General features: G+C 60.4%; 115 protein-coding genes, 1 tRNA gene and 1 other RNA gene (2 of these 117 running past the window's edge). 52 read left to right on the forward strand and 65 right to left on the reverse strand.

The genetic code is table 11. The features are described 5' to 3' along the window. Positions 1–194, reverse strand: partial view of an NAD(P)/FAD-dependent oxidoreductase gene (locus SJY21_RS08055; RefSeq protein ID WP_377508687.1) — the 5' end (the start) only. It extends 889 nt beyond the left edge of the window; the window shows 194 of its 1,083 coding nt (coding positions 1–194); it begins with the start codon at positions 192–194; its stop codon lies off the left edge, out of view. Then, the gene (locus SJY21_RS08060; RefSeq protein WP_377508690.1) at positions 191–994 is read right to left on the reverse strand and encodes a phytanoyl-CoA dioxygenase family protein; all 804 of its coding nucleotides are present in this window, start codon (positions 992–994) and stop codon (positions 191–193) included. Before SJY21_RS08060 ends, SJY21_RS08055 begins: the two co-directional genes overlap by 4 nt. Positions 995–1,052: 58 nt before the next feature. Here SJY21_RS08060 and argE point away from each other — a divergent pair, with 58 nt between their 5' ends. Continuing rightward, positions 1,053–2,207: an acetylornithine deacetylase gene (gene argE, locus SJY21_RS08065; protein WP_377508693.1), complete on the forward strand. Its 1,155-nt coding sequence runs from the start codon at positions 1,053–1,055 to the stop codon at positions 2,205–2,207. Here the strand turns inward: argE and cueR are convergent. From cueR to SJY21_RS08100, 7 genes are all read right to left on the reverse strand, one after another. Beyond that, a complete protein-coding gene (gene cueR / locus SJY21_RS08070) occupies positions 2,204–2,587 on the reverse strand; it encodes a Cu(I)-responsive transcriptional regulator (protein ID WP_377508697.1) in 384 nt (127 codons plus the stop codon). The two genes, argE and cueR, sit on opposite strands and share 4 nt — an antisense overlap. Continuing rightward, positions 2,584–5,025 carry a heavy metal translocating P-type ATPase gene (locus tag SJY21_RS08075; protein WP_377508700.1) on the reverse strand — a complete coding sequence of 814 codons (2,442 nt, stop codon included), beginning with the start codon at positions 5,023–5,025 and terminating at the stop codon, positions 2,584–2,586. The genes cueR and SJY21_RS08075 overlap by 4 nt, the downstream gene beginning before the upstream one ends. Before the next feature lie 61 nt (positions 5,026–5,086). After that, complete coding sequence (hisD, locus tag SJY21_RS08080) at positions 5,087–6,385, reverse strand: histidinol dehydrogenase (protein WP_377508703.1); 1,299 nt, start codon at positions 6,383–6,385, stop codon at positions 5,087–5,089. Positions 6,386–6,495: 110 nt separating this feature from the next. Beyond that, the gene (locus tag SJY21_RS08085) at positions 6,496–7,815 is read right to left on the reverse strand and encodes an ABC transporter permease subunit (RefSeq protein WP_377508706.1); all 1,320 of its coding nucleotides are present in this window, start codon (positions 7,813–7,815) and stop codon (positions 6,496–6,498) included. Beyond that, entirely contained in the window at positions 7,812–8,618 is an 807-nt protein-coding gene (locus SJY21_RS08090; RefSeq protein WP_377508709.1) for an ABC transporter ATP-binding protein, read from the reverse strand. The genes SJY21_RS08085 and SJY21_RS08090 overlap by 4 nt, the downstream gene beginning before the upstream one ends. 105 nt (positions 8,619–8,723) lie before the next feature. Then, positions 8,724–9,737, reverse strand: coding sequence for an ABC transporter substrate-binding protein (locus tag SJY21_RS08095; protein WP_377508712.1), 1,014 nt, complete (start codon positions 9,735–9,737; stop codon positions 8,724–8,726). A gap of 186 nt (positions 9,738–9,923) precedes the next feature. Further along, on the reverse strand, positions 9,924–11,243 hold the full coding sequence (locus SJY21_RS08100; protein WP_377508715.1) for an aminotransferase class III-fold pyridoxal phosphate-dependent enzyme: 1,320 nt from the start codon (positions 11,241–11,243) through the stop codon (positions 9,924–9,926). 102 nt (positions 11,244–11,345) lie between these two features. On the opposite strand from SJY21_RS08100, the gene SJY21_RS08105 reads away from it, so the two are divergent. The 4 genes from SJY21_RS08105 to SJY21_RS08120 all read left to right on the forward strand — a co-directional run bounded on the left by SJY21_RS08105 (position 11,346) and on the right by SJY21_RS08120 (position 16,781). Further along, positions 11,346–12,818, forward strand: a complete 1,473-nt coding sequence (locus SJY21_RS08105) for a PLP-dependent aminotransferase family protein (protein WP_377508718.1) — start codon at positions 11,346–11,348, stop codon at positions 12,816–12,818. 75 nt (positions 12,819–12,893) lie between these two features. After that, a complete protein-coding gene (gene xsc / locus SJY21_RS08110; protein WP_377508721.1) occupies positions 12,894–14,666 on the forward strand; it encodes a sulfoacetaldehyde acetyltransferase in 1,773 nt (590 codons plus the stop codon). A gap of 124 nt (positions 14,667–14,790) precedes the next feature. After that, a complete protein-coding gene (locus SJY21_RS08115) occupies positions 14,791–15,729 on the forward strand; it encodes a phosphate acyltransferase (protein ID WP_377508724.1) in 939 nt (312 codons plus the stop codon). Beyond that, positions 15,726–16,781 carry an acetate/propionate family kinase gene (locus SJY21_RS08120; RefSeq protein WP_377508727.1) on the forward strand — a complete coding sequence of 352 codons (1,056 nt, stop codon included), beginning with the start codon at positions 15,726–15,728 and terminating at the stop codon, positions 16,779–16,781. The genes SJY21_RS08115 and SJY21_RS08120 overlap by 4 nt, the downstream gene beginning before the upstream one ends. Position 16,782: 1 nt before the next feature. On the opposite strand, the gene SJY21_RS08125 is transcribed toward SJY21_RS08120, so the two are convergent. Beyond that, positions 16,783–17,655, reverse strand: coding sequence for a phosphate acyltransferase (locus tag SJY21_RS08125; protein WP_377508730.1), 873 nt, complete (start codon positions 17,653–17,655; stop codon positions 16,783–16,785). A gap of 12 nt (positions 17,656–17,667) precedes the next feature. On the opposite strand from SJY21_RS08125, the gene SJY21_RS08130 reads away from it, so the two are divergent. The 5 genes from SJY21_RS08130 (at position 17,668) to SJY21_RS08150 (ending at position 24,035) form a co-directional block, all read left to right on the forward strand. Continuing rightward, positions 17,668–18,801: a citrate/2-methylcitrate synthase gene (locus SJY21_RS08130; protein WP_377508733.1), complete on the forward strand. Its 1,134-nt coding sequence runs from the start codon at positions 17,668–17,670 to the stop codon at positions 18,799–18,801. 45 nt (positions 18,802–18,846) lie between these two features. Next, positions 18,847–21,675: a molybdopterin oxidoreductase family protein gene (locus tag SJY21_RS08135; protein WP_377508736.1), complete on the forward strand. Its 2,829-nt coding sequence runs from the start codon at positions 18,847–18,849 to the stop codon at positions 21,673–21,675. After that, entirely contained in the window at positions 21,672–22,187 is a 516-nt protein-coding gene (locus SJY21_RS08140) for a hypothetical protein (RefSeq protein ID WP_377508738.1), read from the forward strand. The genes SJY21_RS08135 and SJY21_RS08140 overlap by 4 nt, the downstream gene beginning before the upstream one ends. A gap of 223 nt (positions 22,188–22,410) precedes the next feature. Beyond that, complete coding sequence (locus SJY21_RS08145; protein ID WP_377508740.1) at positions 22,411–23,166, forward strand: 4Fe-4S dicluster domain-containing protein; 756 nt, start codon at positions 22,411–22,413, stop codon at positions 23,164–23,166. Continuing rightward, complete coding sequence (locus tag SJY21_RS08150) at positions 23,166–24,035, forward strand: dimethyl sulfoxide reductase anchor subunit family protein (RefSeq protein ID WP_377508743.1); 870 nt, start codon at positions 23,166–23,168, stop codon at positions 24,033–24,035. The genes SJY21_RS08145 and SJY21_RS08150 overlap by 1 nt, the downstream gene beginning before the upstream one ends. Before the next feature lie 23 nt (positions 24,036–24,058). On the opposite strand, the gene SJY21_RS08155 is transcribed toward SJY21_RS08150, so the two are convergent. Continuing rightward, positions 24,059–25,117 carry an ABC transporter ATP-binding protein gene (locus SJY21_RS08155; RefSeq protein ID WP_377508746.1) on the reverse strand — a complete coding sequence of 353 codons (1,059 nt, stop codon included), beginning with the start codon at positions 25,115–25,117 and terminating at the stop codon, positions 24,059–24,061. Between the two features lie 14 nt (positions 25,118–25,131). Further along, entirely contained in the window at positions 25,132–25,923 is a 792-nt protein-coding gene (locus SJY21_RS08160) for an IclR family transcriptional regulator (RefSeq protein WP_377508749.1), read from the reverse strand. Positions 25,924–26,071: 148 nt separating this feature from the next. Between SJY21_RS08160 and SJY21_RS08165 the strand changes: the two genes are divergently transcribed. From SJY21_RS08165 to SJY21_RS08205, 9 genes are all read left to right on the forward strand, one after another. After that, positions 26,072–27,331 carry an extracellular solute-binding protein gene (locus tag SJY21_RS08165; RefSeq protein ID WP_377508753.1) on the forward strand — a complete coding sequence of 420 codons (1,260 nt, stop codon included), beginning with the start codon at positions 26,072–26,074 and terminating at the stop codon, positions 27,329–27,331. A gap of 108 nt (positions 27,332–27,439) precedes the next feature. Continuing rightward, the gene (locus SJY21_RS08170) at positions 27,440–28,378 is read left to right on the forward strand and encodes a carbohydrate ABC transporter permease (protein WP_377508756.1); all 939 of its coding nucleotides are present in this window, start codon (positions 27,440–27,442) and stop codon (positions 28,376–28,378) included. Position 28,379: 1 nt separating this feature from the next. Continuing rightward, complete coding sequence (locus SJY21_RS08175; RefSeq protein ID WP_377508759.1) at positions 28,380–29,228, forward strand: carbohydrate ABC transporter permease; 849 nt, start codon at positions 28,380–28,382, stop codon at positions 29,226–29,228. Beyond that, on the forward strand, positions 29,228–31,306 hold the full coding sequence (locus SJY21_RS08180) for an alpha-galactosidase (RefSeq protein ID WP_377508762.1): 2,079 nt from the start codon (positions 29,228–29,230) through the stop codon (positions 31,304–31,306). The genes SJY21_RS08175 and SJY21_RS08180 overlap by 1 nt, the downstream gene beginning before the upstream one ends. Beyond that, on the forward strand, positions 31,303–32,190 hold the full coding sequence (locus SJY21_RS08185; RefSeq protein ID WP_377508765.1) for a 2-dehydro-3-deoxygalactonokinase: 888 nt from the start codon (positions 31,303–31,305) through the stop codon (positions 32,188–32,190). Before SJY21_RS08180 ends, SJY21_RS08185 begins: the two co-directional genes overlap by 4 nt. Then, positions 32,187–32,792, forward strand: a complete 606-nt coding sequence (locus tag SJY21_RS08190; protein ID WP_377508768.1) for a 2-dehydro-3-deoxy-6-phosphogalactonate aldolase — start codon at positions 32,187–32,189, stop codon at positions 32,790–32,792. The genes SJY21_RS08185 and SJY21_RS08190 overlap by 4 nt, the downstream gene beginning before the upstream one ends. After that, positions 32,789–33,616: an SMP-30/gluconolactonase/LRE family protein gene (locus tag SJY21_RS08195; protein WP_377508771.1), complete on the forward strand. Its 828-nt coding sequence runs from the start codon at positions 32,789–32,791 to the stop codon at positions 33,614–33,616. Before SJY21_RS08190 ends, SJY21_RS08195 begins: the two co-directional genes overlap by 4 nt. Before the next feature lie 9 nt (positions 33,617–33,625). After that, positions 33,626–35,530 (forward strand): beta-galactosidase, encoded by a 1,905-nt coding sequence (locus tag SJY21_RS08200; RefSeq protein ID WP_377508774.1) that lies wholly within the window; start codon positions 33,626–33,628, stop codon positions 35,528–35,530. Then, positions 35,527–36,492 carry an aldose epimerase family protein gene (locus tag SJY21_RS08205; protein WP_377508777.1) on the forward strand — a complete coding sequence of 322 codons (966 nt, stop codon included), beginning with the start codon at positions 35,527–35,529 and terminating at the stop codon, positions 36,490–36,492. The genes SJY21_RS08200 and SJY21_RS08205 overlap by 4 nt, the downstream gene beginning before the upstream one ends. On the opposite strand, the gene SJY21_RS08210 is transcribed toward SJY21_RS08205, so the two are convergent. Beyond that, positions 36,489–38,126, reverse strand: a complete 1,638-nt coding sequence (locus SJY21_RS08210) for a sulfatase-like hydrolase/transferase (RefSeq protein ID WP_377508780.1) — start codon at positions 38,124–38,126, stop codon at positions 36,489–36,491. The genes SJY21_RS08205 and SJY21_RS08210 overlap by 4 nt on opposite strands. A gap of 134 nt (positions 38,127–38,260) precedes the next feature. On the opposite strand from SJY21_RS08210, the gene SJY21_RS08215 reads away from it, so the two are divergent. Then, positions 38,261–38,338: transfer RNA gene (locus SJY21_RS08215), tRNA-Met, on the forward strand. 166 nt (positions 38,339–38,504) lie between these two features. Then, positions 38,505–39,917, forward strand: a complete 1,413-nt coding sequence (locus tag SJY21_RS08220) for an FAD-binding oxidoreductase (RefSeq protein WP_377508783.1) — start codon at positions 38,505–38,507, stop codon at positions 39,915–39,917. On the opposite strand, the gene hemC is transcribed toward SJY21_RS08220, so the two are convergent. After that, a complete protein-coding gene (hemC, locus tag SJY21_RS08225; protein WP_377508786.1) occupies positions 39,907–40,860 on the reverse strand; it encodes a hydroxymethylbilane synthase in 954 nt (317 codons plus the stop codon). The genes SJY21_RS08220 and hemC overlap by 11 nt on opposite strands. A gap of 92 nt (positions 40,861–40,952) precedes the next feature. On the opposite strand from hemC, the gene hemE reads away from it, so the two are divergent. Beyond that, positions 40,953–41,987: a uroporphyrinogen decarboxylase gene (gene hemE / locus SJY21_RS08230; protein ID WP_377508789.1), complete on the forward strand. Its 1,035-nt coding sequence runs from the start codon at positions 40,953–40,955 to the stop codon at positions 41,985–41,987. Between the two features lie 164 nt (positions 41,988–42,151). Here the strand turns inward: hemE and SJY21_RS08235 are convergent, their stop codons facing one another. Next, positions 42,152–43,183, reverse strand: a complete 1,032-nt coding sequence (locus SJY21_RS08235) for an AraC family transcriptional regulator ligand-binding domain-containing protein (protein WP_377508792.1) — start codon at positions 43,181–43,183, stop codon at positions 42,152–42,154. 174 nt (positions 43,184–43,357) lie between these two features. Between SJY21_RS08235 and SJY21_RS08240 the strand changes: the two genes are divergently transcribed. The 4 genes from SJY21_RS08240 (at position 43,358) to SJY21_RS08255 (ending at position 45,669) form a co-directional block, all read left to right on the forward strand. After that, on the forward strand, positions 43,358–43,804 hold the full coding sequence (locus SJY21_RS08240; RefSeq protein WP_377508795.1) for a cupin domain-containing protein: 447 nt from the start codon (positions 43,358–43,360) through the stop codon (positions 43,802–43,804). Positions 43,805–43,890: 86 nt separating this feature from the next. After that, a complete protein-coding gene (locus tag SJY21_RS08245; RefSeq protein WP_377508798.1) occupies positions 43,891–44,418 on the forward strand; it encodes a hypothetical protein in 528 nt (175 codons plus the stop codon). Between the two features lies 1 nt (position 44,419). Then, a complete protein-coding gene (locus SJY21_RS08250; RefSeq protein ID WP_377508801.1) occupies positions 44,420–45,277 on the forward strand; it encodes an alpha/beta fold hydrolase in 858 nt (285 codons plus the stop codon). Beyond that, complete coding sequence (locus SJY21_RS08255) at positions 45,274–45,669, forward strand: MAPEG family protein (protein WP_377508802.1); 396 nt, start codon at positions 45,274–45,276, stop codon at positions 45,667–45,669. The genes SJY21_RS08250 and SJY21_RS08255 overlap by 4 nt, the downstream gene beginning before the upstream one ends. Before the next feature lie 318 nt (positions 45,670–45,987). Here the strand turns inward: SJY21_RS08255 and hemF are convergent, their stop codons facing one another. Continuing rightward, on the reverse strand, positions 45,988–46,884 hold the full coding sequence (hemF, locus tag SJY21_RS08260; RefSeq protein WP_377508805.1) for an oxygen-dependent coproporphyrinogen oxidase: 897 nt from the start codon (positions 46,882–46,884) through the stop codon (positions 45,988–45,990). Between the two features lie 82 nt (positions 46,885–46,966). Between hemF and SJY21_RS08265 the strand changes: the two genes are divergently transcribed. Then, on the forward strand, positions 46,967–47,353 hold the full coding sequence (locus tag SJY21_RS08265) for a hypothetical protein (RefSeq protein ID WP_377508808.1): 387 nt from the start codon (positions 46,967–46,969) through the stop codon (positions 47,351–47,353). On the opposite strand, the gene SJY21_RS08270 is transcribed toward SJY21_RS08265, so the two are convergent. Genes SJY21_RS08270 through clpS form a run of 3 tightly spaced genes read right to left on the reverse strand, consistent with a single transcriptional unit; the run spans position 47,354 to position 49,534 of the window. After that, positions 47,354–48,154 (reverse strand): SDR family NAD(P)-dependent oxidoreductase, encoded by an 801-nt coding sequence (locus tag SJY21_RS08270; RefSeq protein WP_377508810.1) that lies wholly within the window; start codon positions 48,152–48,154, stop codon positions 47,354–47,356. Positions 48,155–48,193: 39 nt separating this feature from the next. Continuing rightward, positions 48,194–49,174 carry a class I SAM-dependent methyltransferase gene (locus tag SJY21_RS08275; RefSeq protein ID WP_377508812.1) on the reverse strand — a complete coding sequence of 327 codons (981 nt, stop codon included), beginning with the start codon at positions 49,172–49,174 and terminating at the stop codon, positions 48,194–48,196. Positions 49,175–49,192: 18 nt separating this feature from the next. Continuing rightward, positions 49,193–49,534, reverse strand: coding sequence for an ATP-dependent Clp protease adapter ClpS (gene clpS / locus SJY21_RS08280; RefSeq protein WP_377508815.1), 342 nt, complete (start codon positions 49,532–49,534; stop codon positions 49,193–49,195). Between the two features lie 403 nt (positions 49,535–49,937). On the opposite strand from clpS, the gene SJY21_RS08285 reads away from it, so the two are divergent. Both SJY21_RS08285 and SJY21_RS08290 read left to right on the forward strand, forming a co-directional pair. After that, positions 49,938–51,332, forward strand: coding sequence for a D-alanyl-D-alanine carboxypeptidase family protein (locus tag SJY21_RS08285; RefSeq protein WP_377508818.1), 1,395 nt, complete (start codon positions 49,938–49,940; stop codon positions 51,330–51,332). Positions 51,333–51,389: 57 nt separating this feature from the next. Next, positions 51,390–52,079 (forward strand): fumarylacetoacetate hydrolase family protein, encoded by a 690-nt coding sequence (locus SJY21_RS08290; RefSeq protein ID WP_377508821.1) that lies wholly within the window; start codon positions 51,390–51,392, stop codon positions 52,077–52,079. Here SJY21_RS08290 and SJY21_RS08295 read toward each other — a convergent pair. The 5 genes from SJY21_RS08295 to SJY21_RS08315 form a co-directional block, all read right to left on the reverse strand. Next, the gene (locus SJY21_RS08295; protein ID WP_377508823.1) at positions 52,076–53,671 is read right to left on the reverse strand and encodes an ABC transporter ATP-binding protein; all 1,596 of its coding nucleotides are present in this window, start codon (positions 53,669–53,671) and stop codon (positions 52,076–52,078) included. The two genes, SJY21_RS08290 and SJY21_RS08295, sit on opposite strands and share 4 nt — an antisense overlap. Further along, on the reverse strand, positions 53,668–54,774 hold the full coding sequence (locus SJY21_RS08300) for an ABC transporter permease (RefSeq protein ID WP_377508826.1): 1,107 nt from the start codon (positions 54,772–54,774) through the stop codon (positions 53,668–53,670). The genes SJY21_RS08295 and SJY21_RS08300 overlap by 4 nt, the downstream gene beginning before the upstream one ends. Further along, positions 54,774–55,928 carry a microcin C ABC transporter permease YejB gene (locus SJY21_RS08305; RefSeq protein WP_377508829.1) on the reverse strand — a complete coding sequence of 385 codons (1,155 nt, stop codon included), beginning with the start codon at positions 55,926–55,928 and terminating at the stop codon, positions 54,774–54,776. The genes SJY21_RS08300 and SJY21_RS08305 overlap by 1 nt, the downstream gene beginning before the upstream one ends. Before the next feature lie 24 nt (positions 55,929–55,952). Further along, on the reverse strand, positions 55,953–57,869 hold the full coding sequence (locus SJY21_RS08310) for an extracellular solute-binding protein (RefSeq protein ID WP_377508832.1): 1,917 nt from the start codon (positions 57,867–57,869) through the stop codon (positions 55,953–55,955). 158 nt (positions 57,870–58,027) lie between these two features. Then, the gene (locus tag SJY21_RS08315; protein ID WP_377508835.1) at positions 58,028–58,555 is read right to left on the reverse strand and encodes a c-type cytochrome; all 528 of its coding nucleotides are present in this window, start codon (positions 58,553–58,555) and stop codon (positions 58,028–58,030) included. 119 nt (positions 58,556–58,674) lie between these two features. On the opposite strand from SJY21_RS08315, the gene SJY21_RS08320 reads away from it, so the two are divergent. Further along, entirely contained in the window at positions 58,675–59,526 is an 852-nt protein-coding gene (locus SJY21_RS08320) for a prephenate dehydratase (protein WP_377508837.1), read from the forward strand. Positions 59,527–59,529: 3 nt separating this feature from the next. Here the strand turns inward: SJY21_RS08320 and SJY21_RS08325 are convergent, their stop codons facing one another. Both SJY21_RS08325 and nudC read right to left on the reverse strand, forming a co-directional pair. After that, positions 59,530–59,997 carry an SRPBCC family protein gene (locus SJY21_RS08325; protein WP_377508840.1) on the reverse strand — a complete coding sequence of 156 codons (468 nt, stop codon included), beginning with the start codon at positions 59,995–59,997 and terminating at the stop codon, positions 59,530–59,532. A 52-nt stretch (positions 59,998–60,049) separates the two neighbouring features. Beyond that, positions 60,050–61,012, reverse strand: coding sequence for an NAD(+) diphosphatase (gene nudC / locus SJY21_RS08330; protein WP_377508843.1), 963 nt, complete (start codon positions 61,010–61,012; stop codon positions 60,050–60,052). Between the two features lie 278 nt (positions 61,013–61,290). On the opposite strand from nudC, the gene SJY21_RS08335 reads away from it, so the two are divergent. Next, entirely contained in the window at positions 61,291–62,007 is a 717-nt protein-coding gene (locus SJY21_RS08335; protein WP_377508846.1) for a hypothetical protein, read from the forward strand. 74 nt (positions 62,008–62,081) lie between these two features. Here SJY21_RS08335 and SJY21_RS08340 read toward each other — a convergent pair whose 3' ends face one another. Next, a complete protein-coding gene (locus SJY21_RS08340) occupies positions 62,082–62,945 on the reverse strand; it encodes an IS1595 family transposase (RefSeq protein WP_377508848.1) in 864 nt (287 codons plus the stop codon). 122 nt (positions 62,946–63,067) lie between these two features. On the opposite strand from SJY21_RS08340, the gene SJY21_RS08345 reads away from it, so the two are divergent. The 4 genes from SJY21_RS08345 (at position 63,068) to rsgA (ending at position 66,648) form a co-directional block, all read left to right on the forward strand. Beyond that, entirely contained in the window at positions 63,068–64,954 is a 1,887-nt protein-coding gene (locus tag SJY21_RS08345) for a bifunctional 2',3'-cyclic-nucleotide 2'-phosphodiesterase/3'-nucleotidase (RefSeq protein WP_377508852.1), read from the forward strand. Positions 64,955–64,995: 41 nt separating this feature from the next. Beyond that, the gene (locus SJY21_RS08350) at positions 64,996–65,340 is read left to right on the forward strand and encodes a hypothetical protein (RefSeq protein ID WP_377508855.1); all 345 of its coding nucleotides are present in this window, start codon (positions 64,996–64,998) and stop codon (positions 65,338–65,340) included. A 40-nt stretch (positions 65,341–65,380) separates the two neighbouring features. Continuing rightward, positions 65,381–65,479, forward strand: an RNA gene (gene ffs, locus SJY21_RS08355) — signal recognition particle sRNA small type. Between the two features lie 137 nt (positions 65,480–65,616). Then, complete coding sequence (rsgA, locus tag SJY21_RS08360; protein WP_377508858.1) at positions 65,617–66,648, forward strand: ribosome small subunit-dependent GTPase A; 1,032 nt, start codon at positions 65,617–65,619, stop codon at positions 66,646–66,648. On the opposite strand, the gene SJY21_RS08365 is transcribed toward rsgA, so the two are convergent. After that, complete coding sequence (locus tag SJY21_RS08365) at positions 66,643–66,777, reverse strand: hypothetical protein (protein ID WP_377508861.1); 135 nt, start codon at positions 66,775–66,777, stop codon at positions 66,643–66,645. The genes rsgA and SJY21_RS08365 overlap by 6 nt on opposite strands. Continuing rightward, the gene (locus SJY21_RS08370) at positions 66,777–67,505 is read right to left on the reverse strand and encodes a DUF6502 family protein (protein WP_377508865.1); all 729 of its coding nucleotides are present in this window, start codon (positions 67,503–67,505) and stop codon (positions 66,777–66,779) included. The genes SJY21_RS08365 and SJY21_RS08370 overlap by 1 nt, the downstream gene beginning before the upstream one ends. Positions 67,506–67,588: 83 nt before the next feature. Between SJY21_RS08370 and SJY21_RS08375 the strand changes: the two genes are divergently transcribed. Next, the gene (locus SJY21_RS08375; RefSeq protein ID WP_377508868.1) at positions 67,589–68,209 is read left to right on the forward strand and encodes a hypothetical protein; all 621 of its coding nucleotides are present in this window, start codon (positions 67,589–67,591) and stop codon (positions 68,207–68,209) included. Here SJY21_RS08375 and SJY21_RS08380 read toward each other — a convergent pair. Then, the gene (locus SJY21_RS08380) at positions 68,206–68,673 is read right to left on the reverse strand and encodes a protein-tyrosine phosphatase family protein (RefSeq protein WP_377508871.1); all 468 of its coding nucleotides are present in this window, start codon (positions 68,671–68,673) and stop codon (positions 68,206–68,208) included. The two genes, SJY21_RS08375 and SJY21_RS08380, sit on opposite strands and share 4 nt — an antisense overlap. A gap of 79 nt (positions 68,674–68,752) precedes the next feature. Here SJY21_RS08380 and SJY21_RS08385 point away from each other — a divergent pair, with 79 nt between their 5' ends. From SJY21_RS08385 to recR, 3 genes are all read left to right on the forward strand, one after another. Beyond that, entirely contained in the window at positions 68,753–70,507 is a 1,755-nt protein-coding gene (locus SJY21_RS08385) for a DNA polymerase III subunit gamma/tau (protein WP_377508874.1), read from the forward strand. A gap of 67 nt (positions 70,508–70,574) precedes the next feature. Beyond that, a complete protein-coding gene (locus SJY21_RS08390; protein ID WP_377508877.1) occupies positions 70,575–70,919 on the forward strand; it encodes a YbaB/EbfC family nucleoid-associated protein in 345 nt (114 codons plus the stop codon). Positions 70,920–70,925: 6 nt separating this feature from the next. Continuing rightward, the gene (recR, locus tag SJY21_RS08395; protein WP_377508880.1) at positions 70,926–71,519 is read left to right on the forward strand and encodes a recombination mediator RecR; all 594 of its coding nucleotides are present in this window, start codon (positions 70,926–70,928) and stop codon (positions 71,517–71,519) included. Here the strand turns inward: recR and SJY21_RS08400 are convergent. From SJY21_RS08400 to SJY21_RS08410, 3 genes are all read right to left on the reverse strand, one after another. Beyond that, positions 71,516–72,067, reverse strand: coding sequence for a DUF4453 domain-containing protein (locus tag SJY21_RS08400; RefSeq protein WP_377508883.1), 552 nt, complete (start codon positions 72,065–72,067; stop codon positions 71,516–71,518). The genes recR and SJY21_RS08400 overlap by 4 nt on opposite strands. A 179-nt stretch (positions 72,068–72,246) precedes the next feature. After that, a complete protein-coding gene (locus tag SJY21_RS08405) occupies positions 72,247–73,071 on the reverse strand; it encodes a methyltransferase domain-containing protein (protein WP_377508886.1) in 825 nt (274 codons plus the stop codon). A gap of 180 nt (positions 73,072–73,251) precedes the next feature. Beyond that, positions 73,252–73,995, reverse strand: a complete 744-nt coding sequence (locus SJY21_RS08410; RefSeq protein ID WP_377508889.1) for a DUF1013 domain-containing protein — start codon at positions 73,993–73,995, stop codon at positions 73,252–73,254. 125 nt (positions 73,996–74,120) lie between these two features. Here SJY21_RS08410 and SJY21_RS08415 point away from each other — a divergent pair, with 125 nt between their 5' ends. Beyond that, complete coding sequence (locus SJY21_RS08415) at positions 74,121–74,750, forward strand: ribonuclease T (RefSeq protein WP_377508891.1); 630 nt, start codon at positions 74,121–74,123, stop codon at positions 74,748–74,750. Here the strand turns inward: SJY21_RS08415 and SJY21_RS08420 are convergent. The 3 genes from SJY21_RS08420 to SJY21_RS08430 form a co-directional block, all read right to left on the reverse strand. Next, positions 74,747–75,184 (reverse strand): VOC family protein, encoded by a 438-nt coding sequence (locus tag SJY21_RS08420; protein WP_377508894.1) that lies wholly within the window; start codon positions 75,182–75,184, stop codon positions 74,747–74,749. The genes SJY21_RS08415 and SJY21_RS08420 overlap by 4 nt on opposite strands. A gap of 188 nt (positions 75,185–75,372) precedes the next feature. Beyond that, on the reverse strand, positions 75,373–76,347 hold the full coding sequence (locus SJY21_RS08425; protein ID WP_377513196.1) for an NAD(P)H-quinone oxidoreductase: 975 nt from the start codon (positions 76,345–76,347) through the stop codon (positions 75,373–75,375). A gap of 1 nt (position 76,348) precedes the next feature. Beyond that, on the reverse strand, positions 76,349–77,047 hold the full coding sequence (locus tag SJY21_RS08430; protein WP_377508897.1) for a COQ9 family protein: 699 nt from the start codon (positions 77,045–77,047) through the stop codon (positions 76,349–76,351). 108 nt (positions 77,048–77,155) lie between these two features. Between SJY21_RS08430 and rpsU the strand changes: the two genes are divergently transcribed. After that, on the forward strand, positions 77,156–77,362 hold the full coding sequence (gene rpsU, locus SJY21_RS08435) for a 30S ribosomal protein S21 (RefSeq protein WP_009159816.1): 207 nt from the start codon (positions 77,156–77,158) through the stop codon (positions 77,360–77,362). Positions 77,363–77,429: 67 nt separating this feature from the next. Here rpsU and SJY21_RS08440 read toward each other — a convergent pair whose 3' ends face one another. Then, positions 77,430–77,888, reverse strand: a complete 459-nt coding sequence (locus SJY21_RS08440) for an Lrp/AsnC family transcriptional regulator (protein ID WP_377508901.1) — start codon at positions 77,886–77,888, stop codon at positions 77,430–77,432. A 135-nt stretch (positions 77,889–78,023) separates the two neighbouring features. Between SJY21_RS08440 and ald the strand changes: the two genes are divergently transcribed. Together ald and SJY21_RS08450 are read left to right on the forward strand one after the other, a co-directional pair. Beyond that, the gene (ald, locus tag SJY21_RS08445) at positions 78,024–79,142 is read left to right on the forward strand and encodes an alanine dehydrogenase (RefSeq protein WP_377508903.1); all 1,119 of its coding nucleotides are present in this window, start codon (positions 78,024–78,026) and stop codon (positions 79,140–79,142) included. Between the two features lie 41 nt (positions 79,143–79,183). Then, the gene (locus tag SJY21_RS08450) at positions 79,184–79,795 is read left to right on the forward strand and encodes a sulfite oxidase heme-binding subunit YedZ (protein WP_377508906.1); all 612 of its coding nucleotides are present in this window, start codon (positions 79,184–79,186) and stop codon (positions 79,793–79,795) included. A gap of 7 nt (positions 79,796–79,802) precedes the next feature. Here SJY21_RS08450 and SJY21_RS08455 read toward each other — a convergent pair whose 3' ends face one another. Together SJY21_RS08455 and mscL are read right to left on the reverse strand one after the other, a co-directional pair. Beyond that, positions 79,803–80,402 carry a short chain dehydrogenase gene (locus SJY21_RS08455; RefSeq protein WP_377508908.1) on the reverse strand — a complete coding sequence of 200 codons (600 nt, stop codon included), beginning with the start codon at positions 80,400–80,402 and terminating at the stop codon, positions 79,803–79,805. 109 nt (positions 80,403–80,511) lie between these two features. Next, positions 80,512–80,922, reverse strand: a complete 411-nt coding sequence (gene mscL, locus SJY21_RS08460) for a large conductance mechanosensitive channel protein MscL (RefSeq protein WP_377508911.1) — start codon at positions 80,920–80,922, stop codon at positions 80,512–80,514. Positions 80,923–81,073: 151 nt separating this feature from the next. On the opposite strand from mscL, the gene SJY21_RS08465 reads away from it, so the two are divergent. Further along, positions 81,074–81,769: a glutathione S-transferase family protein gene (locus tag SJY21_RS08465; protein ID WP_377508914.1), complete on the forward strand. Its 696-nt coding sequence runs from the start codon at positions 81,074–81,076 to the stop codon at positions 81,767–81,769. Between the two features lie 10 nt (positions 81,770–81,779). Here the strand turns inward: SJY21_RS08465 and SJY21_RS08470 are convergent, their stop codons facing one another. Further along, the gene (locus SJY21_RS08470; protein ID WP_377508917.1) at positions 81,780–82,226 is read right to left on the reverse strand and encodes a YtoQ family protein; all 447 of its coding nucleotides are present in this window, start codon (positions 82,224–82,226) and stop codon (positions 81,780–81,782) included. A gap of 51 nt (positions 82,227–82,277) precedes the next feature. Continuing rightward, the gene (locus tag SJY21_RS08475; RefSeq protein WP_377508920.1) at positions 82,278–82,907 is read right to left on the reverse strand and encodes a class I SAM-dependent methyltransferase; all 630 of its coding nucleotides are present in this window, start codon (positions 82,905–82,907) and stop codon (positions 82,278–82,280) included. A gap of 87 nt (positions 82,908–82,994) precedes the next feature. Here SJY21_RS08475 and SJY21_RS08480 point away from each other — a divergent pair, with 87 nt between their 5' ends. Beyond that, a complete protein-coding gene (locus SJY21_RS08480; protein ID WP_377508923.1) occupies positions 82,995–83,885 on the forward strand; it encodes a LysR family transcriptional regulator in 891 nt (296 codons plus the stop codon). Here the strand turns inward: SJY21_RS08480 and pheT are convergent. After that, positions 83,882–86,281, reverse strand: a complete 2,400-nt coding sequence (gene pheT, locus SJY21_RS08485) for a phenylalanine--tRNA ligase subunit beta (protein WP_377508926.1) — start codon at positions 86,279–86,281, stop codon at positions 83,882–83,884. The two genes, SJY21_RS08480 and pheT, sit on opposite strands and share 4 nt — an antisense overlap. A 169-nt stretch (positions 86,282–86,450) precedes the next feature. Here pheT and SJY21_RS08490 point away from each other — a divergent pair, with 169 nt between their 5' ends. After that, complete coding sequence (locus tag SJY21_RS08490) at positions 86,451–86,759, forward strand: hypothetical protein (RefSeq protein WP_377508929.1); 309 nt, start codon at positions 86,451–86,453, stop codon at positions 86,757–86,759. Here the strand turns inward: SJY21_RS08490 and SJY21_RS08495 are convergent. The 6 genes from SJY21_RS08495 to pyk all read right to left on the reverse strand — a co-directional run bounded on the left by SJY21_RS08495 (position 86,756) and on the right by pyk (position 91,311). After that, on the reverse strand, positions 86,756–87,187 hold the full coding sequence (locus SJY21_RS08495; RefSeq protein ID WP_377508932.1) for an ASCH domain-containing protein: 432 nt from the start codon (positions 87,185–87,187) through the stop codon (positions 86,756–86,758). The genes SJY21_RS08490 and SJY21_RS08495 overlap by 4 nt on opposite strands. Before the next feature lie 530 nt (positions 87,188–87,717). Continuing rightward, positions 87,718–88,782 carry a phenylalanine--tRNA ligase subunit alpha gene (gene pheS, locus SJY21_RS08500; protein ID WP_377508935.1) on the reverse strand — a complete coding sequence of 355 codons (1,065 nt, stop codon included), beginning with the start codon at positions 88,780–88,782 and terminating at the stop codon, positions 87,718–87,720. Between the two features lie 137 nt (positions 88,783–88,919). Further along, on the reverse strand, positions 88,920–89,279 hold the full coding sequence (gene rplT, locus SJY21_RS08505) for a 50S ribosomal protein L20 (RefSeq protein WP_377508938.1): 360 nt from the start codon (positions 89,277–89,279) through the stop codon (positions 88,920–88,922). A 12-nt stretch (positions 89,280–89,291) separates the two neighbouring features. Further along, complete coding sequence (gene rpmI, locus SJY21_RS08510) at positions 89,292–89,492, reverse strand: 50S ribosomal protein L35 (RefSeq protein WP_148056568.1); 201 nt, start codon at positions 89,490–89,492, stop codon at positions 89,292–89,294. 111 nt (positions 89,493–89,603) lie between these two features. After that, a complete protein-coding gene (locus SJY21_RS08515) occupies positions 89,604–89,813 on the reverse strand; it encodes a hypothetical protein (protein ID WP_377513198.1) in 210 nt (69 codons plus the stop codon). A 52-nt stretch (positions 89,814–89,865) separates the two neighbouring features. Further along, positions 89,866–91,311 (reverse strand): pyruvate kinase, encoded by a 1,446-nt coding sequence (pyk, locus tag SJY21_RS08520; protein ID WP_377508942.1) that lies wholly within the window; start codon positions 91,309–91,311, stop codon positions 89,866–89,868. Between the two features lie 134 nt (positions 91,312–91,445). On the opposite strand from pyk, the gene SJY21_RS08525 reads away from it, so the two are divergent. Together SJY21_RS08525 and SJY21_RS08530 are read left to right on the forward strand one after the other, a co-directional pair. Next, positions 91,446–92,186, forward strand: a complete 741-nt coding sequence (locus SJY21_RS08525) for an N-formylglutamate amidohydrolase (protein ID WP_377508945.1) — start codon at positions 91,446–91,448, stop codon at positions 92,184–92,186. Between the two features lie 16 nt (positions 92,187–92,202). Then, positions 92,203–92,520 (forward strand): DUF1244 domain-containing protein, encoded by a 318-nt coding sequence (locus SJY21_RS08530; protein WP_377508948.1) that lies wholly within the window; start codon positions 92,203–92,205, stop codon positions 92,518–92,520. Here the strand turns inward: SJY21_RS08530 and SJY21_RS08535 are convergent. From SJY21_RS08535 to dgcN, 3 genes are all read right to left on the reverse strand, one after another. After that, positions 92,517–93,377 (reverse strand): D-amino-acid transaminase, encoded by an 861-nt coding sequence (locus tag SJY21_RS08535; RefSeq protein WP_377508951.1) that lies wholly within the window; start codon positions 93,375–93,377, stop codon positions 92,517–92,519. The genes SJY21_RS08530 and SJY21_RS08535 overlap by 4 nt on opposite strands. Before the next feature lie 10 nt (positions 93,378–93,387). Further along, positions 93,388–94,353, reverse strand: a complete 966-nt coding sequence (gene dgcA / locus SJY21_RS08540) for an N-acetyl-D-Glu racemase DgcA (RefSeq protein WP_377508954.1) — start codon at positions 94,351–94,353, stop codon at positions 93,388–93,390. A gap of 65 nt (positions 94,354–94,418) precedes the next feature. Continuing rightward, complete coding sequence (dgcN, locus tag SJY21_RS08545; RefSeq protein ID WP_377508957.1) at positions 94,419–95,420, reverse strand: N-acetyltransferase DgcN; 1,002 nt, start codon at positions 95,418–95,420, stop codon at positions 94,419–94,421. Between the two features lie 260 nt (positions 95,421–95,680). Here dgcN and SJY21_RS08550 point away from each other — a divergent pair, with 260 nt between their 5' ends. Next, on the forward strand, positions 95,681–96,637 hold the full coding sequence (locus tag SJY21_RS08550) for an L-malyl-CoA/beta-methylmalyl-CoA lyase (RefSeq protein ID WP_377508960.1): 957 nt from the start codon (positions 95,681–95,683) through the stop codon (positions 96,635–96,637). Here the strand turns inward: SJY21_RS08550 and SJY21_RS08555 are convergent. Both SJY21_RS08555 and SJY21_RS08560 read right to left on the reverse strand, forming a co-directional pair. After that, positions 96,634–97,491, reverse strand: a complete 858-nt coding sequence (locus SJY21_RS08555) for a GyrI-like domain-containing protein (RefSeq protein ID WP_377508963.1) — start codon at positions 97,489–97,491, stop codon at positions 96,634–96,636. The genes SJY21_RS08550 and SJY21_RS08555 overlap by 4 nt on opposite strands. 54 nt (positions 97,492–97,545) lie before the next feature. Continuing rightward, on the reverse strand, positions 97,546–97,983 hold the full coding sequence (locus SJY21_RS08560; RefSeq protein ID WP_377508966.1) for a hypothetical protein: 438 nt from the start codon (positions 97,981–97,983) through the stop codon (positions 97,546–97,548). A gap of 141 nt (positions 97,984–98,124) precedes the next feature. Between SJY21_RS08560 and SJY21_RS08565 the strand changes: the two genes are divergently transcribed. Next, positions 98,125–99,087: an acetyl-CoA carboxylase carboxyltransferase subunit alpha gene (locus SJY21_RS08565; protein ID WP_377508969.1), complete on the forward strand. Its 963-nt coding sequence runs from the start codon at positions 98,125–98,127 to the stop codon at positions 99,085–99,087. Position 99,088: 1 nt separating this feature from the next. Here the strand turns inward: SJY21_RS08565 and SJY21_RS08570 are convergent, their stop codons facing one another. The 4 genes from SJY21_RS08570 to SJY21_RS08585 are packed head-to-tail and all read right to left on the reverse strand — an operon-like array spanning position 99,089 to position 102,003. Continuing rightward, positions 99,089–99,688 carry a pyridoxamine 5'-phosphate oxidase family protein gene (locus tag SJY21_RS08570; RefSeq protein WP_377508972.1) on the reverse strand — a complete coding sequence of 200 codons (600 nt, stop codon included), beginning with the start codon at positions 99,686–99,688 and terminating at the stop codon, positions 99,089–99,091. Beyond that, positions 99,675–100,430: a lysophospholipid acyltransferase family protein gene (locus SJY21_RS08575; RefSeq protein WP_377508975.1), complete on the reverse strand. Its 756-nt coding sequence runs from the start codon at positions 100,428–100,430 to the stop codon at positions 99,675–99,677. Before SJY21_RS08575 ends, SJY21_RS08570 begins: the two co-directional genes overlap by 14 nt. Beyond that, entirely contained in the window at positions 100,427–101,308 is an 882-nt protein-coding gene (locus SJY21_RS08580; RefSeq protein ID WP_377513200.1) for a cell division protein FtsX, read from the reverse strand. The genes SJY21_RS08575 and SJY21_RS08580 overlap by 4 nt, the downstream gene beginning before the upstream one ends. A 20-nt stretch (positions 101,309–101,328) precedes the next feature. Continuing rightward, positions 101,329–102,003 carry a cell division ATP-binding protein FtsE gene (locus SJY21_RS08585; RefSeq protein ID WP_377508978.1) on the reverse strand — a complete coding sequence of 225 codons (675 nt, stop codon included), beginning with the start codon at positions 102,001–102,003 and terminating at the stop codon, positions 101,329–101,331. Positions 102,004–102,170: 167 nt separating this feature from the next. On the opposite strand from SJY21_RS08585, the gene SJY21_RS08590 reads away from it, so the two are divergent. Continuing rightward, positions 102,171–103,037 (forward strand): zinc-ribbon domain-containing protein, encoded by an 867-nt coding sequence (locus tag SJY21_RS08590; RefSeq protein ID WP_377508981.1) that lies wholly within the window; start codon positions 102,171–102,173, stop codon positions 103,035–103,037. 3 nt (positions 103,038–103,040) lie between these two features. On the opposite strand, the gene SJY21_RS08595 is transcribed toward SJY21_RS08590, so the two are convergent. The 5 genes from SJY21_RS08595 to argH all read right to left on the reverse strand — a co-directional run bounded on the left by SJY21_RS08595 (position 103,041) and on the right by argH (position 108,946). Continuing rightward, entirely contained in the window at positions 103,041–105,671 is a 2,631-nt protein-coding gene (locus SJY21_RS08595) for a DUF4175 domain-containing protein (RefSeq protein WP_377508984.1), read from the reverse strand. 63 nt (positions 105,672–105,734) lie between these two features. Beyond that, positions 105,735–107,009: a diaminopimelate decarboxylase gene (gene lysA, locus SJY21_RS08600; protein WP_377508988.1), complete on the reverse strand. Its 1,275-nt coding sequence runs from the start codon at positions 107,007–107,009 to the stop codon at positions 105,735–105,737. 57 nt (positions 107,010–107,066) lie between these two features. Continuing rightward, a complete protein-coding gene (locus tag SJY21_RS08605) occupies positions 107,067–107,384 on the reverse strand; it encodes a DUF2834 domain-containing protein (RefSeq protein ID WP_377508991.1) in 318 nt (105 codons plus the stop codon). Beyond that, positions 107,385–107,561 carry a hypothetical protein gene (locus SJY21_RS08610; protein ID WP_377508994.1) on the reverse strand — a complete coding sequence of 59 codons (177 nt, stop codon included), beginning with the start codon at positions 107,559–107,561 and terminating at the stop codon, positions 107,385–107,387. Beyond that, the gene (gene argH / locus SJY21_RS08615) at positions 107,558–108,946 is read right to left on the reverse strand and encodes an argininosuccinate lyase (RefSeq protein WP_377508998.1); all 1,389 of its coding nucleotides are present in this window, start codon (positions 108,944–108,946) and stop codon (positions 107,558–107,560) included. The genes SJY21_RS08610 and argH overlap by 4 nt, the downstream gene beginning before the upstream one ends. Before the next feature lie 12 nt (positions 108,947–108,958). On the opposite strand from argH, the gene SJY21_RS08620 reads away from it, so the two are divergent. Then, the gene (locus tag SJY21_RS08620) at positions 108,959–109,540 is read left to right on the forward strand and encodes a TlpA disulfide reductase family protein (RefSeq protein WP_377509001.1); all 582 of its coding nucleotides are present in this window, start codon (positions 108,959–108,961) and stop codon (positions 109,538–109,540) included. A gap of 68 nt (positions 109,541–109,608) precedes the next feature. Here the strand turns inward: SJY21_RS08620 and SJY21_RS08625 are convergent, their stop codons facing one another. The 3 genes in view from SJY21_RS08625 to ubiA are tightly spaced (at most 59 nt apart) and all read right to left on the reverse strand, a layout consistent with a single transcriptional unit that may run on beyond the window. Further along, the gene (locus SJY21_RS08625) at positions 109,609–109,932 is read right to left on the reverse strand and encodes a hypothetical protein (protein ID WP_377509004.1); all 324 of its coding nucleotides are present in this window, start codon (positions 109,930–109,932) and stop codon (positions 109,609–109,611) included. Next, positions 109,919–111,823, reverse strand: a complete 1,905-nt coding sequence (locus SJY21_RS08630; protein WP_377509007.1) for an OmpA family protein — start codon at positions 111,821–111,823, stop codon at positions 109,919–109,921. The genes SJY21_RS08625 and SJY21_RS08630 overlap by 14 nt, the downstream gene beginning before the upstream one ends. A gap of 59 nt (positions 111,824–111,882) precedes the next feature. Further along, positions 111,883–112,843: the 3' portion of a 4-hydroxybenzoate octaprenyltransferase gene (gene ubiA / locus SJY21_RS08635; RefSeq protein WP_377509010.1), read on the reverse strand. 5 nt of this gene lie beyond the right edge of the window; the window shows 961 of its 966 coding nt (coding positions 6–966); the start codon falls outside the window, past its right edge; it ends in the stop codon at positions 111,883–111,885.

Below are 112,843 nucleotides of genomic sequence, written 5' to 3' on the forward strand. Positions count from 1 at the left end.
GCCGCACGACGCAGACGGAAATACGCGGGCGTTTCCGCGAAATTCGCATTGATCCAGCCGAATGATTTCCCACTCGCCCCGCTTGCTGGTGCCGCCGCATCCAGCACGGTGACATCCGCCCCGCCCTCGGACAGATGCAGGGCAATCGACGCGCCGATAATCCCCGCGCCGACGATGACAATTTTCTGGGTCATGACGCGCGCTGGAACACGGTTGGAAACCAATCTTCGCGCAGCTTTTGCCCCACAACCATGTCATGCCCCGGAAACGGCGGGGATGTGGGGCCGGGCCGCTGCACGTAACGCGTATCGTCACCCAGCAGACGCAGCGAAAACGCCCGGCGGCGCACAGCGGCGTCATTCCCGCGCGCGCCGTGCAAGATGCCATAGTTGAACGCCACCGCATCGCCGGGTTCCATCGCCCACTCACGAATATCCATCCCCTCGCGGTCGGGGTCCGGCACGGGCATATAGGCGTCATCGTCGGGGTAGAAATTCGTCTCGGACAACCAGCGGGTTGGCACCACCGGCTTGGGCCATAAATGCGACCCTGCGACACAGCGCAAGGATGCATCCGTCACCGGATCGACAGGCGACCAGAAGCTGACGTTCTGAACCCCGTCGACAAAATAATACGGCCCGTCCTGATGCCACGGCGTGGGTTTGCTGGTGCCCGGCTCCTTGACCAGCACATGATCGTGAAACACCTGCACCGCCTGCGATCCCATCAAGTCAGCTGCGACTTCGGCGGCGGGCGAATCGCGGATCACATCCGCGAATTCAGGGATACGCGTCCAGTTGCAATAGTCGTCAAAAAACCGCCCTGCCTCGCCCTCTTTCAGGTTCTCGGCAGCGTAGGGGCCGGGGTCAGCCATGTTGCGGTCGATCCCTTTGCGGATCGTATCAACGTGATCGGCAAACAGTCCCTTGACCAATACGACACCATCGCGCTGATAGGTGGCAATCATTTCTTCGGTGACAAGTGCGTGTGGCATCGTAAACTCCCATTGGCCCAAGTATGATCACACCCGCCACCAATGCCAAGGACACCTGATGAGCGATCTGCAAAAAACCACCGATATCCTGCGCGACCTGATCGGTTTCCCCACCGTGTCGGTCGATAGCAATCTGGCGATGATCGACCACCTTGCGACCCTTTTGGCCGATGCAGGCGCGCGTATCGACATCCAGCACGATCCGACAGGAAAAAAGGCCAATTTGTTCGCCACCCTAGGCCCCGAAGGGGACGGCGGCATCATCCTGTCGGGCCACACTGATGTGGTCCCCGTGGCCGATCAGGACTGGACCAGCAACCCCTTTGTGATGGAGGAACGCGATGGCGCGCTGTTCGGGCGCGGCACCTGTGACATGAAGGGGTTTATCGCCGCCTGCGTCGCCATGGCCCCCACGTTTGCAAACGCCATCACCACCCGCCCGCTGCATTTCGCCTTTACCTATGACGAGGAAACCGGCTGCATCGGCGGCGGTGCCCTTGTGGAAAACCTGCGCGAAAAAGGGCTGCGTCCGGCCTTGGCGATCATCGGTGAACCCACCGAAATGCGCGTGATCGAAGGGCACAAGGGTTGCTTTGAATACACCACCCATTTCACCGGCCTTGAAGGGCACGGATCATCCCCCGATCTGGGTGTGAACGCCGCTGAATACGCGGCGCGTTATGTGGCCCGCCTGCTTGACCTCAAGGATCGCTTGCGCGCCCGCGCCCCTGCCGACAGCCGCTTTGACCCGCCATGGACCACGATCAACACCGGCGGGATACATGGCGGCGTGGCCCATAACGTGATCCCCGGCAAGGCGCATGTGGATTGGGAAATGCGCCCCGTTCAGCCTGGCGACGCCGAGCTGGTGAAACGCGACCTGCACGACTATTGCGCCAATCACCTGTTGCCCGCGATGCAGGCCGTCCACCCCGATGCGTCGATCCGCACGGAAACCTGGGGCGAAGTCGTGGGCCTTGAACCGATGATTGAAAACGCCGCCCGCGATCTGGTGATGGAACTCACGGGCGCGAACGGGGCCGACACCGTGCCCTTCGGGACCGAGGCAGGGCTGTTCCAGACCCTTGGGATGGATGTCGTGGTTTGCGGGCCGGGGTCCATCGCGCAGGCGCACAAGCCGGACGAATTCATCGCACGCAACCAGTTGGACCAATGCCTCAAGATGCTGCACCGGTTAACGGAACGGCTTTAGCCCTCGAGCCCTTTCAGGATGGGGCAATCGGGGCGGTCATCGCCCGCGCAGGCCTGCACCAGTTCGGACAGGGTTGCGCGCATCGCCTGCAATCCCGCGATCTTGGTTTCGATCTCGGCCAAGTGATCCTTGGCGATCTGGCGCACGTCACCGCTGGCACGGCTGCGGTCCTCCCATAACGTCAACAGCGCACGGCAATCTTGAATCGAAAAGCCAAGGCCACGGGCATTGCCCAGAAACGCCAGCTTGTGCGCATCACTTTCGCGGAATTCACGATACCCGTTGGCGGCACGCTGCGGCGTGACCAGCCCGATATCCTCGTAGTAGCGGATCGTCTTGGCCGGCAGGCCGGTGCGCGCGCTCACATCACCGATGTTCATGCCGCACCCCCTTTCACCCAGCGCAGGCGCAAGGCATTGCCCAGCACCAGAACGCTTGACAGGGCCATGGCCCCGGCAGCCAGTTGCGGTGACAGCAAGATGCCCCAGATCGGGAACAGAATGCCCGCCGCGACAGGGATCAGCAGCACGTTATACCCGAACGCCCAGCCAAGGTTCTGCTTGATATTGCGCAGGGTCGCGCGGCTGACGGCAATCGCATTGACCACGCCAGACGGGTCGCCCGACATCAGCACCACATCCGCGCTTTCCACTGCCACATCGGTGCCCGTGCCGATCGCCACCCCGACATCCGCAGTGGCCAGTGCGGGCGCATCATTGATGCCATCGCCGACAAAGGCGACCTTGGCGCCGCCTTTCTGAAGTGATTTCACTGCATCCACCTTGCCCTCGGGCAGCACGTCCGCAACGACCTGATCAATGCCCAGTTCATCTGCGATATGCTGCGCTGTGGCCGCCGTATCGCCCGTGATCATGGCAACGCGCAGCCCCCGCGCATGTAGCGCCGCGATGGTTGCGCGGGCCGATGGTTTCGCCTTGTCCGCCACGGCCAGAACACCAACCGCCTGCCCGTCCACGGCAACCAGCATCGGTGTCTTGCCTTGCCTGGCCAAGGCATCCGCCTGATCGGCCAACGAGCCTGCATCAACGCCTTCGCGGTCCAGCAAACGGGCGGCCCCCACCAGCACTGCCTTGCCGTCCACCTGCGCGCGCAGGCCAAAACCGGTGATCGCCGCGAAATCGCTAACCGCCGGCAGGGACAGCCCCTGATCCTTGGCCGCTTGCACGACCGCGCGACCCAAGGGGTGTTCAGACAGGGACTCGACAGCGGCGACCAGTGCCAACAGTGCCTCCGTGTCGCCATCTAGCGCGGTGATATCCGTCAAGACAGGGCGTCCTTCGGTCAGGGTGCCGGTCTTGTCAAACGCGACCACGTCGACGCCCTGCAAGGCCTGCAACGCATCCCCCTGCCGAAACAGAACACCCAGTTCCGCCGCGCGCCCTGTGCCCACCATGATCGACGTGGGCGTGGCCAACCCCATCGCGCAGGGGCAGGCGATGATCAGCACCGATACCCCTGCGACCAAGGCAAAGGGCAAGGCAGGCGCAGGGCCGAACAGGAACCAGACACCGACAGTCAAAGCGGCAATCGCCATGACCGCAGGCACGAACCACGATGTGATCCAGTTGACCAGATCCTGCACCGGCAGGCGCGCGCCCTGTGCTTCTTCGACCATGGCAATAATCCGTGCCAGCATCGTGTCGGCCCCTACCGCCGTGGCGCGCATTCGCAGTGACCCGTTGCCGTTGACCGTGCCGCCGACCAGCGTGTCACCCTTGGTCTTTTCCACCGGCAGGGGTTCACCGGTGATCATGCTTTCATCAACCCAGCTTTCGCCTTCGCGCAGCACACCATCCACAGCGATCCTTTCGCCCGGACGCACTTGAATGATGTCGCCGCGCTTCACATCATCAATCGCAACTTCAACCACTTCGCCATCACGTTCGACGCGCGCAGTTGCCGGTCGCAGACCCACAAGTTTGCGAATGGCGGCACCCGTGCGTCCCTTGGCGCGCGCCTCAAGCCAGCGGCCCAGCAGGATCAGCGTGATGATCACTGCCGCCGCCTCGAAATAAACGGCCACCGTGCCATCGGGCAGCCATTGCGGGCGAAACACCGCAACGGTGGAAAACAGCCACGCCGCGCTGGTGCCCATGACCACAAGCGCATTCATATCAGGTGCACCGCGCCACAGGGCAGGCACGCCCTTTGCGAAAAATCCGCGCCCCGGCCCGGCCATCACCAGCGTGGCCAGCACAAACTGGATCATCCAGCTGTCCTGCATGCCAACCGTGCGGTTGATCCAGTGATGGATCGCCGGGAACAGATGCCCGCCCATTTCCACGAAGAAAATCGGCAGGGTCAGCGCCGCAGCGATGATGACGTTCCAGCCAAGGCGGCGGGCCTCGTCGGCGTTGCGATCAACCGGCTGCGCACCGTCACGGACCAGTGTGGCATCATATCCAACGCGCTTTACAGCCGCGATCAGGGCGGCGGGATCGTGCGACAGGGTGGTGACATTCGCCATGCCGCTGGCAAGGTTCACATTGGCCGCCGTCACGCCGGCCACGCTGTTCAAGGCCGCCTCGACCTTGGCCAGACAGGATGCACAGGTCATGCCCGTGATCTGCAAACGCAGCTTGTCGGGCACCGCTGGATAGCCCGCGGCGCGCAAGGCCCCGCTGACAGCGCGGGCGGTGCCATCACCGTCAACGGTCACACGGGCGCTGGCGTTTGCCAGGTTCACCTCGGCGCGCGACACGCCTTTGACAGCGGCAATCGCCTTTTCGGCGCGGGCCACGCAAGCGCCGCAACTCATCCCGTCGATCTCGAAATTCAATGTCGTTTGCACGCCCATGGTCAGACTCCTTGCCCGTCGCCCATCACATAAGGGTTCCAGTCACGGGAAGGTCAAGGGGCTAGCTACCCAAATCGAACGCCTGATCGGGAAAATACTTGGCCAGCCGGATGTCTGCGGTGCGCGCATGGCCTTCCATCCCCTCAAGGCGGGAAATCCGCGCTGTTGCCTCGGCCACAGGGCGGGCGGCATCGCGGGTCGATCGCTGCCATGTGACTGTCTTGTAGAACTTGCCCACCGACAAGCCGCCGGTATAACGCGCAGCGCCGCTTGTGGGCAAAACGTGGTTCGGGCCGGAGGCCTTGTCGCCGAATGCCACGGTCGTTTCCTCGCCCAGAAACAGCGACCCATAGGCGGTAAGCCGTGCCAACCACCAATCCAGATCAGCACATTGCACGTGCAGGTGTTCAGGCGCGTATCGGTCCGACACCTGTGCCATCTCTTCGCGGTTTTCACACAAAACCACCTCGGCATAATCGGCCCATGCGGCGCGGGCATTGTCGGCATTCACCTGCGGCAAAGCGTCAATTAACGCAGGCACACGGGCCATAACATCAGCGGCCAGATCGGCACTGTCCGTGACCAGCCAGACCGGCGAATTGTAGCCGTGTTCGGCCTGCCCGACCAAATCACAGGCGACCAGTGCCGGATCGGCCTGCCCATCGGCCAGCACCAGCAAATCGGTCGGCCCAGCGACCATATCAATGCCCACCGCGCCGAACAGAATGCGCTTTGCCTCGGCAACGAACTGGTTGCCCGGCCCGACCAGAATATCAGACTTGGGCAGCCCGAACAGACCATACGCCATGGCGGCCACCGCCTGCACACCGCCCATGTTCAGGATTGCATCCGCACCGCAGGCATCCATCGCATAAAGGATTTCCGCCGGTATCCCCGTATCAGGACGCGGCGGCGAACAGGCGGTGACATGACCGACACCGGCAACTTTGGCGGTGGTCACGGTCATCATGGCGCTGGCGATATGCGCGTAACGCCCGCCGGGCACATAACAACCCGCGGCGCTTACCGGAATCTGGCGCTGGCCCGCCAGCAGGCCGGGTATAATCTCGACCTCCATGTCGTGGATCGTGTCACGCTGCGCCTCGGCGAACCGCTGGATGTTGTCGCGGGCAAAGCGGATATCATCGCGCGTTTGCTGTGGCACAAGTGCAATCGCGGCGTCCAGATCATCGCGTGACAGAACCGGCGCGCCCTCCCAGCCATCAAACCGCTGTGCCATGGCGCGGGCGGCGTCTTCGCCACCTGCCTCGATCTCGGCCAGCAATCCGCGCACGGCCTGCCGCACATCTTGCTGGTCCGTCTGCGCCGTGCGCTCCGCCTTTTTCAGATAGGTCGCCATAGTGCCCCCTTGGTTTTGTGCCAAATCTAGGGGGTGTCAGGCAAAAGGGGCAGCGGTTTTCACACCCTGCCCCACCTTGTTCGTTTTCCTGAAAACGCGTTTTGGGGAACCTAGCCCTTGCCCTTCCAAGGCACCAACAACCGTTCGGCCCAGCGCATCAGCATGTCGATGCTGAAGCCGATAATGCCGATCAGGATGATACCGGCGATCACGATTGACGTGATCTGGAATTTCGACGCGGTCATAATCATCATCCCCGCCCCTTTTTCGGCGGCGACCAGTTCGGCCGCCACAACCGTGCCCCAGCAAACCCCCATCGCGACCCGCGCACCGGTAAAGATTTCCGGCAAGGAGTTGGGAATGATCACATGGCGCATGATCTGCCATTTCGACGCACCCAGACTATAGGCCGCGTGCACCTTTGTGATGCGCACACCCGACACGCCGGACCGGGCCGCGATGGCCATGATCCAAAGCGCAGCCAAAAACAGCAGGATGATCTTGCCAACCTCGCCGATACCAGCCCAGAGGATCACCAGCGGGATCAGGGCCAGCGGCGGCACGGGGCGCATGAATTCCACGATCGGGTCAAACCAGCCACGGAACCAGTTTGAAAGACCCATCGCATAGCCCAGCGGAATACCGACAATCGCGCCAATCACAAAGCCGATGATCACACGAAACAGCGAAAACCCAAGGTGCTCGGCCAGTGTCGAATTGCGGAACCCGTCGGTCGCGATTTCCTTGATCCGGGCCCAGACATCTTCGGGCGGGGGCAGCCAGATCGGCTCCATCTGCCAACCCTTGTCGGGCTCCACGTTCAGGGTGCCACGCCCTGTCAGGCCGACACTGGCAAAGCCCACATCAACAGGGCGGCCCTGCGCAACGGGTTCACCATTGATCGCGGTGATCTCTGCACCATCGTCACGGGTCAGCGCGTCATTGGCATCCCAGCGCACCAGTTCACTGCGGTAGGCCTGTATGGCGACACTATCGTTTTCGCCCGTGGTTTCCGGCGCATCCACATCTTCGCCCAGCGCAAAGACCACAACATCAACCGTGGCCTGCGCCGTGTTTCCGCTCCCGTCCTCGGCGGTGTAGGTAAAACTGCCCGCGCCCGTATAGGCACCGGGCACATGCAGGAAGCCGGGCAGCCAGTTGGACCCGGTAAACGACCCCCACATCACAAAGATGAACAGGATCGATACAACCGATGCGACCGTGTTCGAGGTCACGGCACTTTCATCCCCGAACGTCACCGTTTTCAGCGAGGAATAATCATGTTTCGGCGTCAGGAACCGCTTGATCGCGGTCCAGATCACCGCCGTCAGCAGGACAATCCCGACATAGGCGGCAATATAGGGCACCGCATAGGCAAGGGTCTGCAAGACAAGGACCAGCTCGGTCCACAGATCATACAAGAGTGTCATTGTCCTGCCTCCGTCCGGCCCATGATTTCTTCTTCCATGTCCCAGATCATCGACAGGATTTCTTCACGGGTCTTGTTGTATTCAGGGTGTTTCTTGACCTCGCGCAGGTCGGCGTCCACGCCCATATCGGCAAACGGCAGGCGGTATTCCTTGTGAATGCGGCCCGGGCGCGGTGCCATGACCAACAGGCGTTCACCCAGCAGCAAGGCTTCCTCGACCGAGTGGGTGATCAGGATGATCGTCTTGCCGGTCTCTTTCCACAGCTTCAGAACCAACCCCTGCATCTTTTCACGGGTCAAGGCATCAAGCGCACCCAGCGGTTCATCCATCAAGATCACATCGGGGTCATTGGCCAGACAACGGGCCAGCGCCACACGTTGCTGCATCCCGCCCGACAGTTCGTAGATCGCCTTTTCCTTGAAGTCCTGCAACCCGACCACATCCAACAGGTGATCGACGTTTTCGGCGTATTCGCGGGCCTTCTTGCCGGCCATGCGCGGGCCAAAGCTGACGTTCTCGCGCACCGACATCCATTCAAACAACGCGCCCTGCTGGAACACCATGCCACGTTCCGCATCCGGCCCTTGCACCACATGGCCGTTCAACTCGATCTGCCCTTCGGTCGGCGCCAGAAAGCCCGCAACGATATTCAACAGCGTTGTCTTGCCACAGCCCGACGGGCCAAGCACGCTCATCAGCTCGCCCTGCTTGATATCAAGGGTCACGTCCTTGAGTGCCTGCACCGAGCTGCCATTGGGCAGGTCAAATCGCATCGAGATGTTCTTGATGTGTAGTCCGCTCATACCCTGCCCCAAAGTGTTTTCGGAAAGGCCACCGCGCGGATGGTTTTGCCGAAAACGCCGGAAAGGGAGCGGCGGCGCGGGCTGTCCCGCGCCGCCGCCCTGGTCTTACATGTCTGCGGCGGATGCCAGCGGGCCTGCGTTCACAGCGCCCTCATAGCTGTCCAGCGCACCATCGATCGAGCCGGACGCCACAAAGACGTCGGCAACGCCCTTCATGAAGGTCGCAGCGTTTCCGCCCAACCAGGCCGCGCTCAGCTGTTCGTCAACGCTTGGGAACACGAACGTCGCCATGGTTTCCGCGGTTGCCCCTTCATCCATACCGGCGTCCTGCGCAATCACGGGGATCATTGCTTCGGCATCGGCACCGCCTGCATTCCACATGGCATTCGCTTCGGCTGTGACGGCCAGGAACTTGGCAACCAGTTCTGGTTCTTCAGCCGCAAAGTCAGCCGGCGCAGTTGTCGCGTCAAACACAAGAATACCAAGCGCTGTCTTTTCATCACCTGTCAGCAACACGTTGCCATGTTCCAACATACGACGCAGCGCGCCGCCCCAACCGCAGGCCATGTCAACCTGACCCTGCGCCAATGCGGCAGCGCCATCGGCGGGTGCCATATCAACGATTTCCATCGACCCAACGTCGACACCAAAGTGGTTCATCTGGCTCAGGAAACCATAGTGCGCGGCGGTGCCAAGCGGCACGGCAACCTTGGATCCGGCCAGATCGGCAGCGGTCGATGCGTCGATCTCGCGGTTTTCGGCAACAACGCAGTTGTCGTTGTCAGCATAAGACACAGCCACATCCAGCACCTGAATGTCCTGACCGGCCGAGGTCGCAACCACGAAAGGCGGGATACCCTGGCTGACAGAAAGCTGGACATCACCCGATGCCATCGCCGCCGACATCGCCGTGCCTGTGTCAAAGCTGACCCAGTTGATGCTGACGCCCATGGCTTCTTCATACATGCCGTTGACCTTGGCGTATTGGAACGGCATCGGCCACTCGAGGAAATACGCAACCGTGATTTCGCTCAGGTGTCCTTCGGCCGTCGCCGTCTGTGCGCCCGTCAAAAGCGCAAGACCAGCAGCCGCACCCATCAGTTTTGAAGTGAGTTTCATTTATCGTCTCCCATGTTGGTGGCCCTTTTGGACCGGATTACGCCGGGCAGGTTGCCCCTGCCTCAATCGTTCGTGTTGCCCCGACGGTGGGGCAGTCCGGCGTCAAACTGAACACGTTTCGTGCCACAGTCCAACCCCGCAATAAGAAAAGGCGCATCCGCTTTGAAACGGATACGCCCAAAAAACCTAGGCTGGAATGGCCTTGATCGTCTTGCGAAGCTTGTCGACAATTTCGTCGATATGCTTTTCCTCGCTGGTATACATCGGCGCAAGAATCGCATTGTCGCCGGTGAATTTGATGTGGCAGCCGTTCCAGAACAGCGCCGTCTGTGCCGCAACCCCGCGCAAGCCCGGCTTTTCGCCCGGATGAAGTTCAACACCCGCCATCATCCCGATCGTGCGGATATCCTTGACCAGATCAAGCTCACCCAGTTCCATGACCGCTTTTTCAAAATACGGGGCCATGTCCTTGGCGCGTTGAAACAGGCCTTCCTCGCGATAGATGGCCATGCTGGCCAGACCCGCGGCACAGGCGCCCGGATGGCCCGAATAGGTATAGCCGTGAAACAGTTCGATCCCGCCCATGGCGGCCTTGTCGGTAATGACATCATAGATATCATCACGCACCGCGACGGCACCCATCGGCATCGCCCCGTTGGTCAGCGCCTTGGCCATGGTCATCAGGTCCGGCGTCACATCAAAGGCATCGGCGGCAAAGGTTCCGCCAACCCGTCCGAAACCGGTAATCACCTCGTCAAACACCAACAAGATACCGTGCTTGTCGCACAGCTCGCGCAGACGCTTGAGGTATCCCTTGGGCGGGGGCAGCGTGCCGCATGACCCGGCAACCGGCTCGACGAACACCGCCGCAATCGTTTCCGCACCAAAGTTGTCGACGGCGCGCTGCAAATCCTCGGCCCGATCCGCGCCCGACGTCCGGCAGCCCGGTGTCTTCATTTCCTCGTCCGTCCAGGTGTGGCGCATGTGCACGACACCCGGCATCGTCACCGAAAACGCACGGCGGTTGTTCACCAGCCCGCTTAGGGCCACGCCACCGATATTGACCCCGTGATAGGCCTTTTCCCGGCTGATGAAATGGCGCGCGTTCTTGCCGCTGGCGGTGTTGTAGGCCATCACGATCTTGAGCGCAGTATCCACTGCCTCGGACCCGGAATTGACGAAAAAGACCTTGTTCAGCCCCTCGGGCGTCATCCGTGCAATTTCTTCGGCAAAGGCAAACGACAGCTTATGGCCGGTCCCGAAGGGCGACACAAAGGTCATCTGCTGCATCGCCTGATGCACCGATTCGATAATCTTGGGGTGGCAATGACCCGCAGGCGAACAGAACAGGCCCGATGACCCGTCAATGACCGTGCCACCCTTGTGGTCGGTCATGTAAACGCCTTTTGCTTCAGTGATTAAGCGTGGATCCTTCTTGAATCCGCGGTTGTCCGTAAAAGGCATCCAGAACTCTTCAAGCGAGTTGTTTTTTACGTCGAGCGCCATGGCAGCGATCTCCTGAAAGGGAATAAGTCCGGAGAACGCTAGCGTTAGGCAGTGGATTCCTTTACATCCAGATTGAAGCGCAATTTATATCCAGATTGGCACATGGCGATTTCCGAAGAGACTTTTTTTCTGGACCCGCAGGCACAAGGCACCCTGCAAAGCCAGATTCAAACAATGGTCGCCGAAGGGATTCTGTCGGGTCGGTTCCGCCGTGGGGAAAAGCTGCCCAGCTCGCGCAAGCTTGCGCAACACCTTGGGATCAGCCGGATCACGGTCACGCTCGCCTATACCGACCTTCTGGCAGACGACTATATCACTGCGCGCGGGCGATCGGGCTACTTCGTCTCCGACAATGCGCCCGAACCGCCAAATTTTCCAGCTCAGGCCGCCGGGGTCGGTAGCGTCGACTGGACCCGCGCGATCGGTCAACGCTTCACCGGCGGCGAACCCCATTCCAAACCGCGCAACTGGGCCAGTTTCCGCTATCCGTTCATCTATGGACAGGCCGACCCAACCCTGTTCGATTCAGCCAACTGGCGGCTATGCGCCCTCGAAGCCCTGGGCAAAAAGGACTTTGATGCGCTGACCACCGATTACAACGATCAGGACGATCCCAAACTGATTGAGTTCATCGCCCGCCAAACCCTGCCACGGCGCGGTATCCTGGCCAAACCTGATGAAATCCTGCTGACCCTTGGTGCGCAAAACGCGCTGTGGCTGACGGCGCAGGTGCTGCTGACCAGCCGCCGCCGTGCCGTTGTCGAAGACCCCTGCTATCCGGCCCTGCGCGCGATCCTGAACCATTCCCGCTGCCATTTGACGGCCCTGCCCGTTGACAGCGATGGATTGCCACCCGACGCCTTGCCGCCCGACACAGACGTTGTTTTCACGACACCCAGCCACCAGTGCCCAACCACATCAACCATGTCGATGCAGCGCCGTCAGGACCTTCTGGCGCGCGCCGAACGGGACAATTACCTGATCGTCGAGGATGACTATGAATTCGAGATGTCCTTTCTCAAACCCCCGTCACCGGCCCTGAAATCGCTCGATCGGAACGGGCGGGTGATCTATGTCGGGTCTTTTTCCAAATCACTTTTTCCCGGCTTGCGGCTTGGCTATCTTGTGGGGCCAGCGCCGTTCATCCGCGAGGCCCGTGCCCTGCGCGCCAGCGTCCTGCGCCACCCGCCCGGCCATATCCAGCGCACCGCGACCTATTTCCTGTCACGCGGCCACTACGATGCGTTGATCCGGCGGATGGGCAAGGCCTATTATGACCGGCGGCGCATCATGGACAACGCCATCGCCGAACACGGACTTGCTGTTGCAGGTGCGGGCAGTTTCGGGGGCTCGTCGTTCTGGATGCGCGCACCTGATCACATTGACACCACCGCGCTTGCCGCGACCCTTGCCAACAGCGGCGTGTTGATCGAGCCGGGATGTCACTTCTTTGCAGCCGATAACCCGCCACGGAATTTCTACCGGCTTGCCTATTCCTCGATCCCCTCCAGCCGCATTCCCGATGGGATCGCCCGGATCACGGCTGCGATCTCGGTCGCGTCTGGCCATACCTGACCCATCCAACTGGCCCTACTGAATCAGCGGCCCAATTCATACCCTCGCGCGAAATCCCAACCAAGGATACTCCAGATGAAAATGACCACCGAAGAAGCCTTCGTCAAAGCGCTCCAGAAACACGGCATCGAACATGCCTTTGGAATCATCGGCTCGGCGATGATGCCGATCTCCGATCTGTTCCCGCAGGCCGGTATCCAGTTTTGGGACTGCGCCCACGAGGGCAGCGCCGGCATGATGTCGGATGGCTACACCCGCGCCACCGGCAAGATGTCGATGATGATCGCCCAGAATGGTCCCGGCATCACCAACTTTGTGACGGCCGTGAAAACGGCCTACTGGAACCACACGCCGCTGCTGCTGGTCACACCGCAAGCGGCCAACAAGACAATCGGTCAGGGTGGCTTTCAGGAAGTTGAACAGATGAAACTGTTCGAAGACATGGTCGCCTATCAGGAAGAAGTGCGCGATCCGACCCGCATCGCCGAAGTCCTGACCCGTGTGATCGCCAAGGCCAAGCGCCTGTCCGGCCCCGCCCAAATCAACATCCCCCGCGATTTTTGGACGCAAGTGGTTGATATCGACATCCCTGATCCGGTTGAGTTCGAGGTGTCCCCAGGTGGTGAAAACTCGATCAAAGCCGCGGCTGATCTGATCTCGGGCGCCAAGAACCCCGTGATCCTGAACGGCGCGGGCGTGGTCCTGTCGCAAGGCGGCATCGCGGCCTCCATGGCGCTTGCCGAACGGCTCGATGCGCCCGTCTGCGTTGGCTACCAACACAACGATGCCTTCCCCGGTTCGCACCCGCTGTTCGCAGGTCCCCTGGGCTATAACGGCTCCAAGGCGGGGATGGAGTTGATCAAGGATGCCGACGTCGTCGTCTGCCTCGGCACGCGCCTCAACCCGTTTTCCACCCTGCCCGGCTATGGCATGGACTACTGGCCTGTGGACGCGAAAATCATTCAGGTCGATATCAACCCCGACCGGATCGGCCTGACCAAGAAAGTCACTGTCGGCATCGTCGGTGACGCGGCCAAAGTGGCGCGCGGCATCTTGAACCAACTGGCCGATGACGCGGGCGACAAAGGGCGCGACGCGCGCAAGGCCGCCGTGGCCAAAGCCAAATCCGCCTGGGCGCAGCAACTCTCGAGCATGGATCACGAAGATGATGATCCGGGCACCACATGGAACGAACGCGCACGCGCCGACAAACCCGACTGGATGAGCCCCCGCATGGCATGGCGCGCAATCCAATCCGCCCTCCCGCGCGAGGCGATCATCAGCTCCGACATCGGCAACAACTGCGCCATCGGCAACGCCTATCCCGACTTTGACGAGGGGCGCAAATACCTTGCCCCCGGTCTCTTTGGCCCTTGCGGTTACGGCCTGCCTGCCATTGTCGGCGCAAAGATCGGCCAACCCAACGTGCCCGTCGTGGGTTTCGCTGGTGACGGTGCCTTCGGCATTGCGGTCAATGAACTGACAGCAATCGGGCGCGGCGAATGGCCCCCGATCACGCAGATCGTGTTCCGCAACTACCAATGGGGCGCGGAAAAGCGCAATTCGACCCTGTGGTTCGATGACAACTTCGTCGGCACCGAACTGGACACATCCGTGTCCTACGCAGGCATCGCGCAGGCCTGCGGGCTGCAAGGCGTCGTTGCACGCACAATGGATGAATTGACCGCCGCCCTGAACAAGGCGATCGAGGACCAGATGAAACACGGCAAGACCACCCTGATCGAAGCGATGATCAATCAGGAACTCGGCGAACCCTTCCGCCGTGACGCCATGAAGAAACCGGTCTCGGTCGCAGGCATCTCCAAAGACGACATGCGTGCCCAATAAAAAACCACTCCGGCGGGCTTCTTTTGTTCAAAAATACCTCCCGCCGGAGGCTCCTCCCCGCGCCACTGGTCGCGGCCGCCTGCCTGTGATGGAATAGGGTGAAATCAACGAACAAGGACGCCCGATGACCACCCCCCACCCGTTTCTGTCCACGATCCTGCCCCACTGCCCGCAACGCCTTCTGGATCAGGCACGCAGCCTGCCCGTGCCGCGTGTGGCGCTGGTGAATGCGGGGGCCGAAAACCCCCTGCGCGGCATCCGCGAAGCCGCCGAAGCGGGGCTTGCCGAACCTGTCCTGATCGGTGACGAGGCCAAGATTCGCGACGCCGCCGAGGCGCTGGACTACGACATCAGCCAGTTGCGCCTGATCCACGCCCCGCACGCCGAGGCTGCAGTCAAAGCGGCCGAGCTTGCCCGCAAGGGCGAGGCGGATGCGATCATGAAGGGCCAGGTTCACACCTCGACCTTCCTCAAGGGGCTGCTGCCATCCAGCGCGGGGCTGCGCGAAAAAGGCACCCGTTGCGGCCACGTATTCCATATCACCACGCCGCACTCTGACCGCCCGCTTTTGCTGACCGATGGCGCGCTGAACGTCGACCCCTCCGTGGAAACCCGTCAGGCCTGCCTGCAACTGGCCGTGGAACTGGCACAGACGCTGGGCATTCAGCGGCCCAAGGCCGCCCTTCTGGCCCCCACCGAAGACCCGATTCCATCGGTGCAGAACACCATGGAAAGTGCTGCCATCGCCACATGGGCGCGCGATCACCTGCCGCAAGCGCAGGTCGCAGGCCCCATCGCGATGGACCTGATCCTGTCGCATGACGCGGCGGCCATCAAAGGCTACGACAACCCCGTTGGGGGGGACGCCGACATCATGGTCACACCCAACATCACCACCGGCAACGCGCTGTTCAAACTGATGGTTCTTGGCATGGGCTGTTGCGCCGCAGGGATCGTTCTGGGGGCCAAAGTCCCGATCCTGCTGACCTCGCGCAGCCAACAGGCCCCTGCCCGCATCGCCTCGGCCGCGCTGGGGGTCATTGCCGCGGGTGCGCGCGCATGATGCTGGTGCTCAATACCGGATCGTCCTCGATCAAGATCGCGGTGTTCGATCCCGCGTTGAACCTTGTGGTCGAAGGCAATATCGCGGGTGTCGGGCACGCGGGGCGGATGACGTTGGGCGATGACAAAACGGACGTGACCAGCACCGATCACGCCGACGCGCTCGATCATCTGCTTGACGGGCTGGTCGCGCGGGGCATCCCGCTGGACACGATCACCGCCGCCGCCCACCGTGTTGTGCACGGAGGACGGCGCCTGACCGCGCCCTGCCGCATCACCGACGAAACGCTGACGCAGATCACCGCAATGATCCCGCTTGCGCCACTGCACAATCCACCTGCGCTGGCGGGGATTGCCGCCGTCACCGCGCAACTGCCAAACGTGCCGCAATTTGCGAGTTTCGATACCGCCTTTCACGCCTGCCAGCCGGACGTGGCGACCACCTATGCCCTGCCCGCCACCCAGCGCGAGGCTGGCATCCGGCGCTATGGCTTTCACGGACTGTCCTATGCGGGAATGGTGCGCCAGTTCGGCGCCAATCTGCCCCGCCGCCTGCTGGCGCTGCACCTTGGCGCGGGCGTCAGCCTCTGCGCTATCAGGGAGGGGAAATCGCTGGCCACTTCGATGGGCTATTCGCCGCTGTCGGGTCCGACCATGGCCACCCGCACGGGCGATATTGACGGCATGGCAGTGCTGCGTATCGCGCAGGAATTGGGTTTTGACGCGGCAACCCACCTTCTGAACAAGGAAAGCGGGTTGCTGGGCCTCTCGGGCACAAGCGGCGATATGCGCACCTTGCTGGCCGATCCATCAGACGCCGCGCAATTCGCCGTCGATCATTTCATCTGGTCTGTGGTGCATCAGGCGGGCAGCCTGATTGCAGCCATGGAGGGGATCGACGCCATCGCCTTTACTGGCGGGATCGGCGAAAATTCGGCCCCCATTCGTGACCGGATCATGGGGCATCTGGCATGGCTGGGTGATCTGCCCGCGCACATCATCCCCGCCGACGAAGAACGCCAGATCGCCATCGACGCGACCGGCCTGCTATGAGCTATGCCAGCGCCACCGTCAGGGCCGTGGCCGCGACGATATCGTCGACCGTCGCCCCGCGCGACAGATCGCAAACGGGGCGCGCGAAACCCTGCAGGATCGGCCCCAAAGCCTGCGCACCGGCCAGTTCCTGTGCCAGCTTGTATGCGATGTTGCCCGCGTCCAGCGATGGGAACACCAGCACGTTGGCATCACCGCCCGCCACGCCCTTGGTCGCGGCAATCGCCGCGTTCAGGGCGGCATCGGCCTGTAATGGTCCGGCGAACCCCGTGGCCCCGGCCGCCGCGCGCACAACCTCAACGCTGTCACCCGCACCGCTTGACCCGCTGGAATACGACAACAGCGCCACCCGCGCATCGCCCAGCAACGCGCGGCCTGTGGCCGCCGACGCATGGGCAATCGCCGCCAGCCCTTCAGCGTCCGGCGCGACATTGACCGCGCAATCGGCCCAGACCATCGCCCGCCCGTCCGGGAACACCATCAGGAAAAACGACGAGGGCAGCGTGACACCTTCGGCCAGCCCGATCGCCAGCCCTGCCGCCTCGATCACGCGGCGCGTGGGCACATCGGCCCCGGCGACCATCACATCGGCCTCGCCCGCCGCGACCATGGCGGCGGCGCGGATCAGCGGTTTGCCCAGCATCCGCCGCGCCAGTGCGTCCTTGACACCGCGCCCCTCGACCAAGGCGGCGATCTGCGCATCCGTCACATTGTCCAGCGGCAGCGGCACACACAGCCCCTCATCCGCCAGGCGCGTCATTGCGGCGGCGACACGCGCATCATCGCTCTCGGGGAACACAACACGCGCCTGTTTGGCCCGTGCTGTGTCTTTCAGTTCATCCAGAATGCCCATCGCGCCCTCCACTTTTCCCATAGGAGCCTTGATATGACAGATACCGTCAAGATCAACCGTGGCCTCAAGGGGGTGTACTTTGAACGATCCGCTGTCAGCCACATCGACGGCGCCAAGGGCGAGCTCAGCTATCGGGGCTATGCGATCCACGATCTTGCGCAGCATTCAACATTCGAGGAAACTGCCTATCTGCTGATCCACGGGGAACTGCCGGATGCGGACGCCCTGTCCGCGTTCGACAGCACACTGCGCGCCAATCGCGCCATTCCACCTGCGCTCCACACCCTGATCGAAACGATCAAAGACGGCCACCCGATGGACGTGTTGCGCACCTGCGTCTCGGCCCTCGCCGCACTTGACCCCGACAGCAGCGACACGACCGAGGGGGGCTTTCTGCGCAACGGCCTGCGCCTGACCGCCCAAGTCCCGACAATCATCGCCGCCCACAACGCGATCAGGAACGGTCGCGCGCCTGTCGCGCCCGACCCGGATCTGGCCCACGCCGCCAACTGGCTCTGGATGCTCAAGGGCGAAAAACCTTCCGACGATGCTGCCCGTCTGGCTGATGTCGATTTCATCCTGCACGCCGAACACGGCAGCAACGCCTCCAGCTTTGCCGCCCGCGTGACTGTGGGAACCGAGGCCAATATCCACGGCGCGATCACCACGGCGCTGGCCACGCTGGCCGGTCCCGCCCATGGCGGTGCCGCCGAGGATGTGATGAAAATGGTGCGCGAGATTGGCACGCCGGAAAACGCCGCCCGCTACGTCAAGGCCAAGCGCGCCAACCGCGAGGCCGTCACCGGTTTCGGCCACCGCGTTTACCGCGCCGAGGACCCGCGCGCGCGCCACATGCGCGATGGCGTGCGCAAGCTGGGGCAGGAGATGGGCGCGCCCGAATGGTATGAAATCCTGCAAGCCGTGGTCAAAGCGATGCAGCCTTATGCGCGCCACGGCCTGAACGTGAACGTCGATTTCTATTCCGGCGTGATCTACCAGTTGCATGAAATTCCGATGGACCTTTACGTGCCGATCTTTGCCATCGGACGGATGCCCGGCTGGGTGATCCAATGTCTGGATCAACAGCGCAGCAATATCCTGATCCGCCCACTGACGCTGTATAACGGCCCCGACATACGGCCATATACACCGATGAATGAACGCTAGAATCCCGCGCGGATTGATATACGATTGATGCAAGGGAGGGCAGCAATGCCAAAGGATCAGCCAGAACTCGATACCTCACCACCGGTGAGCGACGAGGTGCGCAAGACCACCTGCTACATGTGCGCCTGTCGCTGTGGGATCAACGTGCACATGAAGGATGGCAAGGTCGCCTATATCGAAGGCAACCGCGACCATCCCGTCAATCAAGGGGTTCTTTGCGCCAAGGGCAGCGCAGGGATCATGCAGCACAATGCCCCCTCGCGGCTGCGCAAGCCGCTCAAACGGGTCGGTGAACGCGGCGAGGGAAAATTCGAGGAAATCGAATGGGACGAGGCCTATGACATCGCGACCGGATGGTTAGCCCCCCTGCGCGAAACAGCGCCTGAAAAGCTGGCTTTCTTTACCGGGCGCGATCAATCGCAATCCTTCACATCCTTCTGGGCCCAAGGGTTCGGCACGCCCAACTATGCCGCCCACGGCGGGTTCTGCAGCGTCAACATGGCCGCCGCAGGCATCTACACCATGGGTGGCGCGTTCTGGGAATTCGGCCAGCCCGACTGGGAGCGCACCAAGCTGTTCATGCTGTTCGGTGTGGCCGAAGACCACGACAGCAACCCCATCAAGATGGGCATCGGCAAGATCAAGGCGCGCGGCGCACGCATGATCGGCGTCAACCCGATCCGGTCCGGCTATAACGCCGTGGCCGATGATTGGGTCGGGATCACACCCGGCACGGACGGGCTGTTCATCATGGCGCTGATCTTTGAACTGTTCCGCGCCGGCAAGATTGATCTGGACTACCTCGCGCGGTTCACCAACGCATCCGTATTGCTGAACGGTGATCCCAAGTCGCCCGAACATGGCCTGTTCCTGCGCGACGACGATGGCAACCCGCAGGTGATCGACCGGCGCACCGGCCACCTTGCCCCCTGGGACGGAGAGGGCGTAGAGCCTGACCTGAACGGCAGCTATCGCCACGCTGGCGTCACCCACGCGCCCGCATTCCACAAGATGGCCGAACGGTTCATGGATCCGACCTATGCGCCCGACAAGGTCGCTGGCCGCACGGGTATCCCCGCCGATCGTATCCGCGCCATCGCCGCCGATCTGGCGCGTGTGGCCTTTGACGAAGCCATCGAAGTCGATCAGGAATGGACCGATTTCCGCGGCAAGGTGCACCCGAAAATGATCGGGCGCCCCGTCAGTTTCCACGCGATGCGCGGGATCTCTGCGCACTCCAACGGGTTCCAGACCTGTCGCGCCCTGCACACGCTGCAAATCATCCTCGGCGCTGTCGAAACCCCCGGCGGGATGCGATTCAAACCACCCTATCCGAAACCGGCCACAGCCCACCCCAAACCGCACCATGGCTTCAAACCGGGTCAGGCGCTTGATGGCCCGCACCTTGGTTACCCCCAAGGCCCCGAAGACCTGTGCCTGCAACCCGATGGCAGCGCCAGCCGGATCGACAAGGCCTTTACCTGGGAAAACCCCATGTCAGCGCACGGGCTGATGCATATGGTGATCAGCAACGCGCACGCAGGCGATCCCTACAAGATCGACACGTTGTTCATGTATATGGCGAATATGTCGTGGAACTCGTCGATGAACACGTCCGGCGTCATGGACATGCTGCGCGACAAGGATGAAAACGGCGACTACGTGATCCCGCATATCATCTATTCCGATGCCTATTCGTCTGAGATGGTCGCCTTTGCAGACCTGATCCTGCCTGACACGACCTACCTTGAACGCCACGATTGCATCAGCCTGCTGGACCGCCCGATCTGCGAGGCCGACGCCGTCGCCGATGCAATCCGCTGGCCCGTCGTGGAACCGGACCGCGATGTGCGCGGCTTCCAATCGGCGCTGTGCGATCTTGGCGCGCGGCTGGGCCTGCCGGGGTTCGTGAATGACGATGGCAACCAGAAATACGCCGACTACGCCGACTACATCACCAACCACATCCGCCGGCCCGGGATCGGGCCGTTGGCAGGCTGGCGCATGGGCGACAAGGGGCTGCAACACGGGCGTGGTAACGCCAACGAAGGGCAGTTGCAAAGCTACATCGACAACGGTGGTTTCTGGATGGAACACGTCCCACCACAGGCCGCCTTTTACAAACCCTTCTCGAAGGCATATCAGGAGTGGGCGGTCGAAAAGGGCTTTTATGACAGCCCGCAACCCTACATCTTCCAGCTTTACGTCGAACCCCTGCGCCGTTTCCAACTGGCCGCCCAAGGGCATGGCCCGATCCAGCCACCCGAACACTTGCGCGCACGCACCAAACTGCTGATGGACCCGCTGCCGTTCTGGTATGCGCCCATGGGCGACGCGACGAGCGATCCGGCAGAATTCAACGTGCATGCGCTGACGCAACGGCCCATGGCGATGTATCACTCCTGGGGCAGCCAGAACGCCTGGCTGCGCCAACTCCACAGCCATAACCCGCTCTATGTGCCGACCAAAATCTGGGATCAGCACGGCTTCAAGGATGGCGATTGGGCGCGCGTCACCTCGCCCACGGGCGAAATCACTGTCCCCGTCGCGCATATGGCGGCCCTGAACGAAAACACCGTCTGGACATGGAACGCGATTGGCAAACGCAAGGGGGCATGGGCGCTGGACAAGGACGCCCCCGAAGCCACCAAAGGCTTCCTGCTCAACCACCTGATCCACGAGTTGCTACCGGAAAAAGACGACGGGATGCGCTGGGCCAACAGCGACCCGATCACCGGCCAGGCGGCATGGTTCGACCTGCGGGTCAAAATCGAAAAATCCGCCGCCCCCGCCGAAAGCCAACCCGTCACGCCACCACAAACCACCCCTGTGCCCCAAGGACCGGACAAACTGGCGTGGAAGGTGGGGAAATGATCCGCACCGCGATCATACTCTTGGCTCTTGCCTCTCCGGCCGCAGCCGATGGAGCCGCGGACTATGTAACCGAGCTGGAAGCAGGCTTAGTCGAATATATCACCGAACGGGAAATGCAGGAGGTGTTCACTCAACCGGGGGTCGTCTATAACGCCTCTTTACTTGATTCCGAAGGCCTCTTGGTGATGACCTCAAGGGACGGCTCTGACACAGTCATTCAGCCCGAACTGATTGCAGTGTTCGATCACGCAACCTTTGAATGCACGTGGGGATTTGAAAGGGATGACTTCCCGCGACTTCCGCGAACCGCTGCGCTCGCAGTGAAACGCGAAGCCGACGCTCGCGGTTGGCCGGAAGATGCAGTCGCCACAAATACAACAAGCCTCGCATTGTGCGGTTTACGTTCTAATCTGGCATCTACTCTTGGCGAACTTTCTCTAGTTTACAAGATCTGGGGGGCTGACCAAACGGTTTTCCTCGGCTTTCCAAGCAACGTGGAACCAACATCATGACCCGCACGCTACTCCTGATTTTCGCATTCCTTGCCCTGATGATCGGCACTTTCATCTGGTTCGTCGCGACTTGGGACGCCGACGCCGAAGAGCCTGTCTCAATCACCGACCCCGCCGCTCCCGTCTTCATCTTAGCCATACAACTCCCGCCGGAGGCTCCTGCCCCAACAACAAGTTTAACGTGGGTCGTGACCCATCTTACCCCGCCAAAAGGGCTGCCCGCATGACCCAGCTCCCCACCCATACCGACCGCAAACTCGGCCTCGTGATCGACCTAGATACCTGCGTCGGCTGCCATGCCTGCGTGATCTCCTGCAAAGGGTGGAACACCGAAAACTATGGCGCACCGCTGTCCGATCAGGACCCCTACGGCGCGGACCCGTCCGGCACCTTCCTGAACCGTGTGCATTCCTACGAGGTGCGACCCAAGGACGGCCCCGCACAGTTGATCCACTTCCCGAAATCCTGCCTGCACTGCGAAGACGCGCCCTGCGTGACCGTCTGCCCCACCGGGGCCAGCTACAAACGGGTCGAGGACGGGATCGTGCTGGTCAACGAAAGCGATTGCATCGGCTGCGGGCTTTGCGCATGGGCCTGTCCCTACGGCGCACGCGAAATGGACGCGGCGGCGGGCGTAATGAAGAAATGCACCCTGTGCGTCGATCGCATCTATAACGAAAACCTTCCCGAGGAAGACCGCGAACCGGCCTGCGTGCGCACCTGCCCGTCAAATGCACGCCACTTTGGCGATTTCGCCGACCCCAACAGCAATGTCAGCATCCTGACGGCCGAACGAGGCGGGATGGACCTGATGCCGGAAATGGGCACGAAGCCTGTGAACAAATACCTGCCCCCACGCCCCAAAGACACGCCTGTCGACATCCTCGCGCCCTTCCTTGAACCTGTGGCGCAAGACCCCAAAGGGTTCCTTGGCTGGCTCGACAAGGCGCTTACCGCCATGCCCGGAGGGACGAAATAATGCATCCCGCGCCGTCCGTCATCATATTCTCGACCCTGTCCGGTATCGGTTTTGGCCTGCTGGCATTCCTTGGCGCGGGCTTTCTTGTTCCGACAGGCTTCATGGCGTTTGTCTGGTTCACAATCGCCTATCTTCTGGCCGTTGGCGGGTTGATTGCATCAACCTTCCACCTTGGCCACCCCGAACGCGCACTCAAGGCATTCACGCAATGGCGCACCAGCTGGCTGTCACGTGAAGGCATCTGTGCCGTGGCGGCCCTGCTTGCCATGGCGATCTACGGTGCGGGCCTTGTGTTTCTTGACAGCCGCTGGGGGATGCTTGGCAACATTGGTGCGGCCCTGTCCATTGGCACGGTCTTTACCACGGCGATGATCTATACCCAGATCAAGACTGTTCCGCGCTGGCATAACGCCACAACGCCGCTCATGTTTCTGACCATCTGCATTGCCGGTGGCGCGCTTCTGGCGGGACAGGTCAGCATCGCCACGCCACTTTTGATCATCGCGGGGGTCGCACAGATTGCCCATTGGATCGTGGGCGATCGCGCGCTGGCCAATTCCGGCACAACACTTGGGACGGCAACAGGCCTTGGCGCGCGCGGCGATGTGCGCGCATTCGAACCACCCCACACAGGCACAAACTATCTGCTCAGGGAGTTTGTCTATGTGATCGGGCGCAAGCACGCTTTCAAACTGCGTGTTCTCGCGATTGTCTTGATGGTTGTGCTTCCCGTTTTGCTGCTTATCACGCATTCACACGTGCTGGCGGCCCTGGCCCTGATCAGCCACCTGGCAGGTGTCTTTGCCGCCCGCTGGCTGTTCTTTGCGCAGGCGGAACACGTTGTCGGGCTTTACTACGGCAAACGGTAAGCTGGGTTGAAACCCAGCTTACGTTACCGAATGCGCAACTCGGTCTCGGCGTCAAACAGATAGACCCGCGCGGTATCAAACCGCAAGCCAACGGTATCACCCATTGTCGAGCGCTCGTCGCCGCGTTCTTCAACCACCAGTTTTTCGCCCGTTTCCGACAGCAGGTAAGCGTAGGACACGCCACCAAGGCTTTCGGTCAGATCAATCGTGTGGGTCTTGCCCTTGGGATCAAGCACAAGGTGTTCAGGGCGCAGGCCGACAACCACGTCACGACCGATATCTGCCGCCTGCAACTTGATCTTGAGGGTGTCTTGCAAACTGGGAACCTTGACGCCGTCAGCCGTCACCGTGCCGGACAGGAAATTCATCGCGGGTGATCCGATGAACCCCGCCACGAACTTGTTGTCGGGATCACGATACAGATCCATCGGCGAACCCACCTGTTCAATCACGCCCGCACGCAGCACGACAATCTTGTCCGCCAGCGTCATCGCCTCGACCTGATCATGCGTCACATAGATCATCGTCGCGCCGATTTCCTTGTGCAGGCGGGCGATTTCGACACGCATCTCGACGCGCAGTTCCGCATCAAGGTTCGACAGGGGTTCGTCGAACAGAAACACCTCGGGGCCGCGCACAATCGCGCGCCCTATCGAAACCCGCTGACGCTGACCGCCCGACAGGGCGGCGGGCTTGCGTTTCAGGTAGTCCTCAAGCTTGAGGATACGCGTGGCCTCGCCGACCTTCTTGTCGATCTCGGCCTTGGGATGGCCGTTCATCTTCAGCCCGAACCCCATGTTCTGCTCTACGGTCATATGCGGATAAAGCGCATAGGTCTGAAACACCATCGCCACACCGCGCTGTGCGGGATCCATCCGCGTCACATCACGTTCGCCGATGGTCATTGACCCTTCGGTGGTTTCCTCCAAACCGGCGACCATGCGCAGCAACGTGGATTTGCCGCACCCCGAAGGACCGACGAAAACGCAAAACTCGCCATCCTCGATTGTCAGGTCGATCCCGTGGATCACCTGCACATCGCCATACCGCTTGATTACGTTGTTAAGTTGAACACCAGTCATCTACTTCTTCCCTGTCATGAGGATGCAACGCGATCCGGAAAGCGCCATGCGCTTGCCTCGCGCGCGATCAGTTTCGCGGTTTCTTGAATTTCGGGGACAAGCCGTTCAAGCCCCGCCAGATTGGTGCGCTCGGTCGAACTGGTCACCGACAAGCCACCCAGAACGCGGCCCGCCTCCGACAGGATCGGCACCGCAACACAGATGATTCCGGGTTCGTGCTCCTCGCGGTCAAACCCATAGCCGTTTTCGCGAATTTTTGTCAGCTCGGCGCGCAGCGCATCTGCGTCAGAAAGCGTGTGATCGGTAAAGCGATGGAACGATTGCTGCTCGACGGTCTCGTCAAGCGTCGCGCGATCCATGAACGCCAGCATCGCCTTGCCCACACCTGTGCAATAGGCGGGTCCGATCTTGCCGGCGTCACTGAACATCTCTAGCGGACGGGCCGCGTTGCGTTTGTCCACATAAAGAACCTGCGCGTGGTCCAATTGGGCAAGGTGTATGGTTTCGCCCAGCCTTTCGCTCAGGGCATCCAGAAACGGACGCGCGACAGGCGCGAGCGACGACTGCGCCCATGCCGCATGGGCCAGCCGCACCAGCCGCACACCGGGCGCATAGGTGCCGCGTTCGGGATCAAACGACAACATGCCCTGATTGGTCAGTGATTGGACAAACCGATACAGCGTGGCTTTTGGAAAAGGTGAATCGTCGATCAACTCGACGAATCGCACAGGCCGCCCGAACGCCGCCACCTGATCAAGCACGCTTAGCGCCTTGCCCACCGTGCCATCGCCCGAATATCCCGCCATGCCGATCCTCCTCTTGCACTGCGCGATCCCCTCCAGAATCCCAACTGCGCTGTTGACAAGCATAGGCGACTCGGCATTATAATTTCAATATCTAAAATCGAGTTTCACTATTTGGAACTCACTGAAGGAAGCAATAGGGAGGAAAACTATGCGTTCCATCATGAAAGCGTCAGCACTGGCGCTCGGGCTTGCGTCTGTTTCGACAACGGCCCTTTTCGCAGAATCGCACGCGCTTAGCGGCGATCTGATCATCTTCTCGGACATGTCCAACCCGGCACCACGCGCCGTCATGGAGGACATGGTCGCGCGTTTCGGAGAGATGCACCCCGATCTGAACATCGAACTCACGATCATTGATCGTGAAGCCTACAAAACCCAGATTCGCAACTTTCTGACGGCAAACACGCCGGACGTTGCCAACTGGTATGCCGCCAACCGGATGCGCCCCTATGTCGATGCCGGTCTGTTCGAAGACATCTCGGACCTTTGGGCCGAACCCGAAATGGAAGCGCTGGCCTCCACACGCGGCGCGATGACAATTGACGGCGCACAGTGGGGCGTTCCCTACACATACTATCAGTGGGGCGTTTACTATCGTCAGGACATCTTTGCGGAACTCGGCCTGACCGAACCATCTACATGGGAAGAAGAGCTGGCAAACTGTCAGGCCATCGTCGATAGCGGCCGCGCCTGCTATACAATCGGCACGAAATTCCTGTGGACTGCGGGCGGCTGGTTTGACTACCTCAACCTGCGCACCAACGGTTACGACTTCCACATGCAACTGACCTCGGGCGAAATCCCCTGGACAGATGACCGTGTGCGCGAAACCTTCGCAAACTGGCGCACGCTGGTCGATATGGGCGCCTTCATTGACGACCACCAGACCTACAGCTGGCAAGAAGCCCTGCCCTTCATGGTCAACGGCGAAGCTGCCGCTTACCTGATGGGTAACTTTGCTGTCGCACCTCTGCGCGAAGCAGGCCTGACCGATGATCAGCTGGACTTCTACCAGTTCGTGGAAATCACACCCGGTATCGCCAAGGCAGAAGATGCGCCAACCGATACGTTCCACATCCCGGCTGGTGCCGCCAACAAGGACGCAGCGCGCGAATTCCTGCGCTTCGTCGTGTCGCCTGAAAACCAGACGATCATCAACTCTGGTGCCGGCCTTGGCCAGCTGCCGATCAACGCTGGTGCATCGGTCGATGACGACAAGTTCCTGAACCAGGGCTTTGAAATGCTGTCCACCAATTCCCCGGGCGGCGTTGCACAGTTCTTTGACCGTGACGCATCGGCCGAAATGGCCGCAGCGGCCATGGAAGGCTTCCAGGAGTTCATGGTCTTCCCTGACAATCTTGATGATATTCTTGATCGTCTGGAAGAAACACGCATGAGCTTGCAGTAAACCAAAACGGACGGGGCGTGTCTTGCGCGCCCCGTCCACCCCATTCCGCCTGACTTATCTGCAAGCCGCCACCGCGCTTTTCAAATAAGCCACGCAAGGACGCCGCCGATGTCTGACACCGCCCTTCCCACGCGCAACGCAGAACACGATCCGTCATGGCTGCACCGCAACCGGCAATCCATCGCGCCGTGGCTGTTCCTTGCGCCGGGCGTGCTCTTTTTCATGTTCTACGTGATCATTCCTGTCTTTCAGTCATTCTATATCTCGACGTTTGACTGGAACGGGCTTGGGGAAATGTCCCAGCAGGGCACGCAGGTCGGGTTGGCAAACTACGTCGAACTGATGGACGACCGCAAATTCCACACCTCGCTGCTCAACAACCTCAAGTGGCTGGTGCTTTACCTGCTGGCGATCCCCGCGGGGCTGTTCATTTCGCTGTTCCTGAACCAGACCGTGCGCGGCATCCGCCTTTACAAATCGCTGTTCTTCTTCCCTTTCGTGATCTCTCAGGTCGTTGTCGGCCTTGTGTTCACATGGTTCTACGATCCGAAATTCGGGCTGCTGAACGTGGCACTGGGTTGGTTCGGGATTGACGCGATCAACGTCCTTGGGGATCCGGCTCTTGCCACCTACGGCGTGATCCTTGCGGGTCTTTGGCCGCAAACCGCCTATTGCATGATCCTGTATCTGACGGGCCTGAATGCGGTTGACCCCGAACAGGTCGAAGCCGCGCGCCTTGATGGCGCAAAAGGCGCACGCATGCTGTGGCACGTGATCATCCCGCAACTGAAACCCGCCACCTTCATCGCCTTTGTGGTGACGATCATCGGCGCGCTGCGCTCGTTCGATCTGATCAGCATCATGACCAACGGCGGCCCCTTCGGGTCAACCCGCGTGCTGTCGTTTTACATGTTTGAAAAGTCGCTGGGCGAATACGGATTGCGCATGGGATACGGCGCCGCCATCGCCGTGGTGCTGTTCCTGATCATGCTGGTCTTTATCGCCTACTTCCTGTGGTCGATGTATCAAGAAGAGAAGGGGCGCTAAGATGTTTCCCACCCCAATCGCCAAGACATCCCGCACGTGGCAGCTGACATATCAAAGCCTGCTGCCGCTTGTCCTGTTCATCTGGCTGATGCCTTTGCTTGCCGTTGCCGTCTTTTCAATCAAACCGGACGCGGATTTTTCCAACGCGAACTATTGGGGCTGGCCCACCTCCTTCGAGGGCATCACAAACTATGGCAAGGTCTTCCTCGACTCGCCGATGCCGCGCTTTTTGCTGAACTCGGTCTTTATCACCATCCCCACGGTGATCGGCGCGGTGGCCCTGTCCTGCATGACCGGCTTTGCCCTTGGGATCTATAAATTCCGCGCGAACCTGTGGATTTTCTTCATGTTCGTTGCGGGCAATTTCGTGCCGTTCCAGATCCTCATGGTGCCGGTGCGCGACCTGACCGTGGACATGGGGCTTTACAACACCAAGACTGGCCTCGTGCTATTTCACATCGCATTCCAGACAGGGTTCTGCACGCTGTTCATGCGTAACTTTATCCGCGCCCTGCCGTTTGAACTGATCGAAGCCGCCCGCGTCGAAGGCATCGCGGAATGGCGCATCTTCTGGTATGTTGTCCTGCCCCTGATGAAGCCTGCGATTGCCGCCCTGTCGGTGCTGATCTTTACGTTCATCTGGAACGATTATTTCTGGGCCGTGGTCCTGACCCAGGGCGAAAACGCGCAACCCGTTACCGCAGGGATCACCAGCTTTAACGCCCAGTATCGCGCGGCCTATCACCTGATGAGCGCGGGCAGCATCGTTGCCGCCCTGCCGCCCGTCGCGATGTTCTTTCTGATGCAAAAGCACTTCATCGCCGGTCTGACGCTGGGGGCCGTCAAGTAATGCACCACTGGAGGATTGATGACGCGCGCCAGACCCTTGTGTTGGCTGCGACCGGTGAAAGATTGCCGCAGGTGGTCTATTGGGGCCCAGCCCTGCCCGCGCAGGAAAACCTTGCCACCCTGCACGCCACCCACGCCATCGACGTCACCGGCGGGATGCTGGACGCCAACCCCGATCTGTCGCTTTGCCCCGAAGCCACGCGCAGCTTTCCCGGCCAACCCGGCCTGATCGTGCGGGATGGGGAGGGCACCCCGCTGCTGCCGAAATTCTGCTATGACAGCGAAAGCAACGGCAACGATCTGCGCCTGATCTACCGCGATGCCGCTAACGGGCTGACGCTGACATTCATCTTTGCGCTTGATCCCGACACCCACATCATCACTGCCCAAACCGTGCTGGACGCGGACGCGCCGGTGCACCTGCACTGGCTGGCTGCGCCCGTCCTGCCCGCACCGCAGCACAGCGGTGAGATGATTGATTTTTCGGGCCGCTGGTGTGGTGAATTCCAGACCAACCGCACTGCATGGTCCGCCGGAATGCGCTACCGCGAAAACCGCACGGGGCGCACAGGCCACGAACACTTTCCCGGCCTGATTATCCCCTGCACAGGCGCGACCAACACCCAAGGCGAAGCCTACGGATTCCATTATGGCTGGTCCGGCGGGCACCGGATGATCGCCGAAGAATTGCAGGACGGCCGCCGCCAGATCCAATGGGGCCACGCCGCCCGCATGGAGACCGAGGCCGCGACCCAATTCAAGACCGCCCCGCTTTACATCACCTATTCACCCAGCGGGCTAAACGGTTGCGCCACCGCGTTCCAGCGCCACCTGCGCGACCGGATCATAACATGGCCCAAACCGGACGCGCCCCGCCCCGTGCACTACAACTGCTGGGAGGCGATTTATTTCGACCACAACGTGCCGGCGTTGAAAGACATCGCCACACGCGCCGCTGACCTTGGCGCGGAACGGTTCGTGCTTGATGACGGCTGGTTCGGACAACGCGACGATGACACGCGTTCCCTGTCGGACTGGACGGTCGACCCACGCAAATACCCCGACGGGCTGCACCCGCTGATTGACCATGTGCACGGGCTTGGCATGACATTCGGCATCTGGTTCGAGCCGGAGATGATCAACCCCGACAGCGACATCCACCGCGCCCACCCCGACTGGGCTTTGGGTGGCGAAGACCAGACGCTGGGCCGCCAGCAAAAGGCGCTGAATATGGCACTGCCTGCCGTGCGCGATTTCCTTTATGACCGCATGTCGGCGATCCTGCGCGAACACCCCATCGACTATATCAAATGGGACCATAACCGCGTGTTGCCCATGCCCGATGCGGCGCAAACACGCGGATCATATGCGCTGATCGACCGCCTGCGCGCCGACTTTCCGCAGGTGGAAATCGAAAGCTGCGCCTCGGGTGGCGGGCGGGTTGATTTCGGCATCCTGCAGCGCACACAGCGGGTCTGGCTGTCCGACAGCAACGACGCCCTTGAACGGCTGCGTATCCAGCACAACGCCGCCCTGTTCCTACCGCTGTCCGTCACCGGCAGCCATGTTGGCCCGCGCTATTGTCATACCTCGGGGCGAATGCACGACATCACGTTTCGCGCATGGGTCGCAGCCCAACGGCACATGGGGTTCGAAATGGACCCGCGCGAGCTGACCGACAAGGAAGCCACAGTGCTGCGCCACGTCACCGCATGGTGGAAAGCCAACCGCGACTGGATGCAGCGTGCCGATATCCTGCGTCTGGACAGCGCCGATCCGGCGGTGATCGCCGAACAGCAACTGGCCGCCGATGGCGCGCGTTTCGTTGTGTTTGCAGGTAAGGCCGACACCTCGGCCCAAATCGCCCCGCGCCCGCTGCGCCTCACGGCGCTTGATCCAAACGCGCAATACCTCATCAGCCTTGCCAATCAGCAAGACATCCACCACCTGTCCCGCGGCACCCCTGCTCTGAAATCCGGCCCCGTCACCCTAACGGGGCGTTATCTCATGGCAAACGGCATCACGTTGCCATGGTCCTTCCCTGACCGTATGTGGGTGCTTGAAGGGAAGAAACTGTGACTAAACCGGACTGGATCGCGATTGACTGGGGCACCACACACTTGCGTGTATGGGGCATGACCGCCAGTGGCACCATCGTCGATCAGGCCAAGTCGGATCGCGGTATGGGCAGCCTGTCGCGCGACGAATTTGAAGGGGCTTTGCATGATCTGGTCGGCGACTGGGGCTGCACTGGCCCGATGATCGCCTGCGGCATGGTCGGCTCGCGTCAGGGCTGGGTCGAAGCGCCCTATGCCACAGCGCCTTGCCCCGCGTTGCCAGACGGGCTGACCCGCGCACCATCCGCCACGATGGACGTGCGCGTGATCCCCGGTATCAAACAAATGCAACCCGCCGATGTGATGCGGGGCGAAGAAACCCAGATCGCCGGATTCCTGTCACTCAATCCCAAATGGGACGGAGTGATCTGCCTGCCCGGCACCCATACCAAATGGGTCCATATCAGCGCCGACGAGGTCGTCAGCTTCCAGACCTTCATGACCGGTGAAATGTTTGCGCTTTTGTCTGGCCAGTCGGTGCTGCAGCATTCGATTGGCAACGGATGGGACGATGCGGCCTTTGCCACCGCCGTCAGCGAAGCGATCAGCAAACCAGAAGCCCTTGCCGCGCGACTGTTCAACCTGCGTGCCAACGAATTGGTCAACGGCCAGTGCCGCGACGCTGCACGCGCGCGTTTGTCGGGGCTGCTGATCGGGGCAGAACTTGCCGCTGCGCGACCCTACTGGTTGGGACAATCCGTGGCGGTTGTCGGCGCTGGCCCGCTTGCTAAGATCTATACAACCGCGCTGACCGCCCAAGGCGTGCCCGTCACCCAAACTGATGGGGATCGTGCGACCCTTGCCGGGCTAACCGCCGCCTATCGCCGCCTGAAAGCCACATCATGACCCGCAATATCATTGCTATCCTGCGCGGAATCACCCCGCCCGAAGCCGCCGCCGCCGCGGCCGCCCTGATCGACGCAGGCATCACCAAGATCGAAGTGCCGCTGAATTCGCCTGATCCGTTCGACAGCATCAGGGCGATGGCCGATGCACATGGCGACACCGCCTTGATCGGCGCGGGCACCGTCCTGTCCACCGATGACGTGGCACGCGTGGCACAGGCGGGCGGCAAACTGGTCGTATCGCCCAATTGCGATCCGCGCGTGATTGTCGCGACCAAAACCGCCGCCATGGCCAGCTGGCCCGGCGTTCTCACGCCAACCGAATGTTTCGCCGCACTGAAAAACGGCGCCGACGGGCTGAAAATCTTCCCCGGTTCCCTGCTTGGCCCCGCAGGCTTGCAGGCGATCCGCGCGGTCCTGCCCGCCGGCACCCAAGTCTATGCAGTTGGCGGCGCAGGCCCGGACAACTTTGGCGACTGGTTTGCCGCAAGCGCAGACGGTTTCGGCATCGGATCGGCCCTTTACAAGCCCGGTATGACCCTGGCCGACATCGCAGCGCGCGCCGCTGACATCGTCGCCGCCTATGATGCAGCGCGCCCATGATATTTGACGATCGCATCTGCCAGCTGGGTGAAGGACCGCTTTGGCATCCGGCCCGTAACGAACTGTTCTGGTTCGATATTCTGGGGAAAACCCTGCACACGCAAACGCAATCCTGGGGGTTTGACGAATATGTTTCCGCCGCTGGATGGGTCGATGGCAACAGCCTGATCCTTGCCTCGGCCTCGGCCCTGCACCACTTTGATCTGACCACCGGCAAGGCCGATACTCTTTGCCCGCTCGAAGCCGACAACCCCGTTACGCGCTCAAACGACGGACGTGCGGACCCTTATGGCGGCTTCTGGATCGGCACCATGGGAATCGACGCCCAAGACGGCGCAGGCGCGATCTATCGCTACTATCGCGGCGAATTGCGCCAGCTTTATGCCCCTGTCACGATCAGCAACGCAATCTGCTTCAGTCCCGATGGCGGCCACGCCTATTTCACCGATACGCCGACCCAGAAAATCATGCGGGTCGCGCTTGATACCGAGGGCTGGCCCAAGGGCGACCACGCACTCTGGCTTGACCTGTCAGGCACCAATTGGCGGCCTGACGGCGCGGTTGTCGACGCTGATGGCAACCTCTGGAACGCCCAATGGGGCGCCAACCGCGTGGCCTGCTACGATCCTGATGGGGCTTTCATCGAAGCCGTTGCCTTTGGCGCGTCGCAAACCTCTTGCCCTGCATTTGGCGGCGACAACCTGCAAACCCTGTTCTGCACATCCGCCGCTGTTGGCCTGAGCGACCCAAGCACCCATGACGGCAAAACCTTTGCCACCAAGGTCAATCATACCGGCCAACCCGAACACCAAGTTATCCTTTAAGGGACCGACATGAAACACACCCTTGGCGTCTGCTACTACCCCGAACACTGGCCCGAAGACATCTGGGAACAGGACGCCGCGCGCATGGTCGCCGCTGGCCTGTCATGGGTGCGGATCGGCGAATTTTCGTGGCAGCGGCTGGAACCCGTTGCGGGCGATCTGCGCTGGGATTGGCTGGATCGGGCGATTGATGTGCTGGGGCAGGCAGGGCTGAAAATCATCCTTGGGACACCCACTGCAACCCCGCCGCGCTGGATGCTCGATAAACACCCCGACATGCTGCCGGTCGATGCGCAGGGGCGGCCACGCAACTTTGGATCGCGGCGTCACTATTGCTTCAGCGACCTTGGATATCGCGATGAATCCCGCCGGATCACACGGCTGATGGCACAGCGCTATGGATCAAATAAACACATTGCAGCATGGCAAACAGACAACGAATATGCCTGTCACGACACAACACGCAGCTATTCCGATGCCGCACGGACAGGCTTTCGCGACTGGCTGGCGCAGAAATACCAAAGCCCCGATGCCCTGAACCGCGCATGGGGCAACGTGTTCTGGTCGATGGACTATGACGACTGGGCGCAGATCGACCTGCCCAACCTGACCGTGACCGAACCCAACCACCCGCATGTGCTGGACTTCGCGCGCTATTCAAGCGATCAGGTTGTCGCGTTCAATCGCGTGCAGGTTGATGAAATCCGCGCACATTCCGATGCGCCGATCATCCACAACTATATGGGGCGCGAAACCTCGTTTGATCACTGGAAGGTCGGGGCCGACCTCGATATCGCATCATGGGACAGCTATCCGATCGGTTTTCTGTCCGACCGGATCGAAGGCAGCGACGATCACAAGCTGATGTTCCTGCGTCAGGGCGACCCTGACAATCAGGCGTTCCACCATGATCTTTACCGCGCTGTGGGGCGGGGAAGACTCTGGATCATGGAGCAACAGCCCGGTCCCGTGAACTGGGCGCCCTACAACCCCGCCCCCCTGCCCGGCATGGCCCGCCTTTGGGCGTGGGAGGCTTTTGCCCACGGCGCTGAAACCGTCTGCTATTTCCGTTGGCGACAGGCCCCGTTCGCGCAGGAACAGATGCACGCCGGCCTGTTACGGCCCGACAGCGCCGATGCCCCCGCACTGGCCGAAGCGCAGCAAGTCTCACAAGAAATCAATGGCTTACCCGATGTCGGCACAGCGCAAGCGCAGGTCGCGCTGGTGTTCGATTACGAAAGCGCCTGGGGCTGGGAGGCCCAGCCGCAAGGAGCAGATTTCGACATGTTCCGCCTTGCATTCAGCGCCTATCGCGCCCTGCGCCGCGCCGGTTTGAACATCGACATCCTGCCGCCCGATTGCGCCGATCTGTCGCCCTACAAACTGGTCCTCGCGCCCGGTATCATGCACCTGTCCGACCCGCTGCGCGCCGCACTTGCCGCATTCAAAGGCATCGCCCTGATTGGCCCGCGCACCGATACCAAAACCGAACACCTGTCGATTCCCACACCGCTTGGCCCCGACATCGACGGGCTGGATGTGACTGTTGCCCTCACCGAAAGCCTCCCGCCCAACGCGCAGGTCAAACTGTCGGGCGGCGGGCGTTTCCTGCATTGGTTCGAACACCTTGAAGGGGGCGATACGGCCCATATGACCACCAAAGACGGCCACCCCGCGATCATGGGCAGCGACAATCTGCGCTATCTGGCAGGCTGGCCCGACGCGGCGACTTTTGATCGGATCATCGGCTATCACTGCGATATCCTTGATCTGGAAACCCACAGCCTGCCCGAGGGTCTGCGTATCCGCGACACCGACACCCACCGCTTTGTGTTCAACTACGCCCCCCATCCGCAAAACTGGAACGGCACCGAAATTCCCGCCGCGGGCGTGCACTGGGAACCGCTGGCGTGACGATATTCGGCACCACCGCTGACGGGCGCGATGTCCACGCGATCACGATTGGCAACGACACCCTGCGCGCGACGCTCCTGACCTGGGGCGCACTGTTGCAGGATGTGCGGCTGGCGGGCGTGCCTTACGGTCTGACCCTGAACAGCGCCGATCTGTCCGACTACACCGGCGGGATGCATCATTACGGTGGGCTGATGGGCCCCGTCGTCAACCGGTTAAGCAACGCGCAGGCCGTGATTGACGGCACATCCCACCAGTTCGAGGCAAACTATCTGGACCAGCACACGCTCCATTCCGGCGCGGCTGGAACACATTTCAAAGTGTGGCAAATTGATGAACAAGCGGAAAATTCGTGCATTTTATCCGTGAAATTGCCAAACAGTGAGGGCGGCTTTCCCGGCAACCGCACCGTGCGTGTCCACTACCGGATCACCGGTTCAACGCTGTCGATGACAGTGACCGCCACCACTGACGCCCCCACGCTGATCAATTTCGCAAACCACAGCTACTGGAACCTTGACGCAAGCGAAACTTGGGCCGGCCACCGGTTGCAGATCGCCGCCGGCCGCTACACGCCCAACGACACCGCGCAAATCCCAACGGGCGAAGTGCGCGATGTCAGCGGCACCTCCTACGATCTTCGAACCCCGCGCGATATACACCCGCAAGCCCCTGATTTCGATACGAATTTCTGCCTGTCCGATGCACCAGGCGCTCTGCGCGATGTGCTGACGCTGACCGGTCAATCCGGTGTCACCATGACCGTGGCAACCAACCAGACCGGCATTCAGGTGTTCGACGCAGGCACCACCCATCGCCCGCACCGCGCACCCTACGAAGGACTGGCGATCGAGGCACAAAGCTGGCCCGACGCCCCAAATAAACCGGGCTTTCCCGGCATCGAACTGCACCCCGGCCAGACCTATGAGCAGATCACAAGCTGGCGGTTCAGCGCGCCCTAGTCATCCACATAGCGCTGGCGCACAGGCCCGCGATAGCGCGATAACGCCTCCTGCGATACCTCGCTTCCATCCCAAAGCCAGTGCAGAATGCCAACCCCCTCGGACCCGCCCTGCCGCGCCATGATATCGCCGTCCGACACGGTCACGCGCTGCGCCATCCGCCGCCCCCAGGCACCCAGCCGGTCATACATCAGCGCCAGAATATCATCGTGCAACCCGCTGCGGCCAAGGTCGCGCAATTCCTGCGGATCATTGTCCAGATCGAACAGCATTGGCGGGAACCCACCCTCGGCGTGAATGAACTTCCAGCGCCGATCCACCACCATAAACAGACGCGCATCGCGCGGGCTGACCTCCAGTTTCGCGCGCATCGACTGGCAGGAGTAATCGTATTCACTGATCGCAAAATCCCGCCATGCGGGCGTTTCACCGCGCAGGAATGGCACCAGCGACCGCCCCTCGACAATATGATCAGGCACCGTGCCCCCGGCCATTTCAATGAACGTCGCAGCCAGATCAATCGATTCCACCAAGGCATCGCAGGTCACGCCGCCTGTGGTTTCGGCCGGGTCATAAATGATCAGCGGAACCTTGACGGACGGATCATGAAACATGTCCTTTTCACCCAGCCAGTGATCGCCCAGATAATCCCCATGGTCCGAGGTCAGCACAATCACCGTGTCCTTGTCACGGCCCGTTTCCGCCAGATGATCCAGCAAAACCCCCAGCTGATCGTCGCATTGTTTGATCAACCCCATATAGGCGGGGATCACGGTCTCGCGCGCTTCATCCCGTTGATATAATTTGGCAAATTCATTCCCGGCAAAGGCCGCATAAACCGGGTTGGGATCATCCAGCTCGCACGCATCACGCACCGGCGGCACGACATTGTCGGCCCCGTACATCGCATGATAGGGCGCGGGCACGATATAGGGCCAGTGCGGTTTGATGTAACTGACATGGGCACACCATGGCCCCTGTGCCTGATCCATGAACGCCATCGCCTGGCGCGTCAGCCACGGGGTTTCGCTGTCCTCCTCGCGGATATTGGCGGGCTTGCCCGCATGCGCAGTGATCCAGCCCGTCGCCATCTCGTCGCCGTCCACACCTGCGTTGGCATAATCCGCCCATGGGTTTTCCCCGTCATAGCCACGCGATGTCAGGTAGGCGTTATAGGGGCTGCGCTGTTCATCATAAAACCCGTCCGGCCCCCAGGCCCACAGCCCGTCATCCCGGCACCACACATCAAAACCGCACTCGGCCTGCCGCGCGCCAATCACCGAATCCGGCGACAGCCCAAGGCGCGCCATCCCCGCCGCATCGACTTTCATATGCGTCTTGCCGATCAGCCAACAACCCATGCCCAGCGCGCGCAAATGATCACCCATCGTCATCTCGCCGACGCGCAGGGGAAAGCCGTTCCATTGCGCCCCGTGACTGGACGCATAGCGCCCCGTATAGGTGGACATTCGCGATGCCCCGCAGACCGGCGATTGCACATAGGCACGGGTAAATCGCACGCCCTTGGCCGCGACACGGTCAAAGTTCGGGGTCTGCAAAAGCGGATGGCCCGCGCAGGACAGATAATCGAACCGCAACTGGTCATACATCACGAACAGGATGTTCTTTTGCATCAAAATCGCCCCCTCACAGGTCGAACCAAAGCCTAGCGCGCGCAATGTCGCGTTGAAAGGCCGCGCTAGCTGTTCCTTGGGCTAAAACCTATTTGACAGGGACCAAACCAGTATCTAAAGCACCCCAGTGGTTAGGCGCGGTAGCTCAGTTGGTTAGAGCGATCGAACTCATAATCGATAGGTCGGGAGTTCAAGTCTCCCCCACGCCACCACCATTCACAAAATCAAAGATTTTTGAATGCGTGCGGTATAGCAATTCGCGCAGCGAAATGCGGGCCGCACCCGGTCGCTATTCTATTTCCCGTGCGATCGGCGACGCATCAACCATCCAGCGCCTGCGGCTTGATTCTGGCTAAGAAAACAAACTACCGTCCGCCCATGGATATCCTCACGCAACTACAAGCCGCCATTGGCCCCGCCAACGTCCTCACAGGTGACGACACCGCCAAGTGGCAATCCGACTGGATGGGCGTCTATGCCCTTGATCCGCTGGCCGTTGTGCGCCCCGCCAATACCGCGCAAGTGTCCGCCGTGATGGAAATCGCCCATGCCAGCGGCACGCCCGTCACGCCCGTGTCAGGGAACACAGGCATTGTCGGCGGCACGCAGGCCAAAGGCGCGATCATGCTGTCCCTCGACCGGATGAACGCGATCCGCGACATCCGCCCCGATGCGCGCATCGCCGTGGTCGAGGCGGGCGTGATCCTGTCATCCCTGCACGAGGCCACCGCAGCCCACGATCTGATCTTTCCGCTGACTTTCGGCGCGCGCGGATCAGCGATGATCGGTGGCGTTCTGTCCACCAACGCGGGCGGGTCCAACGTCTTGCGCTATGGCAACACCCGCGATCTGTGCCTCGGGATCGAGGTGGTGCTGGCCGATGGCCGCGTCATGGATCTGATGTCCGAACTGCACAAGGACAACTCCGGCTACAACCTGCGCCACCTGATGATCGGGGCCGAAGGCACGCTGGGCGTGATCACCGCCGCCGTCATGAAACTGCGCCCCAAGCCGCGCGCCTATGCCACAGCCATGCTTACCGTGCCGTCAATCGACGATGCGCTGACGCTGCTCAACACCATGCAAGACATCACCGGCGGCGCGGTCGAGGCGTTTGAATACATGCCCCGCACCTATATTCAGGGCCACATGGACCGGATCGCAGGCGCGCGCGAACCCTTCGATGCGCCCCATGACGTGAACATCCTGATCGAGGTCGCCGCGACCGCCCCGCGCGATGCAACCCCCGCCGATGACGGGCGCATCCCCGTGGTGGCCCTGCTTGAAGATACGCTGGGGGCGATGCTGGAAAACGGCACGTTGTTGGACGCGGTCATCGCCCAAAACGACAGCCAGCGCAGCGAAATGTGGGCACGCCGCGAAGCGGCCGCTGAAATCTCGCATGGGGTGAAACCCTTCGTGGACACGGACATCGCCCTGCCACTGGACAAGATCGCGACCTTTTTCGACCTGATCACACCGCGCATTTCCGCCCTTGATCCGGACGCCACGCAGCTGTCCGTCGCCCACCTGGGCGATGGCAATATCCACTTTTCCATGTATCCCAGATCAACCGATCCGGCCTTGCATGACGCGTTGATGGAAGCGGTCGAGGACGTCGTGCAAAGCCTGCGCGGCAGCTTTTCCGCCGAACACGGGATCGGCACGTCTAAACTGACCTCAATGGCGCGGCGCAAGGACGCGGTCGCGCTGGACGCCATGCGCGCGATCAAAGCCGCCCTTGATCCCAACGGCATCCTGAACCCCGGCAAGGTGCTGCCTAGACGCTAAAGAAATCCGGCCCCGCCTGCGCCAGCAAACGGGCCGCCATCGCGCGGCCCATGTCCGGCCCCTCGGCAATCGTGCCCTCTGCGGAATCGCTGTAAACTTCGGTCCCGTCAGGGCGTAAAATCTCGCCGCGCAGGCGCAGCCTGTCCCCGTCCAGTTCCGCCAGGGCACCTATCGGTGTTTCACACGACCCGTCCAATGCCGCCAGAAACGCGCGTTCCGCCGCCAGCCGCTGGCCCGTGTGCAGTTCATGGATCGCCGCCAGCATTTCACCCGTGCGCACATCATCCGCGCGCCGTTCAATCCCGATCGCGCCTTGGGCCACGGCGGGCAGCATATCATCCACCGCAATCGCGGCGCAGGGCACGTCATCCATCCCCAGCCGGTTCAGCCCTGCCATCGCCAGAAACGTCGCCGCCGCCACACCGTCATGCAACTTGCGCAAACGGGTCTGCACGTTACCGCGAAACTCCACGACCTGCAGATCAGGACGGCGGGACAACAGTTGCGCACGGCGGCGCAGGCTTGACGTGCCGACAACCGCCCCTTCGGGCAGATCAGCCAACCCGCCAAAATGCGGCGACACAAAGGCATCGCGCACATCTTCACGCGGCAAATAGGTATCCAGCAACAACCCCGCAGGCTGCGCCACCGGCATGTCTTTCATCGAATGCACGGCAATGTCGATGGACCCATCCAGCATCGCCTCTTCGATTTCCTTGGTGAACAGCCCCTTATTGCCGATCTCTTTCAACGGGCGATCCGCATCAATCAGGGTGCGGTCATCGCCCGTGGTCTTGATCACGACAATCGCAAAGGCATCATCAGGCAAATCAAACGCCGCCATCAGGCGGGCGCGTGTTTCATGCGCTTGGGCAAGCGCAAGCGGCGAACCGCGTGTGCCGATCCGCAGCGGCTGGTCGGGGGTGGGCAAATCATGGGTCATATGGCCTTCTAGGCGCGCGCAATGTGGCTGACAACCGCATTGACAATCCCCGCGTCACTTGGGACCACCACCCAAACGATCAGAGGCACAAAATGGCACAGCAAAAAACCATCCTTCGCGCCCTTGCAGGTGAAACCCTGCCCACCCCGCCAATCTGGATGATGCGGCAGGCGGGGCGCTACCTGCCCGAATACAAGGCAACCCGCGCGCAGGCCGGTGATTTCCTGTCGCTGTGCTACAATCCTGACCTCGCGGCCGAAGTCACCTTGCAACCGATCCGCCGCTACGGGTTCGACGCGGCGATCCTGTTCGCCGACATCCTACTGCTGCCACAGGCGCTTGGTGCCGACCTCTGGTTCGTCACCGGCGAAGGGCCGCGACTGTCGACGATCACATCTGCGGATGATCTGTGCGCCCTGAAACCAGCCAGCGCAATCCACGACACCCTGTCGCCAATCTATGAAACCGTGAAAATCCTGTCGCGCGAATTGCCCGCCGAAACCACGCTAATCGGTTTTGCTGGCGCACCATGGACGGTGGCAACCTACATGATCGCCGGTCAGGGCACCCCTGATCAGGGGCCAGCCCACGCGCTGAAAGCCGAAAATCGCGCGGTCTTCGAAGCTCTGCTCGACCTGATCACAATCGGAACAATCGACTATCTGTCCGAGCAAATCAAAGCAGGCGCCGAAGTCGTCAAACTGTTCGACAGCTGGGCCGGATCACTGCAAGGCGATGATTTCACAAACTACGCCGTGAAACCCGCTGCGCGCATCACGGCCGCCCTCAAGGCGCGCCACCCCGACACACCTGTCATCGCCTTCCCGCGTGGCGCAGGCGAACGCTACGCCGGTCTGCACGCAGCAATCGGCGCTGACTGTATCGCGCTTGATGATGGCGTGAGTGCCGATTGGGCCGCCGCCAACGTGCAACCCGATGGCTGCGTGCAGGGCAACCTGAAATCCAGCCACATGGTTACAGGCGGCGACGACCTGATCCGCGAAACCCGACACATCGTCGACGCCCTGTCAAACGGCCCGCACATCTTCAACCTCGGCCACGGCATCACACCGGACGCCGACCCTGAAAACGTGCAGTTGATGATCGACACGGTGCGGGGCGGGTAGATCACCGCATTGGCGCGGAGAGTATTAGCGTCCGCCTTGCGGGACAAACGTAGCTCCCACCATAATTGCGCCAACGTCCGCTTCAAAAACCAGCGGCGAGTCATGTAGCAAACGGGAACCGGGGCATAGTTCGCATTTGTAGCCCGTTCTCAGCCTAACAAGCATCACTGGGTGATCGCTCTGGCCTGCGTTGGTGTCTGTCCTGTCCAGGCACGAAACGCGCGGTGGAAGGCATTGGTGTCGCGGTAGGCCAGCAGGCTGGCGACCTGTTTGACGGTCATATCGCTGTTGCGCAGATATCTCAGCGCGAGAGATTTTCGCGTGTCGGTCAGAATATCCTGAAACGTTGCGCCTTCTGCTTGCAGTTCCCGCAGCAGCCCCGTGCGGCTTTTCGACAGGCGTTCGCAGACATAGGCAATAGACGGGTCGCCATCGCCAATGGCCTCGATCAAACAGGCACGGACGCGTTCTGGTATGCTGACTGTCGTATTGGCTTGCGCGAGCTGAAGGTTCAGGTCGGGTTCTACTGACATCCAAAGCGCTGCATTCTCGGACACGAGAGACAGACGCGCATCCTCGGGCGAGTAGACGATCTCCGGATCGCCTGTCTCTGGCATGACACCAAACGCATCCGCCAGTTCATGCCGTTTTTCGTCGGGTCCTCGAAAAAACACCTTTTCGGGGACAAGGCGTTTTGCAGTACACGAACACGCTTTTTCGTGCAGAAAGAGAAGAATACTTGGTGCAAGGCACGCCGGAAAATCAGTGTTCTGACGCAGAAGCCGGATCGCAACACGCAAGCGGCCCTTGTCGTTCTTGACCGTCATCGTCATCGGACCGAAGACATGTTTGAACTTTGCAAACCGTTCAAAACCGGTGCGCAGGTCGGGCGCGCAGGACATCGCAAAGAAAATCGGAGACGTTGCCCCATTGGCAAGGCCGCGCCCGATATGTGCTTCAAAGTCGGTGCGCCTGGATCGCGCAACGATTCCGTCCCATATCTTGAAGAAATCAGCTTCGGTGATGCGGACGCCGTGACCGGTGGCAATGCGCCCGGGCAAGCCCGCGTCAAAGATAACGTCGCGAGGGTCTGTTTCCATCAGTTTGCAGACGGCCCCGAACAGAATCGTTGTTGAATAAAGTGCGGTGTTGTCGTGATCCACGGCAGAGCCTCTTCGCTGGAACGGTAGGCGCATTCCTTGCGCGTTTGACGTGAGCAAGCAAGCCGTGTGGGACGATTTGCAAGCTTATGGGACGAAGTGCAAGTTGCCGCCCGGCTTCGCGGCAATCACATTCAAGGCAACGCACATTCGAGGGCCTACCAAGCCCGAATTTTACCAACCCCGTTCACCAACCAAGGAGCTACCAAAATGTCTCACCTCAAAACGATCCTCGCCAGTCTTGGCCTTGCTGTGATCGCATCCCTTCCTGTCGCCGCGCAGGACCGCTTTCCCGATCAAATGGTGCGCACACCGGCCGAGGATATCCCTTGGCAACCCTTGTTTCCGGGGGTCGAGGCCTACGCGCTCTATGGCGGTCTGGGTCAGGGCGTGGCGACGGCCTTCATCGCCCGAACCGACCCCGGTCAGTCCATGGCAATCCCGCACACGCATTCGGACGGGTATTGGGGTTTCATCCTGGCGGGCAGCCATCAGCATTGGGAGATGTCGGAACCCGATCAGGGGCCGGTCCTCACGGCAGGATCAAGCTGGTATCAGCCCGCCGATGTGCCCCATGCAGACCTGTGCGTCGGGCCGGAGCATTGCATCACGCTTGTGGTCTTTGAAGAGAGCGCTGACTTCATTCCGGTTCAGTAACTCAATGATGGCCGCGTGCGTCCATCCCTAGACGGACGCGGCGCTGTTCGCCAGTCCTCCTTCACATATAGCAGAAAGAGCCCAAAATGACCGATGATCCCTATCGCACACGCGTCAACGCGCTGGCCGTTATCAGCGCGGCCGCGTTCTTCGGCGCCAATCTTTTCATCGGGCTGTCGATGGGGGTCTATTGGCTGGCGCTCACGCCCGCACATTTTGTCACCCAGTTCTTTCCCCAGTTCAGCAGTTTCCTCTACACGATCATGCCGCTGTTCTTATTGATGCCGGTGGGCCTGATCCTGTCGGCCCGGCTCGATTGGCAGAATGCCCCGGCGCGCTACAACTGGGTCATCGCGCTTTGGCTCTATCTTGCGGTCTCGCTGATCACGGTGTTCTTCCACATGCCGCTCAACGTGAGGCTCGCAGAAGCGGTCGGCTCACCGGTAGCGGATACCCTGTCTTTCTACACGGGCATCGCGCTGGTCGGGCCGGTCACGGACGAAAATGCGGGCACAATCCGCGCGCTTTGGTTGCTGGGCCATATTCCGCGCGTCTTTATCACTCTCGCCTTGCCGATCTACGCATTGCGGGCCGTCACCGCCGGTTTGCGCTGACATGAACCTTAAGTTCTGCACAATCGACGGCCTTCAGATCAGATACGCCACCGCACGCAATTCCGGCAAGCCGCAGGTCGTCCTGACCTCGCCGCAACCGATGAGTATCCTGACCTATGAGGCGTGGTGGGATCGCTTGGCCGAAAAGTTCGATGTTGTGGCTGTGGACCTGCCAAACCATGGCGGCTCCGATGCCGCACGGCATGTCACGACCGTCAGTCAGCATGCCGACTTTTTCGGTAAAATTCTTGATCATTTCGACCTCGGTCATCCCCATTTCATTGGCCCTGATATCGGCACGCCAATGGCGCTGCGATACATGGCCGCTTCACCGCGCCGATTGAAATCCGCAACGGTCGGTGACGCAGGCTGTGTCGGGGTTGTCGAAGGCGCGTGGCTGTTCAGAGGGTTGGTCTACTCCCGCATAATCCAACTTGCGACACTGTCAGCCGGTGGCGCCATCGGAGGGCGCATCTATTGCGCAGCGGCAAATGCGATTGGCTACCGGCTCAGCCGCCCCACGGCCGCCGCCAAGGCCGATTATCTGGCAGGGTCGTTGAAATTTGCAAAGCTCAGGGGGCAAGTTGGATACCTTGCAAGCTATCCAAACGAGACACCTCAACTTCAGGACGCCGCCTTGAAGATCGAAACACCTGTGCAAGTGCTGCACGGCGAGTTTGATACTTTCGTGTCAGTCTTTAATTCAAGGCGGCTGGATGACCTGCTGCCCAACAGCCGCTTTGCCATCATAGAAGGAGCTGCTCACTACGCATGGGAGGACGCTGCCGAAGACTATCTGGCGCGCGTCCTGACCTTCATCGCCGAAGTCGAAAGCAACAATAAGGAAGTGATTCAATGACAATCGAAGCCCTGAGCATCCTAATATATGCCATGTTGTTGTTTGCCGTTGTCGTAACCCAAGCCACCTATGCGGGGATCACGGCTGGAAATGCCTTTGGCTTTTCAAATCGTGACGAACCGCAACCGCGTATGGGGCCGTTCGGCAGGCGGGTCGACAAAACGCTCGCCAACCTCAAGGAAGGCGCGATCATCTATCTACCCCTCGCGGTGATGGCTGTGGCGCTGGATGTTTCCAACATCTGGACGGTCGTCGCCGCGTTCACCACAATCATCTCGCGGGTGCTTTATGTCCCGATCTTCTTTGCAGGTATCCCCGTCCTGCGCACAGTGATCTGGGCACCAAGTTTCGTTGCGATGCCAGTCATGGCGTGGGGCATCTTGGTTGGCTAGGGCAGCGAAGCCTTCCTGAACCTGTGTTGATGATGAACTGCGTAAAACTCTTAGAAACTGGTGTGAGCAAAACCGGACGTTCGTCGGTTGCGCAGCATCGGTGATTCTGAACTCGAAGCGGTCCTTCACTGCATTTGCAAACCAACCCTTAACAAGCGTTAACAAAACCGGAAGCGCGGTGCGTTAACCACGACTATAACCATACCTCAGCCATACGGTTTCCATACGCTTTCCAGACGGCTTCCATACGCGGCAAACCCCAACAAATACGGGCGTTAACCTCTGATTCGCCGCACTGGGACATCGGGCGTTAAGCCATCACACCCATTTCGCCATCGGTGGCAGGCTCATCAGCACCGCATTGGCGTCATGGCCCGTCTCCAACCCAAATTTGGTGCCGCGGTCATAGACAAGGTTGTATTCCGCATAAAGCCCGCGATGCACCAGTTGCGCATCCTTGTCGGCGGCGCCCCATTCCATGTTACGGCGGGCTTCCACGCAGGGCAAAAACGCGGGCAGGAACGCGCGGCCGATGTCCTGGGTCAGGGCGAAATCCGCGGCCCAATCACCGGTGCAATGATCATCCATGAAAATGCCGCCGACACCGCGTGCGCGACCACGGTGCGGGATGTAAAAATAGTCGTCCGCCCAAGCCTTTAGCCGCGGATAATGCCCGTCCCCATGCGGATCAAGATGCGCCTTTTGAACGGCGTGGAAATGCGCCGTGTCCTCGGCGTATTCGATGCAGGGGTTCAGATCCGATCCGCCCCCGAACCACCATGCATGCGGTGTCCAGAACATCCGTGTATTCATATGCACCGCAGGTGTGTGCGGGCTCTGCATATGCGCCACCAACGAAATGCCGGACGCCCAGAACCGCGGATCATCGGCCATGCCATCCAGCCCCTTGCGTGCCGCCATCGCCGCCTGCGCGCGCGGCCCCAAGGTGCCATAGACGGTCGAGATATTGACCCCGACCTTTTCAAATACACGGCCCCCCCGCATGACGCTCATCAGCCCGCCACCGGCGTCCGATCCGTCATCACTGGCGCGTGTCGTTTCGCTCACCTCGAACCGGCCAGCGGGGGCATCTGCAAAAGGGCCCACCGTCTGGCTGTCTTCAAGGGTTTGAAATGCCGTAACAATTTCATCGCGCAGCGTCTTGAACCATGCGGCCGCCTGCGTCTTTTGCGATTCCATTGCGTCTTCAACCATGCCCGTGGCTCCCTGTTATTGCATAACAATTGCGAATATCATCCCTTGTGGCGATCGACCACCGACGAATAAGGATCTGCCCATGCGCGCGCCCGTTTTGCTAGTCCCCCTTCTTGCCCTCGTGGCCTGCGCCACCCCGCGCGAACAATGCATCAATCAAGGCACTCGCGACTTGCGCGTCATCAACAGCCTGATCAGCGAAACCCAAGGCAACCTGTCACGCGGCTATGCCCTTGCGGAACAACAGGAAGTTCGTGTTTTGCGCAGGTCGTGCGAAGGCACGAATGCGGACGGATCAACATTTCGCTTTCCCTGCGAGGAAACCGAAACCTTTACGCGCAATGTCCCCGTTGCAATTGATCTGAACGCCGAACGGGCCAAGCTGCGCTCGCTTCAGGAACGTCAGGTGCAGGAACAGCGCCGCGCCCGGGCCGCAACCCAGCAGTGCATTGCGATACATCCTGAATGATCAGTGCGCGGGCGCGACCACCGGATCAATCAAGGTGCGTCCGCCGTCCACTGTCACGATCTGACCGGTGACAAAGCTGGATGCATCAGACGCCAGATATTGCACCGCATCGGACACTTCACCGGGCCCCGCGATCCGGTTCAGGGGGGTGTGTTCAATGATATCGTCACGAAAGTCGTCATTGTCGCGCAGGCAGTCTTTCAAACTGCCACTCATCACCGACCCGAAGGCAACGGCATTCACACGAATCCGTTCCGGCGCAAGCGCCACGGCAAGCGAACGTGTCATCTGGTCCAGCGCCGCCGTGCTGACAGAATAGGCCAGCAATTTGGGATGCGTGCGCCGCGCCGCAATCGACGACAGGTTGATGATTGATCCGGCCGGACCTTCGTCCTGGTCCTCGGCCTGTTTGATCATTCGCTTGGCAATGGCCTGGCTTAGGCGCAGTGATGTCATCAGGTTCTGCTGCAACAGCATGTCCACGCCGTCTTCATCAGGATCCAGCGCATCCGCAACAACCATCTGGCGCGAGGCATTGACCAGAATATCGACACGCTCAAACGCGTCAATCGTGGCCGAAAGCAGGTTCGCAATCGTCAGCTTTTCGCGCAAATCGCCAGCAAAAATGCGAAAGGAACCGCCCTCCTCGCTTTCGCCCACTTCCTTGAGCAAGGCATCCTCGTCCATATCGGCAAAGATCACATTCGCACCTTCCGCCAGAAAATGCCGCCCGATGGCAAGGCCGACACCGTTTGCCGCACCTGTGACGATGGCGGTCTTGCCAGCAATGGAAAATGACATGGGGGTCTCCTGATTCCCGAAAGGAAACGCTAGTTGATTTTATCGCGCGGGGCGAGAGGCATGAAAAACCTTGAACGCCCCGTCCTGCGCGATCTGGGCGACGTCACGAAACGCGGCTTTCAACGGCGCCTCGTAGGGAAGTTGCCGGTTGGCAACCAACCACAACGCGCCGCGCGGAGTCAGCATCTTTGCAGCCGCCGCGATAAACGCCTGCCCCAGCGCGGGTTCAGCCGCGCGTCCTGTATGAAACGGCGGATTGCAGATCACATGATCAAATGGCGTTGCAGGCCGGAACGTCGTGGCATCGGCCCAATGAAACAAGGCGCGCTGGTCGGTCACGTTTTGGCGGGCGCAATCCAGCGCAAGTGCCTCGGCCTCGATCAGTTCAATCGCAGTGATCCCCGCACGGTCCAGCATCTGTGCTGACAGATAACCCCAACCCGCCCCAAGGTCGCCAACACGGCCCTTCATCTTGGGTGGCAGGTTCTCGACCAAAAGCGCAGACCCGCGATCAACCGACCCTTCGGAAAAGACGCCAGCCGTGGTGACAAAACCATGCGCGCCCTTTGCAGGCGCGGGAGCCACCCAATCGGCAAATACATCGCTGGCGCGGAACCAGAAACAGCGTCCATGTGCCTTGGTCACACTGGCAACATCACCCAACCGCTTGCGCGCTTCTTTGAACAGGCTATCAACGCCATCGGTCTTGTTGCCGTCCACAATGATCAACCCATCCGGCGTCAGCGCACAGGCGCGCGCAACCATATCGCGCGCCAGCGCCTTGGCACGTGGCACAACGACAACAACAGCGCTTGCAGCATCCGGCAGATCAGCGGAAACCGGAAAGCCCGCAGCGGCCCAATAGTCAAAATCAGGGCGGAACCCCTGCACCACCTGCACCCGATCACGGGGCAAATCCCCCAGAGCATAGGTTGCAGGCGGGCGCATCACGGCGATCACACCATCGTCAGGCAGGACCAATCCGCCATCAAGGGCTGTGCTAAGGCGTGAAACGGACATGGGAAACGGCCCGCGGGCCTATTCCTTTTCCATCGTGCATTGCAGTGGATGTTCGTGGCGGGCGGCGAAATCCATCACCAGCGCAACCTTGGTCTCGGCAATCTCGTGACTATAGACACCGACCACGGCAAGCCCCTTTTTGTGGACCGTCAACATCAATTCAAACGACTGCGCATGCGACATGCCAAAGAACCGTTCCAACACATGCACGACAAATTCCATCGGCGTGTAGTCGTCATTCAGGATCATGACCTTATACATCGGCGGACGCTTGGTCTTTTGACGCGTCTCGAGTTTGACGCCGATGTCACCATCGCCGTCATCATCGTTCTTGGCCATCTTCAAAACGTCGGCGGGCATGGGGTTCCTGAAATCAGTCATCGCTGGGCTTTATATAACCGTGCGTGCCCACATGAAAAGGGGCCGTTTTCGGGGGGGCATCGGTTGACAGCGATGGCCCGCCCGCCTGCGAATATGCAACGCGAACAGCAAATCGGGCGGCGCGCCCAAATTCTGCCACATTCGCCTATCTAGCGCAGACCGGGTAGGTTTGCCCCTAAATATGCCATCTGAGGTTTAAGAGCGACACCAAAGTCTTTGAAATTAGGGTATTTTCTGAAACGCAAACTCGTGCTAATGTTCGTTCAAATCAAAGGTGCCATCAAAAAACAGGCGCCACGAGGCAGTAGAACGAGGCAGTGTCGTGAAACGACGTTTGGGACACCCGGCATTAACCGGGATATTACTTCTGTTTGTGATGGTGATGGCGGCTTTGGCTCCCCTGGCCAGTCGCGCCGCACCCTATGCAGCGATGGTCATGGATGCCCGCACCGGAGAAGTGCTCCATTCGCGCAATGCCGACACGCGGCTGCATCCCGCATCGCTGACCAAGATGATGACGCTGTATCTTGCCTTTCAGGCTATCGAAAACGGCGAGATCAGCCTTGATACCGAAGTGACCATCACCCCGCTCGCCGCCAACGAACCCCCATCCAAGCTGGGCCTGCGCGCAGGGCAACGTATCCGGCTGCGCTATCTGATCCGCGCCGCCGCCGTGAAATCGGCCAATGACGCTGCCACTGCAATCGGGATCGCCCTTGAAGGGAACGAGGCCGCCTTTGCCCGCCGCATGAACCGCGCCGCCGCCGCCATGGGCATGACCCGCACAACATTCCGCAACGCCCACGGGCTGACCGAAGCAGGGCACCAATCCACCGCGCGCGACATGACGATCCTTGGCCGCCACGTAATCTACGACTTTCCCCAGTATTATAACCTGTTTTCACGCCGCACCGCCGATGCCGGCATTGCCACCGTCAGCCACACAAACCGTCGTTTCCTTGACGCCTACCGCGGCGCGGACGGGATCAAGACAGGTTACACCCGCGCGGCAGGCTTTAATCTTGTTGCATCGGCTGAACGGGGCAGCGAACGGATCATCGCCACGATGTTTGGCGGTTCATCGACGGCTGCGCGAAATGCACGGGTAACAGAACTGATGGACATGGGCTTTGCCCGCGCACCGTCACGCGCACCGCTTTCCGCCCCCGACGAGCCAAGTTACGGCGCGATTGCATCCGCGGCCCCCGAACCCGCAGCACCCGGCACCGCTGGCCGCACGATACGCGTCAACGGTTTGGTGACACGCAGCCTGCGCCCCATCGCGCGCCCCACACCCGAGGCCGCACCGGAACCCGAATTGCTGCTGGCCAATGCTGACGTCATTCAAGACGCCGTCGCCGAAGTGATCGAAGCGCAAGCCGAAGAAATCGCCGCCGTTGCCGCCGAAGTTGCGGCACCCGCCACATCAGAAGCACCACCTGCACGGCCCGCAGATCTGGTCATGGCCTCGGCCGACACACCAGCCGCCGCAGCGCCCAGCCAACCCGAAGTCGTCACCCGTATTTCCACATCGGGCGGGCGTCACTGGGGCATCAATGTCGGGCGCTATAATTCGCGCTATCAGGCCGAACGTGTTCTGCTGCGTGTCGCCCTGAACGAAATGTCCACGCTGGACGGGTCTTTGCGCCGCGTGAACCAGTCGACGCGCGGGTTTGATGCGAATTTCATGGGGCTGACCCGCGAAACCGCCGATCTAGCCTGTCGCCGCCTGCAAGCGCGTGGCACCACCTGCTTTATGATCGGGCCATCGTCCTAAGCGGCTTGCGTTTCACGCCCGCCCCTTCCCTATTAGGGGCATGTGAAAGGGAACCCCATGGCGATTCTTCAACTGCGCGCGCCCAATCTGATGGCGCATCCGACCAGTGAACCCGATTCTTATGTCGAACTACACCGCATCTTTTGTGTCGGGCGCAACTACGCCGAACACGCGCGCGAGATGGGCAATGATGCCGCTGATCCACCGTTTTTCTTTATGAAACCCGCCAGCGCCGCCGTGCGCACCGGCGCATCAATCCCCTACCCGCCCGCAACGCAGGATTTTCACCACGAGGCCGAGCTTTGCGTTCTGATCGGGCGCGAAGGTGCAGATGTTCCGCGTGCTGACGCCTTGTCATTTGTCTGGGGTTACGCCGCCGGAAACGACCTGACCCGCCGCGATCTTCAGGCCGCAGCCAAGGCCGCGCGCCGTCCATGGGATATGGCCAAGGGGTTCGATAAATCGGCCATCATTGGCGACATTCATCCCGTTGCCGAAGTCGGACATCCGGACAACGCCCGCATCACCTGCACCGTCGATGGTGCGCTGCGTCAGGACGCCAGCACCGCCGATATGATCTGGCCCGTGGCTGATATCATCGCCTATCTGTCGGGCCTTGTGACCTTGCAACCGGGCGATCTGATCATGACGGGAACACCGGCGGGCGTGGGGCCGTTGACCAAGGGGCAAACCTGCGTCGTTGAAATCGCCGGGCTATCCCCGGCCACCGTGACAATCGCGCCCTAGGCGACCTCGCCCTCGAACGCGGCCTTCATCAGGGCGCGGGTGTATGCGCTTTGGGGCGCGTCAAAGATCGCGTCGGCGTCACCTGCTTCGACCACATCGCCCTGCTTCATCACCATGACCTTGTGCGACAGGGCGCGCACGACTTTCAGGTCGTGACTGATGAACAGATAGGCCAACCCGTGGCGCGCTTGCAAATCGCGCAGCAGTTCCACGATCTGCACCTGCACGGTCATGTCCAATGCGCTGGTGGGTTCGTCGAGAACCAGCAAACGCGGGCGCAGGATCATCGCGCGGGCAATGGCGATGCGCTGGCGTTGGCCTCCTGAAAACTCGTGCGGGTAACGGTCCATCAAGGCGGGGTCCAGCCCCACTTCGCGCATGATTTCCGCCACCATATCACGCGGATCGCGGCCCGGATCGACCCCATGCACACCCAGACCTTCGGCGATGATCTGTTCGATGGTCATACGCGGGCTAAGGCTGCCATAAGGGTCTTGGAACACGATCTGCATACCTGATCGCAAAGGCCGCATCTGCCCATCGCGATAGCCTTGAATGTCCTGCCCAAGGAACACAATCCGCCCTTCGGATCGGATCAATCGCATCATTGCCAGTGCCAGCGTGGTCTTGCCCGACCCGCTTTCGCCCACGATGCCCACGGTTTCGCCTGCGCGCACGGTCAGCGTCGCGTCATTGACGGCCTTTACGTAACCCGCAGTGCGTTTCAACAAACCCTTGTGGATCGGAAACCATATCTTGAGGTTTTCCGCCTGCGCCACCACCTCGGCCCCTTCGGGAACGGGCAGGGGCTGGCCCGTGGATTCAGCGGCCAGCAGCATCCGCGTATAGGGGTGGCGCGGATTGGTAAAAACGCCTTCGGTGCTGCCTTGCTCGACGATCTCGCCATCTTTCATCACACAGACGCGATCGGCAATCTTGCGCACGATGGTCAGGTCGTGGGTGATGAACAGCAGGCTCATCCCCTCGCGATTTTTCAGTTCGGCCAGCAGATCAAGAATTTGCGCCTGAATGGTCACGTCCAGCGCCGTAGTCGGCTCATCCGCGATCAACAGTTCAGGTCCGTTGGCCAGTGCCATCGCGATCATCACGCGCTGGCGCTGCCCGCCCGACAGCTGGTGCGGATAGGCGCCAAGGCGCGTTTCAGGGTCACGAATGCCAACCTTGTTCAGCAGATCAATGATCCGCTGGCGCACCGCCGCACCGCGCAACCCCTGATGCAATTCGATGCTTTCCGCCAGTTGCTTTTCCAGCGTGTGCAGCGGGTTCAGGCTGGTCATCGGTTCCTGAAAGATAAAGCTGATGTCATTGCCACGCACACGGCGCAGATCATCTTCGGGCGCGCCGATCATCTGGGTGCCGTTATAGGTGATTGATCCGTTGACCGTGGCGCTGTCGCCCAGCAGATCAACCGACGACAGGGCTGTCACCGATTTGCCTGATCCGCTTTCACCAACCAGCGCGACAGTTTCGCCCTTACCCACTGTGAACGACACGCCGCGCACGGCGTGGGTCACTTCTCCGTCCTGACGGAAATCGACACTAAGGTTCTGAACGTCCAGCACTGTCTTCATGAGAACGTCTTTCGCGGGTCAAAGGCATCGCGCACGCCTTCGAATATGAACACCAGCAGCGACAACATCACCGCAAAGGTTGTGAAGGCGGTGAATGCCAGCCACGGCGCTTGCAGGTTCTGTTTGGCTTGCAGGGTCATTTCGCCCAACGACGGCGCAGATGACGGCAAGCCGAAGCCCAGAAAGTCAAGGCTGGCGAGCGTGGCAATCGTGCCGGTAATGATAAACGGCAGCATCGTCACGGTCGCCACCATCGCATTGGGCAGCATGTGCCGGAACATGATCGTGCGGTCCTTGACGCCCAGCGCCTTGGCCGCGCGCACGTATTCGAAATTGCGGGCCCGCAGGAATTCTGCCCGCACCACGCCCACCAACGCGGGCCAGCCGAACAGCACTGTCAGCAACACAAGGAGCCAGAAACTGCGCCCCAATATCGCGAATAGAATGATGATGACATAAAGGGACGGCGTGCCGCCCCAGATTTCGATCACACGCTGGAAGATCAGATCGGTCCAGCCGCCGAAATACCCCTGAATGGCCCCCGCCGCGATGCCGATCAGGGACGCGCAGGTGGTGACGATGATTGTGAACACGATCGACAGGCGGAAACCATAGATCACACGCGCAACCACATCGCGTTTGGTGTCATCCGTGCCAAGCCAGTTGTTGTCATCGGGCGGTGACGGGGCCACACCGGGTACATCAACGATCGTGTCATAGGAATAAGGGATCGGTGGCCAGAGGATCCATCCCTTGGCAAATCCGTCATTCGCCAGATTGCCTGTATCCGCGGCCGCGATGATGCCTTCGGGATCATCAAAGCAATCCTCAAGCCCGCCACTGATGATCAGGCACTGCACCTCGACATCGCCATAGTTCGCGGCTGTCGGGAAATCCCCGCCATAGTCGCGTTCAGAATAAAAACTGAACACCGGCATCCGGATTTCGCCACGATAGTTGACCATGATCGGTTTATCGTTGGCCAGAAATTCCGCCAGCAAACTCAGCCCGAACAGGAACAGGAATATCCACAGCGACCACAGCGCACGGCGGTTGCGTTTGAAGTTGCGCCAGCGGCGTTGGTTCAGGGGCGACAACGCCATTAGCCGCGCCTCTCGAAGTCAATGCGCGGGTCGATGAACACATAGGTCAGGTCGGTCAGAATACCGACGATCAAGCCGATCAGCGAAAAGGTGAACAAGGTGCCAAAGATCACAGGATAATCGCGGGCAATCGCCGCCTCGAACCCCAACCGGCCCAAACCGTCAAGCGAAAAGATCGTCTCGATAATCAGCGATCCACCAAAGAACACACCGATAAAGAGCGCCGGAAAACCGGAAATCACGATCAACATCGCATTACGGAACACATGGCCATAAAGCACCCGCTTTTCGGTCAGTCCCTTGGCCTTGGCTGTCATGACATATTGCTTCTTGATCTCGTCCAGAAAGCTGTTCTTTGTCAGCAATGTCAGGGTCGCGAAGGCGCTGATCGTGCTGGCGGCAACCGGCAGGGCGATGTGCCAAAGGTAATCCTTTGCCTTACCGAACCACGACAGGCTTTCGAAATTATCACTGGTCAAACCACGCAACGGGAAGGTTTGTCGGCAGGTCGGGTTCAGGTCATAAAGCCAGCGGGCATTTTCGCGGATGACCTCGGACGCGCCAAGCGGCAGGCGAAAACAGTTCCCGCCAGCAAACAGCACCAGCAGGATGATCGCAAACAGAAATCCCGGTATCGCATAGCCGATGATAATCGCGCCACTGGTCCAGGTATCAAACCGCGATCCATCGCGCACCGCCTTCTTGATCCCCAGCGGGATCGAGATGATGTAAGCGATCAGCGTTGACCACAGGCCCAGCGTAATCGACACGGGCATCTTTTCCACGACAAGATCGAACACGCTGATCGAGCGGAAATAACTTTCTCCGAAATCAAAGCGCATGTAGTCCCACATCATATTGAAAAAGCGTTCAATTGGCGGCTTGTCGAACCCGAACTGCTTTTCCAGTTCGGCGATGAATTCAGGGGACAGACCGCGCGCACCGGCATATTCGCTATTGGCTTCGGCGCCGAAATCAACATCACCACCACCGCCTGCGATGGTTTCAAAGACGTCGCCGCCGCCTTCCATGCGGGCAATGATCTGTTCGATCGGGCCACCGGGCACAAATTGCACCAGTGTAAAGTTGATGATCATGATCCCCAGCAATGTGGGAATGATCAGCAACAGCCGTCGAAGGATGTAAGCGCCCATATACCTGCCCGTTACCCGGCCTTGTTATCGCAACGCACCTGCGGCGCGCAGTTCTTCGGCCTTGTCGGCGTTATACCACCAGAAATCCAGTTCGCCTATGGCATAGGGTGGCAATTCGTCCGGGCGCTCGAACATGTCGTAATAGGCCAACCAGCGGTTCCCCAGATACCACGCAGGGGTGATAAACCGCTCGGCCCGCATGATCCGGTCAATGGCCCGCACACCTGCGGCCATTTCATCATAGGATTCCGCCGCTTCGACCGCATCAATCAAGGCATCCACGGCGGGGTGCGAAAATCCGGCGGGGTTGAACACATCGTCCACATCTTCGGACCCGTATTTCTGGCCGAGGCCGCTCCCTTCCTCAAGGCCCGACGTATAGCCGTCATAAATCATCTCGTAATCAAACGTCTGGCTGCGCAGCTGGTATTGGGCGGGGTCCACGCGGTTATAAGTGGCATCCACACCAAGACGTTTCAGATTGTCGATGTAGGGCATGACGATCCGGTCAAACGACGGGCTGACGCTCAGGAATTCCAGCGTAAAGGTTTCACCTGCGTCATTGCGCAGCAATCCATCGTCACCCGCGACCCAGCCTGCGTCTTCCATCAGGGCAAGGGCGGCGCGCAGGTTGCCGCGATCCAGTTGGCGCTCACCGGATGTGTGCGGCATGACAACCGGATCAGTCAGCAGGGCCGGATCAATCAGATCGGCCACCGATTGCAGCAGTTCCAGTTCGCGCCCCTCGGCCACACCCGTCGCGGCCAGTTCGCTGCCTTGCCAGAAACTCTCGCGTTGTGCGAACAGCCCGTATTGCAGGGTGTCGTTGGTCCAGGTGAAATTATACATCAGTCCCAGCGCTTCGCGGACGCGCACATCGTCAAACTTGGGATTGCGCAGGTTCAGCAGGAAACCTGTCGCGCTTGGCACGGTGCCGACAGGCACCACATCCTGCACCACCCATTCGTTTGTCAGCGCGGGAAAATCATACCCCGTTGCCCATGTCAGGCTGCTGTTTTCCTGCCGGAACGTATATTCGCCCGACTTGAAGGCCTCGAACGCGGTTGTGGTATCGGCAAAGTATTCCACGCGGATCGTGTCGAAGTTATTGTGACCAACGCCAAGAGGGTGTTCCGCGCCCCAATAATCGGGATTGCGGCGATAAATGATCCGGCGACCCGCGTCGTAGCTGTCCAGCATATAGGGGCCCGTGCCGGGTGAGATTTCAAAGCGGCTTTCATCCAGTTTCGCGCCCGTTTCTTCATACCACGCCTGGCTCCAGACCGGCGTGCTGGAAACGAGCGAGATCAGCCCCTTGCGCGGGATACCTTCGGCGAAAACGAACTTGACGGTATGGTCATCCAAAGCCTCGACCGAAGCGATCACCTGTTTGACATATGATCCGTAAGACGGCGTGCCTTCGTCGCGCAGCAATTCGTGGCTAAAGACCATGTCATGGGCCGTCATCGGGGTGCCGTCGGAAAACGTTACATCCGTGCGCATGTGGAAAATGACCCAATCCTGACTTTCAGGGTATTCGATGGTTTCACACAACAGGCAATAGGACGATCCAACCTCGTCCGCCGTCGCGCTCATGACCCTTTCATAGGGGATGCTTGCCAGACGACCCGGCGTTCCCCGCTGGGTGGCAAAGGGATTCATGCTGTCAAAGGTGCCCTGCGCCCAGATCGCGATTTCACCGCCTTTGGGCGCGTCCACGTTTACATAATCCAGATGTGTGAAATCTGCCGGATAGGCCAATTCGCCAAAGTTGGAAAACCCGTGGCTGGTGATGATCACCTCGTGACTGTCCGCCAGCGCCTGATGCGCACAAAGCGCGCCGCCGATCATGATCGCAGCCCCGGTGACCCAAAGCCGCGCGCGGTCTTTGGCGGGAACAGCGACACGGACGCGGGGTTGGCGAATGACAGGACGATTCATCAAATTCTCCTTTGGTCGTATGCGGTGACACAACGCTAAAGGTGCAGGCCGCCAACATTCAAGTTGAGATTGCGTGATCAACTGGTGATCAAGGCACTTCAAAACGAAAAAGGCCGCCCCAGTCAGGAGCGGCCCGAATACGTGGCTTGCCGGCCAGATCAGTCGTCAAGGCTGTCCAGATAGGCGATCAGGTTCGCGCGGTCTTCGATCTTGCGCATCCCGTTATAGCTCATCGCGGTGCCGGGGGCGAAACCCTTGGGGTTCTCAAGGAACAGGTTCAGATTTTCAGGCGTCCAAGCATCGGCCACCGCGACCAGCGCGCCGGAATAGCCAAAGCCTTCGGCCGCGCTGACTTCGCGGCCGACCACACCATAAAGGTAAGGGCCGGTGCCGTTCTCGCCTGCCTCAAGCGCGTGGCACGAGCGACAGTTGCGCCACAGCCCTTCGCCCTCGGCCGCGTCGGCCATCGCGTAAACTTCTTCAAAGGCCGGACCTTCGTCGACAACTACATCACCGCCATGATCGTCGCCTTCGACTTCGATCGAATAGGCCTGGGCATGATCGTCGCCGTGGCCACCACCACCGCTGTGATAAATCGATTCCGCGGCCCAACCGCCCAGCAGAAATACCAGCAGGGTGCCGCACAAAGCCCCTACAATTTTCGTCAATGTCATTGTGTCGAACATGTCGCGTTCCGTTTCGATCAAAGGTTGGCAGACGTGTATCCGCTTCCATGCCCATCTTGCAAGGTGTAGCACCGCGACGAAATGCCCATTTTTCGAGTCCAGGGGGGAAGGACACCAAAATGACCGCAAAAATCGCCTTTCAGGGGGAACTGGGCGCCTACGGCCATCAGGCCTGTGCCGAAGCCCGTCCCAACTTTGAACCCCTGCCCTGCGCCACATTTGACGATGCCATCGAAGCAGTGCGCAAGGGCGAAGCCGACCTTGGGATGATCGCTGTCGAAAACTCGACCTATGGTCGCGTGGCCGATGTGCATTCCTTGCTGCCCGAAAGCGGGCTGCATATCGTCGATGAAGCCTTCGTGCGTGTGCATATCAACCTGCTGGGGCTACCCGATGCGCGCGTAGATGATATCCAGACGGCCCTTGGGCATGTGGTGATCCTCCCGCAATGTGCCGGGTTCCTGCGCGAACACGGGATCAGGGGGCAGGTCAGCTCGGATAACGCCCGCGCCGCGCGCGATGTTGCATCGGGCGAGGATCGCACTGTCGCGGCACTCGCATCCGAACTGGCCGCCGATATCTACGGTCTCAAGGTGCTGGCCCGCAATATCGAGGACCATGACCGCAACACCACGCGGTTCCTGATCATGTCGCGCGAACCCGATTACAAAAAACGCGGCAAGCATGTGATGATGACCAGCTTTGTCTTTCGGGTGCGCAACATTCCCGCCGCGCTTTACAAGGCAATGGGCGGCTTTGCGACCAACTGCGTGAACATGACCAAGCTGGAAAGCTACATGGTCGGCGGGCATTTCACGGCAACACAGTTCTATGCCGAAATTGAAGGCCACCCGGATGATCGCAACGTGCAACTGGCGCTGGACGAACTGGATTACTTTACCGACCACCTGCATGTGATGGGCGTTTACCCGTCAGCGGCGCGGCGACACGAAATCAAGCGGGACAAATAGCCCCTAGGCGGTTTTGGTAAAGCGTTCTTCGACGTCCTCGGCAAAGTCGGCGACCCGCAGGGCAAAGCGCTTGTTGATGTTACCCTTGGCAAGGGACAAGGATTTCACCAGCAGTTTCGCGGCCAGCGTCTTTGGGGTCATGTCAACCGACACCGTCAACCGTGTGCGGCTGCGTGACAATGCCACCAGATCGACCTGCGTCACGCCCTCAAGGTTCTTGGAAGCGATGCTGGCCGTAAACCCGTTGGGGGCTTCGATGCTGGTCAGGGTCGCGCGCAGGCGGCGTTCCTTGCCACGATACTTGAACGCCACATCCCAAGCCGAGCCAACCTGAGCGGTCGCATGGGAATCGATCCGGTTGATATCGGCACCGCGACGAAGCGCCGATCTTTCAAAACTGCTGAAATCCGATACCTCTTTGAACACATGTTCAATCGGTGCTTCGATGTCTTCCTTGGTGGTGAATTTCATGCCTGCACTGCCCTTTTTGTCGGGCGATGCCCGCTTTTTCCCCAGTTTTACGTTAATCAAGGCTATCCGCAAGCCAGTTCCGTAACAAGAAATGCGCGATCGCGCCGTTGCGCGCGGGGTTGATCAGCGGATGACGGCCGGCAAAGACCTGCAACAACTCTTCGCGCGTGACCCACAGCGCATCCTCGATCTCGGTCGGATCAACGGTGATATCGTGGCTCAGTGCCTCGCCATGGCAACCAAACATGAGGGACGCGGGAAAGGGCCACGGCTGGCTGGCCAGATAGGACACAGGCCCAACCCGCACACCGGATTCTTCAAATACCTCGCGGCGCACCGCTGCCTCGATGGTTTCGCCGGGTTCGACAAATCCGGCCAGCAAGGAATACATTCCCTCGGGCCAGCCCGGTGAACGCCCCATCAGGACAGAATTACCCTGCGTAATCAGCATGATAACAACCGGGTCCGTGCGCGGAAAATGATGCGCGCCGCAACTGGGACAATCACGCTGCCAACCGGCCATGGCCATCACGCTGGCAGCCCCGCAGCAGGCACAAAACCGATGGCTCAGGTGCCACTGAAAGACGGCGCGCGCCATCGCGGCCAGCTCGGCCTCGCGCGGCGTCAGACCGGTCATGACCGCGCGCAGCTCGGCAAAGCGATGGTCGTCGGGCAATGCGGGGTGGCGTTGCTCGCTTGGGTCCAGAAACTGGTTCAGGGTGCTGTCATCCAGATCATCCGGCGCCCAGGCAGAAAGATCAGCCGCGAAAATGGCCACACCGTTTTCACGTCCCAGAAAGACCTGATCCGCGGCCGCATCTGCCATGGCGGCATGGGTCATCGGCACCAAAGCCAGCGCCCCGTTTCCATGCACCAAAGGCTTGCCGCGCCACATCAGGATCGCGCGGGCAGATTTATGCGCCCGCATCCGGTCAAGTGCGGCGATATCACCGCGCACCTGCCCCGCGCGATCAAGCGCAGCGCCGCCAAATGTCACCGTTTCTGCGTGTCTCATCCGCCACAATTGCCACGCGAACACGACAGGCGCAATCGGACGTGACGGCAAATCTTCGTGCCTATCCCCCCAACATACGTTGCACCTCGACTCTCGCAATGGAGATGTGAGATGATCGTATCATGTTGGAAATTCGCGACAAACTACATCGGTATTTGGCTCCGCTTCGAACGACAAACGGAGTGGTTTCGACCGCGTTGTGGTTACTTGTCCTTACGCCTATTGGATGGGTTTTCACTGATGTTATTGGACGGGGCGGCGTTGAGGGGGCAGGGCTTATGACCGTCCTGACTGAATGGAGCCGCGCTATTGGTTGGTTTCTTGATTTAGGAATGGTCAAGCTTGCTTTGATCTTTGCAGCGCTTTGGTTTCTTCGGCTCGCGGCGAAAGAGGCCGACCAAAATTCCGCACAACGGCAAGCCTTTCACGCCGCTCAAGAAGCTGAGCGCAAACAAGAAGCAGAAACCATAGCCTCCAATGAACGAAACAGCATCAGGGAGGCCCTGTCGGTTAGTATTGACCGTATGGAGAATATCACATGGGCGCAATCGGTCAGGGCTTACGTTGACGTCGAGTTGCCCCGCCTTTTGAGCGCTGAGCGGACATGCGATGCAATTATTCGGTCTGGAGGCGGGCGGCGTTCCCCTGGTAAACCAAACGCGGATTCTGGAACTTACTCTTGGACAACGTCTGAGGACGCAATGGATCGAACTGATGCAATAGCTGGTATCGGTGAGTTTTGGGTGGACATCACAGGCGATCCTATTGACGACAACCATCCGTTTGTTAGGGATGGAAAGGCTCCCGGAGAGGACGATATTGACAATCCAAACCTCAAACGTCGCTGGCGGAAACACTTTCTCACGCTTAAGCAAGAGGCAAATAGTGCGCGCGCTGCAAAGGCTAGAATTCAAGAGGAGCGGACGCGCCTACTATCCCTAACTAAAGAGTCTGACAAGGTGCTAAGAAATGCCAAACCTAAAGCAAGCCCGTAAGGGCAAGATTGAAGAATTCATTAAAGAACATGAGGCCGACCCCGATGGAGACCTCGACAAGCTGGATGCCGTGATTAAGCGTCCAGTTCAGGAAAGCGAGAAAGCAACTCCGAAAGCATCATCTCGGGACTCATCCGACGATTGAAGCGGTATTCGCATTCCTTGGCGTATTTCCAAAGGTGCTTGTCAGAGACATAGATGTGCGTTCCCGCAATGGTGCGCTTCAATTGGGCAAAGAAGCCCTCGATTGAATTTGTAGTCTCGCCAGCACCACCAACATATTCGCCGCGTGAGTGGTTCACCGTCTTGTGGTCGTAAGCCCCTGCTAGCGCCCTGTAACCACGATGCTCATCCGTATTGATGGTGGACCCAAATTCAACGTGATCGACTACGTGACTGGCAAGCGTGGCGCTCTTACAATCCGCAATAACCTCTGTGACCAGTTCGCCGTTGCGTTCCAGCATGCCCAAAACAACTGCCTTGCCCTTGCCACCTAGCGCGCCCTTTTCGTAACCGCCCACGAAGGTCTCATCGACCTCTACGGAGCCGCTCAGCATGCCGTCACCGTCAATTCCGGCCATATGCTCACGGATAAGGCCAGCCATGCGCCACGCGGTCTTGTAGGTGACGCCAAGCTGGCGCTGCAATTCCTTTGCGGCAACGCCATTGCGTGTCGTCGTAAACAGGAAGATGGCGTAGAACCAAAGCTGCAACGGTGTGCGGCTCTTTTCAAAGATAGAACCGACCATTGGGTGAATGTGATGGCCGCACCACTGGCATGAATAGGCCTTCTCGGACGCTAGGCGATACCACTTCGCATCGCGGTTGCACTTTGGGCATTCGTGGCCTTGGCCGAATCGAACGTTGAACAAGTGCTCTAAGCAAGCCTCATCCGTGGGGAACTGTTGAAAAAATTGGCGGACATTTGTTTGTTTCATACGTTTTATATAGGAAAAACACTACCGTATGTCAAGGGGATAGGCCCCCAAATCTTGCATTCGCTTGCAATCACCCTAAGGTTGAGTATCGCAATCCCAACCTCTTGCAATCGAGGCCCGCTTTGACCACCACGACCCTGCGCATCCTCGAAACCACCGACATGCATGTGCACCTTCTGGCTTACGACTATTACACCGACCAGCCAGACGCTGGCGTTGGCCTGTCACGCACGGCCAGCTTGATCCGCCAAATGCGCGCCGAGGTGGACAATTGCCTCTTGTTTGACAACGGCGACTACTTGCAGGGAACACCGCTGTCTGACTTCGTGGCCCATGAAACCAGTCTTGGTGGCACTGATCCCCATCCCGCAATCGCAGCGATGAACACCTTGCATTACGATGCCGCGACGCTGGGCAATCACGAGTTCAATTTTGGTCTGGATTTCCTGCGCGATACACTTGCGCAGGCGCATTTTCCGGTGACTTGTTCGAACGTCGTTCGCGCCCTTGGCGACACGCCCGAGCAGGATGAAACGCTGTTGCCGCAATATCTGATACTGGACAGGATGCTGACCGATGAGGCAGGTCAAGACCACCCGATCAAGATCGGCGTGATTGGCGCGGCCCCGCCGCAAATCCTGCAATGGGACAATCATCACCTCAAAGGCCGCGTCACGACACGCGATATCGTTGCCACGGCCCGTGTTTTGGTGCCGCAGATCAAGGAGGAAGGCGCCGATATCATCGTCGCGCTTTGCCATTCCGGCATCGGTGCACAAGGCGAAACCAACATGATGGAAAATGCCGCGGTGCCCCTGGCCGCCATTGACGGCATTGATGTGGTGCTGGCCGGGCACACGCATCTGGTGTTTCCCAGCGAACAGTTCGCCAAAACAGATGCGGTTGACCCTGATAACGGGCGTATCCACGGCAAACCTGCCGTGATGGCAGGATTCAACGGATCGCATCTGGGCGTCATTGACCTGACCCTGACCCGCAATTGCACAGGCTGGCGGATCATGCGCGACAAAGTGCGAGCTGTTCCGATAGCGCGCCGCGATCCGCAGTCTGATACCATTCACGGGCTGGTGCCCTGCGACGATCTGGTGCGCGAAGCCGCCCTTGCCGCCCATTCGGCGACGATCGCCCATGTGCGCCAGCCGATCGGGACCACACCAGTGCCACTCCAAAGCTATTTTGCGATGGTTGCCAATGACATCACGGTCAGGATTGTGGCACAGGCCCAGCGCAATGCTGCGAATGCGATTCTTGCCGACAGCCCACACGCCGGTGCGCCGGTTCTGTCAGCCGTCGCACCCTTCAAGGCAGGCGCACGCGGCGGTCCCAACTACTTTGTGGATATTCCCGCCGGCCCGTTGCAGCAACGCAATGTCGCCGATCTTTATCTTTATCCCAACACGCTGTCGCTGCTGGAACTGACCGGTGCGCAGTTGCGCCTTTGGTTGGAACGCGCGGCAGGCGCTTTTGCGCGAATCACGCAAGGGATAAAGGACCAGCCGCTGCTTGATCCGAATTTCCCCAGCTACAACTTTGATGTGATCGACGGGCTGACTTACGAAATTGATCCGACGGCCCCGTCACGTTTTGATGCACAGGGTGTTGAAATCAATCCGGCGGCGCAACGCATCCATGACCTGCGACTGGGCGGCGTGCGTGTTAGCGACGACCAGACCAATCTGGTGATCACCAACAGTTATCGCGCAGGCGGCGGCGGCGGATTTCAGGGCGCGATGGCGGGCAAAGTGATTGCAAGCGGCGTGACCAGTATCCGCGATGCCTTGCTTGACCATCTGCGCGACGGGACCGAACCCGTCCGCGAACCGGCCGCCACCTGGCGTTTTCGCCCGCTTCCCGACACGATCGCGCAGTTTGAAAGCAGCCCGCATGCGCAGCATTATCTGGGCAGCGTCAAAGACCGCAAGATCACCCATGTCGGCCCCGCCGCGAACGGTTTTGCCCAATACGCATTGCGCTTTGACGCCGCTTAGGGGCACAAAGCAGGCAGGTTCCCGATGCAAAGGTGCGTGTTATGAAAAAGCTGTTGTTCGTGCTGGTCCTTCTGGCCGCGGTAAGCGCGTATTTCACAAGACCCGGCCCGGACGGGATCGAGGCACAGATCAACACGATGCTGCAAAGCGCGATCAACGATGGCCAGCTTGAGGATCTGAACGATCCGGGGGCGGTTGTCCTGTTGGCCCTGTGCAAGTCTGACGTGCCCGCCTGCGCCCAGATGTTGCGGCAGGGTATGGATGTGACACTGAGCGACCAAAAGCTGTTCACCACGGTGCGCGCCACCGGCTTTGGCAAGTCTGTGACATGCTATGGTGCCTATACACGGCTTTTCTGCCCTGGCGGATTGCGCGACGACGCCTAGCATCCCTTGCGCCATCGCCCCGCCCCGCCTATATGAGGGGCGAGAGGTTGGCGCGGGCAAGCGCCTCGCCAACCTGGTCAGGTCCGGAAGGAAGCAGCCACAACGAGCCCCGCTTGGGTCGATGTCCAGCCTCTCACCACGCGCCCTTTGCGCCAACGCCACGACAGGAGGATCACCATGATTGTATCTGCATCCCCCCGCCGGGCCATGGCGCAATCCTAAGGGACATACGCCCTTGCCCGCTTTGATCCTTTTTCCTGATCTAGGGCAATTCCAATGACCGAAACGACTTTGACCAGCCTTGGCTGGACCCCGTTCTTTGCGCGCCAGCTAACGGGCGATGAAACCGGCACGCCTGCGCGTGTCACCGCCGTGCACCGTGCCAGCGTCACCGTGCTTGGCCCCCAAGGTATCGCCACGCTTTTGCCGCCCGAACAGGCCGGCAATTATGCAGTCGGCGATTGGGTGCTGCACGATGGCACCGTGGTGATCCGCCTGCTGGATCGCCAGACCGAAGTGTCGCGCCGCGCCGCCGGTCACGTGGCCCTGCGCCAGTTGATCGCGGCCAATGTGGACACGCTTGCGATCGTCACCAGTTGCAATGCAGACTTCAACGTGGCCCGCCTTGAACGCTACCTTGCGATGGCGGGCGCAGCGGGCTGCCTGCCCCTGATCGTGCTGACCAAGGCAGACGAGGCTACGGATGCCGATGACTATGTGGCCCGCGCACAAAAACTGTCGCCCCTGGCGTCCGTTATCGCGCTCGATGCCCGCAACCCCGACGCGGCCAAACGCCTCTATCCTTGGTGCAAGGATGGCCAGACCCTTGCGCTGGTCGGATCATCGGGCGTGGGCAAGACCACGTTGCAAAACCTGCTGACAGGGATTGCCGACACGACCCAAGGCATGCGCGAAGATGATGCCAAGGGGCGGCACACCACAACAAGCCGCGCCTTGCGCCCGACCCTTGCGGGCGGCTGGCTGATCGACACGCCGGGGATGCGCGAATTGCGCCTGACCGATGCCGCCGAAGGGATCGACACCGTGTTCGGTGACCTGAGTGAACTGGCGCAGCAGTGCAAATTCAACGACTGCGCCCACGAACGCGAACCGGGGTGCGCCATTCAGGCGGCGATCACGGACGGCACCATTGACGCCGATCGCCTTGCCCGCTGGCAAAAGCTGCTGCGCGAAGATGAATACAACAGCGAAACCGTGGCCGAGGCCCGCGCGCGATACAAGAAACTGGGCAAGATGTATCGCGGTGCACAGGACGCACGGCGCAACAAGCGCGGCGACGACCTATAGCACCGTTTCGGCGGCGGCGGGTGCAGCGCATCCGCCCGTGCCACCAATGCCACCATCACGGGTTTCGCACACCGGTGGCGAACAACTAGCCAGCGCAATCAGACATAGCAGGATGATGAACCGGCGCATTAGCTGTCCCCTTTTGTTGGGCTGTAGAAGTATCCGCCCGCGCGAAACCTTTGCGATCCGGGGGATTTTTCTTGCAGGCGTGCTGCCTCGTGGCTGATCTCTTGCAGCAGTGCCATCTGACCTTTGCGAAAGCGCGCATCAAGATGCGCAACTGCATCGCCTGAAAGCCCGTCATAATGGGCTGCGCGTTCGAAATGCCCATCACCGTCACCAACGATATTGTCGGTCGCCGCTGACAGGAAATCACCGCCGTTGCGCGCCAGATAGGCGATCTGCTCATTGCTTCCGGCGAGTGGCTGATAGGACTCGGCGATCAAGGTCACCACATCACCATCGACCGAAACCGTTCCCGCCGCGACCAGCTGTTCCAGCAAAGTGCGCGGATGCACATCGCGCACGATGGATTGCGCCAGGGCATCAAATGACGGCACCGCCCCTTTGCGCGGCAATGGTTTCCCTGCATAGACCGGATCAATCTGCCACTGCGCCACAAGCCGCGCCAGATGGTTGGCCGGGGGCGCGACATTGGGCGTCTCACCCCGCAAGCGCGCCACATCACGGCGCTGCAATCCGGTCATCACACTGATCCGGCTGTCCGTATCAGCCACGCGCGCCGCCGCCTGCACGTAGTTCGCCTTGAGCCGCTCGGCCGTTTCAGCAAACAGCACACCGCGTGCCACGAACAGACGTGCGAGCGGGAACAGCAGGGAATCCAACAGGGTTTTCATATGTGCAATTTACACATTTCACTTGACATGACAATCGGAATCGAAATATGTGCAATTTACACATTTCTTACTCGGAGCCTCACATGACCCGCCTTGTTGCCCTTTGCACGCTGATCCTGATCAGCGCCTGTTCCACGACCAGCCAGACCACTTCGGGTGGCGACTGGCTCGCGGCGCGTAGCGCTGTCGTAGACCCCGAAATCGCCGCAGCAGCCGCTGTTGAACCCGATCTGCGCCTGCCCGCCCGTATTGGGGTCGCACGAGTTGTCAACGGCCAGATCACCGCGATCCCCGCCGATGAAATCGCCCTGATGTCCGGCATCAACAGCGCCGGCGCACGGTTTGGCAGTTTCACTGCCGTGTCACCGATGATCGCACAGACGATCGAAACTGACGGACGCCCTGATGCCCTGCGCCTTGCCCGCCTGACGGCCGCGCGTCAGCATCTGGATTATGTGCTGGTCTATGACCTGTCCGCCCAAGGGCGCGGGATTGGTGCAACCGGCATGGCCCAAGCAATCCTGTTGGACGTGCGCAACGGCTACCCCTATGGCACCGCGACAGCCAGCGCGCAGAACGTGCGCACCATGCGGACACGCGGTTACTATGGCGCGCGGGGCCTGAGCGATGAAAGCGCGCGCCGCGTCACCCGCGCACTGGTGCCTGAAGTGCGCGCAATGTTGACGGCCCTCGCCGACAGCTAGCTGCCCAGCGCCCAATCCATCTGTTCGCCTGTTTCCACGGCGCAAGGGCGCACCGCACGCAGACGTTGCAGCGCGGTGCGGCCGTCCTCTCCGGCGGCGACCATGATCCGCAGACAGGCCATGCCCGAACGGCCACAGCCTGCACGGCAATGCACCAGCACACGCCCCCCATCGCGCAGGACGGCCAAGGCCTGCGTTTCAATCCCGCGCCACAGTCCGTCCCCGTCCGGCGCACCGAAATCCGCAATCGGCAGATGCGCCCAACCGATCCCCAATGCAGCAAGATCATTGGGCATCGACGGCACAGCCAGTTCCGCAAGCGGCGTCATCGTCACCACCAATTGCGGGGCCCATGCCAGCAAGACGCGCAAATCGGCAGCATAATCGCCGCGCCCCGGCATCGGCGTGATCGCCAACGTGCCACCCGCAACAGGCAGCGCGCTTATCTCAAATTCCGACGCCATGATTGCCCCCGTGATGCCTGTGGACCTTAGCCCCGCTCCGCCATACCCTAGCCGCCAATCGCGAATCCAGAAAGCCGACATGAGCGCAGACACCTCCAAACCCGCCTATCAGGTCCTTGCGCGGAAATTCCGCCCCGAAACCTTTGCTGACCTCGTTGGCCAGGACGCGATGGTGCGCACCCTGCGCAACGCCTTTGCTGCCGACCGGATCGCGCAGGCCTTCATGATGACGGGCATTCGCGGGACCGGCAAAACCACCACCGCGCGGATCATCGCCAAGGGGATGAACTGTATCGGGCCGGATGGCACCGGTGGCCCAACGACCGATCCTTGCGGGAAATGCGAACACTGCACAGCGATCATGGAAGGGCGCCACGTTGACGTGATCGAAATGGATGCCGCCAGTAACACCGGCGTCGCCAACATTCGCGAAATCATTGATTCCGTGCACTACCGCGCCGCCAGCGCGCGCTACAAAGTCTATATCATCGACGAAGTGCACATGCTGTCCACCGGTGCATTCAACGCCCTGTTGAAAACGCTCGAGGAACCGCCCGCCCACGTCAAATTCATCTTTGCGACGACCGAAATCCGCAAGGTGCCCGTGACGGTTCTGTCTCGCTGCCAGCGCTTTGATCTGCGCCGCATAGAACCCGAAGACATGATCGCGATGCTGCGCCGGATCGCCACTGCCGAAAGCGCGGAAATTGCCAATGACGCGCTGGCCCTGATCACCCGCGCCGCCGAAGGGTCCGCGCGCGATGCGCAATCGCTGCTGGATCAGGCAATCAGCCACGGCGCAGGCGAAACAACGGCCGATCAGGTGCGCGCGATGCTGGGCCTTGCGGACCGGGGCCGCGTGTTGGACCTGTTCGATATGATCCTGCAAGGCGACGCCGCAGGCGCGCTGACCGAACTGTCGGGACAGTATTCCGACGGGGCCGACCCGATGGCGGTGCTGCGTGATCTCGCTGAAATCACCCACTGGGTCAGCGTGATCAAGATCACGCCCGACGCCGCCGACGACCCGACAATCGGCCCAGATGAACGCACCCGCGGGCTGGCAATGGCCGAAAAGCTGGCGATGCGCGTGCTGACACGGATGTGGCAGATGCTGCTGAAAGCGTTGGAAGAAGTCGCGATGGCCCCCAATGCGATGATGGCCGCCGAAATGGCCGTGATTCGCCTGACCCATGTGGCTGATCTGCCCACACCCGACGATCTGGTGCGCAAACTGCAAGACGCGACACCGCCCCCGTCTGGTGGTGGTGGCGGGCGCCCCGCGCCCAGCGCCGGTCAATCCACGAACGCGCGCGGCCAAACACCCGCCCCCACCCATTCCGGCCCCAGCGGACCGTCTGCGCAACTGGCCGTAGCGGTTGCAACTGACGACAGTCTTGCCCGCTTCGCCACATTCGAAAGTGTCGTTGCCCTTATCCGCAAACACCGCGATGCCAAGCTGCTGGTGGACGTTGAAAACGGCATCAAACTTGTCAGCTATGCGCCGGGGCGGATCGAGTTTGAGCAAGCCGCCGATGCCGCCCCTGATCTGGCCCAACGCCTTGGTGCGCGCCTGCAGGCTTTTACCGGCAACCGCTGGGCCGTCAGCGTGACCGCAAGCGGCGGCGCACCCACCATCGCGGAACTGCGTGACAAGGCCGATGTCGAACTGCGCGAAAAAGCTGAACAACACCCGCTGGTGCAAGCCGTCCTGATGCAGTTCCCGACGGCGCGGATCACTGAAATCCGCTCGCCCAAAGCGCTGGAAACCGAGGCTGCGGAAGACGCCCTTCCCGAAGTCGACGAGGAATGGGATCCGTTCGAGGACAGCTAGCGCCCCTTGTCGCGCACGCTGACAGACCGTATCTCACTAGAAACGCATATTCGCAGGAGACGAGCAGATGTTCAAAGGTTTGGGCCAAATGGGCGACATGGCCAAAATGATGAAAAAAGCGCAGGAAATGCAGGGCAAGATGGCCGAACTGCAGGAAGACATGCACAATATCATGGTCACGGGCGAAAGCGGCGCCGGGCTGGTCAAGGCCACGGCCAGCGCCAAAGGCGAACTCAAGGCGCTTGATATCGACCCCTCAATCTTCAAGGCAGACGACAAGGAAGTGGTGGAAGACCTGATCTTGGCGGCAATCAAGGACGCCCAAGCCAAAGCATCCGACCGCGCGCAATCGGAAATGGCCAAACTCACCGAAGGCATGGGCCTGCCCGCCGATATGAAACTGCCGTTTTAGCCGCGGATGACCCAAGGCACCCAAGACATCGACGACCTGATCGCCCTGATGGCGAAACTGCCGGGGCTAGGGCCGCGCTCGGCACGGCGTGCGGTGCTGCACCTGATCAAGAAACGCGGGCGGCTGTTGACCCCGCTTGCGGAGTCCATGCAAAAGGTCGGTGCAACCGCGCGTGAATGCCTCAATTGCGGCAATATCGGCACAGGCGATATCTGCGATATCTGCACCAGCGAGAAACGCGCGACAGGGCAGATTTGCGTGGTCGAGGACGTGGCCGACCTTTGGGCGATGGAACGGGCCAGCGTTTTCAAGGGCCGCTACCACGTGTTGGGCGGCACCCTGTCGGCATTGGATGATATCGGCCCCGAGGAACTGCGCATCCCGAAACTGCGCGACAGGATCGCCAGCGAAGGGATCACCGAAGTGATCCTTGCCCTTGGTGCGACGATCGACGGGCAAACCACCGCCCACTACATCGCCGACAACCTGCCCGGCGTGACTGTCACGTCACTGGCGCAGGGCGTGCCTGTCGGCGGAGAACTTGATTACCTTGACGATGGCACTATCACGGCCGCGCTCAATGCGCGCAAAGCGCTTTAGCCCGCGAACCCGTCGCAAGACAGATCAGGCACATCGGGGATCATGGCCCAGCCCATTTCACCGCCCCGACCCAGATCGACGAATGTCCAGCCGTCAACCGGAATGAACAAATACAGGATGTCATCACCTGCGCGCAGCACCCCACTGACCGGCGCATCCTTGTGACGACCGGTGTGCAGGGCAACATCAGGCCCACGATAACCGACACATGCGCTTTCGAATCCATCAGCGACAGGCAAGTCGAGCACCCGCAGCCTTGCGGCAATATTGGGGATGTTCAGGCTAGTGCGCGTGGTATCAACGTCGCATTCCCACTCGGCTTCCATCTCGCGCACAAGGGCGACAATGCCAGCCTCGGACGGATCAGGTTCCGCACCCGTGACCAAACAGTCGGAATTGTCAAAAATCGCCTGCCCAAGCGGCGACTGAAAGCAATTGCCCGCATGATCAAATACCAGATTGCGCGTGAACCACAGCTCGTCACAAATATCGACGGCCTGCACCGCGCCGCCCCAGATCGCCAATAGAAAAACACCCAGACTGCGCACGACTTCCCCCTTCTTTTGTTCCGAAATACCTCCCGCCGGAGGCTCCGACCCTACCACAGGTCCAGCGTCCAATCACTTTGGCACAACCGCGCAGTATCCAAATCAAAAAAAGACAACAAAGCCCCGCGGCCATCGGCTGCGGGGCTTTTCAATTTGGTTGGACCGGCGACGGGCCGCGGTTACTGCGCGGTCAGCTTGAACCCCAATGCCTGATCCCAGTGCACGAAAGTCCCAGTGCAAATGAACCCGTTCTTGGAATAGCTACGCATACCGTGCCTAAAATCGTTGAACGCAGCGTTGTAGTCTTCCCGTTCGCGGAACTGGGGCATGATCCGGTTCAGCATAACAAACACGGATTTGCGGCTGATTCGGCAAAATTCATCGATCAGGACCATCCAGTCTTTGGGATGACAATAATGTTCGATCGCCTGAAAGCACATGACCATGTCATAGCTTTTGTCCGCGAATGGATAAGGCGCATGACCCGCGTCAAAAACAGTCATCGGCAAATCAATGCTTTCGACGACGTGACGATAGGGCCAATCCGGCTTTTCAGGGTCAATCGGGTTGCCGCGATCATCAAATTCGCGCGCAAAGTCGGGGTCATTGAGCGCGCGAAACTGTGCCATCGCCGCGCCGTCCTTGGACCATGCCATATTGGCGTAATCGGTGCCCATCACGTTATGGCCATAGTGGCGTAGAATTTCCAACATGGCACCGTGGGCTGTTGAAAGCTCCAGCACGTCTTGCGGCTGCGAGATCAGCAATTCCGGCATATAGAGCTGAATGCGGTTCCAGCACCTTTCGATGTTGCGTGCACGTTTCGCATATTTCTGCTGCATCTTCGCGCTGCGGCGCAACCCTTCGGCGTCAAGCGGGTAGTCCGCCATCAATTCAGCGGGCGGCTTCTCTCCGAACAGGTCGATATTGTCGGCCTTGGTCCGTTCCTGCTTGATCAACTTGCGAACCGCTGGGTCCTTGAAGGTTCTGACATCGTGTAACAAGCTCTTGCTCCTCAATCATGGCACTTACGGCTCTTGAGGGACCAGTAAGCGTTTATTCATGTGGCACGAGAAGGGCTGAAATCTGATTAACTGCGGCAGAAATGGATTGTTTCTAAGACCGCAACAAAAAACCCCAGCGCGCGGCTGGGGTTTCCATTATTCAAAAGGGCGTGACGGGACTTAGTCGTCGTCGCCTTCATCATCAGGCAGGTTAAAGAACGTATCTTTGTCCGGCACAGATGTGTCTTCTTCATCTTCATCCACATCCGTGGACAGGGTGAATGTCTCAAGTCCGGCAATCGCGGTCGGAATCTTTGGTTCGTCGGGCATCCCGAGGCTCTGTTCGGTGCTGACCAGCTTGCGGCGCTCGTCATCGGTCATCACACCGCCTTCCTTGGCCTTCTTGGCGTTGGCCTTTTGCACGGCCGCGTCCAGTTCGGACTGCTTGCACAATCCCAGCGCAACCGGATCAATGGGGTCGATGTTGTTGATGTTCCAGTGGGTGCGCTCGCGGATCGCCTGAATGGTCGGCTTGGTCGTGCCGACAAGTTTGGACACCTGCGCATCCGACAGTTCGGGGTGGAATTTCACCAGCCAATAGATCGACGCGGGGCGGTCCTGACGCTTGGACAGCGGCGTATAACGCGGGCCGCGGCGCTTTTCTTCACCGTCTGCGGCAGGGTTATGCACCAGTTTCAACTTGTGCGTCGGGTCTTTCTCGGCGGCGTCGATCTCGGCTTGGGTCAACTGCTTGTTGGCAATCGGGTCAAACCCCTTGACGCCCATCGCCACATCGCCATCAGCGATGCCCTGCACTTCCAACTCGTGAAAGCCGCAAAAGTCGGCGATCTGTTTGAAGGTCAGCGTTGTGTTGTCACACAGCCAGACTGCGGTGGCTTTCGCCATGATCGGTTTATCAGACATCTCGGTCTCCTCTAAACATGCCTTCCCCGCGCCCTTCCGTAGGGGCAGACCGCTTGGGCCGGGTTCTCATTGTCGGGGAACTTGGGTGCTATATAGTCGCGCTGACCCAAAGTGAAAAGATCAAAATGCTGCGCTACCTTTTGCCCCTGCTTTTATCCTCCAGCCTTGCCCGCGCTGACGGCACGGCGGGCGAATTTGACTACTACGTTATATCCTTGTCGTGGTCGCCCAACTGGTGCGCCCTGGAAGGGGATGCGCGCGGCTCACCACAATGTGACGCAGACGCCGATTTCGGATGGGTGCTGCACGGGCTATGGCCGCAATATGAACGCGGCTGGCCGGATTATTGCCCGACCGTCCATCGCAACCCGTCACGCGGCGACACCGCCGATCAGGCGGATATTTTCGGATCAAGTGGATCAGCATGGCACCAATGGAACAAACACGGGCGCTGTTCGGGGTTGTCAGCCGATGATTACTATGCCCTCGCCCGCATCGCCTATGACCAGATCACCCGCCCCGCCGTGCTGCGCGATCTTGACCGCGACGTGACCCTGCCTGCGGCCCTGATCGAACAGGCTTTTCTGCGCGACAATCCAGGCCTAAGCGGCGACATGATCACGATCACCTGCCGCGCGGGCCAAATCCAGGAGGCCCGCATCTGCCTGACCCGCGACCTGGAACCGCGCGTCTGTGGCGCGGATGTGATCCGTGATTGCACGCTGGACAACGCCTTTTTTGCGCCAATCCGTTAGGGCCGCCCGTCCTTGTATTCAGCCGGTCCCTTGACCTCGATCTTGTTGCCAAACGGATCACGAATGTAGAACGAATGGCCCATCCCGCGCGCGCCGCCATGCATCGCCTCGCGTTCGATGTTCACCCTATGCGCCGCCAGATGCGCGCGCATTTCGTCATGATCAAACGGTCCGGTCGCGATACAAATGTGGTCAACATTGCGCCCGCCAGCAACGGGTGGAACGGCGTCAGCCGCACCCGGATCGGTCACATCCCACAGGACGATCAGCGCGGCCCCCGCCCAGACCTGCTCCATCCCGAGGGCGGGATAGGAATAGCCGGGCGCACAGCCAAGCACATCGCGATAGAACGCCATCGCGCGCGCCATGTCATCGACCAGAAAAACCACGTGGTCGATTCCAACCAGACTGAAGGGAATAGCGCGATGGGTCACTTGCCTTTCTTCGACCCGCCACCGGTTGGAATCTTTTCAAGATCACCGTGGTCTGCATCGGGTAGGGGTTGATCAGACTTGGGGCCTTTGCCAGAATCTTTCTTGGACATCGTTATTCCTTTCAATGCGTTGGCAGCCATTTGGGCCTAGATGGAAAATGCTAGCACGGGTTCCGCAAAACCCAAAACCTAAGGTGCAACGCGCAACACGATCTTGCCGATATGCGCGCTGCTTTCCATGCGGGAGTGGGCGGCGGCGGCATCGGCCAGCGCGAATTCGCGGTCCATTACCGGCGCGATTTTGCCCGCCGCCAGCAGCGGCCAGACATGGGTGCGCAACTGGTCCGCAATCCGTGCCTTGGCCAGATCGCTTTGCGGGCGCAGCGTGCTGCCTGTGATCGTCTGGCGCCGCATCATCATGGGCGCAAAGTTGATCTCGGCCTTAGGGCCTTGCAGGAACGCGATCTGCACCAGCCGACCGTCTTCGGCCAAACTGCGCAGATTTCGGGCGATGTAATCCCCCCCGACCATATCGAGGATCACATCCGCGCCGCCCACACCTTTCATTACGTCAACAAAATCCGCATCGCGATAGTTGATCGCGACCTCGGCCCCCAGCGCGACACAGGCCGCGCATTTTTCGTCCGAACCGGCGGTGGTGAACACCCGCGCGCCAAAGGCCCGCGCCAATTGGATCGCGGTGGTGCCAATGCCGCTTGAGCCGCCGTGCACAAGGAACCGCTCGCCCGCCTGCAAGCCACCGCGCATGAACACGTTGGACCAGACGGTAAAGAACGTTTCCGGCAGGCAGGCCGCCGCGCGCATGTCCATGCCACCCGGCACAGGCAGGCAATGGGCGGCAGGTGTCGCGACATATTCGGCGTATCCGCCCCCCGGTAACAACGCGCAAACCCGATCACCCAGCGCCCATTCGGTGACGCCATCGCCAAGCGCGACAACCTCGCCCGAACACTCCAATCCCGGCAGATCGCTCGCCCCCTTGGGCGGCGCATAAAGGCCAGCGCGCTGCAAGGCATCGGGGCGGTTCACACCGGCATAGGCCACCTTGATCACCACCTGCCCGTGACCCGCCACAGGCATGGGGCGGTCTGTGATTTGCAACACATCCGGCCCACCGACCGCGGTAATTTCGACGGCGCGCATGTTAGTCATTCGGCGACCAGTGGCCGGGCAGATCATCACGCGCAGCCCTCTGGGGCGCTTTGATATTGCCAAACAACTGCCCCAATGGCCCCAAGACAGGGCGCAGCACCGGATTGTCGCGCGCCTGCGCCTTGGCCTTTTCAAACTGCATGACGTTCTCGATCCGGCGGTCGATGAATTCGTCGGTGGCCAGCCCGTCAAAGCTGTCATCCCCCAACCAGAACAGCACAACCGACCCGTAAACCGCCGACAGCGTCGCGCGTTTCGTGTACCAGTTGATGTCGCGGGATGTGTCGCCAAGGGCCGTCCAGATCGCATCGGCCGTTCCCCAGATCAGACCCGCGCCAAGGGGTGCCAAATGCGGCAAAGCAAAGAGCGAGGTGCCACGGCGCACGATTTCCTTGTCACCCGCAACCTCCAGCCGCACGCGGATCGCTGTCGCCACCTTGTCGCGGAACCGCATATCGCCCAGATCGGTCTGCGCAAGACGCGCAAACATCGCGCGGTCGCCGTCTTCGTGATACAAAACCGCCAGATCAACAGCCCCGCGCGGACAGGCCGCGCGCGCTGCTCCCGCATCCAGACCCGAATCGTCCACCGCCGCGTCAAAGGCCTGCGCCGACCAACCGTCAAAGGCCACATGCGGCACGATCGCCTGCAAAAGCGCGGTTTTGACGGGATCGGGGGCGGGGGTTGGCATGGCGTTCTCCTTGGTTAAGCGCAGTGTAGACAAGACACGGGGCCTTTGCTATACGGCGGCTTCCTGCAAATCCTTGCAAATCCAACTTAGAAAGGTGGTGAAAACCACATGCAGGTTAGTGTTCGTGACAACAACGTCGATCAGGCGCTTCGTGCTCTGAAGAAAAAGCTCCAGCGTGAAGGTGTCTTTCGTGAAATGAAGCTCAAGCAGCATTTCGAGAAGCCCTCCGAGAAAAAGGCGCGCGAGAAGGCCGAGGCCATCCGCCGTCAGCGCAAGCTGGCTCGTAAGAAAGCACAACGCGAAGGGATGCTCTAAGCACCCCAAGCTGAGAACGCTTTGAGAATATCAAACCCCCGCAAGCGCAAGCTGCGGGGGTTTTGTGTTAGACCGGCAATGCCGTTGTGCTGACAACCGTGCGCAGGGCAAAGCTGGATTGCATGGTCTGCACGCCCGGAAGGCTGGCCAGATGGCGGCGGTGGATGGCGGCGAAATCATCAGTGTCGGCGGCGACCACCTTGAGCAGGTAATCAGCCGTGCCTGCCATCAGATGACACTCCAGCACATCAGGCACGCGCGCCACGGCCTTTTCGAACGCGTCCAGCACCTCGTCTGCCTGCGCCGACAGGGTAATTTCCACGAACACAGTCGTTTTGCGCCCGATCTTGCGGGCATCCAGCAGCGCCACGTAATCGCGAATGATCCCGTCCTTCTCAAGACGCTGCACACGGCGATGACAGGCGGACGGGGACAGATTCACCTTGTCCGACAATTCCGCATGCGACATCCGCCCGCCCTTTTGCAGGGCCACAAGGATTCGCCGGTCTATCTGATCAATTTCCATATCGCGCACGATCCTTCGACTTTTTCACCATTCTACGCACGTTTCTAAGCGTATAACCCGCCAAAGTCAGCCCCATTCACATATCAATTGCAGGCGTCCCCGCACATAGTCGCGCCAGTTCAGGGAGGACATAAAATGCACATCGGTTGCCCCAAAGAAATCAAACCACAAGAATTCCGCGTCGGTCTGACGCCCAATGCCGCCGTCGAGGCGATTGCCCACGGTCATCAGGTCACGGTTGAAACAATGGCCGGGGCCGGTTCGGGTTTCCCCGACGAAGACTACATCGCCGCGGGCGCGAAAATCGTCGGCACCGCCAAGGAGGTGTTCGACACCACCGACATGATCGTCAAGGTCAAGGAACCCCAGGCAGGCGAGCGCAAGATGCTGCGCGAAGGCCAGATCCTGTTCACATACCTGCACCTTGCCCCCGATCCCGCCCAGACCAAGGACCTGATGGAAAGCGGCTGCACCGCTATCGCCTATGAAACCGTCACGGACCGCAACGGCGGGTTGCCGCTACTGGCGCCCATGTCCGAAGTGGCGGGGCGTTTGGCCCCGCAAGTTGGCGCATGGACCCTGCAAAAGGCAAACGGCGGACGCGGCGTGCTGATGGGCGGTGTGCCCGGTGTTGGCCCCGCCCGCGTTGTCGTGATTGGCGGTGGTGTCGTCGGCACCCATGCGGCACGGATTGCCGCTGGCATGGGTGCGGACGTGACGGTGCTTGACCGCTCGCTGCCACGGATGCGCTATCTTGACGATGTTTATGGCGGCACCTTCAAGACCAGCTATGCCAGTGCAGGCAACACCATCGAACTGGCCCGTCAGGCCGATATGATCATCGGCGCGGTCCTGATCCCCGGCGCGGCGGCACCCAAGCTGATCAGCCGCGCGCAACTGTCCGAACTCAAACCCGGCGCGGCCCTTGTGGACGTGGCGATTGATCAGGGCGGGTGCTTTGAAACCTCAAAGGCGACGACCCACCAGGACCCGATCTATGACGTGGACGGGATCATGCACTACTGCGTCGCCAACATGCCCGGCGCGGTCGCGCGCACGTCCACCATCGCACTGGGGAACGCCACGATGCCCTTTATGCTGGCGCTGGCCGACAAGGGCTGGAAGAAAGCTTGCGAGGACGACGAGCACCTGCTGAATGGGCTGAACGTGCACGCAGGGCAGTTGACCTACTATGCGGTCGGCAAGGCGCTGGGGATCGACGTGCTGTCACCGCAGCTTGCGTTGAAAAACTAGCGACGGAAATCGAGCGGGACAGCGTAATAGGGTTCTAACCTATGCACGGAGCCCCAATGTTGTCCCGCTATTCCCCCTACCTTCTTTGGGCGCTGCTTGCCCTGCCCGCTGTCGGCATCCTGAACGATGTCGTTTCAAGTGATGACGCCCGCATCCTGCATAGCCTGCTGCACCCCACCGGTGAATTCGCCGCGCGGTTCATGATTATCGCGATGATGGCGACACCGCTGATGTATCTATTCAAAGGCTGGCGCGGGCCGCGTTGGCTGGTTAAGAACCGGCGCTACTTCGGTGTTGCCGCCTTTGGCTATGCCGCCTTGCACACTGCGTTTTACCTTGGATCCGAGCCTTGGGCCGATGTGGTTGCTGATTTCACAAAGCTTGAAATCTGGTCGGGCTGGCTCGCGTTCGCGATTTTTATCCCGCTGGCGGCCACGTCGATGGATTCTGCCGTGCGTAAGATGGGCACCGCGTGGAAATCATTGCAGCGCTGGACCTACGGCGCAGCTGTTTTAACACTGATCCACTGGGCATCCCTGCACGACTGGCGCAGCCCTTGGGCTGCCATCATCCACTTTGCCCCGCTCGCCCTGCTGACGCTTTATCGGTTGTGGTTCGTCTATCTGCGGCCCCGCGCCGTCGTTCCGGCGTGACGGCAACTTATGCGACGATGAACACCTGACCGGTCAGGCAGCCTTCGACGGATTTGCTGAATGCCTCGCCAACGGCGTGGTCGCTCACATGATTGTGGCCACGAAAGAACCCGTCGTATTTTGCGCGTGACGCCTCGAGGACCTCGGGGCTGACGACATTGATGCGGATGCCGCGCGGCATGTCCACAGCCGCACCGCGCACGAACCCGTCAATCGCACCGTTCGCGGCCGCAGCCGCGGCCCCGCCCCTGATCGGATCACGGTTCAACACACCGCTGGTCAGGGTGAAGGACCCACCGTCATTGACATGGGCGATCCCGGCCAGCACCAGATTGATCTGCGCAATAGCCTTGGCGTTGATGCCGCTGATCGCCTGCTCGGGCGTCATTTCGCCAACGGGGCCAAAGTGGCCGTGCCCGATAGCACTGACAACGGCATCGACCTTTCCGACTGTTTCAAACATCGCCTGAATGCTGGCAAAGTTTTCAAGATCAACTGTTAAGTCGCCATTTGATCGTCCTGCGGTGACGATGTCGTGGCGCGGTGCAAGCGCCTGCACGGCTGTTTTACCGACAGCGCCAGTTGCGCCGATCACGATGATTTTCATGTCGATCCCCTTTTTTGTGTTGGCCTCAACCTAGCTTGCGACAAACCGATGCACCAATGCAAAAGGCCCGCCGGTCAGGCGGGCCTCGCTTGTTGTGAATCGCGATTGCTTACTTTTTCAACGCGTCGCGGATTTCTGTCAGAAGCTCTTCTTGCGTCGGGCCTGCTGGCTCGGCCGGGGCTTCTTCTTCCTTTTTCTTCATCTTGTTGACCTGACGCACCATCATGAACACGACAAATGCAATGACCAGGAAGTTGATGATCGCCATGATGAAGCGCCCATAGGCGAACACGGCCGCACCCGCTTCTTCGGCTTCTGCGATCGAGCCATACTCGCCCTCGCCCAGCAGTGCATACATGCCGCTGAAATCGGTTCCGCCCATGAACAGGCTGATGATCGGATTGATCAAATCGGCCACAAGGCTGCCGACGATTGCCGTAAAGGCTGCACCGATGATGATACCAACGGCCATGTCCATGACATTTCCCTTGGCGATGAAGTCTTTGAATTCTTTAATCATTTCACTGTTCCCACTGTATAGCCTGCGCGCCGGTCTGCAGCCGGCTACGCTTGTGCGCACAGTGATAGCGCTAAAATCGCAGATAACGAGGGGTTTTTTTACGGCCTCGGCGGGTTTAGGTCAAAATGCAACACAGCCAAAGGGGCCAGACATGACCGATCTTTCAAAATTTCCTATCACGACACGCTGGCCCGCGACCCGGCCGGACGTGATCCAGCTTTATTCGTTCCCAACACCCAATGGCGTCAAGGCATCCATCGCGCTAGAAGAACTTGGGCTGGACTATGAAGCGCACCTTGTGACCCTTGCTGATGCAGATGTGAAATCCGATGCCTTCCTGTCGCTGAACCCCAACAACAAGATCCCCGCGATCATTGATCCCAACGGCCCAGACGGCCCGCTGCAACTGTTCGAAAGCGGCGCGATCCTGATCTATCTTGCGGAAAAGACCGGCAAGCTGATGGGCAAGACCGCCAGCGACAAGGCCCGCACGATCCAATGGGTGATGTTCCAGATGGGTGGTGTTGGCCCGATGTTCGGCCAGCTTGGGTTCTTCTACAAATTTGCCGGTGCCAAAATGGACGACCCGACCGCACGTGACAGGTATATCGGCGAGGCCAAGCGCCTGCTGGCGGTGGTTGAACAGGAACTGGACGGCAAAGACTGGATCACCGGTGATTTCAGCATCGCCGATATCGCATTGGCCCCATGGCTGAACGCGCTGGATTTCTACGGGGCCAAGGATGTCACCGGTTACAACGACCTCACGAACGTGCCTGCCTATGTGGATCGCTTCTTTGCGCGCCCTGCGGCTGCCAAAGGGCGCAACATTCCGCCGCGCCCCTGATCCGGGTGGATTACGAACCCACCTTACCCGTCAAAACATAGCGCAGGATTTCAACGACCTGCGCGGGTTCCTCGGCCACAGCCAGTGCCGCCGCATGCACCTCTTTCAAGGGGTGCTGGTGGTCTGGCCCGCTCAGCACGATCAGGGATTTGCCTAGCGCGGCGGCATAACCCGCGTCAAACGCCGCGTTCCACTGTTTATACTTGTCGCCAAAGCGCACGACGACCACATCCGCATCGGCAATGCCCTTGCGGGTGCGGATGGCGTTGACCATAGCGCCCTTGTGGTCGTGCCAGTATTTGTCCGGCTCAGCCCCAAGGATCGCCACACCGCAATCATCACTCGCGTCATGATCGGTGACGGGACTGTGGAATGTCACATCCAGCCCCTTGGCCCCGTCGATGATCTGTTCGCGCCAGTCGGTGTGGATTTCGCCGGATAGATAGACTTTCAGCATCACAATTCTCCGCTTGTTTCGGATCGTTGCTAGCACATCATTGGCACAGGGTTAACGCTTGCGGGCAACAATATAGCGGCTCATCGCCGGGAAACTTCCCACCTCGATAAGGTCGAAACCGGCATCGCGGATCGCCCCTTCAAGCTGCGCAAAGCTGAACCGCGATACATAGGGCGCGATACCCAACAAGCGCATCGGCGGAATCATCGCAGCGAAGGCAAAGCGCTTGATCCCGATCGAGGGTTCGGAAAGGCATGGCGTCTTGGAAATAAACAGGCCACCCGTCGGCAACTTGCGATGAATGTCACCGAAAATCCCTTCACGGTTGCGGACCAGATGAAAGATATTGAACCCCGTGACCACATTCACAGGTTCCGGCCCATCCAGGGCCGCATCCACCGGTGCCACACGAAAGCTGGCATTGGCGACGCCTTGGTCATGCGCCTTCTCGGTGGCGATCTTGACCATCTCGGAGGACACATCCGTCCCGATGATCTGCCTTACGTTCGGGGCCAGTTCAAGCGCGGTCGATCCGGTGCCACACCCCATTTCCAGCACCGTGTCCGTGGACGCCAGATAGCTGCGGGTGCGTTCGCGGGTGTATTCATAGGCCGCCTGGTCGGCAATCTTCGAGGCGGCATATTTGCGGGCGCGTTTGTCCCAGAAACTTGCGGTTGTCATGTTGTATCCCTTTTTCTGAAACCATCTTACATATGCATGGATCAGCTTGGAATTGACGAAATACGTAGTTTCCATATACGTTTTCGCATGGATCAAGCCAAATCAACTCCCGACTGGACCCACCTGCGCGCCTTTCTGGCGACCGCGGACTCTGGTTCGCTTTCCGCTGCTGCGCGCGCCTTGGGGCTGACGCAACCAACCCTTAGCCGTCAAGTTGCCGCGCTTGAGGACCAGCTGGGTGTGATGTTGTTTGAACGGGTCGGACGGCGGCTTGACCTGACGGATGCAGGCCGCAAGCTATTGCCCCACGCGCGCGACATGGGGGTCGCCGCGGAACGTGTCGCCCTGTCGGCCAGCGGGCAGCGTTCCGAAGTCAGTGGGCAGGTGCGCATCACCGCCAGCGACATTACCGCCGCGACCTTCCTGCCCAAGGTCGTTGCATCCTTGCGTGAAATCGCACCGCAGTTGCATATCGACGTGATTGCCAGCAACGACATTCAGGATCTGATGCGCCGCGAGGCCGATATCGCAATCCGCCATCAACGCCCCGAACAGCCCGACCTTGTGGCGCGTTTGGTGCTGGATGCGATGGGGTATTTCTATGCATCGAAATCCTACCTCGACAAACACGGTCGCCCGACCACCCGCGCAGAGCTGGCAAAACACGACTGGGTGTCATTTGGCGATGTGGACCGCATGGTTGGTTTTATGGTCGCAATGGATATTCCGGTGACGCCGGAATCCTTTCGATCCTCGTCTGAAAACGGCATGGTCGCTTGGGAACTTGGCCGCGCGGGGTTGGGCATTTGCCCGATGGATATTTACCACGGCGAACGCGCACCCGACATGGAAGCCATCATGCCCGACGAATTGCACGTTACCTTTCCGATCTGGCTGGTCACGCACCGCGAGATTCACACCAGCCCGCGGATCAGGCTGGTGTTCGATGTTCTGGCCGAAGCAATCGCCGCGCGCTAACCGCGCAGCGTGCCACCGGTTGCCTTTGTCACTTTCTCGACGATTTTGGCGCTCACAGCTTCGATGTCGGCCTCTTTCAAGGTCGCATCGGTGGGCTGAAGGCGCACGGTGATCGCAAGGCTTTTCTTGCCCTCGCCAAGGGTGCCACCGATGAATTCATCAAAGACGCGCACGCCGTCAATCAGCGCCTTGTCGGCACCCGCCGCCGCATTCACCAGCGTCAGGGCCGCGACATCGGCGTCGACGACAAAGGCAAAGTCGCGTTCCACCGCCTGCAAATCGGCGGCATCCAAAGCGCCGCGACTTGCGCCCGCGTTGCGCGGCAAAGGCACCTCTTCGGGCCAGATGGTAAAGCCCATCGCCGGACCTTTGACATCCATCGCGGCCAGCACCTTGGGGTGGATTTCGCCAAATACGGCCAGCACTTTTTTCGGCCCCAGACAGACCTTGCCGTGCCGCCCCGGATGCCACCATGCATCCCCGTCACGCATGATCTGCACCTTGGCAGGGGCACCGATGGCGGCCAGAACAGCCTCGCAGTCGGCCTTGGCGTCGAACAGATCAACAGCACGCGATGCGCCATGCACGTCCTTGGGGCCGGTGCGCCCGATCAGCAGGCCGGTGACCATACCATGTTGTTCGCCCGGTTCACCGCCGGCAAAGGCATCGCCGACCTCGAACATGGCCATATCCATGAAACCACGCGCCTGATTGCGCGCTGCGGCCTGCAACAGGCCGGGCAGCAACGCTGGGCGCATATGTGACATCTCGGACGAAATCGGGTTTTGCAGCATCGTCGCGTCATCACCGCCACCAAACAGCGCCGCCGAGGCCTGATCAATGAAGCTGTAAGTGACACATTCGTTATAGCCCAGCGCCGCGCAGGTGCGCCGCGCCATCTGCTGACGTTTCTGCGCGGGCGTCATCACGGGGGCAGGCACACCTGCGCGCACGCGCGGCAGCGGCTTGCCAACCAGCCCGCTCAGGGACGCGATCCGCGCGACTTCCTCGACCAGATCAGCCTCGCCCTGCACATCGGGGCGCCATGACGGCACATGGGCCATATCGCCCTCCATCACAAAGCCCAGATCGGTCAGGGTCTTGCGCTGCACATCTGCGGGGATGTCCATCCCGACAAGCGAGGAACAGCGATCCGTATCAAGCCTGTAGGCACGCGCGAAATCGGGTTGTGAACCGGCCAGAACGACCTCGGAAGCCTCACCGCCGACAGTATCCACGATCATCCGCACGGCATGTTCCAACCCTTCGGGCGTGAAAGCCGCGTCAATCCCGCGTTCAAAGCGATAGCGCGCGTCGGAATTGATTTTCAGCGCGCGGCCCGTGTAGGCGGTGCGGATCATGTCAAAATAAGCAGCCTCGACAAAGACATTGACCGTATCCATCGTGCAGCCGGTTTCCAAGCCACCCATGACACCGGCAATGCTTTCGGGCTTTTCAGCGTCCGAAATGATCGTCATGCCGTCCTGAAATGTGTATTCCTTATCGTCCAACCCGATCAGGGTCTCGCCACCCTTGGCCTTGTGCAGACGCAGGGCGTTTCCGGCGATCTTGTCCGCGTCAAACACGTGCAGCGGGCGGTTCAGATCGTAGGTGAAAAAGTTGGTCACATCGACAAGGAAACTGATCGGGCGCAAGCCAATGGCGCGCAATCTATCCTGCATCCATGCGGGGCTGGGGCCGTTTTTCACACCGCGAATGACGCGACCATAGAACACGGGCGCTTGCGGCAGGGTGTCGTCGTCAATCGTCACCGTCACGGGGCACGGGAATGTCGCTGGCACCGGATCAACCGTGTGGTCCTTCATCACGCCCAAGCCACGCGCCGCCAGATCACGGGCAATGCCGCGCACGCCCAAGGCATCGGGGCGGTTCGGGGTGATCGCGATTTCAATGACGGGATCCACCTTGGAGGGATCATGTTCCGCCAGCCAGTCGGTGAATTTTTCGCCCACCTTGCCGCTGGGCAATTCGATGATGCCATCGTGTTCGTCGGACAGCTCCAATTCGCGCTCCGACGCCATCATGCCATAGGATTCGATGCCGCGGATTTTGCCCACACCGATGGTCGTATCAATGCCCGGAACATAGACACCGGGCTTGGCCACGACCACGGTAATCCCCTGGCGGGCATTGGGCGCGCCGCAGATGATCTGTAGCTCGCCTTCGTCCGTGTCCACCTTGCACACGCGCAGCTTGTCCGCATCGGGATGCTTTTCGGCATGGGTGACATAGCCCAGCGTGAATGCATCCAGCTTGGCCAGAGGGTTTTCAATCCCCTCGACCTCAAGCCCCAGATCGGTCAGGGCTTCGGTGATTTCATCGACGCTTGCGTCTGTTTCAAGGTGCGATTTCAGCCAGCTTAGCGTGAATTTCATGTCTTTGCCCTTTGGCACTCGTGTCTGTGATCAGCGTGGTCTTAACCCATGTGGCAGTGCGGGGAAAGGCGGCATGAAATCACCGCCAGTCTGTCGTGGATTTGCCGCAAAGTTATGGTTTACGTAAGGTTAAGAACGGGTGGGGACGTGTGAGTTGGATGGATGCGTGATGGAATATCGCGGGCATATCTTGTTGGTTTTCGGGCTAAGCCTGATGCTGTCGCCATTGGCGATCAAACTTGTGATGGATCACGAAGCAGCAGAGGTTGCGGCGACGACGGCGCCCGGTCGGCTGACCACCAAAGGCGCGGCAGATCAGGAGTGCGATCGCTCGACGATTGAAACCGCGATTGGCCGGATCGGCTGTGGTGCGGCAGCAGAAGAAACGCCCGTGCGCCGGATTGATCAATCAATGGGATCGGGCAATACCACGCGGCGGGCAGTTGGCGGGGCCACGTTTGTCACCGCGCGCCCCTAGTTCAGTTCGCGCCCCTGCAGGTCTTCGACCAGCTCGAAGTGTTCAAAAATCAGCAACATTTCTGGATCATAGCCGCCGTTGCGCTTGAAAAACGCCTTGTGATCCTTGCGCCAACCCAGCAGGGTTTCGTTTTCGCCCTCGGCCAGCGCCATTTCCTCGGTAACGTCACAAAACCGGACCTCCTCGACCTTCACGGTCTTGATCACCAGCGCAGGCGTGCCATCCCAGTTGGCCGCGATATCGCAGCGGCCGACGACAGGCATCGCTTCGGGTTCATCCGCAAATTCGGACGCCGCGCCGCAGCTTGCGGTTTTCTTGCCCTGACGGACCAGTTTGATCAGACGCTGGCACAGCTCGGCACTATCGCCGAACTTGAACGTTCCGGCGCCGGGGTAGGTCTGTTGCAGGTCTTCGATGTCATCGGTCATGTGCGCCTCGCTATCCCCAATGCCGCGCCCGATCCGAGGGGTGGGCGTAAAGCGCCCGCCCCGTGGGGGGCGGTTCGGGCGCTATTTAACTACTTCTTTCCCTTAACGAGATAGTAAATTGTGAAAACTGAAGCTGCCAAAACTATCGGGATGAAGAGCCAAGCCATTAAGAGCTCCAGATTGGACGAACTAAGATATCTTAATCCGTTGTTAAATGGACGGGGCTCAAACCCCCAAATAATAAGAAGAATAGAGCCCATCCAACCCAGCGGCAACAATATCGCTCCCCTGAGGACGGTAGACTCAGTCCAAGAAATACTAAAATCGTCAAGCAATTTGGGACCTATTTTGAGTCCAACGAAAAAGCCGGCAATCGGAAGAATTAATAACGCGACCGGAACTCTCATTCGAACGCTGCGAGCGTTCAGGACCTCCATCATGAACTGAAGAAACAGATAAACGGCCAGAAGAAGCACAATAGCTGTCAATAGACCTAAAACTCCTCCCAAGACTCGCTTTAAAAGCACTGGTCAAACCCCACCCCTGATCGTGGGCACAGCCAAACCAGCAAACCCGTAGTGTCGCAGCCACCGCAAATCGCTGTCAAAGAACGCGCGCAAATCCGGTATCCCGTATTTCAGCATCGCGATCCGGTCGATGCCCATGCCGAACGCGAACCCTTGCCACAGCGCCGGATCAATCCCGCCCGCTTGCAGCACTTTGGGATGGACCATGCCGCTACCCAGCACCTCAAGCCAGTCGTCGCCTTCGCCCACTTTCACGGTGCCGCCTTCGAACGAACACTGGATGTCCACTTCGGCCGAAGGTTCGGTGAAAGGGAAGTGCGAGGCGCGGAAACGGGTTTTGACGGTAGTGCCGAAATAGGCGGTAAAGAACTCCTCAAGCACCCATTTCAGGTTGGCCATCGAGATATCCTTGTCAATCGCCAGCCCTTCGACCTGATGGAACATCGGTGTGTGCGTCTGGTCGTAATCGGCGCGATACACACGACCCGGACAGATGATCCGCGTCGGCGCGCCGTGCTTTTCCATATGGCGGATTTGCACGGGGCTGGTGTGGGTGCGCAGCACATGCGGCGGGCGGTTATCGCCCTCGGCGCGGTGCATGTAAAACGTGTCCATTTCCGCGCGCGCGGGGTGGTGGCCAGGGATGTTGAGCGCATCGAAGTTATACCAGTCGCTGTCGATCTGCGGGCCTTCGGCCACGGCAAAGCCCATGTCGGCAAAGATCGTGGTACATTCTTCCCAAACTTGCGACACAGGATGGATCGTGCCCACACGACGGTCGCGCGCAGGTAGGGTGACATCAAGCCATTCGCTGCGCAGACGTTCATCAAGTGCGGCGTCACCCAGTGCGGCCTTCTTCGCGGCCAAGGCGCTGTTGATCTCGTCCTTCAACGCATTCAGCGCGGGGCCAGCGATTTGGCGTTCTTCGGGCGTCATTTTACCCAACTCGCGCATTTGCAGGCTGATTTCGCCCTTCTTGCCAACGGCCTGCACGCGCAGGTCTTCCAGCGTCGCCTCGTCACCCGCATCGGCAATCAGGCCAAGGTATTTGTTCTTCAGATCGTCCATGATCATAGCGTCCTGTCTGTGGTCCCGATGGTGCTACCCAAATGGGGCGGGGGGCGCAACTGTGCGCCCCATCCCAAACGAAAAAGCCGCGCAACCTTTCGGCTCCGCGGCTTTGCATTTCGCTTGCGTTGGAACGCTTACGCCAAAGCAGCCTGAGCTTGCTTAACGATCGCGCCAAACGCTTCTGGCTCGTGAACGGCCAGATCGGCCAGCACCTTGCGGTCGACCTCGATCCCGGCCAACGACAGGCCGTTGATGAAGCGGCTGTATGTCAGCGCCTCGTCATGGCTGCGCACGGCGGCGTTGATCCGCTGGATCCACAGCGCGCGGAAACTGCGCTTGCGATTCTTGCGGTCACGGGTTGCATATTGGTTCGCCTTGTCGACAGCCTGCGCTGCGACTTTAAAGGTATTTTTGCGACGGCCATAATAGCCTTTGGCCGCATCAGTGACCTTCTTGTGACGACGATGGGTGACGGTTCCGCCTTTAACTCGCATGTTCCGTCCTCCCTAGCGCGCGTATGGCATCATAGGCTTGATGATCTTTTCATCAGCCTTGGCCAGAATTGTCGTGCCGCGGGCGGTACGGATGAATTTTGTGGAACGCTTGATCATGCCGTGGCGCTTGCCTGCCTGACCAGCTTTGATGCGGCCCGAGGCCGTCACCTTGAACCGCTTTTTGCAGCTCGATTTTGTCTTCATCTTCGGCATTTCCGTCTCCTCTTTCGGGTCGGTCGAACGCGCGACTCGGCATGCCATTTCGGCCGGACGCGCGGGTTGAAGCGGTGCTATAGGACGCACCGGCAATCAAAGCAAGCGGATTTAGCGGATAAACTGCCCAACAACCCGCACAAAGACATCAGGGATTTCATTGATCGAATAGCCGCTGGGTTTCTGTGACACGGCAAGGGCGATCAAACCCCCGCCGATCAGAACCATGATCGCGGCTGCACGGGGCGCGCGCCCTTCGGCAAGTGCGCCCAAAATAGGCGGGATCGAAAAGGCCGCAACAATCAGTCCGATCACCAGCATCACGTCAGGATTTATCGCCCCAAAACCTCTCACCCGTTACGTTAGGGAAAGGTTACTCTGTTTCCGCAGCAAAGATCAAACGTTCCTCGCAGGGCGCCACGCGCAGGATATTCGTCGACCCGGGCGTATTGAACGGCACGCCCGCGGTCACGACGATCATATCCTTTTTCGTTGCGACCCCTTGGGACACAGCCGCGCGCACCGCTTCGATCACCGCCGACTTAAAGCGGTTGACGTCACCGGACATCACGCAATTGGTGCCCCATGTCAGGCACAACCGGCGTGCGGTTTTCTGGATCGTGGTCAAGGCAACAATCGGCACACGCGGACGTTCGCGCGCGACCAACAGCGCGGTGGTGCCGGATTCGGAATAACAGCAAATCGCCTTGATATCCGCCGTTTCCGCGATTTCGCGCGCGGCGGCGACAATGCCGTCTGCCACGCTCTTGCGGTCGGCACGGCGCGAGGATTCGATAATGTCGCGATAGGTCGGATCGGCCTCGACCTCCATCGCGACATTGTTCATGGTCTGCACGGCCTCGATCGGGAAAGACCCGGCGGCGCTTTCCGCACTCAGCATGATGGCATCCGCGCCTTCATAGATGGCCGTGGCCACATCGGACACTTCGGCGCGGGTCGGCATCGGGCTGTCGATCATCGATTCCAGCATCTGAGTGGCAACGATCACCGGCTTGGCCGCCGCGCGGCACTTACGCACCAGTTGTTTCTGGATCGGCGGGACGTTCTGCACCGGCAGTTCCACGCCCAGATCGCCACGGGCCACCATGATCCCGTCGGACACGGCCAGAATATCGTCAAACGCCTTGACGGCGGCGGGTTTCTCGATCTTGGACAGGATCGCGGCACGCCCTTTGGCCAGCTTACGCGCCTCGTCCACATCGGCGGGGCGCTGCACAAAAGACAGCGCCAGCCAGTCGACACCCAATTCGCACACGAACTCCAGATCCTTGCGGTCTTTCTCCGACAGCGCAGCCAGCGGCAGCACAACATCGGGCACGTTCACGCCCTTGCGGTTGGACACGGTGCCGCCAACGACAACTTCGCAATTGGCGAAATCAGCGCCACAATCCTTGACCCGCAGCTTGATCTTGCCATCGTTCACCAGCAGGTGCGAGCCGGGCTCGAGCGCGTCAAAGATTTCCTTGTGGGGCAGTTGCACGCGGTGCACGTCGCCGGGCGCGTCGCTCAGGTCCAGGCGGAAGGGCGCACCCACTTCAAGTTCTTCCTCCTCGTTCGCGAACACACCAAGCCGCAGCTTGGGCCCCTGCAAATCGGCCAGAATCGCGATCGGGCTGCCCAGATCATCCTCGATCTTGCGGATAATCGCATGGCGGGCGCGTATTTCTTCGTGATCTCCGTGGCTCATGTTCAGGCGAAATACGTCTGCGCCCGCCTCGTGCAGGGCGCGGATCATCTTTTCGTCGTTGGACGCCGGCCCAAGTGTCGCAACAATTTTCACATTCCGAGAGCGTTTCATCTGGGTCGTCCTTTTAGGTCATTCTGCGTGCCGTTACCGCTAACGCCACTGTTGACGCCTTATTACGCAATTCACTTCCCGCCACAACTATTCTAAATGCAATGAAACAGACATAACAGGCGTCAGACGTAGCAGTGACTCATATCCCTTTTGAAATCGTCGGCGCAGAGCGACCCGCGAAATGGCTGGTCGTCTGTGATCACGCCACCAACGCCGTCCCCGACTGGATCAATGGCGGCGATCTGGGGCTGCACGCCGAAGACATGCACCGCCACATCGCCTATGATGTGGGCGCGGCAGGCGTAACCCACGCGCTTGCGGCCTTGCTGGACGCCCCGGCGATCCTGTCGAACTTCTCGCGCCTTGTGATCGACCCGAACCGCGGGCTTGATGATCCGACCCTGTTGATGAAAATCTACGATGGCACGGTTATTCCCGCGAACCGCCACGCCGGCATTGATGAGTTGGAGCGCCGCCGCCGCGCGCTTTACGACCCCTACCACGGCGCACTTGCCGAAATGGCCGCACGGCAGGACGACACGATCATCCTGTCGATCCACAGCTTTACGCCGCAATTGAATGGCCGCCCGCCCCGCCCGTGGGAAATCGGCATTCTGCATGAAGGCGACGACCGTCTGCCTGGACCGCTGATCGAATTATTGCGCGCCGAGCCTGACCTGACGGTCGGTGATAACGAGCCCTACGCGGGTCACCTGCCCGGCGACACGGTTGACCGCCATGCCCTGCAAATGGGCCGCCCGAACGCGCTGGTCGAGTTGCGCAATGACCTGATTGACAGCTTCGAGGATCAGATCGCATGGGCCGAACGCCTCGCACCAATCCTTGAAGCGGCGCGTATCCGTGCCAATCTCTGATCCAAAGGAGGCTACAATGGACGCCCAAACCAAACTCGAAATCGAAGCCGCTGCATTCCGCCGGTTGCAAAAACATCTGATGCAGGACCGGCCCGATGTGCAAAACATCGACATGATGAATTTGGCTGGTTTTTGCCGCAACTGCCTGTCGCGCTGGTATCAGGAAGCCGCAAACGGACGCGGCATCGACATGGATAAGGCCGCTGGGCGCGAAGCCTTCTATGGCATGCCCTACGACGACTGGCGCGCGGCAAACCAGACCGAGGCGAGCGCCGAAAAGCAGGCGAAATTTGCCGTGGCCTTCAAAGAAAACGTCACTGATCGCGAGGGTTAAACGGCGGCTTTGCGGCTTTCTTCCAGATAGATCTCGCGCAGGCGCGCCGCCACGGGGCCGGGTTTGCCTGTGCCAATCGCAGTGCCATCCACTTCGACCACAGGCATCACAAACGTGCTGGCCGAGGTAATAAACGCCTCGTCTGCGCCCATGGCCTCATCAATCGTAAATGCACGCTCCTCGACCTTCATCTGTGCCTCGCGGGCGAACCGCAGCACCGCGGCGCGGGTGATCCCGTGCAGGATTTCATTGCCCAGATGGCGGGTGATGATCGTATCGCCCTTGACGATATAGGCGTTGTTGGATGTGCCCTCGGTCACCGCGCCATCCTCGACCATCCACGCATCATCACAGCCTGCGGCCTTGGCCATCATCTTGCCCATGGATGGATAAAGCAGTTGCACCGTCTTGATATCGCGCCGGCCCCAGCGTTCGTCGGCAATGCTGATCACCTTGATGCCCACCTTGGCGGCAGGGCTGTCGGCCAATCCCGGTTTGGACTGGGTAAACAGCACGATCGTCGGCTCAACATCGTCGCCCGGAAAAGCGAAATCACGGTCAGCGGCGGCACCGCGCGTGATCTGCAAATAGATCATCCCGTCGGTAATCTCATTTGCGCGCACCAGTTCGCGGTGCACCTCAAGCAGGTCATCACTGCTGATCGGATTACGCATGTCCAACTCATTCAGCGACCGCTCCAGCCGCTTGGCGTGGCCCGCGAAATCAATCAGCTTGCCACCCAGCACGCTGGTCACCTCGTAAACGCCATCGGCAAACAGGAACCCGCGATCAAAGATCGAAACCTTGGCCTCACCCTCGGGCAAATACTCTCCGTTAACGTAAACTGTGCGGGTCATGATCTGTCTCCTATCCCCAAAGGGCTGCGGCGGGGGCATGCACGCCCGCTGCATCGTATTGCAATGGCTGGTCACGGTCTTCGGCCAGAAGCAGCGGGCCGTCAAGGTCAACCACCTGCGCGCCCTGCGCAACCAGCACCGCGGGCGCCATGGCCAGTGACGACCCGACCATGCAGCCGACCATCACGCCATACTCCTGCGCGCGGGCCGCATCGCGCAACGCCAGCGCCTCGGTCAATCCACCTGTTTTATCCAGCTTGATATTCACCACATCATACTTGCCCTTCAGCGCAGGCAGGCTGGCGCGATCATGGCAGCTTTCATCAGCGCAAACCGGCAAAGGGCGCGCGATTTCACCCAGCAGGTCGTCAGCGCCCGCAGGCAGGGGCTGCTCCACCAGCTGCACGCCAAGGCGCACCAGATGCGGGGCAAGGTCACTGTAAACCTCGGCACTCCACCCCTCGTTCGCATCGACGATAATTGGCGCGTCTGGCGCACCGCGACGCACCGCTTCTAGGCGGGCCATATCATCGGGCGTGCCGAGTTTGATTTTCAGTAGCGGGCGATGGGCATGTTTGCGCGCAGCGGCTTCCATCGCATCCGGCTCACCCAAGGACAGGGTAAAGGCCGTGATAACAGGCTGCGGCGCAGCCAAGCCAGCCAGATCCCAAACACGCCGCCCCGTCTGTTTCGCCTCCAAATCCCATAGCGCGCAATCAACGGCATTTCGGGCCGCCCCGGCTGGCAAAGCATCCTGCAAGGCAACTCGGTCAATCCCACCCGGCAACCCGCGCACCTGTGCGGCTACGCTTTCAAGCGTTTCGCCATAGCGTGCATAGGGCACACATTCGCCCCAGCCCGTGACACCGTCGCGCGCCACACGCACGGTCAAAACCTTGGCCTCGGTCCGCGACCCGCGCGAAATGGTGAACACCTCGGCCAATCGAAAGACATCCTCAGATACCGAAATCACCACAACGCCCCAATCTCATCTTGCCCAAAATATCCCCGCCGGAGGCTCCGACGACAGCCACGCGCACCTTAGACGGCGATAAGCGCATCCACCAGCCGCGCCGCACCTTGGCGGAACGGATCAACCGCAGGCAGGCCCATGCGGGTCTCGACCTCGGCCAGATAGGCCATCGCATCAGCCTCGCTCAGGTGCTGGGTATTGACCGAAATCCCGACGACCTGACAGGCCGGATTGGCCACGCGCGCCAAGGCCAGGGCGGTGTCGCGCAACACTTCAAGGCTTGGCAATGCGTAATCCGGCAAGCCCCGCATATGCTTGCGGGTGGGTTCGTGACTCAGGATCAGCGCATCGGGCTGGCCACCATGGATCAGGGCCATCGTCACGCCGGAATAGGACACGTGGAACAGGCTGCCCTGCCCTTCGATGTGATCCCAGTGATCGTCGTCATTGTCCGGTGTCAGCCATTCCACCGATCCGGCCATGAAATCAGCCACGACAGCATCCAGCGGCACGCCGTCACCTGTGACAAGAATGCCGGTCTGCCCCGTGGCGCGGAACGATGATTTCAGCCCGCGCTTTTTCATTTCAAGGTCCATGGCAAGGCTGGTATACATCTTGCCCACCGAACAATCCGTGCCCACGGCAAGACAGCGTTTGCCAGACCGTTTCACACCGCTTGCAATGGGGTATTTCACCGACGGTATGCGCACGTCATGCAGGCTGCGCCCGCAGGCCTTGGCCACGGCGACCAGATCGGGTTCGTCGCGCAAAAGGTTGTGCAAACCGCTAGCCAGATCAAACCCTTCTTCCAGCGCCATCACCAGCACCTTTTTCCATGCCTGCGAGATCACGCCGCCACGGTTGGCCACGCCAATCACCAATGTTTGCGCGCCAGCAGTGCGCGCCGCTTGCAAGGTCAGATCAGGCAGGCCAAGGTCGGCACCGCAGCCGGGCAGGCGCAACTGCCCGACCGCATGATCCGGACGCCAGTCCTTGATGCCTTGGGCAACCTTTGCGGCCAGTTGGTCTGGCGCATCGCCAAGGAAAAGCAGGTAGGGCGTCTTGATCATGGCTCTCTCCGATTCTGTTTCGCACCATTTTCAAGCGCGAGGGTCGCGAAGTCATTCCGAATTTTCGTCTGTGCGCAAAGATTGCGCAGGATTTTCCCGCAACAGCCGCTCTTGGCGCAAGATATGCGCGCCACACAAGAAATTCGCCCGAATGCCGCGCCTGCAATGCTGCAACTGCAAAACACGCCTTGCGCGCGCTTGCGCAATATTCTACTCATTCACCAAGCTGAAACGAAACATCATTACCCGAAAGGTCCGCCATGTCCTTCCGCCTGCAACCTGCCCCCCTTGCCCGTCCGAACCGCTGCCAGTTGTTTGGTCCAGGGTCGCGCCCGTCGCTGTTTGAAAAGATGGCGGCCTCGCCAGCGGATGTGGTGAACCTTGATCTTGAGGACAGCGTCGCCCCGAATGACAAGGATGAAGCGCGCCGCGCCGTCATCGCAGGGGTCAACAAGGTCGATTGGGGCACCAAGATTGTGTCGGTGCGCATCAACGGCCTTGATACCCCCTATTGGTATCGCGATGTGGTCGATCTGCTGGAACAGGCGGGTGATCGCCTTGATCAGATCATGATCCCCAAGGTTGGCTGCGCGGCGGATGTTTATGCCGTTGATGCTTTGGTCACCGCGATTGAACGCGCCAAGGGCCGCAGCAAACCAATCACATTCGAAGTCATCATCGAATCCGCTGCCGGTATCGCCCATGTCGAAGAAATCGCCGCCAGTTCGCCGCGCTTGGCCGCGATGAGCCTTGGCGCGGCTGATTTCGCCGCCTCCATGGGGATGCAGACCACCGGCATCGGCGGCACACAGGACAATTACTATATGCTCCAAGGCGATGCGCGCCATTATTCCGATCCGTGGCACTGGGCGCAGACGGCCATGGTTGCCGCCTGCCGCACCCATGGGGTGCTGCCCGTTGACGGGCCTTTTGGTGATTTCAGCGACGACGAAGGCTATCGCGCACAGGCGCGGCGCAGTGCGACCCTGGGCATGGTCGGCAAGTGGGCCATCCACCCCAAGCAGATCGCTTTGGCCAACGAGGTGTTTACCCCGTCAACCGAAGCCGTCGCCGAGGCCCGCGAGATCCTGTCAGCCATGGAAGACGCCAAGGCGCGCGGCGAAGGGGCGACTGTTTACAAGGGCCGCCTTGTTGACATCGCCAGCATCAAACAGGCCGAGGTCATCGTGAAACAATCGGAAATGATCACGGGCTAGGCCGGTTTTAGCGGTAGGCAAATTTCGGTGATCAGGTTTTCGGGCACGGTGTCCATGGGCGAGTTCAGGTTGCGCTCCCAACAGGGAAGATCACGCAATTCGCGCCCCGACTGGGGCAACCACTGCGCATAAAGCTGGTCATACGCCGCGGGCAGGCCCGAATACGGGCCGGTGTAGGTCAGCACCACATATTCGCCCGCGGGCAGAACGTGTTCGCCCATAGGCGGGGTGATTTCACACTTTTTATCAACGATCACGCAAGCTTTGCTTCGCAGTTCGGCCTCGGGGACAGTCGCGGGGTCATCAAGGTAAATCCCAACCATGCCTTGCGCGTGTGGCCACAGACCGCGCGCAGTCATCAGGGCCGCGATCGTATCAAAGGCCTTTGCGATACTTGGATACGGACCAGTATTATCGACAGTTGCCAAACGGTGCGCAGGCAAATCACGGGTTTCAACAGGATAGGTCATTTGCTTCCTTTCAGTCAGGGTTGTGCGTGCAACCTGCATGGCCCCGCGCGCCCGAAAGGCGGCGGGTGTCACACTGAACTGTCCTTGAAACGCGCGGGCGAAACTATCGCCGTTGGGATAGCCGCAACTGTTGGCAATCTTCGCGATGGCATCATCGCCCTGCACCAACAGGTTCGCGGCGCGGTTCATCCTGACCCGGCGCACGGCCTGCGCCACGGTTTCCCCCGTGATCGCGCGAAACACGCGATGAAAGTGAAACCGCGAGAGCGCTGCCACGTCAGCCAGATGGTCAAGCGACAGGTCGCCGTCCGTATTTGCGTAGATATGATCCAGCACCCGCAAAATACGGGCGCTGGTCGGGTCATTGGCAGGTTGATTACGCATAGTGTGTCTGTGCCACACCGTCATACGACAAATCTTGCTGACTTGCGCCGCGCCCTAGTATTCGCGCAGCCCGATCACGCCGTATGCGCACAACTGGCTGCAATCGCTGGCATCGCGGCGCACATAGTCCGGTAGCAGGACATGCGCCACGGCGAGCCCTTCGAAACGGCGGTCATCACATTCGCCATCTTGCGGGTAGTCACCGCTGTCATCGCCAAAATCAATCGCCTGACAGGTGGTTGCCGCCACGGATGCGGCCATGTCCCACAACTGAACCGCACCAGCATCGAAAAGCGCCTGACAATCCGCTGCATCCTGCCCGACATAGTCCCAGGTCACGGTGCTGGCCATGCCCGCGCCAAAAAAGCGGCGGTCATCGCATTCGCCATCGTTGGCCCATTCACCATCGTTATTGCCAAAATTGATGTCCTGAGCCGCCACAGGGGCTGCAAGGGTGCAGGCAAATGCCAAAGTCAGGGCTGAAAAACGCATAAATCTCTCCATATAGTGTAACCCGCAAATCCTGCCGCCCGCCGCCCCGCATTGCAAGCACGCAGATGTGCAGGGTTTGGTGAGTTGCATCTGACCGCCACGCCGCCTTATATCAGGTCAAGCCCAAGCGGAGCGTGATGCATGACCAACTACCTCGAATTTGAAAAACCTCTGGCCGAAATCGAAGGCAAGGCCGAAGAACTGCGCGCGCTTGCCCGCGCCAACGAGGGCACCGACACGGACAAAGAGGCCGCCGCGCTGGACAAGAAGGCGGCCGACATGCTGGCGCAGTTGTATGGCGATCTGACGCCTTGGCGCAAATGTCAGGTGGCCCGTCACCCCGACCGCCCCCATTGCATGGATTACATCAACGCCCTGTTCACCGAATACACGCCCCTTGCAGGGGACCGGAATTTTGCCGACGATCACGCCGTCATGGGCGGCCTTGCCCGTTTGGATGGCACACCCGTCATGGTCATCGGCCACGAAAAGGGCAACGACACGAAGTCGCGGATCGAGCGCAATTTCGGCATGGCCCGCCCCGAAGGATACCGCAAGGCGATCCGCCTGATGGATTTGGCCGACCGTTTCGGCCTGCCGATTGTCACGCTCGTGGACACACCCGGCGCCTACCCTGGCAAAGGCGCCGAAGAACGCGGCCAGTCCGAAGCCATCGCGCGCAGCACCGAAAAGTGCCTGTCGGTCAAGGTGCCACTGGTCAGCGTCATCATCGGCGAGGGTGGATCAGGCGGCGCCGTCGCATTCGCCACGGCCAACCGCGTGGCAATGCTTGAACATTCAATCTATTCGGTGATTTCACCCGAAGGCTGTGCCTCGATCCTGTGGAAAGACGCTGAAAAGATGCGCGAAGCCGCCGAGGCGCTGCGCCTGACGGCCCAAGACCTCAAGGAGTTGGGCGTCTGCGACCGGATCATCAAGGAACCCGTGGGCGGCGCGCATCGTCACAAGGCGGAAAGCATTGCCGCCGTGGGCAAGGCGATCCAGATCATGCTGGCCGAAATGCAGGGCAAGTCGGGCGAAGACGTCCGCGATGCACGGCGAAAGAAATATCTTGGGCTGGGGTCAAAGGGGCTGGCGGCCTGAACTACCACATCTTTGATTTGGCATATTCGGGATAGGCCGCGTCATAACTCTTGGCGTCGAAATCGGCCAACTGTTCGCGCAGAAATTCACCGGCAGTCGGCACAGCGGCCTTGTCAGCGTCCGCCCAAATCGCGGATCGCATGATTGCCTTGGCGCACTGGAAATAAAGCTCCTCAATCGTGATAACGACTACGGAACGGGGGTGTTTGCCGCCCTGTTCAAACTGTGCGGTCAGGGCCGGGTCAACGGCGAGCACAGCGCGCCCGTTAACCCTTACGACATTGTTTTCGCCCGGCACCATGAACATCAAGCTGATGCGCCCGTCGGCGACGATATTGCGCAGGGTATCAAGCCGGTTGTTGCCGCGCCAGTCGGGCAAGAGCAGGGTTTGCGCGTCCTGAACATGCACGACCGGACCATCATCGCCGCGCGGACTGCCATCAGTGCCGCCTGCACCCACCGTGCTGACCACCACAAACCGCGCAGCCGAGATCCAGCGGTGATATAGCGGCGTCAACTGGTGCGCGACCTTGGTCAGGGACGCAGGGGCGGGCGCATCATATAGCGCCTCAAGATCGGCAATTGTATCAACCGTCTGCATGTTCGACCCCTTTTGTAAAATCAAACCCGGCCTCGGCCATAAGGGCGTTCGAGCGTCCCTCGACCGCCTCTTCCAATTGCAACATGAACTCCGCCTGCGGCAATCCAGCCTTGATCCGTGGTAGAAATTCAACAACAGCCGTTCCCGGCGCGCGATAGACCCCGCGCTTGGGCCAGAGCACGCCGACATTGGTGGCCACAGGCACGCAGTCCTGCCCCATTTCCTTATAGAGAACGCCCGTGCCGACTTTGTAGGGTGCCGTGACGCCCGGTGCGATGCGCGTGCCTTGGGAATAGATGATCAACTGACCGGGCAAGGCATCGCCATTGGCGACATCCGTCAGCATCTTTTTGATCGCCTGACCCCGCTTGCCCCGATTGACGGGGATGCAACCGATCCGCAGGGCATATTGGCCCAGAATGGGCGCATACATCAGGATGCGTTTCATGATGAACTTGCCGCGCGGCACGGCGCCGTAAATCATGATCACATCCATGAACGACTGGTGCTTGGCGGCGATCAGCACCTCGTCGGTCGGCACCTCGCCACGCACTTCGGTTTTCATCCCGATCATCCAAGCGGCAGTCCAGCGGACCCAGCGGCAATAGGCGTGGCAGGCGGCAATCGCCCCATGCGGCGAGGCAATGGCCCAAGGCAGATAGATGATCGCGATAGGCAGCATCATCACATACATCTGCGCATTGAAGATCAGCGAACGGACCCATTGGATGGCGTAACTCATGACTGCTCCCGTAAGGTGCGCAGCGCCGCGGCGCGGGTTGCGAAAAAGGCCACGATCGCTGCCAATGGCGGGATGACCAAGGGCCAAAGCCAGTGCCACCCCTGAAAGCCAAGTCCCGTCAGGAAACCGCCGGCAACGTCAGCGCGGGGCAGCAGGAGCACGGCCAGGATACCTGCCACCATGCCCACCGCCGCCCCTGTCAGGGCGCGCAGGGTAAAACGGCGCACAAAGGCGCGGGCGATGTAGATATCGCGCGCACCGACAAGGCGCATGACACGGATCACCTGCGCGTTGGCTGCCAGCGCCGCATTGGCGGCAAGCGTGATCATCGCGCCAGTACTGGCGGCAATCAACAGGATCGCAACGAAGCCAAGCGTGCGCAAACGCCCTGCTGCCGCCACAAGCGGTTCGCGCCACCGGGTGTGATCATCCAGCACAGCACCGGGCACCTCGGCCTGCAGGCGGGCGCGCAGACCGGTGGCGTCATAGCCGTCGCCGTCTTCGATAATCTCGATCAATTGCGGAATGGGCAGGGTTTCAACAGGCAGGTCAGGCCCGAACCACGGGGCCAGCAAGTCGCGCTGTTCATCTGCCGTTAACGGGCGGGCCTGCGCCACCCCTGGTGTGGTTTCCAGCACGGTCATCGCCGCGCGGGTTTGGGCGGCCATCTGATCGGCAGGCGCGGAAATGCGTAACGTCGAGGTTTGCGCCAGTTCCGCCGCCCAGCGATTTGCCAGCCGGCCCGTGGCCAGTGACAGGGCCAAAGCGAACACCGCCAGAAACGCCATCGCTGCTGCCGTGAAAACGGTCAGACGTGCGGTGAAACCGGTTGGTGGCACGGCGCGGTCCGCCTGTGGATCGCCCGCGAGAAGGGCCATGATGCGCGACAGAATATCTTTCACAGGTCCGCCCCCGCCAGTTGCAAGCGCCGGTCCTTGAGACGCAAGACACGGGTTGCAACCTGCGCTTTTGCCGCACGGATCAACGACAAATCGTGGGTCGCAACCAGCACTGTCTTGCCCATCTTGTTCAACTCGATCAGCAGGGTCAGCAGGCGCTGGGACATTTCATAGTCAATGTTGCCGGTGGGTTCATCAGCCAGAATGACATCGGGCGACATGATCACCGCGCGCGCCAAAGCTGCGCGCTGGCGTTCGCCGCCAGACAGTTGTGGCGGCAGCTGATCGGCCTGCGCTGTCAGCCCGACCCAACCAAGCAGGTCTTTCAGATTTCCGGCGCCTTCGGCCCTGCGCCCCGCGACCGTCAGTGGCAGCATCACGTTATCGGCCAATGGCAGATGGTCCAGAAACTGGCAGTCCTGATGCACAACACCAATCCTGCGGCGCGTCATGGCTATCGCATCGCGATCCATGGTGCGGGTATCTTGGTCAAACACACGCACATGGCCCGATGTCGCGGTCAATTCACCGTAGCAAAGTTTGAGCAAGGTCGTCTTGCCCGCCCCCGAAGGACCGGTCAAAAAGTGAAACGATCCGGGTGCAAGCGATAGGTCCACCCCGGAAAACAGCTCTCCGCCGCCGTAGCTATAGGCTACATTTTCGAGCGCGATCACAGGAAACCCCTTTGCTGGTTGCCTTCCTTTTGCCCAATAAGGTGACGGGTTTCAATCACACCCTTGCACCAACTGGTCGCAATTCCTTTGCGCTTCTGTCTTTGGCTGCTAAATAATGGTAAACAACCGCAGGAAAACTGCATGAAAACGGGCGTAAGGGAAACAATATGCGACTGATTTGCCCGAATTGCGGGGCACAATACGAAGTTGCGGATGATGTCATCCCCCAAGCTGGACGTGATGTGCAGTGTTCCAACTGTGGGCAAACGTGGTTCGAACATCCCGGCGCATCCGAAGCCGCTGAAGAAGGCATTGATTTGCCACCGCCGCCTGCACCGGAGTCCGAAACAACACCCGAACCGGAACCAGCGCCTGAACCCGAGGCCGAGCCGGAAAACATACCCGATTCTGAACCGGAGTCTGCTGACCCGTCCGGGGATGACACCGGGGATGACGACAGCCCCGCGCCCAATCAGCCCGAACGCCGCGAACTTGACCCCGACGTTGCCAGTATCCTGCGCGAGGAAGCCGACCGTGAAGAAGCCGCGCGCCAGGCCGAATCGCGGCCCGATCTGGAAACGCAGCAAGACCTTGGGCTTGATGATACCCCCAGCGCGCAAGACCAGCGCGACGAGGAAGCGCGCCGCCGTATGGCCCGCCTGCGCGGCGAACCCGAAGCCGCAGCGGCGGCGACGGTTGCCGCGTCACGCCGCGAATTGCTACCCGATATCGAAGAAATCAACTCGACCCTGCGGTCGTCCAGCGAACGCGAAGGCAGTGGCCATCAGACCGAAGCCGTTGCCGCCCAAGGCCGCCAGCGCAAACGCGGCTTCCGGTTCGGGTTCTGGCTGATTGTGATTGTGGCGGCGATTGCCGCTGCGATCTACGTATTTGCGCCGCAAATCAGCGCGTTGGTGCCAGCGCTTGAACCGATCCTCACAAACTATGTGGAAATGGTCGATCAGGCCCGCCTGTGGCTTGACCTGCGGATGCAAGACATCCTGATGTGGATGGACAGCGCGCCCGAAGCCTAGCGCCTAGAACCGGTCGAGCAACCGCTTGAGATACTCAAGCTCCAGATCGGGGCGCGCCTGATCGGCTGACCGGCGGCGCAGTTCTTCCAGCAGTTCCTCGGCGCGGCGATAGACATCGCCACCCTGCAACATGTTTTCATCCGATCCATACTGGCCCGTGTTGCCAATCTGCCGGCCCAGCGGATCACGGCGTTCGGTTTCGGCCTGTTCTGTCACGTCGCCCTCTTGGCCGCCCTGCCCTTCCTGGGGCTGGTCCACATCGTTTTCGGCCAGGGCGCGGCCAAGGCTGCGCATGCCTTCGCGCAGGGCATCCATCGCTTCGGCCTGACGGTCGATCGCTTCGGCAAGATCGCCTTCGCGCAGGGCATCTTCGGCCTCGTCCATGGCACCTTCCGCCTGCTCCAACGCGCGGCGTGCTTCCTCGCCTGCTTCGCCGGGCAGGCTCGGCAGGCGGCTGCGCAATTGCTCCAAGCCTTGGCGCAAGGCTTCCTGACGGTCGGCAAGGCTTTGTTCTGTGCCAGCCTGACCTTCACCACCAGCCCCGTCGCCTGATTGCTGCCCCCCTTCGGGACGATCGCCCTGACCAAAGCCTTGGCCTTCCTGACCGTCCTGCCCGCCTTCTCCGCCTTCCAAAGGTTGGTCGCCACCTTCGCCCTGGCCTTGCTGACCCTGTTGCCCTTGTTGGCCCTGTCCGGGTTGCGGCTGGTCGCCTTGCTGGTCGCCAAGGCCGGGGTTGAATTGTTCCTGCAAGTCGCGGAAGGCTTCGTCGTTCAGACGCTGCTGATCGCGCAGTGTGTCGGCAAGGTCTTCCATCGACTGCTCGCCGGGGGTTGGCGGGCCATCGCCACCCTCGCCCTGCGTCACGGTCAGGTTTTCCATCAGTTCATTGAGCTGTTCCATCAACTCGGCCGCTTCGGCCATGCGGCCTTCTTCCATGAGTTCCTGAATACGGTCCATCAAGGCCTGCAGTTCAGCGCGGGACACATCAAGGCTTTCACCTTCACCGCCATCGGGTTGATCGGTGCCGCCATCCGAGGGTTCCGCATTTTGTGCCAGCATCGCCATGTAATCGTCCATCGCCTCGCGCAACTCGTCCATCAGGGCGGCGATTTCCTCGTCGCTGGCGCCATTGCGCATTGCCTCGGCCAGCCGTTCCTGCGCGCGCTCCAGACGTTCGCGCGCATCGGCCAGATTGCCATCCTCAAGCTGGATCGCCAAATCCCACAAGGCCTGCGCAAGTTCATCGCGCTGGTCGTCGTTCATGCCAAATTCTTCGTAGTTCACCAACTGGCGAATGATATGGCGCATCCGCAGATAGGTGGTTTCATTGCGAAACAGATCGCCGGGCTGATTGGACAGCGCGCGCAGCACCTGCAGCACACGGCGGTCATTGTCCGCCGACCACATCAGATCGCGGCGCTGTTCGATCACCGATTTTGCGATCGGGCGGAAAAACCGCCGGCCCGGCAGGACCAACTGTTCCGGCACGCCCGTCCCCACCTGTTCGCGCGCGTCCGTCACACTTAACGTCAGGGTCACGGGCAGGTTCGCTAGCGGGTGCTCGCTCAGGTTATCAATCAGCGTTTCCTCGAAACTGGCGCGACTGCCCGTAAACGGCATCGGCAGGTCAAGGACGAGAGGTTCAATCGGATCAGGCGCCACTGCCAACCCATAGCGCCGATCCACACGATCAAGATCAAGCGCAATGGTCGCTGTGCCCGACACCACCGCATAATCATCATCAGCCACAAAGGACTGCGCCATCTCGCCGTTTGCATCGGCCTCGACAGGGGCGGTGATGCTGACACTTGGCGCGATGTCGTCAATGACGGAAACGTCCCACGCGGCACCCCCATCGCCATCAATTTCCAGACGCCCGGCCTGCTCCACAACAAAGGCCTGTTGCGGCGCCGTGGCGCTTTCAACCTCGCCCACGCGCCCTGACACGGTTTCATGCACTGTCAGCGCACCAACCTCGCCATAAAGGCGCAATGTCACGGTGCTGCCTTCGGGAATGCGCAGCGGGCCTGCAGGGATATCTGCCAGATACAGCGTTGGCTTGCCTGTGTAGGCAGGCGGTGCGACCCAGCCTTCCCACATCGGGCCAGATGCCATCGCCGCCCCGCTTGTCGGCCCAAGATCAGCCACCGACCCGACCCGCCAAAGCGAGCCGAACATGAACGCGACAACCAGTGCCAAAAGCGCGACATAGCGCAACCCGTAAGGATCGCGCGATGCAATGCGCAGATCAGGCTGCACCGCCTTGGCGTCATGGCTGCGCGCGGCCATCCGTTCAAGGTGAACCTGCCAGATTTCTTCGGAGGCGGCATCGCCAGCTCCAATTGCCTGTTGATCCGCCAAAGCCGCAATCGGACGTCCCGGAAGGCGGGAATCGACCCGCGCCACGGCCTCGGCCCGTTTTGGCATCTTGAAACGGCGCGCGCCCCAGATCGCGGCAGCGATCAGCGCCAGCACCATCACAACACCGAAACCCCAAACGATTTCAACGGGCAGACTATCCTGCCAGCCCATCATGAGCGGCGCGAGTGTCAGGAAAAGAATGGTCCAGAACGGCCAGAACGCCTGTGTCACGCGTTCGGCCAGCATGCCCACTTGCGTGGCAAACACAGGCACGCGCAGGTGCGACAAAGGATCAAAGCGCTGGGTCAGTTGCCCGCTCCGTTCAGTTTGGCCGGATCACGACGACCCTAACCATTCAGGGATGCTATCGCGATTAATCATATCTTCAAAGGTAGGGCGTGGGCGGATAACCGCAAATTGATCCCCGTTGACCAGCACTTCGGGAATCAAAGGGCGGGAATTGTATTCGCTTGCCATCACCGCTCCGTAAGCACCTGCAGAACGGAACGCGACCAGATCATCGGCGGCCAGTGGCGGCATATCGCGCGCCTTGGCGAATGTGTCGCCACTTTCGCACACAGGGCCAACGATATCGTACCGCTGCTGTTCCACGCCTGCTGCGGGTTCCACCACAGGCACGATATCGTGCCATGCGTCATACATCGCGGGGCGGATCAGGTCGTTCATCGCACCGTCAAGGATCAGGAAATTGCGGTCCTCGCCCGATTTTACATAGATCACCTTGCTGACCATAATGCCGGAATTGCCGGAAATCAGCCGCCCCGGCTCAATCTCGATTTCGCAGCCCAGATGACCCACTGTGCGTTCGATCAACTGGCCGTATTCAACGGGCAACGGAGGGGCGGAATTGGACCTTTCATATGGAATACCAAGCCCGCCGCCCAGATCAAGGCGCGTAATCTCGTGACCATCAGCGCGCAGTTGTTCCGTGAGGTCGGCCACCTTGCGATAAGCCGCCTCGAACGGGTCCAACTGCGTCAGTTGCGACCCGATATGTACATCAATACCGATGACTTTCAGACCCGCCAAGGTCGCCGCCAGCGCATAAACCTCGCGGGCGCGACTGATCGGAATGCCGAACTTGTCTTCTTTCTTGCCGGTCGAAATCTTGGCGTGGGTTTTGGCATCCACGTCCGGATTGACCCGCACGGTGATGGGCGCAACCACGCCCAATTCCAGCGCGACCGCATTCAGCACCAGCATTTCCGGCTCGCTTTCGACGTTGAACTGGCGAATCCCGCCTTGCAAGGCCATGCGCATTTCGTCCGCCGTTTTGCCGACGCCAGAAAACACGATGCGGTCGCCTGGAACGCCTGCGGCAATCGCGCGGGCGTATTCACCACCCGACACAACATCCATGCCCGCACCTTCGCGCGCCAAGACGGTCAGAACAGCCTGATTTGAAAGGCTTTTCATCGCAAAACACACCAGATGGTCGGCAAAGCCCAGCGCCTCGTCGAATAGGCGATAATGGCGCTGCAGGGTCGCTGTCGAATAAACATAGAACGGCGTGCCGACCGCGGCCGCAATTTCGGCCACCGGCACATCTTCGGCGAACAGCGCGCCGTAACGGTAAATGAAGTGGTCCATCAGTCACGCTCCAAACTCGGGCCATGACATAGCAGACCAGTCAGCAAGCCCAAGCCCCTACGTGATCGGTTTGGCGCGCAAGAACAGATAAAGCGGCAGACCGCAGCTCACGCCAATGCAGAACGTTGCCGGAATGGCGACCAGCGCGAACCAGTTGCGGCGCACCGTGACCTCGGCCACGATCCAGACGGTCAGGGCAATCGCGGCAATCGTCAGGTCCCAGACAAGACCGGATGTCGCCGCATTCACATGCCACGCATCGACCATCGCCATGATGTCCCAACCGTTCGCCTGAAACCACGTTACAAAATAATACATCGGGTGGATCGCGCCCCAGATCGCAAGGGCAAGGTAGATCAGGCGCAGCGGCGACATTTACAGGCTGACCCCGACGCTGAACGTGCCATTGGTCGCACCGACACCAGCTGTCGTGCTGACGCCCCCGGTCCCTACGGAAACACCCGCGTTCGCGGTTGGCGTGAATGGGGGTGCATCGGCACCACAGGCTGACAGGATGGTCAGTGCAACGATCAAACCGGAAATCTTCTTCATGATAGAACCTCTTTCCAACGGGCGACCTGTGCACGCACTTGCGCGGGTGCAGTGCCGCCATATGACATACGGGACGCCACGGAATTCTCGACGCCAAGGACATCATACACGTCCTCGCGGATTCCTTCATGTATGGATTTCATGACCTCAAGGGACAGGTCCGGCAGGTCGCAATTTGCCGCTTCGGCCTTGGCCACAAGGGCGCCAGTGACGTGATGCGCCTCGCGGAAGGGCAGGCCCAATTCGCGCACCAGCCAGTCGGCCAGATCGGTCGCTGTGGAAAATCCGGTGGCGGCGGCGGCGCGCAGGGATTCGCGGTTGGCAGTCATGTCGCCCACCATTCCCGTCATCGCAGCCAGCGCCAGCATCAAATGGTCCGCAGCATCAAACACCTGTTCCTTGTCTTCCTGCATGTCCTTGGAATAGGTCAGCGGCAGCCCCTTCATCACCGTCATCAGCGCCACATTGGCCCCGAATATCCGGCCAATCTTGGCGCGGATCAGCTCGGCGGCATCAGGATTACGCTTTTGCGGCATAATGCTGGACCCCGTTGACCACTTGTCCGACATCTTGACGAAACGGAACTGCGCGGACGACCAGATCACCAGTTCTTCGGCCAGCCGCGACAGGTGCATCGCGCAAATGCTGCTGGCGGCCAGAAATTCGAGCGCAAAATCGCGATCCGCCACTGCGTCCAGCGAGTTGTGCATCGGTCCGTCAAAGCCCAGCGCCTGCGCCGTTGCATCCCGATCAATCGGAAATGACGTCCCCGCCAATGCAGCGCTTCCAAGCGGCGACAGGTTCATCCGCTTGCGCGCATCGGCAAATCGCGCGCGATCACGGGCGAACATTTCCACATATGCCATCATGTGATGGCCCCATGTGACAGGCTGGGCGACCTGCAAATGCGTGAAACCCGGCATGACCCAATCGGCCCCCGCCTCGGCCTGCCCCAACAGCGCAGTCATCAGCGCGGCCATGGCGCTGTCAGCCGCATCGCATTGGTCGCGTACCCACAGGCGGAAATCGACGGCAACCTGATCGTTGCGCGACCGCGCAGTGTGCAAGCGCCCCGCTGCATCACCGATAATCTCGGTCAGGCGCGCCTCGACGTTCATGTGGATGTCTTCCAGATCGGTGCGGAAGGGGAACGTTCCGCCTTCAATCTCTGACAACACCGTGAGGAGGCCTTCCCCAATCGCGTCTGCGTCCTTACTGCTAATGATACCTTGTGCGGCCAACATTGCCGCATGGGCCCGCGAGCCTGCGATGTCTTGCGCCGCCATGCGTTTGTCGAACCCGATTGAGGCGTTGATCGCCTCCATGATCGCGTCCGGCCCCGCGCTAAAGCGTCCGCCCCACATTGCATTCGAGGATTTGGTCATATCGGAGGTCCCATGTTGAAAGTGACGGCACGGAAAATGAAGTCAGCGCTGCTTTATACGGCCCTTGCCGTGCTTGCAAATGCTGCGGCGGCAGAAGGGCCGGACATTGCCGCCCTGACGGCCCTGCGCGAGGGTGATATGCGCAAGCTGAACTTTCACAGTGAACCTGCGCGCGGATCCGATCAGGAGTTCATCTCCGAGGATGGTGGCCGGATCACACTTGCCGCATTCGAGGGGCGTTATGTGGTGCTGAACTTCTGGGCCACATGGTGCGCGCCCTGCCGCAAGGAAATGCCGCAACTGTCGGCCCTGCAAGACACTCATGGCGGTGACGCGATCGAGGTGGTCACGATTGCGACCGGCCCCAACCCGCAACCCGCGATGGAACGGTTTTTCGAGGAAATCGGCGTGACCAACCTGCCGCTTCACCGTGACCCACGCAGTGATCTGGCCCGCGACATGGGTGTGCTTGGCCTGCCCGTCACGTTGATCCTGAACCCCGAGGGTCAGGAAATCGCCCGCTTGCAAGGGGATGCGGATTGGTCAAGTGACAGCGCGATGGCAATTGTTGCGGCGCTGGCCGGGGCACAATAGCGGCACATCCCTCGTCTAAAAACGCCGGGCCGGGCCAGCGTGGCACCCTGCAAAAGCGTCTTTCGCCCTCAGGCGTTTTGCCGCTCAATGTGGCTGCGCAACTCCTCGGCCTCGTGGCGGGCATCGCGCAAGCCGTCCATGGCGGCCCGCAATTCGGCCTCGGTCTGGGACAGCTGATTGGTGATTTCGGCCTCGCGCTGTTGCAGATATGTAATCGCCTGATCGCGGGTTTCCTCGGCCTCGTGCAGGGCCTGCGCCATCTTGTCCAGCTCGCCGATCTCGGCCTTGGTGACGCGGGTAAAGCGATTGACAAGCCAGCTTGCAAACCACCCAAGACAGAACGCCACGAACAGAATGATCGCTGTGGCAATGATAAACTCAGTTCTGTTCATCGGTGGTCCCTGTCTCTGATTCTTCTTCGGTAACGGCGGCTTCGGCCTCTTCCAAGGCTGTTGGCTGCTCTTCAACCGGTTCTGCTTCGATCAAACGGAATTCAATCCGGCGGTTGGCCTCGCGGCCTGCTTCGGTTTCATTATCCGCAATCGGGTCCACTTCACCATAGCCAATTGCCGAAAAACTGCTTGTGGGAACGCGGCGCATCCGCAATGCGGCCAACACGGCCTCGGCGCGTTGTTGGCTCAGTTGCTGGTTCATCTCTTCGCGGCCCTGACTGTCGGTATAACCCGCGATTTCGATCCGCAACTCGGCACAAAGCTTCAGCACCTCGGCAATATCATCAACCAGCGACTGCGCGGCGGCATCAATGGTGGCCGACCCCGGTTCAAAGGTGATCTTGCGTTCCGATGACAAGCCAACGATCTGACCGATACATTCTTCGGGCGTTGGCAAGCCGGCAATCGGGTCAAGCTGTTTGACATAGACCACATCAATTTCAAACTGTTCGGACTGGCCCAATTTGTCGATCAACAGCCGTGAAATCGCAGCACTTGCCCCTTCGTTGCCGGTGTTTCCCCGCACCACAAGGCTTTCGGGCTCAACAACGACCGACCCGTTGGACAACATCGACAAGGCTTCGATCCCCGCAAGAACGCGCACAGACCAGTTTGCAGGCAAACCATCGACGATACGGGTGCCCATATCGATATCCGTGCCACCAAAACGGGCGCGGGCGTAGTTTTCGGCGATGGAATTCAAGGTTTCGTCCGACACGCGCCCGCGCAACTGCACATTTCCTTCGGGGCTACGTGTGGCGGTAAATTGCGGAATGCCCGCACCGGCGGCATCGGGCGCGGCAGGAAGAACGGCCTCGAGCGCGAAAACATCGGGCAAGTCGTTTTCAAGTTCGCCAACGATCCGGTCAAACAGCCCCTGCGCGGTGCCTTGGGGTGCAACAAGGGTGATATCTGTATCTGACAGGGTCACGGTGCCCCCACCCAGTTCACCCAGGGCCGCGATCGAACGGGCAACAGCATCGGGCCAGGTGCGCGATGGCGCGCCCAGCGCAAGCGTGCAGCTTGCCGGACCTGTCAAACCAACGTCGCGTGCAGCGGCGATGATCTTGCGTTCGCCCGCGTCGGCGCTCACGGCGCAGGCGTCAAACTGCGCAGCGCCATCTTCAAGAATAAAGCGCACGGTGAACGGGGAAATGACGGGCCGCGGCGCCGTCACATCGAGGGCCATGCGCACGTCACTTGGCCTTGTGCGGCGCAGTTCGGTTTCAATACGTGCCTTTTGTTCAGCGCTTTCGGAAATCGCCGTGATTTCAACCACACCCGACGCTACCGAAATCTTTGAGCGTGGCAACTGTGCCAAGGCCCGCAGTGCAAAGTCCATGGCCGGATCCCAACCATCGGGCACCGGATAGTCCGCCGATTCCAGCAAATCGGTCACGGGCAGGTTTTCACCAGCGATATCACCGATCCGCTGGGTGATGGCGGCGCGGTCGGACGCGGCAGGAATCAACCCGATCAAAGATACGCCACTGTCATTGCGCAAGATTTCGACGGAAAAATCGGGCGGGGCAATGCCTGCGGAATCGACAACCGTCATGTTGTCGATCACGCGGCTTGCATCCACCACCGTGCCGGATATCGAAATTGCCCGAAAACGAACGGCCTCGGACGCAGCCTCTCCCTCAAGAATGACCTGCAAACCGTCACCCAGAACAGTTGCCCAGTTATGGCCGGCGTCCTGCAGCGAATCCTGCACCGCATCGACCGATCGATCCTCGACAACGGCGACGGTGGCTTGTGCGGCAAAGACCGAAACGATCGCAGCCACGACAAACGCGGCAAGGGGAATAAACAAAGAAGAAAGGCGCATGGCGTCCAATCACATAATTTGGCTGTTGTTGTCCTAAGCCGCTTGCGGCCAAGGTTCAATCAAAGGAACCACGCAACGGCGAAAAACAGCACAGGGATCAGCCCTGCATCACGGTTCGAGCGGAAAATACGCAGCAGTCCGGCGGAATCATCCGCGTCGAACTGGCGCAACTGCCAAGCAAGATGCCAGCCCATCGCCCATGGCCCGCCCAACGCGACAACCAGCGCCAGCACGGACCGGTCAATCGCTGCACCAATGACGGCCAGCCCGATCAGCAGCACCGTCATGGCCAGGAAACGCCGCAGCCAGTTGCGGCTGTTGTCTCCGAACAGGCGGGCGGTGGATTTCACACCGATCAGCGCGTCATCTTCGGCGTCCTGATGCGCATAGATCGTGTCATAAAACAGCGTCCAGGCAATCCCGCCGACATACAGAACCACTGCAGGCCAGCCCAGACTGCCCGTATGCGCAGTCCACGCGAGCAGTGCCCCCCAATTGAACGCGAGGCCCAGAAACACCTGCGGCCACCATGTAAACCGCTTGGCAAACGGATAGATCGCTACAGGCAGCAGGGCCAAAGCGCCTAGCGCAATTGCCGCCCAGTTGAATGTGAGCAGGATCACGAGCGACAGCAACGTTTGCACCAGCATCCACGCCAGCGCTGCGCGCACGCCGACAAGCCCCGATGGAATGGGCCGTGACGCGGTGCGCGCGACCGAACCGTCAATGTCACGGTCCGTGATGTCGTTCCATGTGCACCCCGCGCCGCGCATCAGGAACGCCCCCAGCGCACAGGCCAAAGCGATCCATAGATCATACCAGCCAAAACGCCCGGTCATCAGCATGGCCAGCGCCAACCCCCACCAACATGGTAGCAGCAGCAACCATGTACCGATGGGCCTGTCCGCACGGCTTAGCCGCAGAAACGGGCGCGTAGCGGCAGGCGCAAAACGGTCCACCCAGTTTCCCGCAACGGCATCGGAAACCTGCCCGCTCTGCTCTGGTATCGGCGCGTTGTCG

Source organism: Octadecabacter sp. R77987 (assembly GCF_042466115.1).
In the GTDB taxonomy this organism is placed as follows: domain Bacteria; phylum Pseudomonadota; class Alphaproteobacteria; order Rhodobacterales; family Rhodobacteraceae; genus SW4.

Coding starts and splice junctions, on each gene's coding strand:
- SJY21_RS08100 (WP_377508715.1), bottom strand. CDS start 11,243: ATGGCGCTCGACGTAAAAAACAACTCGCTTGAAGAGTTCTGGATGCCT.
- SJY21_RS08470 (WP_377508917.1), bottom strand. CDS start 82,226: ATGCTGAAAGTCTATCTATCCGGCGAAATCCACACCGACTGGCGCGAA.
- SJY21_RS08315 (WP_377508835.1), bottom strand. CDS start 58,555: ATGTTCGACACAATGACATTGACGAAAATTGTAGGGGCTTTGTGCGGC.
- SJY21_RS08570 (WP_377508972.1), bottom strand. CDS start 99,688: ATGCAGACGGTTGATACAATTGCCGATCTTGAGGCGCTATATGATGCG.
- SJY21_RS08150 (WP_377508743.1), top strand. CDS start 23,166: ATGCATCCCGCGCCGTCCGTCATCATATTCTCGACCCTGTCCGGTATC.
- rpmI (WP_148056568.1), bottom strand. CDS start 89,492: ATGCCGAAGATGAAGACAAAATCGAGCTGCAAAAAGCGGTTCAAGGTG.
- SJY21_RS08620 (WP_377509001.1), top strand. CDS start 108,959: ATGTTGAAAGTGACGGCACGGAAAATGAAGTCAGCGCTGCTTTATACG.
- hisD (WP_377508703.1), bottom strand. CDS start 6,385: ATGGCGACCTATCTGAAAAAGGCGGAGCGCACGGCGCAGACGGACCAG.
- SJY21_RS08365 (WP_377508861.1), bottom strand. CDS start 66,777: ATGCGCCGGTTCATCATCCTGCTATGTCTGATTGCGCTGGCTAGTTGT.
- SJY21_RS08075 (WP_377508700.1), bottom strand. CDS start 5,025: ATGGGCGTGCAAACGACATTGAATTTCGAGATCGACGGGATGAGTTGC.
- SJY21_RS08090 (WP_377508709.1), bottom strand. CDS start 8,618: ATGAGCGGACTACACATCAAGAACATCTCGATGCGATTTGACCTGCCC.
- SJY21_RS08170 (WP_377508756.1), top strand. CDS start 27,440: ATGTCTGACACCGCCCTTCCCACGCGCAACGCAGAACACGATCCGTCA.
- SJY21_RS08305 (WP_377508829.1), bottom strand. CDS start 55,928: ATGGGCGCTTACATCCTTCGACGGCTGTTGCTGATCATTCCCACATTG.
- ald (WP_377508903.1), top strand. CDS start 78,024: ATGCACATCGGTTGCCCCAAAGAAATCAAACCACAAGAATTCCGCGTC.
- SJY21_RS08575 (WP_377508975.1), bottom strand. CDS start 100,430: ATGAGTTACGCCATCCAATGGGTCCGTTCGCTGATCTTCAATGCGCAG.
- SJY21_RS08165 (WP_377508753.1), top strand. CDS start 26,072: ATGCGTTCCATCATGAAAGCGTCAGCACTGGCGCTCGGGCTTGCGTCT.
- SJY21_RS08125 (WP_377508730.1), bottom strand. CDS start 17,655: ATGGGAAAAGTGGAGGGCGCGATGGGCATTCTGGATGAACTGAAAGAC.
- SJY21_RS08565 (WP_377508969.1), top strand. CDS start 98,125: ATGACCAACTACCTCGAATTTGAAAAACCTCTGGCCGAAATCGAAGGC.
- SJY21_RS08285 (WP_377508818.1), top strand. CDS start 49,938: ATGGCGGCTTTGGCTCCCCTGGCCAGTCGCGCCGCACCCTATGCAGCG.
- SJY21_RS08060 (WP_377508690.1), bottom strand. CDS start 994: ATGCCACACGCACTTGTCACCGAAGAAATGATTGCCACCTATCAGCGC.
- rplT (WP_377508938.1), bottom strand. CDS start 89,279: ATGCGAGTTAAAGGCGGAACCGTCACCCATCGTCGTCACAAGAAGGTC.
- SJY21_RS08145 (WP_377508740.1), top strand. CDS start 22,411: ATGACCCAGCTCCCCACCCATACCGACCGCAAACTCGGCCTCGTGATC.
- SJY21_RS08375 (WP_377508868.1), top strand. CDS start 67,589: ATGACCCGCCTTGTTGCCCTTTGCACGCTGATCCTGATCAGCGCCTGT.
- SJY21_RS08430 (WP_377508897.1), bottom strand. CDS start 77,047: ATGCCAACCCCCGCCCCCGATCCCGTCAAAACCGCGCTTTTGCAGGCG.
- cueR (WP_377508697.1), bottom strand. CDS start 2,587: ATGAACATCGGTGATGTGAGCGCGCGCACCGGCCTGCCGGCCAAGACG.
- SJY21_RS08320 (WP_377508837.1), top strand. CDS start 58,675: ATGACCGCAAAAATCGCCTTTCAGGGGGAACTGGGCGCCTACGGCCAT.
- SJY21_RS08200 (WP_377508774.1), top strand. CDS start 33,626: ATGAAACACACCCTTGGCGTCTGCTACTACCCCGAACACTGGCCCGAA.
- SJY21_RS08175 (WP_377508759.1), top strand. CDS start 28,380: ATGTTTCCCACCCCAATCGCCAAGACATCCCGCACGTGGCAGCTGACA.
- SJY21_RS08350 (WP_377508855.1), top strand. CDS start 64,996: ATGAAAAAGCTGTTGTTCGTGCTGGTCCTTCTGGCCGCGGTAAGCGCG.
- SJY21_RS08630 (WP_377509007.1), bottom strand. CDS start 111,823: ATGCGCCTTTCTTCTTTGTTTATTCCCCTTGCCGCGTTTGTCGTGGCT.
- SJY21_RS08265 (WP_377508808.1), top strand. CDS start 46,967: ATGCGCGCGCCCGTTTTGCTAGTCCCCCTTCTTGCCCTCGTGGCCTGC.
- argH (WP_377508998.1), bottom strand. CDS start 108,946: ATGACCAAATCCTCGAATGCAATGTGGGGCGGACGCTTTAGCGCGGGG.
- SJY21_RS08275 (WP_377508812.1), bottom strand. CDS start 49,174: ATGTCCGTTTCACGCCTTAGCACAGCCCTTGATGGCGGATTGGTCCTG.
- mscL (WP_377508911.1), bottom strand. CDS start 80,922: ATGATTAAAGAATTCAAAGACTTCATCGCCAAGGGAAATGTCATGGAC.
- SJY21_RS08590 (WP_377508981.1), top strand. CDS start 102,171: ATGCGACTGATTTGCCCGAATTGCGGGGCACAATACGAAGTTGCGGAT.
- SJY21_RS08310 (WP_377508832.1), bottom strand. CDS start 57,869: ATGAATCGTCCTGTCATTCGCCAACCCCGCGTCCGTGTCGCTGTTCCC.
- SJY21_RS08380 (WP_377508871.1), bottom strand. CDS start 68,673: ATGGCGTCGGAATTTGAGATAAGCGCGCTGCCTGTTGCGGGTGGCACG.
- SJY21_RS08415 (WP_377508891.1), top strand. CDS start 74,121: ATGCTGCGCTACCTTTTGCCCCTGCTTTTATCCTCCAGCCTTGCCCGC.
- SJY21_RS08515 (WP_377513198.1), bottom strand. CDS start 89,813: ATGCTGGTGATCGGACTGATTGTTGCGGCCTTTTCGATCCCGCCTATT.
- SJY21_RS08535 (WP_377508951.1), bottom strand. CDS start 93,377: ATGACCCGCACAGTTTACGTTAACGGAGAGTATTTGCCCGAGGGTGAG.
- argE (WP_377508693.1), top strand. CDS start 1,053: ATGAGCGATCTGCAAAAAACCACCGATATCCTGCGCGACCTGATCGGT.
- SJY21_RS08155 (WP_377508746.1), bottom strand. CDS start 25,117: ATGACTGGTGTTCAACTTAACAACGTAATCAAGCGGTATGGCGATGTG.
- SJY21_RS08270 (WP_377508810.1), bottom strand. CDS start 48,154: ATGTCATTTTCCATTGCTGGCAAGACCGCCATCGTCACAGGTGCGGCA.
- SJY21_RS08530 (WP_377508948.1), top strand. CDS start 92,203: ATGGACGCCCAAACCAAACTCGAAATCGAAGCCGCTGCATTCCGCCGG.
- recR (WP_377508880.1), top strand. CDS start 70,926: ATGACCCAAGGCACCCAAGACATCGACGACCTGATCGCCCTGATGGCG.
- SJY21_RS08340 (WP_377508848.1), bottom strand. CDS start 62,945: ATGAAACAAACAAATGTCCGCCAATTTTTTCAACAGTTCCCCACGGAT.
- hemE (WP_377508789.1), top strand. CDS start 40,953: ATGGCACAGCAAAAAACCATCCTTCGCGCCCTTGCAGGTGAAACCCTG.
- rsgA (WP_377508858.1), top strand. CDS start 65,617: ATGACCGAAACGACTTTGACCAGCCTTGGCTGGACCCCGTTCTTTGCG.
- SJY21_RS08180 (WP_377508762.1), top strand. CDS start 29,228: ATGCACCACTGGAGGATTGATGACGCGCGCCAGACCCTTGTGTTGGCT.
- SJY21_RS08140 (WP_377508738.1), top strand. CDS start 21,672: ATGATCCGCACCGCGATCATACTCTTGGCTCTTGCCTCTCCGGCCGCA.
- SJY21_RS08240 (WP_377508795.1), top strand. CDS start 43,358: ATGTCTCACCTCAAAACGATCCTCGCCAGTCTTGGCCTTGCTGTGATC.
- SJY21_RS08580 (WP_377513200.1), bottom strand. CDS start 101,308: ATGGCCCTTCTCGCGGGCGATCCACAGGCGGACCGCGCCGTGCCACCA.
- SJY21_RS08325 (WP_377508840.1), bottom strand. CDS start 59,997: ATGAAATTCACCACCAAGGAAGACATCGAAGCACCGATTGAACATGTG.
- SJY21_RS08475 (WP_377508920.1), bottom strand. CDS start 82,907: ATGACAACCGCAAGTTTCTGGGACAAACGCGCCCGCAAATATGCCGCC.
- SJY21_RS08135 (WP_377508736.1), top strand. CDS start 18,847: ATGCCAAAGGATCAGCCAGAACTCGATACCTCACCACCGGTGAGCGAC.
- xsc (WP_377508721.1), top strand. CDS start 12,894: ATGAAAATGACCACCGAAGAAGCCTTCGTCAAAGCGCTCCAGAAACAC.
- SJY21_RS08385 (WP_377508874.1), top strand. CDS start 68,753: ATGAGCGCAGACACCTCCAAACCCGCCTATCAGGTCCTTGCGCGGAAA.
- clpS (WP_377508815.1), bottom strand. CDS start 49,534: ATGCCCGCCGACGTTTTGAAGATGGCCAAGAACGATGATGACGGCGAT.
- SJY21_RS08425 (WP_377513196.1), bottom strand. CDS start 76,347: ATGCGCGCCGTCGAAATTACCGCGGTCGGTGGGCCGGATGTGTTGCAA.
- SJY21_RS08480 (WP_377508923.1), top strand. CDS start 82,995: ATGGATCAAGCCAAATCAACTCCCGACTGGACCCACCTGCGCGCCTTT.
- SJY21_RS08335 (WP_377508846.1), top strand. CDS start 61,291: ATGACCGTCCTGACTGAATGGAGCCGCGCTATTGGTTGGTTTCTTGAT.
- SJY21_RS08160 (WP_377508749.1), bottom strand. CDS start 25,923: ATGGCGGGATATTCGGGCGATGGCACGGTGGGCAAGGCGCTAAGCGTG.
- pheT (WP_377508926.1), bottom strand. CDS start 86,281: ATGAAATTCACGCTAAGCTGGCTGAAATCGCACCTTGAAACAGACGCA.
- SJY21_RS08495 (WP_377508932.1), bottom strand. CDS start 87,187: ATGACCGATGACATCGAAGACCTGCAACAGACCTACCCCGGCGCCGGA.
- SJY21_RS08450 (WP_377508906.1), top strand. CDS start 79,184: ATGCACGGAGCCCCAATGTTGTCCCGCTATTCCCCCTACCTTCTTTGG.
- SJY21_RS08440 (WP_377508901.1), bottom strand. CDS start 77,888: ATGGAAATTGATCAGATAGACCGGCGAATCCTTGTGGCCCTGCAAAAG.
- SJY21_RS08605 (WP_377508991.1), bottom strand. CDS start 107,384: ATGTCGCCGCTGCGCCTGATCTACCTTGCCCTTGCGATCTGGGGCGCG.
- SJY21_RS08465 (WP_377508914.1), top strand. CDS start 81,074: ATGACCGATCTTTCAAAATTTCCTATCACGACACGCTGGCCCGCGACC.
- SJY21_RS08555 (WP_377508963.1), bottom strand. CDS start 97,491: ATGCGTAATCAACCTGCCAATGACCCGACCAGCGCCCGTATTTTGCGG.
- SJY21_RS08120 (WP_377508727.1), top strand. CDS start 15,726: ATGATGCTGGTGCTCAATACCGGATCGTCCTCGATCAAGATCGCGGTG.
- nudC (WP_377508843.1), bottom strand. CDS start 61,012: ATGAGACACGCAGAAACGGTGACATTTGGCGGCGCTGCGCTTGATCGC.
- SJY21_RS08610 (WP_377508994.1), bottom strand. CDS start 107,561: ATGAAGAAGATTTCCGGTTTGATCGTTGCACTGACCATCCTGTCAGCC.
- SJY21_RS08190 (WP_377508768.1), top strand. CDS start 32,187: ATGACCCGCAATATCATTGCTATCCTGCGCGGAATCACCCCGCCCGAA.
- SJY21_RS08210 (WP_377508780.1), bottom strand. CDS start 38,126: ATGCAAAAGAACATCCTGTTCGTGATGTATGACCAGTTGCGGTTCGAT.
- SJY21_RS08390 (WP_377508877.1), top strand. CDS start 70,575: ATGTTCAAAGGTTTGGGCCAAATGGGCGACATGGCCAAAATGATGAAA.
- SJY21_RS08130 (WP_377508733.1), top strand. CDS start 17,668: ATGACAGATACCGTCAAGATCAACCGTGGCCTCAAGGGGGTGTACTTT.
- dgcN (WP_377508957.1), bottom strand. CDS start 95,420: ATGATCAAGACGCCCTACCTGCTTTTCCTTGGCGATGCGCCAGACCAA.
- SJY21_RS08245 (WP_377508798.1), top strand. CDS start 43,891: ATGACCGATGATCCCTATCGCACACGCGTCAACGCGCTGGCCGTTATC.
- SJY21_RS08560 (WP_377508966.1), bottom strand. CDS start 97,983: ATGCGTTTTTCAGCCCTGACTTTGGCATTTGCCTGCACCCTTGCAGCC.
- pyk (WP_377508942.1), bottom strand. CDS start 91,311: ATGAAACGCTCTCGGAATGTGAAAATTGTTGCGACACTTGGGCCGGCG.
- hemF (WP_377508805.1), bottom strand. CDS start 46,884: ATGGTTGAAGACGCAATGGAATCGCAAAAGACGCAGGCGGCCGCATGG.
- SJY21_RS08220 (WP_377508783.1), top strand. CDS start 38,505: ATGGATATCCTCACGCAACTACAAGCCGCCATTGGCCCCGCCAACGTC.
- SJY21_RS08195 (WP_377508771.1), top strand. CDS start 32,789: ATGATATTTGACGATCGCATCTGCCAGCTGGGTGAAGGACCGCTTTGG.
- lysA (WP_377508988.1), bottom strand. CDS start 107,009: ATGGACCACTTCATTTACCGTTACGGCGCGCTGTTCGCCGAAGATGTG.
- SJY21_RS08115 (WP_377508724.1), top strand. CDS start 14,791: ATGACCACCCCCCACCCGTTTCTGTCCACGATCCTGCCCCACTGCCCG.
- SJY21_RS08625 (WP_377509004.1), bottom strand. CDS start 109,932: ATGAACAGAACTGAGTTTATCATTGCCACAGCGATCATTCTGTTCGTG.
- SJY21_RS08290 (WP_377508821.1), top strand. CDS start 51,390: ATGGCGATTCTTCAACTGCGCGCGCCCAATCTGATGGCGCATCCGACC.
- SJY21_RS08370 (WP_377508865.1), bottom strand. CDS start 67,505: ATGAAAACCCTGTTGGATTCCCTGCTGTTCCCGCTCGCACGTCTGTTC.
- SJY21_RS08250 (WP_377508801.1), top strand. CDS start 44,420: ATGAACCTTAAGTTCTGCACAATCGACGGCCTTCAGATCAGATACGCC.
- rpsU (WP_009159816.1), top strand. CDS start 77,156: ATGCAGGTTAGTGTTCGTGACAACAACGTCGATCAGGCGCTTCGTGCT.
- SJY21_RS08295 (WP_377508823.1), bottom strand. CDS start 53,671: ATGAAGACAGTGCTGGACGTTCAGAACCTTAGTGTCGATTTCCGTCAG.
- SJY21_RS08235 (WP_377508792.1), bottom strand. CDS start 43,183: ATGCGCCTACCGTTCCAGCGAAGAGGCTCTGCCGTGGATCACGACAAC.
- SJY21_RS08085 (WP_377508706.1), bottom strand. CDS start 7,815: ATGACACTCTTGTATGATCTGTGGACCGAGCTGGTCCTTGTCTTGCAG.
- SJY21_RS08095 (WP_377508712.1), bottom strand. CDS start 9,737: ATGAAACTCACTTCAAAACTGATGGGTGCGGCTGCTGGTCTTGCGCTT.
- SJY21_RS08490 (WP_377508929.1), top strand. CDS start 86,451: ATGGAATATCGCGGGCATATCTTGTTGGTTTTCGGGCTAAGCCTGATG.
- pheS (WP_377508935.1), bottom strand. CDS start 88,782: ATGGACGATCTGAAGAACAAATACCTTGGCCTGATTGCCGATGCGGGT.
- SJY21_RS08410 (WP_377508889.1), bottom strand. CDS start 73,995: ATGTCTGATAAACCGATCATGGCGAAAGCCACCGCAGTCTGGCTGTGT.
- SJY21_RS08105 (WP_377508718.1), top strand. CDS start 11,346: ATGGCGATTTCCGAAGAGACTTTTTTTCTGGACCCGCAGGCACAAGGC.
- hemC (WP_377508786.1), bottom strand. CDS start 40,860: ATGACCCATGATTTGCCCACCCCCGACCAGCCGCTGCGGATCGGCACA.
- SJY21_RS08550 (WP_377508960.1), top strand. CDS start 95,681: ATGTCCTTCCGCCTGCAACCTGCCCCCCTTGCCCGTCCGAACCGCTGC.
- SJY21_RS08255 (WP_377508802.1), top strand. CDS start 45,274: ATGACAATCGAAGCCCTGAGCATCCTAATATATGCCATGTTGTTGTTT.
- SJY21_RS08455 (WP_377508908.1), bottom strand. CDS start 80,402: ATGAAAATCATCGTGATCGGCGCAACTGGCGCTGTCGGTAAAACAGCC.
- SJY21_RS08300 (WP_377508826.1), bottom strand. CDS start 54,774: ATGGCGTTGTCGCCCCTGAACCAACGCCGCTGGCGCAACTTCAAACGC.